111 protein-coding genes (2 of these 111 cut by a window edge) are annotated in these 115,343 nt (G+C 65.4%); 43 read left to right on the top strand and 68 right to left on the bottom strand.

Annotation, left to right across the window (positions count from 1 at the left end):
* Positions 1-1,519: the start of a beta-propeller fold lactonase family protein gene (locus J3E61_RS23525; RefSeq protein WP_210085177.1), read on the bottom strand. 3,059 nt of this gene lie to the left of the window's left edge; only the first 1,519 of its 4,578 coding nucleotides appear in the window; it begins with the start codon at positions 1,517-1,519; the stop codon falls past the left edge of the window.
* Positions 1,520-1,685: 166 nt separating this feature from the next.
* On the opposite strand from J3E61_RS23525, the gene J3E61_RS23520 reads away from it, so the two are divergent.
* Both J3E61_RS23520 and J3E61_RS23515 read left to right on the top strand, forming a co-directional pair.
* Positions 1,686-2,891 carry a serine hydrolase gene (locus tag J3E61_RS23520; RefSeq protein ID WP_192720700.1) on the top strand — a complete coding sequence of 402 codons (1,206 nt, stop codon included), beginning with the start codon at positions 1,686-1,688 and terminating at the stop codon, positions 2,889-2,891.
* Complete coding sequence (locus tag J3E61_RS23515) at positions 2,892-4,094, top strand: FAD-dependent monooxygenase (RefSeq protein WP_210085176.1); 1,203 nt, start codon at positions 2,892-2,894, stop codon at positions 4,092-4,094.
* Here the strand turns inward: J3E61_RS23515 and J3E61_RS23510 are convergent.
* Positions 4,084-7,059, bottom strand: a complete 2,976-nt coding sequence (locus J3E61_RS23510; protein ID WP_210085175.1) for a beta-propeller fold lactonase family protein — start codon at positions 7,057-7,059, stop codon at positions 4,084-4,086. The two genes, J3E61_RS23515 and J3E61_RS23510, sit on opposite strands and share 11 nt — an antisense overlap.
* A 34-nt stretch (positions 7,060-7,093) precedes the next feature.
* On the opposite strand from J3E61_RS23510, the gene J3E61_RS23505 reads away from it, so the two are divergent.
* Complete coding sequence (locus tag J3E61_RS23505; RefSeq protein ID WP_210085174.1) at positions 7,094-7,381, top strand: hypothetical protein; 288 nt, start codon at positions 7,094-7,096, stop codon at positions 7,379-7,381.
* 294 nt (positions 7,382-7,675) lie between these two features.
* On the opposite strand, the gene J3E61_RS23500 is transcribed toward J3E61_RS23505, so the two are convergent.
* Complete coding sequence (locus J3E61_RS23500) at positions 7,676-10,597, bottom strand: beta-propeller fold lactonase family protein (RefSeq protein ID WP_210085173.1); 2,922 nt, start codon at positions 10,595-10,597, stop codon at positions 7,676-7,678.
* Between J3E61_RS23500 and J3E61_RS23495 the strand changes: the two genes are divergently transcribed.
* Positions 10,587-11,072: a hypothetical protein gene (locus J3E61_RS23495; RefSeq protein ID WP_210085172.1), complete on the top strand. Its 486-nt coding sequence runs from the start codon at positions 10,587-10,589 to the stop codon at positions 11,070-11,072. The genes J3E61_RS23500 and J3E61_RS23495 overlap by 11 nt on opposite strands.
* A 129-nt stretch (positions 11,073-11,201) precedes the next feature.
* Here J3E61_RS23495 and J3E61_RS23490 read toward each other — a convergent pair whose 3' ends face one another.
* From J3E61_RS23490 to J3E61_RS23435, 12 genes are all read right to left on the bottom strand, one after another.
* A complete protein-coding gene (locus J3E61_RS23490) occupies positions 11,202-11,450 on the bottom strand; it encodes a hypothetical protein (RefSeq protein ID WP_210085171.1) in 249 nt (82 codons plus the stop codon).
* A gap of 82 nt (positions 11,451-11,532) precedes the next feature.
* Positions 11,533-14,220 carry a fumarate reductase/succinate dehydrogenase flavoprotein subunit gene (locus J3E61_RS23485; protein ID WP_210085170.1) on the bottom strand — a complete coding sequence of 896 codons (2,688 nt, stop codon included), beginning with the start codon at positions 14,218-14,220 and terminating at the stop codon, positions 11,533-11,535.
* A complete protein-coding gene (locus tag J3E61_RS23480; RefSeq protein ID WP_210085169.1) occupies positions 14,217-14,963 on the bottom strand; it encodes an ABC transporter ATP-binding protein in 747 nt (248 codons plus the stop codon). Before J3E61_RS23480 ends, J3E61_RS23485 begins: the two co-directional genes overlap by 4 nt.
* Positions 14,960-15,823 carry an ABC transporter permease gene (locus J3E61_RS23475; protein ID WP_210085168.1) on the bottom strand — a complete coding sequence of 288 codons (864 nt, stop codon included), beginning with the start codon at positions 15,821-15,823 and terminating at the stop codon, positions 14,960-14,962. The genes J3E61_RS23480 and J3E61_RS23475 overlap by 4 nt, the downstream gene beginning before the upstream one ends.
* Positions 15,820-17,250 carry an ABC transporter substrate-binding protein gene (locus J3E61_RS23470; RefSeq protein ID WP_210085167.1) on the bottom strand — a complete coding sequence of 477 codons (1,431 nt, stop codon included), beginning with the start codon at positions 17,248-17,250 and terminating at the stop codon, positions 15,820-15,822. Before J3E61_RS23470 ends, J3E61_RS23475 begins: the two co-directional genes overlap by 4 nt.
* Positions 17,251-17,261: 11 nt before the next feature.
* Positions 17,262-17,489 carry a ferredoxin family protein gene (locus tag J3E61_RS23465; RefSeq protein ID WP_067811131.1) on the bottom strand — a complete coding sequence of 76 codons (228 nt, stop codon included), beginning with the start codon at positions 17,487-17,489 and terminating at the stop codon, positions 17,262-17,264.
* Complete coding sequence (locus J3E61_RS23460; RefSeq protein WP_210085671.1) at positions 17,486-18,262, bottom strand: GntR family transcriptional regulator; 777 nt, start codon at positions 18,260-18,262, stop codon at positions 17,486-17,488. The genes J3E61_RS23465 and J3E61_RS23460 overlap by 4 nt, the downstream gene beginning before the upstream one ends.
* A 211-nt stretch (positions 18,263-18,473) precedes the next feature.
* A complete protein-coding gene (locus J3E61_RS23455; RefSeq protein WP_210085166.1) occupies positions 18,474-19,361 on the bottom strand; it encodes a DUF559 domain-containing protein in 888 nt (295 codons plus the stop codon).
* 158 nt (positions 19,362-19,519) lie between these two features.
* Positions 19,520-20,062 carry a hypothetical protein gene (locus J3E61_RS23450; RefSeq protein WP_192720709.1) on the bottom strand — a complete coding sequence of 181 codons (543 nt, stop codon included), beginning with the start codon at positions 20,060-20,062 and terminating at the stop codon, positions 19,520-19,522.
* Positions 20,062-20,541 (bottom strand): transcription antitermination factor NusB, encoded by a 480-nt coding sequence (gene nusB, locus J3E61_RS23445; protein ID WP_210085165.1) that lies wholly within the window; start codon positions 20,539-20,541, stop codon positions 20,062-20,064. Before nusB ends, J3E61_RS23450 begins: the two co-directional genes overlap by 1 nt.
* Positions 20,534-21,097 carry an elongation factor P gene (efp, locus tag J3E61_RS23440; RefSeq protein WP_192720711.1) on the bottom strand — a complete coding sequence of 188 codons (564 nt, stop codon included), beginning with the start codon at positions 21,095-21,097 and terminating at the stop codon, positions 20,534-20,536. Before efp ends, nusB begins: the two co-directional genes overlap by 8 nt.
* Before the next feature lie 17 nt (positions 21,098-21,114).
* Complete coding sequence (locus J3E61_RS23435; protein WP_210085164.1) at positions 21,115-22,230, bottom strand: aminopeptidase P family protein; 1,116 nt, start codon at positions 22,228-22,230, stop codon at positions 21,115-21,117.
* A 33-nt stretch (positions 22,231-22,263) separates the two neighbouring features.
* Here J3E61_RS23435 and J3E61_RS23430 point away from each other — a divergent pair, with 33 nt between their 5' ends.
* On the top strand, positions 22,264-22,827 hold the full coding sequence (locus J3E61_RS23430) for a B-4DMT family transporter (RefSeq protein ID WP_192720713.1): 564 nt from the start codon (positions 22,264-22,266) through the stop codon (positions 22,825-22,827).
* Between the two features lie 3 nt (positions 22,828-22,830).
* Here J3E61_RS23430 and aroQ read toward each other — a convergent pair whose 3' ends face one another.
* The 9 genes from aroQ to J3E61_RS23385 all read right to left on the bottom strand — a co-directional run bounded on the left by aroQ (position 22,831) and on the right by J3E61_RS23385 (position 28,784).
* Positions 22,831-23,268, bottom strand: a complete 438-nt coding sequence (aroQ, locus tag J3E61_RS23425; protein ID WP_210085163.1) for a type II 3-dehydroquinate dehydratase — start codon at positions 23,266-23,268, stop codon at positions 22,831-22,833.
* On the bottom strand, positions 23,265-24,350 hold the full coding sequence (aroB, locus tag J3E61_RS23420; protein WP_192720715.1) for a 3-dehydroquinate synthase: 1,086 nt from the start codon (positions 24,348-24,350) through the stop codon (positions 23,265-23,267). The genes aroQ and aroB overlap by 4 nt, the downstream gene beginning before the upstream one ends.
* Complete coding sequence (locus J3E61_RS23415) at positions 24,343-24,993, bottom strand: shikimate kinase (protein ID WP_210085162.1); 651 nt, start codon at positions 24,991-24,993, stop codon at positions 24,343-24,345. Before J3E61_RS23415 ends, aroB begins: the two co-directional genes overlap by 8 nt.
* Positions 24,993-26,201, bottom strand: coding sequence for a chorismate synthase (gene aroC / locus J3E61_RS23410; protein WP_192722356.1), 1,209 nt, complete (start codon positions 26,199-26,201; stop codon positions 24,993-24,995). Before aroC ends, J3E61_RS23415 begins: the two co-directional genes overlap by 1 nt.
* Positions 26,202-26,239: 38 nt before the next feature.
* Positions 26,240-26,866 (bottom strand): TetR/AcrR family transcriptional regulator, encoded by a 627-nt coding sequence (locus tag J3E61_RS23405; protein WP_210085161.1) that lies wholly within the window; start codon positions 26,864-26,866, stop codon positions 26,240-26,242.
* Entirely contained in the window at positions 26,863-27,297 is a 435-nt protein-coding gene (locus tag J3E61_RS23400; RefSeq protein WP_210085160.1) for a nitroreductase family deazaflavin-dependent oxidoreductase, read from the bottom strand. Before J3E61_RS23400 ends, J3E61_RS23405 begins: the two co-directional genes overlap by 4 nt.
* A gap of 39 nt (positions 27,298-27,336) precedes the next feature.
* Positions 27,337-27,828: a DUF3237 family protein gene (locus J3E61_RS23395; RefSeq protein WP_192720719.1), complete on the bottom strand. Its 492-nt coding sequence runs from the start codon at positions 27,826-27,828 to the stop codon at positions 27,337-27,339.
* On the bottom strand, positions 27,825-28,208 hold the full coding sequence (locus J3E61_RS23390) for a nuclear transport factor 2 family protein (RefSeq protein WP_210085159.1): 384 nt from the start codon (positions 28,206-28,208) through the stop codon (positions 27,825-27,827). Before J3E61_RS23390 ends, J3E61_RS23395 begins: the two co-directional genes overlap by 4 nt.
* A 144-nt stretch (positions 28,209-28,352) precedes the next feature.
* The gene (locus tag J3E61_RS23385; protein ID WP_192720721.1) at positions 28,353-28,784 is read right to left on the bottom strand and encodes a prepilin peptidase; all 432 of its coding nucleotides are present in this window, start codon (positions 28,782-28,784) and stop codon (positions 28,353-28,355) included.
* Between the two features lie 59 nt (positions 28,785-28,843).
* On the opposite strand from J3E61_RS23385, the gene J3E61_RS23380 reads away from it, so the two are divergent.
* Positions 28,844-29,695 (top strand): EamA family transporter, encoded by an 852-nt coding sequence (locus J3E61_RS23380; protein WP_210085670.1) that lies wholly within the window; start codon positions 28,844-28,846, stop codon positions 29,693-29,695.
* Here J3E61_RS23380 and J3E61_RS23375 read toward each other — a convergent pair.
* The 6 genes from J3E61_RS23375 to J3E61_RS23350 all read right to left on the bottom strand — a co-directional run bounded on the left by J3E61_RS23375 (position 29,685) and on the right by J3E61_RS23350 (position 36,250).
* Positions 29,685-30,467, bottom strand: a complete 783-nt coding sequence (locus tag J3E61_RS23375; protein WP_210085158.1) for an LLM class flavin-dependent oxidoreductase — start codon at positions 30,465-30,467, stop codon at positions 29,685-29,687. The two genes, J3E61_RS23380 and J3E61_RS23375, sit on opposite strands and share 11 nt — an antisense overlap.
* 10 nt (positions 30,468-30,477) lie before the next feature.
* Entirely contained in the window at positions 30,478-31,281 is an 804-nt protein-coding gene (locus J3E61_RS23370) for a shikimate dehydrogenase (RefSeq protein ID WP_210085157.1), read from the bottom strand.
* The gene (gene mltG / locus J3E61_RS23365; RefSeq protein ID WP_210085156.1) at positions 31,259-32,509 is read right to left on the bottom strand and encodes an endolytic transglycosylase MltG; all 1,251 of its coding nucleotides are present in this window, start codon (positions 32,507-32,509) and stop codon (positions 31,259-31,261) included. The genes J3E61_RS23370 and mltG overlap by 23 nt, the downstream gene beginning before the upstream one ends.
* Positions 32,502-33,044: a Holliday junction resolvase RuvX gene (ruvX, locus tag J3E61_RS23360; RefSeq protein WP_192720725.1), complete on the bottom strand. Its 543-nt coding sequence runs from the start codon at positions 33,042-33,044 to the stop codon at positions 32,502-32,504. Before ruvX ends, mltG begins: the two co-directional genes overlap by 8 nt.
* Positions 33,045-33,048: 4 nt before the next feature.
* The gene (gene alaS / locus J3E61_RS23355; protein WP_210085155.1) at positions 33,049-35,736 is read right to left on the bottom strand and encodes an alanine--tRNA ligase; all 2,688 of its coding nucleotides are present in this window, start codon (positions 35,734-35,736) and stop codon (positions 33,049-33,051) included.
* 124 nt (positions 35,737-35,860) lie between these two features.
* Positions 35,861-36,250, bottom strand: coding sequence for a secondary thiamine-phosphate synthase enzyme YjbQ (locus tag J3E61_RS23350; RefSeq protein ID WP_192722358.1), 390 nt, complete (start codon positions 36,248-36,250; stop codon positions 35,861-35,863).
* A 174-nt stretch (positions 36,251-36,424) separates the two neighbouring features.
* Here J3E61_RS23350 and J3E61_RS23345 point away from each other — a divergent pair, with 174 nt between their 5' ends.
* Together J3E61_RS23345 and J3E61_RS23340 are read left to right on the top strand one after the other, a co-directional pair.
* Complete coding sequence (locus tag J3E61_RS23345; protein WP_210085154.1) at positions 36,425-37,048, top strand: hypothetical protein; 624 nt, start codon at positions 36,425-36,427, stop codon at positions 37,046-37,048.
* Positions 37,049-37,131: 83 nt separating this feature from the next.
* On the top strand, positions 37,132-37,440 hold the full coding sequence (locus J3E61_RS23340) for a GlsB/YeaQ/YmgE family stress response membrane protein (protein WP_192720728.1): 309 nt from the start codon (positions 37,132-37,134) through the stop codon (positions 37,438-37,440).
* Between the two features lie 49 nt (positions 37,441-37,489).
* Here J3E61_RS23340 and J3E61_RS23335 read toward each other — a convergent pair whose 3' ends face one another.
* The 4 genes from J3E61_RS23335 to J3E61_RS23320 all read right to left on the bottom strand — a co-directional run bounded on the left by J3E61_RS23335 (position 37,490) and on the right by J3E61_RS23320 (position 40,136).
* Entirely contained in the window at positions 37,490-37,888 is a 399-nt protein-coding gene (locus J3E61_RS23335; protein WP_210085153.1) for a VOC family protein, read from the bottom strand.
* Positions 37,888-38,361, bottom strand: coding sequence for an SRPBCC domain-containing protein (locus J3E61_RS23330; RefSeq protein ID WP_192720730.1), 474 nt, complete (start codon positions 38,359-38,361; stop codon positions 37,888-37,890). The genes J3E61_RS23335 and J3E61_RS23330 overlap by 1 nt, the downstream gene beginning before the upstream one ends.
* The gene (locus J3E61_RS23325; RefSeq protein WP_192722359.1) at positions 38,358-38,675 is read right to left on the bottom strand and encodes a metalloregulator ArsR/SmtB family transcription factor; all 318 of its coding nucleotides are present in this window, start codon (positions 38,673-38,675) and stop codon (positions 38,358-38,360) included. The genes J3E61_RS23330 and J3E61_RS23325 overlap by 4 nt, the downstream gene beginning before the upstream one ends.
* 132 nt (positions 38,676-38,807) lie before the next feature.
* Positions 38,808-40,136, bottom strand: coding sequence for an AAA family ATPase (locus tag J3E61_RS23320; protein ID WP_192720731.1), 1,329 nt, complete (start codon positions 40,134-40,136; stop codon positions 38,808-38,810).
* A 40-nt stretch (positions 40,137-40,176) separates the two neighbouring features.
* Between J3E61_RS23320 and J3E61_RS23315 the strand changes: the two genes are divergently transcribed.
* Positions 40,177-40,572, top strand: a complete 396-nt coding sequence (locus J3E61_RS23315) for a cupin domain-containing protein (protein WP_210085152.1) — start codon at positions 40,177-40,179, stop codon at positions 40,570-40,572.
* Here the strand turns inward: J3E61_RS23315 and J3E61_RS23310 are convergent.
* Positions 40,569-41,399 carry a DUF3097 domain-containing protein gene (locus J3E61_RS23310; RefSeq protein WP_210085151.1) on the bottom strand — a complete coding sequence of 277 codons (831 nt, stop codon included), beginning with the start codon at positions 41,397-41,399 and terminating at the stop codon, positions 40,569-40,571. The genes J3E61_RS23315 and J3E61_RS23310 overlap by 4 nt on opposite strands.
* A gap of 23 nt (positions 41,400-41,422) precedes the next feature.
* On the opposite strand from J3E61_RS23310, the gene J3E61_RS23305 reads away from it, so the two are divergent.
* Positions 41,423-42,001, top strand: a complete 579-nt coding sequence (locus J3E61_RS23305) for a hypothetical protein (protein ID WP_210085150.1) — start codon at positions 41,423-41,425, stop codon at positions 41,999-42,001.
* Positions 41,986-42,738 (top strand): sugar phosphate isomerase/epimerase, encoded by a 753-nt coding sequence (locus tag J3E61_RS23300; protein WP_192720735.1) that lies wholly within the window; start codon positions 41,986-41,988, stop codon positions 42,736-42,738. Before J3E61_RS23305 ends, J3E61_RS23300 begins: the two co-directional genes overlap by 16 nt.
* Before the next feature lie 175 nt (positions 42,739-42,913).
* Here the strand turns inward: J3E61_RS23300 and J3E61_RS23295 are convergent, their stop codons facing one another.
* The 4 genes from J3E61_RS23295 to J3E61_RS23280 are packed head-to-tail and all read right to left on the bottom strand — an operon-like array spanning position 42,914 to position 50,820.
* Complete coding sequence (locus J3E61_RS23295) at positions 42,914-43,939, bottom strand: putative zinc-binding metallopeptidase (RefSeq protein ID WP_210085149.1); 1,026 nt, start codon at positions 43,937-43,939, stop codon at positions 42,914-42,916.
* A complete protein-coding gene (locus tag J3E61_RS23290) occupies positions 43,932-44,855 on the bottom strand; it encodes a transglutaminase family protein (protein ID WP_210085148.1) in 924 nt (307 codons plus the stop codon). The genes J3E61_RS23295 and J3E61_RS23290 overlap by 8 nt, the downstream gene beginning before the upstream one ends.
* On the bottom strand, positions 44,852-47,503 hold the full coding sequence (locus tag J3E61_RS23285; RefSeq protein ID WP_210085147.1) for a circularly permuted type 2 ATP-grasp protein: 2,652 nt from the start codon (positions 47,501-47,503) through the stop codon (positions 44,852-44,854). Before J3E61_RS23285 ends, J3E61_RS23290 begins: the two co-directional genes overlap by 4 nt.
* A complete protein-coding gene (locus J3E61_RS23280; RefSeq protein WP_210085146.1) occupies positions 47,503-50,820 on the bottom strand; it encodes a transglutaminase family protein in 3,318 nt (1,105 codons plus the stop codon). The genes J3E61_RS23285 and J3E61_RS23280 overlap by 1 nt, the downstream gene beginning before the upstream one ends.
* A 57-nt stretch (positions 50,821-50,877) precedes the next feature.
* Between J3E61_RS23280 and J3E61_RS23275 the strand changes: the two genes are divergently transcribed.
* On the top strand, positions 50,878-51,255 hold the full coding sequence (locus J3E61_RS23275; protein ID WP_210085145.1) for an MmcQ/YjbR family DNA-binding protein: 378 nt from the start codon (positions 50,878-50,880) through the stop codon (positions 51,253-51,255).
* On the opposite strand, the gene J3E61_RS23270 is transcribed toward J3E61_RS23275, so the two are convergent.
* Positions 51,230-51,706 (bottom strand): DUF1003 domain-containing protein, encoded by a 477-nt coding sequence (locus J3E61_RS23270; protein ID WP_210085144.1) that lies wholly within the window; start codon positions 51,704-51,706, stop codon positions 51,230-51,232. The genes J3E61_RS23275 and J3E61_RS23270 overlap by 26 nt on opposite strands.
* Before the next feature lie 62 nt (positions 51,707-51,768).
* Positions 51,769-52,239, bottom strand: a complete 471-nt coding sequence (locus tag J3E61_RS23265; RefSeq protein ID WP_192720742.1) for a winged helix-turn-helix transcriptional regulator — start codon at positions 52,237-52,239, stop codon at positions 51,769-51,771.
* Between the two features lie 97 nt (positions 52,240-52,336).
* On the opposite strand from J3E61_RS23265, the gene J3E61_RS23260 reads away from it, so the two are divergent.
* The gene (locus tag J3E61_RS23260; RefSeq protein WP_210085143.1) at positions 52,337-53,518 is read left to right on the top strand and encodes a thiolase family protein; all 1,182 of its coding nucleotides are present in this window, start codon (positions 52,337-52,339) and stop codon (positions 53,516-53,518) included.
* 74 nt (positions 53,519-53,592) lie between these two features.
* Here the strand turns inward: J3E61_RS23260 and J3E61_RS23255 are convergent, their stop codons facing one another.
* Genes J3E61_RS23255 through J3E61_RS23245 form a run of 3 tightly spaced genes read right to left on the bottom strand, consistent with a single transcriptional unit; the run spans position 53,593 to position 55,349 of the window.
* Entirely contained in the window at positions 53,593-54,024 is a 432-nt protein-coding gene (locus J3E61_RS23255) for a nitroreductase family deazaflavin-dependent oxidoreductase (RefSeq protein WP_210085142.1), read from the bottom strand.
* Positions 54,024-54,914: an LLM class flavin-dependent oxidoreductase gene (locus J3E61_RS23250; protein WP_210085141.1), complete on the bottom strand. Its 891-nt coding sequence runs from the start codon at positions 54,912-54,914 to the stop codon at positions 54,024-54,026. The genes J3E61_RS23255 and J3E61_RS23250 overlap by 1 nt, the downstream gene beginning before the upstream one ends.
* A 6-nt stretch (positions 54,915-54,920) precedes the next feature.
* The gene (locus J3E61_RS23245; protein ID WP_210085140.1) at positions 54,921-55,349 is read right to left on the bottom strand and encodes a nitroreductase family deazaflavin-dependent oxidoreductase; all 429 of its coding nucleotides are present in this window, start codon (positions 55,347-55,349) and stop codon (positions 54,921-54,923) included.
* Between the two features lie 96 nt (positions 55,350-55,445).
* On the opposite strand from J3E61_RS23245, the gene J3E61_RS23240 reads away from it, so the two are divergent.
* Positions 55,446-58,034 carry an alpha/beta hydrolase fold domain-containing protein gene (locus J3E61_RS23240; RefSeq protein WP_210085139.1) on the top strand — a complete coding sequence of 863 codons (2,589 nt, stop codon included), beginning with the start codon at positions 55,446-55,448 and terminating at the stop codon, positions 58,032-58,034.
* Here the strand turns inward: J3E61_RS23240 and aspS are convergent.
* Positions 58,031-59,800 carry an aspartate--tRNA ligase gene (gene aspS / locus J3E61_RS23235; RefSeq protein ID WP_210085138.1) on the bottom strand — a complete coding sequence of 590 codons (1,770 nt, stop codon included), beginning with the start codon at positions 59,798-59,800 and terminating at the stop codon, positions 58,031-58,033. The genes J3E61_RS23240 and aspS overlap by 4 nt on opposite strands.
* 73 nt (positions 59,801-59,873) lie before the next feature.
* Between aspS and J3E61_RS23230 the strand changes: the two genes are divergently transcribed.
* On the top strand, positions 59,874-60,764 hold the full coding sequence (locus tag J3E61_RS23230) for an oxidoreductase (RefSeq protein WP_210085137.1): 891 nt from the start codon (positions 59,874-59,876) through the stop codon (positions 60,762-60,764).
* A gap of 19 nt (positions 60,765-60,783) precedes the next feature.
* Entirely contained in the window at positions 60,784-61,287 is a 504-nt protein-coding gene (locus J3E61_RS23225) for an SRPBCC family protein (protein ID WP_210085136.1), read from the top strand.
* Positions 61,288-61,358: 71 nt separating this feature from the next.
* Here J3E61_RS23225 and J3E61_RS23220 read toward each other — a convergent pair whose 3' ends face one another.
* The gene (locus J3E61_RS23220) at positions 61,359-62,864 is read right to left on the bottom strand and encodes a carboxylesterase/lipase family protein (RefSeq protein ID WP_210085135.1); all 1,506 of its coding nucleotides are present in this window, start codon (positions 62,862-62,864) and stop codon (positions 61,359-61,361) included.
* A gap of 71 nt (positions 62,865-62,935) precedes the next feature.
* Here J3E61_RS23220 and J3E61_RS23215 point away from each other — a divergent pair, with 71 nt between their 5' ends.
* The 4 genes from J3E61_RS23215 to J3E61_RS23200 all read left to right on the top strand — a co-directional run bounded on the left by J3E61_RS23215 (position 62,936) and on the right by J3E61_RS23200 (position 66,909).
* Positions 62,936-63,823, top strand: coding sequence for a neutral zinc metallopeptidase (locus J3E61_RS23215; protein WP_210085134.1), 888 nt, complete (start codon positions 62,936-62,938; stop codon positions 63,821-63,823).
* Positions 63,816-65,462, top strand: coding sequence for a DUF885 domain-containing protein (locus tag J3E61_RS23210; protein WP_210085133.1), 1,647 nt, complete (start codon positions 63,816-63,818; stop codon positions 65,460-65,462). Before J3E61_RS23215 ends, J3E61_RS23210 begins: the two co-directional genes overlap by 8 nt.
* Before the next feature lie 99 nt (positions 65,463-65,561).
* Positions 65,562-66,092: a DinB family protein gene (locus J3E61_RS23205; RefSeq protein WP_210085132.1), complete on the top strand. Its 531-nt coding sequence runs from the start codon at positions 65,562-65,564 to the stop codon at positions 66,090-66,092.
* Entirely contained in the window at positions 66,085-66,909 is an 825-nt protein-coding gene (locus J3E61_RS23200) for a mycofactocin-coupled SDR family oxidoreductase (RefSeq protein WP_192720755.1), read from the top strand. The genes J3E61_RS23205 and J3E61_RS23200 overlap by 8 nt, the downstream gene beginning before the upstream one ends.
* On the opposite strand, the gene J3E61_RS23195 is transcribed toward J3E61_RS23200, so the two are convergent.
* Positions 66,906-67,787 (bottom strand): thioesterase family protein, encoded by an 882-nt coding sequence (locus J3E61_RS23195; protein WP_192720756.1) that lies wholly within the window; start codon positions 67,785-67,787, stop codon positions 66,906-66,908. The two genes, J3E61_RS23200 and J3E61_RS23195, sit on opposite strands and share 4 nt — an antisense overlap.
* 48 nt (positions 67,788-67,835) lie before the next feature.
* Between J3E61_RS23195 and J3E61_RS23190 the strand changes: the two genes are divergently transcribed.
* The 4 genes from J3E61_RS23190 (at position 67,836) to J3E61_RS23175 (ending at position 72,188) form a co-directional block, all read left to right on the top strand.
* Positions 67,836-68,468 (top strand): TetR/AcrR family transcriptional regulator, encoded by a 633-nt coding sequence (locus tag J3E61_RS23190; protein WP_210085131.1) that lies wholly within the window; start codon positions 67,836-67,838, stop codon positions 68,466-68,468.
* A gap of 109 nt (positions 68,469-68,577) precedes the next feature.
* On the top strand, positions 68,578-69,801 hold the full coding sequence (locus J3E61_RS23185) for an amidohydrolase family protein (protein WP_192720758.1): 1,224 nt from the start codon (positions 68,578-68,580) through the stop codon (positions 69,799-69,801).
* Positions 69,802-69,810: 9 nt separating this feature from the next.
* A complete protein-coding gene (locus J3E61_RS23180; protein WP_210085130.1) occupies positions 69,811-70,938 on the top strand; it encodes an acyl-CoA/acyl-ACP dehydrogenase in 1,128 nt (375 codons plus the stop codon).
* A complete protein-coding gene (locus J3E61_RS23175) occupies positions 70,935-72,188 on the top strand; it encodes an acyl-CoA dehydrogenase family protein (protein WP_210085129.1) in 1,254 nt (417 codons plus the stop codon). Before J3E61_RS23180 ends, J3E61_RS23175 begins: the two co-directional genes overlap by 4 nt.
* A 51-nt stretch (positions 72,189-72,239) precedes the next feature.
* On the opposite strand, the gene J3E61_RS23170 is transcribed toward J3E61_RS23175, so the two are convergent.
* Positions 72,240-72,920, bottom strand: a complete 681-nt coding sequence (locus tag J3E61_RS23170) for a TetR family transcriptional regulator (RefSeq protein ID WP_192720761.1) — start codon at positions 72,918-72,920, stop codon at positions 72,240-72,242.
* A 75-nt stretch (positions 72,921-72,995) separates the two neighbouring features.
* Here J3E61_RS23170 and J3E61_RS23165 point away from each other — a divergent pair, with 75 nt between their 5' ends.
* Positions 72,996-74,009 carry a hypothetical protein gene (locus J3E61_RS23165; RefSeq protein ID WP_210085128.1) on the top strand — a complete coding sequence of 338 codons (1,014 nt, stop codon included), beginning with the start codon at positions 72,996-72,998 and terminating at the stop codon, positions 74,007-74,009.
* A 23-nt stretch (positions 74,010-74,032) separates the two neighbouring features.
* On the opposite strand, the gene J3E61_RS23160 is transcribed toward J3E61_RS23165, so the two are convergent.
* Positions 74,033-75,049 carry an Rv2578c family radical SAM protein gene (locus J3E61_RS23160; protein ID WP_210085127.1) on the bottom strand — a complete coding sequence of 339 codons (1,017 nt, stop codon included), beginning with the start codon at positions 75,047-75,049 and terminating at the stop codon, positions 74,033-74,035.
* 108 nt (positions 75,050-75,157) lie between these two features.
* On the opposite strand from J3E61_RS23160, the gene J3E61_RS23155 reads away from it, so the two are divergent.
* Genes J3E61_RS23155 through J3E61_RS23140 form a run of 4 tightly spaced genes read left to right on the top strand, consistent with a single transcriptional unit; the run spans position 75,158 to position 78,536 of the window.
* A complete protein-coding gene (locus J3E61_RS23155) occupies positions 75,158-75,793 on the top strand; it encodes a helix-turn-helix transcriptional regulator (RefSeq protein WP_192720764.1) in 636 nt (211 codons plus the stop codon).
* Positions 75,790-77,016, top strand: coding sequence for an FAD-dependent monooxygenase (locus J3E61_RS23150; RefSeq protein WP_210085126.1), 1,227 nt, complete (start codon positions 75,790-75,792; stop codon positions 77,014-77,016). Before J3E61_RS23155 ends, J3E61_RS23150 begins: the two co-directional genes overlap by 4 nt.
* 31 nt (positions 77,017-77,047) lie before the next feature.
* The gene (locus tag J3E61_RS23145; RefSeq protein ID WP_192720766.1) at positions 77,048-77,635 is read left to right on the top strand and encodes a TetR family transcriptional regulator; all 588 of its coding nucleotides are present in this window, start codon (positions 77,048-77,050) and stop codon (positions 77,633-77,635) included.
* A gap of 10 nt (positions 77,636-77,645) precedes the next feature.
* Positions 77,646-78,536, top strand: a complete 891-nt coding sequence (locus J3E61_RS23140) for a haloalkane dehalogenase (RefSeq protein WP_192720767.1) — start codon at positions 77,646-77,648, stop codon at positions 78,534-78,536.
* A 39-nt stretch (positions 78,537-78,575) separates the two neighbouring features.
* On the opposite strand, the gene J3E61_RS23135 is transcribed toward J3E61_RS23140, so the two are convergent.
* Entirely contained in the window at positions 78,576-78,992 is a 417-nt protein-coding gene (locus J3E61_RS23135; protein ID WP_210085669.1) for a hypothetical protein, read from the bottom strand.
* Between the two features lie 128 nt (positions 78,993-79,120).
* On the opposite strand from J3E61_RS23135, the gene J3E61_RS23130 reads away from it, so the two are divergent.
* From J3E61_RS23130 to J3E61_RS23115, 4 genes are all read left to right on the top strand, one after another.
* Positions 79,121-80,782: a hypothetical protein gene (locus J3E61_RS23130; protein ID WP_210085125.1), complete on the top strand. Its 1,662-nt coding sequence runs from the start codon at positions 79,121-79,123 to the stop codon at positions 80,780-80,782.
* 82 nt (positions 80,783-80,864) lie between these two features.
* Positions 80,865-81,893, top strand: a complete 1,029-nt coding sequence (locus tag J3E61_RS23125; protein ID WP_210085668.1) for a catalase family peroxidase — start codon at positions 80,865-80,867, stop codon at positions 81,891-81,893.
* On the top strand, positions 81,890-82,519 hold the full coding sequence (locus J3E61_RS23120) for a cytochrome b (protein WP_210085124.1): 630 nt from the start codon (positions 81,890-81,892) through the stop codon (positions 82,517-82,519). The genes J3E61_RS23125 and J3E61_RS23120 overlap by 4 nt, the downstream gene beginning before the upstream one ends.
* Entirely contained in the window at positions 82,458-82,985 is a 528-nt protein-coding gene (locus tag J3E61_RS23115; RefSeq protein WP_192720770.1) for a hypothetical protein, read from the top strand. The genes J3E61_RS23120 and J3E61_RS23115 overlap by 62 nt, the downstream gene beginning before the upstream one ends.
* Before the next feature lie 890 nt (positions 82,986-83,875).
* Here the strand turns inward: J3E61_RS23115 and J3E61_RS23110 are convergent.
* On the bottom strand, positions 83,876-84,601 hold the full coding sequence (locus J3E61_RS23110; RefSeq protein ID WP_210085123.1) for a GAF and ANTAR domain-containing protein: 726 nt from the start codon (positions 84,599-84,601) through the stop codon (positions 83,876-83,878).
* Positions 84,602-85,265: 664 nt separating this feature from the next.
* On the opposite strand from J3E61_RS23110, the gene J3E61_RS23105 reads away from it, so the two are divergent.
* Complete coding sequence (locus J3E61_RS23105) at positions 85,266-86,171, top strand: glycosyltransferase (protein WP_210085122.1); 906 nt, start codon at positions 85,266-85,268, stop codon at positions 86,169-86,171.
* 33 nt (positions 86,172-86,204) lie between these two features.
* Here the strand turns inward: J3E61_RS23105 and J3E61_RS23100 are convergent, their stop codons facing one another.
* Together J3E61_RS23100 and J3E61_RS23095 are read right to left on the bottom strand one after the other, a co-directional pair.
* Positions 86,205-87,470, bottom strand: a complete 1,266-nt coding sequence (locus J3E61_RS23100; protein WP_210085121.1) for a histidine--tRNA ligase — start codon at positions 87,468-87,470, stop codon at positions 86,205-86,207.
* Between the two features lie 9 nt (positions 87,471-87,479).
* On the bottom strand, positions 87,480-88,142 hold the full coding sequence (locus J3E61_RS23095; RefSeq protein ID WP_192722362.1) for an MBL fold metallo-hydrolase: 663 nt from the start codon (positions 88,140-88,142) through the stop codon (positions 87,480-87,482).
* Between the two features lie 104 nt (positions 88,143-88,246).
* Between J3E61_RS23095 and J3E61_RS23090 the strand changes: the two genes are divergently transcribed.
* Together J3E61_RS23090 and J3E61_RS23085 are read left to right on the top strand one after the other, a co-directional pair.
* Positions 88,247-89,125, top strand: coding sequence for a peptidylprolyl isomerase (locus J3E61_RS23090; RefSeq protein ID WP_192720774.1), 879 nt, complete (start codon positions 88,247-88,249; stop codon positions 89,123-89,125).
* 10 nt (positions 89,126-89,135) lie between these two features.
* A complete protein-coding gene (locus tag J3E61_RS23085) occupies positions 89,136-90,143 on the top strand; it encodes a peptidylprolyl isomerase (protein ID WP_210085120.1) in 1,008 nt (335 codons plus the stop codon).
* A gap of 107 nt (positions 90,144-90,250) precedes the next feature.
* Here J3E61_RS23085 and J3E61_RS23080 read toward each other — a convergent pair whose 3' ends face one another.
* Positions 90,251-90,544, bottom strand: coding sequence for a DUF4333 domain-containing protein (locus tag J3E61_RS23080; RefSeq protein ID WP_210085119.1), 294 nt, complete (start codon positions 90,542-90,544; stop codon positions 90,251-90,253).
* Between the two features lie 80 nt (positions 90,545-90,624).
* Between J3E61_RS23080 and J3E61_RS23075 the strand changes: the two genes are divergently transcribed.
* On the top strand, positions 90,625-91,062 hold the full coding sequence (locus tag J3E61_RS23075) for a DUF3592 domain-containing protein (protein ID WP_210085118.1): 438 nt from the start codon (positions 90,625-90,627) through the stop codon (positions 91,060-91,062).
* A gap of 7 nt (positions 91,063-91,069) precedes the next feature.
* Here the strand turns inward: J3E61_RS23075 and J3E61_RS23070 are convergent, their stop codons facing one another.
* The 6 genes from J3E61_RS23070 to yajC all read right to left on the bottom strand — a co-directional run bounded on the left by J3E61_RS23070 (position 91,070) and on the right by yajC (position 99,144).
* Positions 91,070-93,427: a RelA/SpoT family protein gene (locus tag J3E61_RS23070; RefSeq protein ID WP_210085117.1), complete on the bottom strand. Its 2,358-nt coding sequence runs from the start codon at positions 93,425-93,427 to the stop codon at positions 91,070-91,072.
* A gap of 36 nt (positions 93,428-93,463) precedes the next feature.
* A complete protein-coding gene (locus J3E61_RS23065; protein ID WP_192720779.1) occupies positions 93,464-93,988 on the bottom strand; it encodes an adenine phosphoribosyltransferase in 525 nt (174 codons plus the stop codon).
* The gene (locus J3E61_RS23060; protein ID WP_210085116.1) at positions 93,985-95,640 is read right to left on the bottom strand and encodes a hypothetical protein; all 1,656 of its coding nucleotides are present in this window, start codon (positions 95,638-95,640) and stop codon (positions 93,985-93,987) included. The genes J3E61_RS23065 and J3E61_RS23060 overlap by 4 nt, the downstream gene beginning before the upstream one ends.
* A 5-nt stretch (positions 95,641-95,645) precedes the next feature.
* Positions 95,646-96,884, bottom strand: a complete 1,239-nt coding sequence (secF, locus tag J3E61_RS23055; RefSeq protein WP_210085115.1) for a protein translocase subunit SecF — start codon at positions 96,882-96,884, stop codon at positions 95,646-95,648.
* Positions 96,885-96,888: 4 nt separating this feature from the next.
* A complete protein-coding gene (gene secD, locus J3E61_RS23050; RefSeq protein WP_210085114.1) occupies positions 96,889-98,703 on the bottom strand; it encodes a protein translocase subunit SecD in 1,815 nt (604 codons plus the stop codon).
* Between the two features lie 78 nt (positions 98,704-98,781).
* Positions 98,782-99,144 carry a preprotein translocase subunit YajC gene (gene yajC, locus J3E61_RS23045; RefSeq protein WP_192720783.1) on the bottom strand — a complete coding sequence of 121 codons (363 nt, stop codon included), beginning with the start codon at positions 99,142-99,144 and terminating at the stop codon, positions 98,782-98,784.
* A 129-nt stretch (positions 99,145-99,273) separates the two neighbouring features.
* Here yajC and J3E61_RS23040 point away from each other — a divergent pair, with 129 nt between their 5' ends.
* The 3 genes from J3E61_RS23040 (at position 99,274) to J3E61_RS23030 (ending at position 102,645) form a co-directional block, all read left to right on the top strand.
* Positions 99,274-99,684, top strand: a complete 411-nt coding sequence (locus J3E61_RS23040; RefSeq protein WP_210085113.1) for a VOC family protein — start codon at positions 99,274-99,276, stop codon at positions 99,682-99,684.
* A gap of 173 nt (positions 99,685-99,857) precedes the next feature.
* On the top strand, positions 99,858-101,198 hold the full coding sequence (gene gabT, locus J3E61_RS23035) for a 4-aminobutyrate--2-oxoglutarate transaminase (RefSeq protein ID WP_210085112.1): 1,341 nt from the start codon (positions 99,858-99,860) through the stop codon (positions 101,196-101,198).
* Between the two features lie 13 nt (positions 101,199-101,211).
* On the top strand, positions 101,212-102,645 hold the full coding sequence (locus J3E61_RS23030; RefSeq protein WP_210085111.1) for a gamma-aminobutyraldehyde dehydrogenase: 1,434 nt from the start codon (positions 101,212-101,214) through the stop codon (positions 102,643-102,645).
* Here the strand turns inward: J3E61_RS23030 and J3E61_RS23025 are convergent.
* Positions 102,626-103,471, bottom strand: coding sequence for an alpha/beta fold hydrolase (locus J3E61_RS23025; RefSeq protein WP_210085110.1), 846 nt, complete (start codon positions 103,469-103,471; stop codon positions 102,626-102,628). The two genes, J3E61_RS23030 and J3E61_RS23025, sit on opposite strands and share 20 nt — an antisense overlap.
* A gap of 58 nt (positions 103,472-103,529) precedes the next feature.
* Between J3E61_RS23025 and J3E61_RS23020 the strand changes: the two genes are divergently transcribed.
* Both J3E61_RS23020 and J3E61_RS23015 read left to right on the top strand, forming a co-directional pair.
* Positions 103,530-103,982 carry a MarR family transcriptional regulator gene (locus J3E61_RS23020; protein ID WP_210085109.1) on the top strand — a complete coding sequence of 151 codons (453 nt, stop codon included), beginning with the start codon at positions 103,530-103,532 and terminating at the stop codon, positions 103,980-103,982.
* Between the two features lie 359 nt (positions 103,983-104,341).
* Positions 104,342-107,659 (top strand): LuxR family transcriptional regulator, encoded by a 3,318-nt coding sequence (locus J3E61_RS23015; RefSeq protein WP_210085108.1) that lies wholly within the window; start codon positions 104,342-104,344, stop codon positions 107,657-107,659.
* A 40-nt stretch (positions 107,660-107,699) separates the two neighbouring features.
* On the opposite strand, the gene J3E61_RS23010 is transcribed toward J3E61_RS23015, so the two are convergent.
* Positions 107,700-108,347, bottom strand: a complete 648-nt coding sequence (locus tag J3E61_RS23010) for a hypothetical protein (protein WP_192720789.1) — start codon at positions 108,345-108,347, stop codon at positions 107,700-107,702.
* A gap of 192 nt (positions 108,348-108,539) precedes the next feature.
* Between J3E61_RS23010 and J3E61_RS23005 the strand changes: the two genes are divergently transcribed.
* The gene (locus tag J3E61_RS23005) at positions 108,540-112,049 is read left to right on the top strand and encodes a carboxylic acid reductase (protein ID WP_210085107.1); all 3,510 of its coding nucleotides are present in this window, start codon (positions 108,540-108,542) and stop codon (positions 112,047-112,049) included.
* A 72-nt stretch (positions 112,050-112,121) separates the two neighbouring features.
* On the opposite strand, the gene J3E61_RS23000 is transcribed toward J3E61_RS23005, so the two are convergent.
* The 6 genes from J3E61_RS23000 to J3E61_RS22975 form a co-directional block, all read right to left on the bottom strand.
* Positions 112,122-112,508 (bottom strand): DUF1304 domain-containing protein, encoded by a 387-nt coding sequence (locus tag J3E61_RS23000; protein ID WP_210085106.1) that lies wholly within the window; start codon positions 112,506-112,508, stop codon positions 112,122-112,124.
* Positions 112,509-112,517: 9 nt separating this feature from the next.
* Positions 112,518-113,585: a Holliday junction branch migration DNA helicase RuvB gene (gene ruvB / locus J3E61_RS22995; RefSeq protein ID WP_210085105.1), complete on the bottom strand. Its 1,068-nt coding sequence runs from the start codon at positions 113,583-113,585 to the stop codon at positions 112,518-112,520.
* On the bottom strand, positions 113,585-114,172 hold the full coding sequence (gene ruvA, locus J3E61_RS22990; RefSeq protein ID WP_210085104.1) for a Holliday junction branch migration protein RuvA: 588 nt from the start codon (positions 114,170-114,172) through the stop codon (positions 113,585-113,587). Before ruvA ends, ruvB begins: the two co-directional genes overlap by 1 nt.
* Positions 114,169-114,744: a crossover junction endodeoxyribonuclease RuvC gene (ruvC, locus tag J3E61_RS22985; protein WP_210085103.1), complete on the bottom strand. Its 576-nt coding sequence runs from the start codon at positions 114,742-114,744 to the stop codon at positions 114,169-114,171. The genes ruvA and ruvC overlap by 4 nt, the downstream gene beginning before the upstream one ends.
* Before the next feature lie 69 nt (positions 114,745-114,813).
* Positions 114,814-115,119, bottom strand: a complete 306-nt coding sequence (locus tag J3E61_RS22980; protein WP_192720795.1) for a hypothetical protein — start codon at positions 115,117-115,119, stop codon at positions 114,814-114,816.
* On the bottom strand, positions 115,110-115,343 hold the end of the coding sequence (locus tag J3E61_RS22975; protein WP_210085102.1) for a TetR/AcrR family transcriptional regulator. 363 nt of this gene lie beyond the right edge of the window; the window shows 234 of its 597 coding nt (coding positions 364-597); its start codon lies off the right edge, out of view; the stop codon is at positions 115,110-115,112. Before J3E61_RS22975 ends, J3E61_RS22980 begins: the two co-directional genes overlap by 10 nt.

Below are 115,343 nucleotides of genomic sequence, written 5' to 3'. Positions count from 1 at the left end.
TGTTGGTGGCGGTGTTGATCACCGACACAGTGCTGCTACCGCCGTTGCTGACGTAGAGCCGGGCGCCGGTGCTGTTGATCGCCAACGCCGACGGACTAGCCCCGACGGCGATCGAATCCACCGCCGTCGTCGAGGGCTTGACGTCGACCAGCTTGTTGGTCGACGTATCGATAACCGCCACACCGGTTGTCATCGCCACATACGCGCGGTTCTGAGTTGCCACTGGGCTGACGACAACCGCCGTCGGCGCGTACGGCACCTTTATCGTGGCCACCACCGCGCCGCTCGATGTGTTGACCACCGAAACCGTCTTGTCGTACTTGTTCGTCACATACGCGCGCGAACCGTCTGCGCTGAACGCCACGCCCGACGGGTCCCGATCCACGTCCACTGGTGCACCTGCGGCAAGCTGGGCGGGCCGCACCACAACCGTGATGGGTACATCGGTGTATGCCTGCCCGTCGGAAACCCGCACCGTGAAGGTGTCGGTGTCCAAACCGGTTGTCGTGGCGGCCTGCAGTCGAGCAGCTTGAGTAGGCGTGTACGTGTAGTTGCCTGCGCCCGACGCCACCAGAGTTCCGGCGGTGGGCTGCCCCGTCACGCTGTACGACAACTGATTACCGTCGGCGTCTGAGGCGTTCAACGACACCTGAACCGCAGCGGTCGTGGGATCCGGCAACCCGACCACCGGAGCCGCCGTCGGCGCGGAGTTCACAGCTGCAGCGGTCGTCATCATCAGACTGGTCTGCGACGGATCTGGCGCCGTGTTCGTGATTGCCTCGTCCTCGACCAAGCCCTGCTGGGTTTGGCGCCGGAACGCCGCCAGTCCGGCCAGCATCAGTGGGGAATCGCCCGGCGCGTCGGGAGCATCACCGTCCGCGGACGGAGCGAGCCCGACGGCAGTCAACGTCGCAGCCGACAAAGGCGTCGTCGCAGCCGCGGGCGCCGACGTCACCTCGGGATCCGCAACGGTCGCGGTGTTGATCGGCGCCGGTGCGACGTCGACCGACGCGCTCGTGGACGCGTTGTCTGTCGTCGGCGCAGCTTTGGGTTGCGACGTGGTGGCGGTGGCCGATTGGCCGCCAGAGCTGTCTGCATCAGACCGGGTGCTCACCACCGGGCGCTTCGGCTTCTTCGGCGCGGCCGCCGCAGCCGACCTCTCCGAACCCGACTTCTTGTCTTTGACCGCTGACTTCGTGGTCGACTTCTTACCGGCGGGGTTGCCGGTGTCCTTGGAAGTATCGCTGCCGGCGGAGCTACCGCTGCCGCTGCTGCTCGCTCCCGCGCCCTCGCCGGCCGGCGCCGACTGGGATGACTCGGTTGACGACGGCGACTGCGTGTCTGCGCCCGAAGCCGAGCCCGTCGAAGAATCGGACGACGAATCCGTCGACGAACTGGTCGCCCCGGAATCTGTCGGCCCTGCCCACGCCACGCCGGGCGTGGTCGCTACCGCAACCCCGACCCCCAGAGCCACTGCCAGGCCACCAACACGACCGACGTACTTTGCATGCCCCATCACGACCCCTCCCAGTCCGGACGCGAAACAGCCACTGGTGCTGCATGAACATCGTCGGCCGTGCAGGAGCCTTCGGATTAGGTAGACGCATACTCGAATTTGCGGCCGCCAAGAAAGCCCTACTCACCGCCCGGCGGGCGGCCGACTGCCGCTGGGTACGCTGGCGCCGGTGAAGCTCGACACCAATCAGGCGTCCATCCGCGAGGCCATCGATGCGGGCCTGTTGGCCGGGGCGGTCACCCTCGTGTGGCGCGCTGGGGAGGTGCTGCAGGTCAACGAGCTCGGCCACCGCGACGTCCATGCCAACCTGCCCATGCAGCGCGACACGATTTTCCGTATCGCGTCGATGACCAAACCGGTCACCGTCGCCGCGGCCATGACCTTGGTCGACGAGGGCAAGCTCGCACTGACCGACCCCGTCGCGAAATGGCTGCCGGAGTTGTCGGACATGCGGGTGCTCGCCTCCCCGGGCGGTCCGCTCGACAAGACGGTGCCTGCGCGCCGGCCGATCACCGTCGACGACCTGATGACCCACCGCAGCGGGCTGGCGTACTTCTTCTCGGTGACCGGTCCGCTGGCCAAGGCGTACTCCCGCATTTCGCCGCGGCAGGGCCCCGACCGCTGGCTGGCCGAGGTTGCGGCACTGCCGCTGCAGCACCAACCCGGCGACCGCCTGACCTACAGCAACGCGACGGACGTGCTGGGGATCCTGCTCGAGCGCATGGAAGCCAAGTCGCTTCAGGATGTGCTCACCGAGCGGGTACTGGGTCCGCTGAACATGGCGGACACCGGATTCTTCGTCGACTCCCGCAACCGCGGTCGTACCGCGACGATGTACAAGCTCGAGGACGACGACACCCTCAGCCATGACGCGATGGGACCGCCGCCGATCACGCCGCCGCCGTTCTGTATGGGCGGTGCAAATCTGTTCTCCACCGCCGACGACTATCTGAAATTCGTCCGAATGCTGTTGGCGGGCGGCGAGGTCGACGGTGTGCGCGTGCTGTCGGAGCCGTCCGTGCAATTGATGCGCACCGACCGACTGACCGACGAGCAGAAGCAACATCCGTTTCTGGGCATGCCGTTCTGGATCGGTCGCGGTTTCGGCTTGAACCTTTCGGTGGTGACCGACCCGACCCGATCCCGGCAACTGTTCGGCCCAGGGGGTCTTGGCACCTTCAGTTGGCCGGGTGCATACGGCACGTGGTGGCAAGCGGATCCAAGCGAGGACCTCATCTTGATCTACCTGATCCAGAATCTGCCGAACTTCGGCGCAGACGCGGCGGCCGCTGTCGCGGGCAACACCGCATTGCTGAAACTTCAATCCACCCAACCGAAGTTCGTCCGACGCACCTACCAGGCGCTCGAAATCTAGATGCCGACGGTACTGATCAGCGGTGCCGGGATCGCGGCGCCCGCACTTGCCTTCTGGCTCAACAAGAGTGGTTATCGGGTCACGATCGTCGAACTCGCCGACGGCATTCGCCCCGGCGGACAGACCGTCGACTTGCGCGGGGCGGGCGGCGATGTGGTCGAGCGCATGGGGCTCATCGAGCAGATGCGTCAGCGGTCGCTAGACCAGCGTGGTGTCGCGTGGATCAAGGCCGACGGCAGCAGGCGCGCCGAGATGCCGGTCACCGCGTTCAACGGCAACGGGCTGGTTTCCAAGCTCGAGATCTTGCGCGGCGATCTGGTCGACGTGCTGTATCAGGCGACCACGGAGCAGACCGACTACCGCTTCGGCACCCGCATCGAGGAACTCAGCCAGAGCGAGGATGCGGTCAAGGCGACGTTGAGCGACGGATCGACGTTTTCTGCCGACCTGGTCGTCGGTTGCGACGGGCCACATTCGGCAGTGCGGCGCTTGGCTTTCGGGCCCGAAGAGCTGTTCGTCAAACCAATGGGCGGGTACAACGCATGGTTCACCGCACCGGACACGGTCGGACTCGACGGCTGGTATCTGATGTACCAGGCCCCCGGACTCAACGCGTCGATGCGGCCGTCGCATGATCCCGCGCTGTGCAAGGCCGGTTTGGCTTTTCGCTCGGAACCGATCGCCTATGACCGACGCAACGCCGACGAGCAACGGGCGTTGCTCACAACGCATTTCGCGGGCGCCGGGTGGCAGTGCGACGCGCTGTTGTCGGCGGCGCAGACAGCCGACGACTTCTACTTCGACGCGTTCGTCCAGGTCCACATGCCGACGATCTCGCAGGGGCGGGTGACGCTGGTCGGTGACGCCGGATACTGCGCCTCACCGCTCAGCGGTATGGGCACCAGCTTGGCCTTGGTCGGCGCGTACGTGCTTGCGGGCGAACTCGGGCCTGCCGGATCTCTTGATGCTCAACGTATCCAAGCGGCGCTGCGGCGATACGAGGCGGTGATGCGACCGTACATCAGTCGCTGTCAGGACCTGCCCAACGGCGTCGACGGATATCTACCGAAGTCGGCCAGCGACATCGCCGTCACCGCGCAGGTGATGAAGTGGATGCAGCGCCGGCCGTTTCGCTCCTTCGCCGAGAAGAAGTGGTTCACCACCGCGGACGCCATCGACCTGCCGGACTACTTCACACAGTGACGATGTAGACCTTGTTGTCGGCGGCATCGGCGATGTACAGAGTTCCATTGGGAGCGACCGCAATCGATCGGGCACCCGCACTCGAGTTCTGGTCGGTCGTGAAGGCCCCGATCGCGGCATTGGTCGACGTGTTGGACACGACCACCGTCTTGCCATCGGACTGAAGAGTGTAGCGACGGCTTCCGTCCGGGCTGACCGCCGTCGTCTGCACGACAACCTGTGCAAGCACGGTGTTGTACGTCGCGCTCGTCGGATCGGTATCGATCACTGCGACCTTTTGACTGTAATCGCCGACAGCATTCGGATCGGCGTAGTAAAGCGCGTACGCCTTCTTGCCGTCGGCACTCAGACCGACCGCGTTCACCCAAAACGCACCGCCAAAGGGGTTCTGAACAAGCGGTACATACCCCACCTGGTTCATGTCACGGTCGAACACATAGATACTCGCACTGTGGTAGTCACCGCCGTAGAGTCTGGTTCCGTCTGAAGTGATGTCCAGGTCGGCCAACATTGGCGTCTCGACGGAATACATGTATCGGTTGTCAACTGCGTCGATTACGGACACAGCAGTCGAAGGTTGATCCCAGTTGTAGAAGTCCTCGCTGACATACACCCGGCTTCCATCAGGACTGACCACGACGTCGTTCCGCAAATAACCACCGTCGTTGTAATCCGGAACAGCGATGTTCGCGATGACCACACCAGTTGCCGTGTTGATGACCGAGATGGTGGTGTCCTTCACAACGTATTTGCGGTCACCGGATGGGGACGTGGCGGGCGGTTCACTCCATGGCGTAGACACGCTGGTGACCTGATTGGTCGTGGGATTGATCATCGAAACAACGCCAGTGCTTTGGTTATACGCATACAGTTGGTTGCCACCGAAACCTATCGTCGTCGGGCCCGTCACGTTGAGTGAGGACACAGAAGCGGGGATCGTTCCCAAGGATGAAATCGGGACGACGACCCTGGCCTCTGTGAACGCGTCGTCACCGTCGGTGCCGCGCACAGTGAAGGTGTCGCTTGTCGGACCAGTGCCCTGGCCGGCCGCCGTTCGCGCCGACGCTGTTGGCGTGTAGGTGTAGGTGCCCGCAACCGGGTCATAGCTCACGCTTCCGTTGGTCGGTCCAGATACCGTGGTAAACGACAATCCGTCGCCGTCAGGGTCTTTCATGTTGATCAATCCGGTGACGGCCCCGTTCGCCGGATTCGGGCTGCCCACAGTGGGATTGGCGATGGCCACCGGCGCAGTATTGCCGCGTCCGAAGATGAAAGTGCGCAACTTGTCGTCCTGGAAGTCGGTGACATAAATGCGCCCGGTGGCGCTGAGCGCGATCGCGTGTGCGCCGGCTGTACCCGATTCGTAAACTATGGTTCGGACAAGAGTATTGGTCTTCGTATCGATCAGGCTAAGGCTGTCGTTTCCGTTGACCACATACGCCAGGCCGTCTGTTGCCGAGACGGCAACGCCGGCCGACTGGTACTTCGGTCCGCCGGTCGTTATCGTTGCGATCACCTTGTTGGTGGTGGTGTTGACCACCGACACTGTGCCGTCGTAGTTGGTCACATAAGCGCGCGTCCACGTCGGGTTGAGTGCCACGTCCCGTGGCGAATCCCCGACCTGGACTGTGGTTTTCGCGTTGTTGTTGGCCAGGTCAACCACCGCGAGTGAGTCGCTGTACCGCAACGTCACATACAACTTCTTGCCGTCAGGACTGACGGTGATACCGCTGGGCTGGCTGCCCACCGTGATCCGCGAAATTTCCTTGTTCAGCGCAGTATCGATCACCGACACGGTGCTGCCGCCGCCATTGGTGACGTACACCCGACTGTCATCCGGACTGATCGCGATCCCCGCCGGCGTCGACCCCACTTTGATCGAATCCACCGTCGTCGTCCCGGGATTCACGTCGATCACCTTGTTGGTGACGGTATTGATCACCGCGACGCTGGCGCTGCCCTTCATAGTCACGTAAGCACGAGTGCCGGTGGAATTGATGACGATGTCGCTGGGCGTACTGGCCAGTTTGATGGTCCCCACGACCTGGTTATAGGTTCCGCTGCCCGGCGTAGCGTCGATCACCGACACGGTCTTGGCGTACTGGTTGGTTACGTACATGCGGTTCTTTGTAGGGTCGGTGGGGTTCTCGTAGATCGCCACGCTGGTTGGCTGGTCGCCGACCGACGTGGCGCCAAGCGAACCCAATTGCAGTGGAGAGACATACACGGGCACGGTGGCCGTCGTGTTCGCCTGCCCATCAGACACGCTGACTGTGAAGGTATCGGTATCGGCGCCGGCCGTGGTGCCAGCGGCAACACGGGCCGCAGTCGTCGGAGTATAGGTGTAGGCCCCCGTCGTCGAGTTGATCGTGACCTTCCCACCGTTGGCCGACGTCGCAGAAGCGCTGTAAGTCAACGTATTCCCGTCACCATCACTGGCGACCACCGCGCCCTTGACCACACCGGTCACCGGATCCGGAATACCCGTCGGTTGGGTCGGCAGGGTCGGCGCCGAATTCGTGGTCAACGCGGCGGCCATCGACATCGGTTGCGCTGTCTCGTCTTCCGTCAACGCCTGCTGCGTCTGGCGCCGGAAAGCTGCAAGCCCCAACAACGTCAACGGCGAATCCCCCGGCGCGTCGGGGCTATCGCCGTCGGCTGACGGAGCGAAGCCCACTGCCGACAACAGCGTTGAAGCCAGCGGGGTCGCCTCCGTCGTGGGCCCATGCTCGACCGCCGTTGAAACGGTCAGCGGCGCAGGCGGTGCCACGTCAAAAACGGACTCAGTGACCGCTGGTGCCGTCACTGGCTCGACTTTCGGCTGCGCATTAGTCGCAGCGCTTTGTGCGGTCGCGACGTCATCAGTGGTGTCGCCACTCGATTGAGTACTAATGACCGACCGCTTCGGCTTCTTCGGCGCGGCCGTGGCAGCCGATCGATCCGAGCCCGATTTCTTATCCTTCACCGCGGCTGTCGGCTTCTTATCGACCGTGCTGCCCTTGCCGGTCTTCGAGGCGTCATCTCGCGCGGTTCCGTCGTTCCCGGAGGAAGCCTCAGAGGTAGCGGCACTGCCCGAGCCCGTCTCCGTTGAATCGGTCTTTGTACCCGACGAACCTTCAGATGAGCCAGACGTATCCGACGAGGAAGCAGAGGAAGAACTCGACGACGAATCCGAGGCACTCGAATCCGTCGGCCCAGCCCACGCCACCCCAGGCGTCGTAGCCACCGCCACCCCAACGCCCAACGCGACCGCCAACCCTCCGACCCGCCCGATGTGCTTTGCGTAGCCCATTTCACCGTCCCCCTCCGACTGCGCCCGGCAACGCACGCGATATCCGCCACGTTTGCCAAAACGAGCATGAGCCGCCCAAGACGGATAGGAGCGCGTAAGAACGTACGCGAGTTACTTCGGATCGCTAAGTACCGATCGGTTGCGGGCTACCATCAGCCGAACACGCCTCACCACAAACCCCCCCGCACCTGCTCAGCGGCACTCAGCTTCGCCTCCGCAATGCCAGTGCAACCGGTTAGGACATCACCACTGCGGCGAAAGCACCCTGAATCGAAAGCCGAGTTGAGCGTTAAACAGCTGTGCTGCCGACGGTCGTCGCGTAGACGGCATCGTCAGCGTAGTCAGTAACGTAGACAGTTCCGTCGGGGCCAACTTGGATGTAACGATTGGTGGACGAACTCGAATTCGGATCGGTGGTGAAGGAACCGACGACGGTGTTAGTGGCAACGTCAATGACCGTAACGGACCTTCCGTCGCCCTGGTCGACGTAGAGCCGGGTGCCGTCCGGACTGAGGGCCAGATCCTGGGCGCCCCCGGACAGTCGAATGAATCCGATTTCTTTGTTGTATGTCGGGCTTGTCCTATCGGTGTCGATCACCGATACGCCGTAATACGAACCAGTCACTTTCCATGTGACGCCCTGCCTGTCGGTAACGGTCTCGCCGTCTACTGGGCCCGATGCAGGCTCGACGACGCGAACGCGAACCGACGAATAAGCGCGGGTGCCGTCGGAGGAAAGAGTGATGTACAGGGGTTGATCGAATTGATTAGGCCCGACATTGATGCCCTGCCGCGTCGTGTAGTCGCCCGTATAGACACCGATCGTGTCGCGATATGTTGGGCTGTAGCCCTCAGGGGCATAGATAGATTTCCCGTCCGCGCTGACCCCGATGTCCAGTAAGGGACAGTCGGTTTCCGTGAATCCGAGATAAGAGCCGCTCGCAGCGTCAATGGTGTAGATCCCACCGTCGTCGCGGACGAGGGACAACCGAGTGCCGTCGTTACTGATCTCCAGATTTGCCGGGCTATACCAGCAATCAGCACCACAGGGACCGACATAGTATCCGCCAACCACCTTGTCTTGGGTAGCGTCGATCACTGAGATTTGTCCGTCATAGGAGACGGTAAAATCGGCAACATAAACCGTCTGGTCATGGGCGACGACACCAATACCGCCGGGTACCTGGATAGGTTGCCCGACAACCTGATTGGTGGTGGTGTCGATGACAGTTAAGGTGCCACTCCTTTCGTTCAGGACATAGGCCTTACTTCCGCTGAACGCCATTTTGGTGGGGCCGTCACCGACGGTGATGACAGTCGTGGTGACCGGTAGCGTCGGCGGGGGCGGCGATACGAACGGAACTGTGATGGTCGCGTCCTTATATGCGCCAGCCGAATCCGTAGCGCGAACAGTGAACGTGTCGGTGGAGCCGGGGTTTTGAGCACCTGAGTTTGGTGTGTAGGTGTAGGTGCCCGTGGCGGTGTTATAGCTCACGGTTCCTTGGGTTGCACCCGAGGCAGTTGTGAAGGTGAGCGGGTCGCCGTCGGGGTCTTTGATGTTGACCAGGCCGGTAACCGCCCCGGTGCTGGGATTCGGGCTGCCCACTGTGGGATTGGCGATAGCGACTGGTGCGGTGTTGCCCCGTGTCAGCGACAGCGTGCGCACGTTGTCGTCGTTGATGTCGGTGATGTAGAGGTGCTTGCCGTCGGGGCTGAGCGCAATCCAGTGCTGGCCGTTCTCTGGCGCCGCATCGATGGTCAGCGTGCGAATAATTGTGTTGGTCTTGGCGTCAATCACCGACACTGTGTCTTTCCCGTTGGCCACATAGACCAACCCCCCGACATTGTCGATCGCCACTCCTGCCGGCTGTAACGTCGGCCCACCCGTGGCGATCGTGGTTACCTGCTTGGTGGTGGTGTTGACCACCGACACCGTGCCGTCATAGTTGGTCACAAACGCACGAGAACCATCAGAGTTCAGCGCCACGTCGCGCGGGGAATCCCCGACCTTGATCAACGTTGGATTCGCCGTAGGAGTCGCCAGATTCACTACCGCGAGGGAGTCGCTGTAGCGCAACGTCACATACAACTTCGAGCCGTCGGGGCTTACCGCAACACCGCTGGGCTGCGAGCCGACCTTGATCGAATCAACCGTCGTTGTCGAAGGATTGATATCGACAAGCTTGTTGGTGGTGGTGTTGATTACGGACACCGTTCCACTGCCGCCGTTGGCCACATACACCCGCTTGTCATCGGGGCTGATCGCGATCCCCACCGGGGTCGAGCCCACCTTCACATTCGTCAACACCGTCTTCGACGCCGTATCGATCACCGCCACACTGGCATTGCCTTTGGTCGCCACATACGCGCGCGTACCCGTCGAATTCAGCACGATGTCGCTGGGCGTACTGGCCAGTTTGACCGTGCCCACTAGCTTGTTATACGTGGCGCTGCCCGGATTGGTATCGATGATTGACACCGTCTTGTCGTACTGATTGATCACGTACGCGCGGTTCTTGCTGGGATCAGTGGCACTCTCATAGACCGCAATGCCATCGGGCTGGTTACCCACTGTGATCGGAGTACCTTTATTCAATTGCAGTGGAGAGACATACACGGGCACGGTGGCCGTCGTGTTCGCCTGCCCATCAGACACGCTGACTGTGAAGGTATCGGTATCGGCGCCGGCCGTGGTGCCAGCGGCAACACGGGCCGCAGTCGTCGGAGTATAGGTGTAGGCCCCCGTCGTCGAGTTGATCGTGACCTTCCCACCGTTGGCCGACGTCGCAGAAGCGCTGTAAGTCAACGTATTCCCGTCACCATCACTGGCGACCACCGCGCCATTGACCACACCGGTCACCGGATCCGGAATACCCGTCGGCTGCGGCCCCACCGTCGGCGCCTGATTACCCGTCAGCGTGGCAGCCGTCATCAAAGTCGGCTGCGGCGCCGCATCCGTGAAAGTCGATGACCCGTCAGCAACCAACGACTCTTGTGACTTGCCTCGCCCCCACGCCAACATCGCCAACAACACCGGCGACTCCGGCGGCACATCGGGCACCCCACCAGTTGCTCCCGAAGCCGGCAATCCAAAACCTGCCCAAGACAACACCTTCGACATTGTCGCCGGCCGATCCACCGGCACACCGGCATCCGCGGCCACCGCCTGCCGCAACACCACGACTGACGGAGCTACCTCGGTGGTTGGCATCGACGTAACCGGATGCACCGCCACATGGTCTGCAGCCTGGGGCTCGGTCGTCGACTGCACCCGCAACGGTGTGCGCCTAGCACTGACCGACACCGTCGCCGCATCCTCACCAGCAGTCGCATCGCTCGTAATCCTGACGGTCTTCCGCTTCGGCTTCTTGGGCGCCGACGTCACCGACGACGAATGGACACGCTTCGTCGTGGTCGACGCGGAATCTTTGCCCCCGACAACCGTGCCGACTGCTGTGCTGCCCTCGGTGACCTTCGGCGCGGTCGTGTCCTGCCCTGTCGACTCACCCACAGCCCCGCTGACCCCAGAACTTGAGGTAGTCGCGTCCGGGGAAGCCGGTGAAGTATCCGACGGCGACGCCGAGGGGGTTCCATCAGCCCACGCCGCCCCAGGCGTCGTAGCCACCGCCACCCCAACGCCCAACGCGACCGCCAACCCTCCGACCCGCCCGATGTGCTTTGCGTAGCCCATTTCACCGTCCCCCTCCGACTGCGCCCGGCAACGCACGCGATATCCGCCACGTTTGCCAAAACGAGCATGAGCCGCCCAAGACGGATAGGAGCGCGTAAGAACGTACGCGAGTTACTTCGGATCGCTAAGTACCGATCGGTTGCGGGCTACCATCGGCCGAACACGCCTCACCACAAACCCCCCGGGCCTGCTCAGCGGCACTCAGCTTCGCCTCCGCAATGCGGTAGACCCCGTCCAGCGCGGCCTCGTCGACACCGACATATTCGCTGACTACTTCCGGCGCGACACCTGCGTCGCGCAGTCGTAGCGCAAGCGAGTACGGCAGCGGAAGCTTGCGCAGTGCGCTCTCGTGCGAGGTGAGTTCATCGGCCACCTCATCAGCCTGCCCCCGTATCGGGCTGACCAGGTGAGTAGCGGCCTACTCGATTTTCTCCACGGAACACCCGTCCACTCGATCAGCTGAGCTGAACCGCCAACGCTTTGCGGGCATACGCTCGGACGTCGGCGTCGCCATCCTCTAGTGCCAACCCCAACGCCTGACGGGCCGCGGGCTCGTCGTTGGCCCACCGCGTCAAGGTCAGCACCGCCGCCTTGCGGACGTCGAGGTGCTGATCGGTCAGCGCAGTTGTCAGTACGGGGACTGCGACGGTCGGCGCCGCCCCTGCGAGCGCCCTTGCGGCACCTTCGCGTACCTGCCACGCCGGCTCAGTGAGCGCCCGCTGCACCTCGGCCAGATCATCGGCACCACATCCGACGGCGCCGAGCGCCGCCAGCGCCGCAGCCCGCACCAGGGGGTCGCGGTCACCGACCAAACGCCGTACCGCCTCGACCCCCGCGCGCAGGGTCGCCAAGCCGTTGGCCGCTGCGATTCTGACCTCGCGATTGTCATCGGCCGCCGCGGCTGCTACGCCGTCGACGTCGTCGACGGACACCAGCGCCCGCACGGCTTCGATGCGTACCCGATGATCGGCATCTGCCGAGGCCAGCCGATATTGCGCCCCGTCGCCGACCCGGCGCGCGCTGAGAAGGTACACCGCCACTGCGCGGACGAGAGGATCTACCGAAACCAGCTGTCCGGCAACATCTTCCGGCGCTGGCACGACTTCGACGAGTTCGCGAACGCTTTCGGCAGCTGCCCGGCGCACCTCGCCGTCGTCGTCGCCCAGCGCATCCAACAGCGGCCCTGCGTACCCGTCGGGCAGATTCTCCACCAGGGTGGCCACCGCGGTTCGTCGCACGCCCGGATCGGGGTCGGTGAGAAAGTCGGTCAGCTCAGCGACCGTCGGTGATTCCAGCGTCAGCACTTCGGCGATGCGCGGCGACGGCGGCTGCATCGGCCCGGCTTGCGGCACGCGCGACGACGAGGTGGCCGGTGCCCGCCCGCCGGCCAACACAGGTTGGTCGATATGCGTCACCGGCCGCTCGGAGGGCAGGTGCTCAAACTCTGGAACCGGCACGAAATACGGTGCGACGGGCCGCTTCAGGAACTCCATCGCGCCGTCGGGTGTCTTGCGCAGGTTCAGGTGGTAGCGCCACTCTTCGTCGTCGCGATCGGGCAGGTCGGCGCGATCGTGGTACAAACCCCATCGCGACTCGGTGCGCGTCAACGATGAGCGGGCGGCCATTTCTGCGCAGTCGCGGATGAACGACACTTCGACCGCACGCATCAGCTCATGCGGTGTAGTGGCGCCCATCTCGGCGATTTCATCGTGCATCCGCTCGAAGCTCTGCACCGCGATCGACAGCTTCGTCGCTGTCTTCGGCGGAGCCACGTAGTCGTTGACGAACCGACGCAGCTTGTATTCCACCTGCGGCTGCGGTGGACCATCGGGCTGCCGCAGCGGCCGATAGACGAGCTCGTGCGCCTCCTTTAGCTGGTCCTGCGGAAGTTCCTGCGGCGCAACGACGTCTGCGATTGTCGAAGCCGCATGCTCGCCGGCCAGATCGCCGTAAACGAACGCGCCGATCATGTAGTTGTGCGGCACGCACGCCAGATCACCTGCCGCGTACAACCCTGGCACGGTGGTGCGCGCATGTTCGTCCACCCAGACCCCGGACGCGGAATGCCCACTGCACAAACCGATCTCGGAGATATGCATCTCGATGTCATGTGTGCGGTAGTCATGACCGCGATTGGCGTGGAACGTCCCACGAGTCGGACGTTCGGTGGTGTGCAGGATGTTCTCCAAAGCCGTCAACGTCTCATCGGGAAGATGCGACACCTTGAGGTAGATCGGGCCGCGGGCAGACTCGATCTCGCGTTTCACCTCCGACATCATCTGACCTGACCAGTAGTCGGAGTCGACGAACCGCTCCCCCAATGCATTGACCTGATAGCCGCCGAACGGGTTGGCGACATAGGCACATGCGGGCCCGTTGTAGTCCTTGATCAGGGGGTTGACCTGAAAGCACTCGATGCCCGACAACTCTGCGCCTGCGTGATAAGCCATCGAATAGCCGTCGCCCGCGTTGGTCGGGTTTTCATACGTGCCGTAGAGGTATCCGGAAGCCGGCAACCCCAGTCGTCCGCACGCACCGGTGGCCAGGATCACGGCCTTCGCTGCGACGGCGACGAATTCGCCTGTTCGCGAATTCAGTGCGGCCGCGCCGACGGCGCGGTTGTTGTCGGTCAGCACACGCACCGGCATCAGCCGATTCTCGATCGTGATCTTCTCCCGCATCGACCGCTGCCGCAGCACGCGATACAGGGCCTTTTTGACGTCCTTGCCCTCGGGCATCGGCAGCACGTAGGACCCGGATCGATGCACCCGGCGTACCGCGTACTCGCCGTGTTCGTCCTTCTCGAACTTGACGCCGTAACGCTCCAGCCGTTGCACCATGGCGAACCCGCGCGTCGCGGTCTGGTAGATGGTGCGCTGGTTGACAATTCCGTCGTTGGCCCTGGTGATCTCGGCGACGTAGTCCTCGGGGCTGGCCTTGCCGGGGATGACGGCGTTGTTCACCCCGTCCATGCCCATCGCCAATGCGCCCGAGTGGCGCACATGGGCTTTCTCGAGCAGCAGAACCCGGGCCCCGTGCTCGGCGGCGGTCAACGCCGCCATGGTGCCCGCCGTGCCACCGCCGATCACCAGCACGTCGCAGTCGAGGCGACTCGTCTCGGCCAGTTCAGGTATTTGCATCATGAATGACCAAGAGCTGTGATGATTTCGGTGCGCAGCGCCTGGCGGCCCGTCTGTTCAGTGCGCGGCTCAGGGACGTCGATGAGGGCGCGCAGTGGCTGCCCGACGCGACCGAGAACAGCGACACGGTCGCCGAGGATCAGCGCTTCGTCGACGTCGTGGGTGACGAACACGATCGTGGTCGGGTGGGCGCGCCAGGTCTCGATGAGCAGTCGTTGCATGGCGCTCCTGGTCTGGGTGTCCAGCGCGGCGAACGGTTCATCCATCATCACCGCGCGCGGCGCCCCGGCGAGCCCGCGAGCGAGTTGGACGCGCTGACGCATGCCGCCCGACAAACTCTTCGGCAGATAATCGGCGAACCCGGTCAACCCCACCTCGTCGATCCACTGTTCGGCCCGCCGGCGTCGCCCGGCGCGTGGCTGGCCTCGCAACTGCAGTGCCAGTTCGATGTTGGAACGCACTGTGCGCCATGGCAACAACGCACTGTCTTGGAACACCATCCCACGGTCGCGCGAGGTACTCGTGACCTCGTGCCCATCGGCCAGCACCTGGCCGGAATCTGGCCGCAGCAGCCCGGCCAGCGCGCGAAGCACCGTCGACTTGCCGCAGCCGGACGGTCCGGTCAGCACCAGAATCTCGCCGGGCCGCACGGTGAGGCTCAGCCCGTCGACAACCGGCGCCCCTGTGTAGGACAGCCGGACGTCGTCGAGTTCCAGCCGCATGCCCTGTGCCACAGCGGTCGTCATCGCAGGTTCTCCTCAGCGCGGGGCAGCCAGCGCGTAGCCCGCCTGCCGATCAGTTCGACGGCCGCAGCGGTGCCGAAGCCGAGCACGCCGATCGTGATGATGCCGACGAAGACGTCGGGATAGTTGAGCACCGTGTAGGCCTGCCAGGTGCGGTAGCCCACACCCAGCCGCCCCGAGATCATCTCGGCGGACACCACACAGATCCACGCGACCCCCATGCCGACCGACAGGCCGCCGAACAGGCCGGGCAGGATGCCGGGCAACACGACGCGTCGCAACACATCCCAGCTGTTGCCACCGAAGGTGCGGACCGAGTCCTCCCAGATCGTCGGCAACGCGCGCACGGCGTGCCGGGTGCTGACCATGATCGGGAAGTAGGCCGCGAGGAACGTGATGAACACGATCCCGGCCTCGTCGGTCGGAAACAGCAGGATCGCCACCGGGACGATCGCGATCGCCGGGATGGGCCGCGCCAATTCCGTCAGCGGCCCGAACACGTCGGAGAACACCGCAGACCTGCCGAGCAGAATTCCGGTGACGACACCGATGACCGCGGCCAGCGCGAAACCGGTCAGGATCCGGATCAGCGACTGTCCGAGATCAAGCCAATATGGCTGTGTGCCAAGCCGTTTGACGAATGCGGAGGCGATCTGGGTGACCGTCGGCAGCGTGTCGAATCGCAACCAGAGTCGGATGTGGTTGGCGGTGAGCAACTGCCACAGGCCGATCGCCGCGATGACTGATGCCAGGCGGACCAGCCGACGGCGCCACTGCGAAACAGGCCGCGGCCGTCGGATGGCCGGACGCGCGGTTACCGGCGATTCGAGAACACCGGGGACGACAGCATCCGCGGTGGTCATACGGCGCCGGCCAACGCTTGCTGGTAGTCCACCGCGGCGGTTCCGGGATGGGCTGCAACGTACCTCTGGGCTCCCGCGGGTGTGCCGAACGGAAGGTAGTTCTGACCGTCACGAACCCACGCCGCCTTGTCGGCGAACCACCGCGTGCCCAGTTCCGTGTCGGGAACGTAGGCGGCGCGCACCTTCGAGCCCTTCGCGGTGGCGTCGCGAACCGCCTTCAGCAGGCAGGTGGGGTTGGCCGCCGGCTGCGTCGCGGAAGCTCCGTCGAGCCACAGTTCACTGGCTTGGCCCGGATTGTTGACCGGTGCGCTGCAGATCGGATCGGTGCCGCCCAACAGCGACGGGTTGGCGGTGGCGGCGACGGCCTTGCCGTAGTCCTGGTTGCGTGTCGCGAAAGCGGCCTTCAATGGAGCATCCTGGACGAAGCCTGCGACGTCGAGGTCGGCGAAGTCGCCGATCGACTTCAGGTAGGGCACATCGCCTTTCAGCGCGTCGACCAGAGACGGCTTGAGTGTGGTGTCGAATGAGGTACCACCGGGCCCGTTGTATAGGTAGACGACCTCCTGGGGCAGTCCGCTGCCGTCGGCGACGATCCTGGCGGCCTCCAGCGGTTTGGTGTTGAGAAAGTCGGTGGCGTCTAGCTGCGCCTGCAGGAAGGCGTCGAGCACTTCCGGATGCTCGGTGGCGTACGCCCGTCGCACGACGACACCGTGCAGGGTCGGATAGTTCAGCTCCGCGCCGTCGTACAGCAGCTTCGCCTTGCCCTGGAACACCAGCAGGCCCGGCCACGCAACGAATTGCGAAAGCGCTTGGACCTGACCCGATTCCAGCGCCGACGCACCGACCTGGGGCTGCTGATTGAGCACTTCGACCCCGGTCTTGGGATCGACGCCGGCGTTGGACAGCGCCCGCACCAGCGTGCCGTGGCCTGCCGAGCCAACGCTGGCCGACACCTTCTGACCGGTCAGGTCGGTCAGCTTCTGCGCAGGTGAATTAGGCGCCACCACAACCATGTTCAGCGCACCCTTGGGGTTGTACCCCGTCACCGAGACGATCTCCGTGCGGGCGCGTTCGTTGCCCTGGGTCTTGGACCCGTTGATCAGCATCGGGTAGTCGCCCATCGAGCCGATATCGATCTTCTCGGCGACCATCTGCGCGGTGATGGGTGCGCCGGTGTCGTAGTCCTGCCAGGTGACGTTGTACTTGGTGCCGGTGCGGGTGGTGATGTCGGCCAGCCGTCGTTCCAGATAACCCTGCGCGCGCAGCAAGGTGCCCGCGGTGACGGTGTTGATGGTCTTCGACTGGTAGCCGATGACGACATTGACCACATTGCCGGACGATTGGTTGGAAGAGTCGAGCGAGCAGCCGGTCGCAGCCAGCATGAGGGCGGTGGCCAGGGCGGCGACTCGGATCAGGCGCTTCTTCATGTGTGGGGTCCTCAGCGGATCAGATAGGGCATGTTGACGGTGACGGCTCCGGTTGGACAGCGGGCTGCGCAGGGCCCGCAGTACCAACATTCGTCGACATGCATGTAGGCCTTGCCGTTGTCGGGATTGATCGCCAGCGAGTCGAGCGGACAGATGTCGACGCACAGTGTGCAGCCCTCGATACACAGGGACTCGTCGATCGTCACCGGAACATCGGCGCGTTGGTTCACCAGCGTCATGATTCACTCCTGATCAGGCTGCCGCGCATGGTGATTCGGTCACCACGCATCCGGATGTATTCGAGGTCGACGGGCCTTCCGTCGTCGAGGCTGGTGAGGCGTTCCAACATCAGCAGCGCCGCGCCGTCGGGTACTTGCAGCGTGGCCGCGGAATGCGGATCGGCCGAAACCGCCTCCAGCGCAAGCGTTGCCGATCCGAGCCGTTGACCGCTGACCTGCTCGATGAGTGCGAACACGTCGTTGGTCTCCAGCGAGTGCGCGAGCACCTTGGCGCCGATATCGGGTGCGAGATACGTCAGATCGAGGGACAGTGGTAGGTCCCCGAGATAGCGCAACCGCTCGATGAAGACCACCTGTGCACCGGACTCGAGTTGCAGTCGGCGCGCGACCGCAGGGGGCGCGGCCAGATGCAGGACGGCCCGCACTTCGTTGCGCACCTCGCCGTAGTCCTTGAAGGTTTCCTTCAGGCCCACCAGCGCGTCGAGACCGTGGTCGTACTTGCGGACCGCAACGTGCGTGCCGACTTTTCGACCACGGTCGATCAGGCCCTCGTTCTTGAGTACGGCCAGCGCCTCACGAACGGTGTTGCGTGAGGCGAAGAACTCCGCGGCCAGGTCCTGCTCGCTGGGAAGCCCGTCGCCGTAGGCGCCCGTGTGGATCTGATGCCGCAGCACGTCAGCGACCTGACGGGCTCGATCCGCGCGGGGCCGCCGGATCGGCGTCGGCTCAGCTGACACGAGGTGAACGCTAGGAGCCGCGAATGGCCGTCGCAGCCCCGTGAAATCTACGCCGGCGCAGGTTAACTGATTTCGCCACCGGCCATCGGCGACTACCAGGCAAAAGGACGGCGTCGAGGCGCCATTGCGCCAGTCGGTGCGAACGAAGAATTTACAATCGCGCTGAGCCGAACTGTCCCCCTCAACTACCGCGAGCGTGCGCGTCTGCACGCCGACACGCCGCATTTTGTGTGCACTCCACGCACGCTCACGCCGCCCGAGCGTGACGCAACTGCCCGGCAATCAACCCGACGAACTCCCATGGCCGGTTACGGACGTCCTCGAACACGATCGAGATGACGGTCCACCCGACCGCTTCCAAGGCCGTCCGCCGGCGACGGTCCCGCTTCATGGCGTCGGGATTGCTGTGCCATTCCTCGCTGTCGTACTCGACGGCGATCCGGCATTGCGGCCACGCGAAGTCGACGCGCCTGCGCTCGCGGTTGCCGTCGATGATCTCGTATTGCAGTTTCGGGATAGGCAGGCCACCGTCGATCATGGCCAGCCGCGCTTCACTTTCCATCGGCGACTCCGCAAGTGGATCAGCGAGCGGAATGAGCTCGCGCACCGCGACGATGCCACGCCGCCGGGACTGCTCAACGGCTGCGTGCCACAGCTCGGCCCGATTACACGTTTCGCTGCGCAGCGCGGCATCCAGAGTTGCCAGCGCCCGCGGCCGACGCTGCGCACGGGCAACCTCGACAGCCGTCCATGCAGCAGATGTGACCGGTCGTCCGTCGACCGTCACGAGAGGAGCGCCGTCGCGGCGATGCACCACCAGGCCGTCAGCGCTGCGCAGTTGTCCGCCGGGCGGATTCAACACGTGCAGATCGACGGTGCCGTCGGTGTCAAAGCCGTAGATCGCGGCGGCAGTGCCGAGGCAGACCGGTACGGAGCTGCCGCTCGACAGGTCGAGGCCGCGCAGCCTGAGTTCGGCCGTCGGCTCGCCGAGGCAATAGATTCCTTGCCACATCCTTTCCAGGACACCGCAATTGACCGCAGCCTCGAAGCGGCGCCTTGTCATGCGGGCCAGAATCTGGCCGGTAGTGGCGACGCCGCCTTGACTTTCGAAGAGCTCCGCTAGTTCGGGATTCATGGCCAGGATCATCGAAGCCCGCCGACAACCGCGGTAGGGCCCGCCCAGTCATCTGTGGATGAATGTGCGGCTGTGCACAATCGGCGGTCGCGAGCGTGCGCGAAATGTACGCGATAGTCGGCGTGTCGATGTGCAGACACGCACGCTCGGCGCAGTTATTACTGCATGCAGCGCGACAGGACGCGGCCGAACTGCAGAAGCCGTTGCATCTGGGCCAGCCCGCCATTGTCGACCGACTTGTAATACCTGAACGATTCGCAGTAGATGTCGCTTTCGGTGGCCGACTTCTGCCGCGATCGTGTGACGAGTTGGGTGTACATCCGCAGCCGCACCTCGGACAACCGCCGGGTGTCGTCGCCGAGCACCTCGTACTCCGCGGTCAGCACGTGGTCGGTGATCGTCGACAGCAGGATGGTCCGTACCGAGGCGTTCAGGACGCGGCGTTCACGGTCGTCCACCGTCGACAACTCGTCGTCGGCGCGCCACATGATCAGTCGCTGACCGTCGGTGAGGATCACTTCTTGCCACAACGCCTCGCCCCATGCCTCGTCGGTTGACCCACGCGACATGATGAACGACTTGATCGCGGAAAGGTCTATCACCGAACGGATTTGGTCCAGCGCCAGCTCGGGATCACGCAGGTACACCCGGGCAGCCTCTTCCACACTGGAATACGGAGCCCAATCCTGCGGTACGCCCATCAGCTGCCCTCGCTAGTCCCCCGCATCGCTGCCGACGCCGCCCGAATCTGCGGTGTCACCAGCATCACTTGACCCAGTACACCGTTGACGAAACCCGGTGAGTCGTCGGTGGACAACTGCTTGGCCAGCTCGACGGCCTCATCCACGGCGACCGGCTCGGGCACGTCGTCGGCGTGCAGCAGCTCCCACACCGCCACCCGCAAAATCGCTCTGTCGACGGCAGGCAACCTCTCCAACGTCCAGCCCTGCAGATGCGCCGAGATGAGATCGTCGACGTGCGCGGCGTTTTCGGTGTAGCCGCGCGCCACCGTCACCGTGTACGCGTTCAGGGGCGATACGTCGGATTCCTTTTCCGCCAAGGAGTTTCGCGCTTCTGCTACCTCGGCGGGGGTGAGTCCTCGCGCCTCGGCCTCGAACAGCAGGTCGACGGCGCGTTTGCGGGCTTGATGCCTGCCTCGATCCCCCTTGCGGTCAGGCATTCACCCGACCAAGGTAGCTGCCGTCGCGGGAGTCGATCTTCAGCTTGTCGCCGGTGTTGATGAACAGCGGCACCTGGATTTCGGCACCGGTTTCGACGGTGGCCGGCTTGGTGCCTGCGCTCGACCGATCGCCCTGCAGCCCCGGCTCGGTGTGCGTGACCTCAAGTTCGACGGTCACGGGCAGTTCCAGATACAGCGGCGCGCCATCATGGAACGCGATCTGCACCGGCATGCTCTCGAGCAGATACTTGGCGGCCTCGCCGACCAGCGACTCGGGCAGGTGGTGCTGCTCGTAGTCCTGCGAGTCCATGAACACGAAGTCGGAGCCGTCGCGGTACAGGTAGGTGTGGTCGCGCCGGTCGACCGTCGCGGTCTCGACCTTGACGCCCGCGTTGTAGGTCTTGTCGACGACCTTGCCGGACAAAACGTTCTTCAGTTTGGTACGCACGAACGCCGGCCCCTTGCCCGGCTTGACGTGCTGGAACTCGGTGATCTGCCACAGCTGGCCGTCGATCTGCAGGACGAGCCCGTTCTTGAAGTCAGCGGTCGTTGCCACTTTCGGTTGTTCTCCTCTTAAAGGATCGCCAGTTCTTTCGGGAACCGGGTGAGTAAGTCTGTGGTCTCATGTCGCCGGCCGTCCGGCTCCAGGGTGTTATCGCAGACGACCAGCGTGTCCTCGATGCGGACGCCACCGTGGTCGGGTAGATAGACACCTGGCTCCACGGTGACCGCAGAGCCAGCAAGCAGTGTACCGGCGGCCGACGCGCTGATTCCCGGCGCTTCGTGGATCTGCAGCCCGACGCCGTGGCCGAGCCCGTGGCTGAAGTTGTCGGCATAGCCTGCGTCGGCAATGACCTGCCGCGACGCCCCGTCGACATCCTTGAGAGTGACGCCAGGCGCCAAGGCTTCTCGGCCCGCCCGCTGCGCCGTGGCAACCAGTTCATAGATGTCGAGCTGCCACTGCGCGACCGGGGCCAGCACAAACGTGCGGGTCATGTCGGAGTGATAGCCGCACACCAGCGCGCCGAAGTCGATCTTGACGAAGTCGCCAGCGGCCAACACCGCCTCGGTCGGCCGGTGGTGTGGGATGGCCGAATTCGCGCCGGCCGCCACGATGGTTTCGAACGACACGCCGTCGGCCCCGTGATCGAGCATCAGCGCCTCGAGTTCGCGGGCTACCTCTTTTTCTGTGCGCCCTGCGCGTAGACCGCCACGCTCAACGAGATCCGTCAGCGCCGCGTCGGCCGCCTCGCACGCCAGCCTGAGCAGTGCGATCTCGCCGGCGTCCTTGACCTCGCGCAGCGCCTCCACGGTGCCCGCTGCCCGAACCAGCTCCACCTGATCCCCTGCGGCCTTGCGCAGCGCGGCGAATCCGTCGACGGTCACCACGTGGCTCTCAAAGCCCACCCGCCGAGCCCCGTCAGTGGCGGCACGCGTGGCCAGATGCGGGCCGCACGCCCGCTCGATCACGATCTCGGCGTCGGGGGCCTGCTGCGCCGCCTGGGTGCGATAGCGCCCGTCGGTGGCCAGGATCGGCGTTTCGCTGTCGACCCGGACGAGCAGGGCAGCGTTCGAACCGGTGAAACCGGACAGATAACGCACGTTGACCAGGTCGGAAACCAGCATCGCGTCCAGTTCGGCGTCGGCCAGTCGCTGGCGCAGACGGTCCCGACGCTGTGAAATAGTCACAGTTGAAGAACCTACTCGCTAAGGTGTGGCCCCATGAGTAAGTGGTTACTGCGCGGACTGGTGTTCGCGGCCCTGATGGTGATCGTCCGATTGCTGCAGGGGGCGTTGATCAACGCGTGGGAGACCAAGGCGGGATTGATCAGCATCGTGCTGGTCGTGCTTTTCGCGATCGCGGTCTTCATCTGGGGCCTTCTCGACGGTCAAGCCGACGCGAAGGCCAACCCAGACCCCGACCGTCGCGGCGACCTGGCGATGACGTGGCTGCTGGCCGGCCTGTTCGCAGGTGTGGTGAGCGGTGCGGTGGCCTGGTTCATCTCGCTGTTCTACAAGAGCCTTTACGTCGAGGCGCTGCTCAACGAGGTCACCACGTTCGCGGCGTTCACGGCGCTGTTGGTGTTCCTGTTCGCGATCGCGGGCGTTGCGCTCGGTCGCTGGATGGTCGACCGCAACCTCGAAAAGCAGCCGCGCAAGCATCACGGTCTGGCCGAGGCCGCCGCCGAGCAAGAACAAGACCGCGCCGACACTGACGTGTTCGCAGCGGTGCGCCACGACGGCGGCGCCGAAACCGCGCCCACCCAGGCGCGCCGCGAGGAGTAGCCCCTAGTCGAGGCTCGCGAGGTAGCGCAGCGCCAGCACGTAGCCCTGCACTCCGAGTCCGACGATCACGCCGGTTGCCACGGCGCTGAGGTACGAGTGGTGCCGAAACTCCTCGCGGGTATGCACATTCGAGATGTGCACCTCGATCAGCGGCGCCTGCAATTCCGCGCACGCATCGCGCAGCGCCACCGATGTGTGGGTGAGCCCGCCCGCGTTCAGCACCACCGGGTCGCCAGCGTCGGCGGCGGCATGCACCCAATTCAACAGCTCGGCTTCGCTGTCGCTCTGTCGCACAACGGCTTTCAGGCCCAGCTGCTCGGCCTCGCGTTCGATCAGCGCGACCAGTTCATCGTGAGTGGTGCTGCCGTACACCTCCGGCTCGCGACGCCCGAGCCGACCGAGATTGGGGCCGTTGAGCACCAGCACGGTTGAGAACTTCACTGCCCCACCTCCGCGATCTCTGAATAGGCTGCCGCCAGCAGCGACGGATCCGGGCCCTCGAGACGCCCCGGCTTGCCCAACCCGTCGAGCACCACGAACCGAAGCACGCCTGCACGCGTCTTCTTGTCCCCGGCCATGTATTCGAGCAGCTGCGGTAGCGCGTCGGCGTCATAGCTGACGGGCAGTCCGAGTGAGGTGAGGATCGACCGGTGCCGCGCGGCGGTGTCGTCGTCGAGACGTCCTGCCAGCCGGCCCAATTCGGCGGCGAACACCAGGCCCACCGAGACCGCTGCGCCGTGCCGCCATTGGTAGCGCTCCCGGCGTTCTATCGCGTGCGCGAGGGTGTGGCCGTAGTTCAGGATCTCGCGCAGCTGCGATTCTTTCTCGTCAGCCGCGACCACCTCGGCCTTGACGGCGACGGCCCGCCGGATGAGCTCCGGCAGAACCGTCCCGGACGGATCGAGGGCGGCCTGCGGGTCGGCCTCGATGAGGTCGAGAATCACCGGATCGGCGATGAAACCTGCCTTCACGATCTCGGCCATGCCCGCGACGATCTCGTTGCGCGGCAACGTCTCCAGCGTCGCGAGATCGACGAGCACGGCGGCCGGCTGGTGGAACGCGCCGACCAGGTTCTTACCCGCGTCGGTGTTGATTCCCGTCTTGCCGCCGACCGCGGCGTCGACCATGGCCAGCAGCGTGGTCGGCACGTGGACGATGTCAACACCGCGCAGCCACGTCGCTGCGGCGAATCCGGCGACGTCGGTGGCCGCTCCTCCGCCGAGGCTGACGATCGCGTCCTTGCGGCCGATACCGATGCGGCCCAGGACTTCCCAGATGAAACCGAGCACCGGCAACTCTTTGCCGCCTTCGGCGTCCGGGATCTCGATGCGATGTGCATCGACCCCCTTGTCGGACAGGTGGTTTCGGATCGCCTCCGCGGTCTGCGCCAACACCGGCTGGTGCAGGATCGCGACCTTGTGCCTGCCCTCCAGGACGCGCCCCAGTTCACCGAGCAGTCCGGTGCCGATGATGACGGGGTATGGCGGGTCGACGAGAACGTCGACGGTCACCGGCTCAGTCACGGTGGCCTTTCGAATGTCGGGCGGCGACGGCCGCGGGTGTCGGTGGAGCCTCGCTGTCCTGGGCGCTTGGCTTCGGCGTCAGCGAGGACGGACCGCGGCGCCACGACGGTCGACGACGGCGACGCCGGGCGGCCTGCGGGTTCTCCAGGCGGTCGACGATGTGTCGCACCACGGCGCCGGGGTTGCGACGGTTGGTGTTGACACGCATCGTGGCGACCCGCCGGTACAGCGGAACCCGTTCTGCCATCAGCGCTTTGAACTTCTCGTTGCGATCGGGACCTGCCAGCAGCGGCCGCACTGTGCTGCCACCGGTGCGGCGCACACCCTCCGCGGCGCTGATCTCCAGGTAGATCACGGTGTGTCCGGCGAGCGCGTCGCGCACCCCCGGCGTGGTGATGGCACCGCCGCCCAGCGACAGCACGCCGTCATGCGATACCAGCGCGCCACGGATGACGTCCTCTTCGATGCGCCTGAACTCCTGCTCGCCGTCGGTGGCAAAGATATCGGCGATGGTGCGGCCGGTGGTCTCTTCGATCGCGGCGTCGGTGTCCAGCATCGAGGTGCCCAGGGACTTGGCCAGCCGCCGCCCGATCGTCGACTTGCCCGATCCAGGCAGCCCGATCAACACAGCCTTTGGCGCCATCAGCCAGACGCTTCCGCGGCTTCGGTCGCCGGCTCGCGGTCGGCGACCGAACGTAGGTAGGTGTCGATGTTGGCCCGCGTCTCGTTCAGCGAGTCGCCGCCGAATTTCTCCAGTGCCGCACGCGCCAACACCAGAGCGACCATGGTCTCGACGACGACGCCCGCGGCGGGCACCGCGCACACGTCGGAGCGTTGGTGAATCGCAACGGCTTCTTCGCCGCTCACCATGTCGACAGTGGCCAGCGCCCGCGGCACCGTTGAGATCGGCTTCATCGCCGCACGTACCCGCACCGGTTGGCCGTTGGTCATGCCGCCCTCGAGGCCGCCTGCGCGGTTGGTCGAACGCATCACGCCATCGGGGCCCGGGTACATCTCGTCGTGGGCGACGCTGCCGCGCCTGCGCGCGGTCTCGAAGCCATCGCCGATCTCGACGCCCTTGATCGCCTGGATGCCCATCACGGCACCGGCCAGTTGGCTGTCGAGCCGGTTGTCGCCGCTGGTGAATGAGCCGAGCCCGACCGGCAGACCGTGCGCGACGACCTCGACCACACCGCCGAGCGTGTCGCCGTCCTTCTTGGCGGCCTCGATCTCGGCGATCATCAACTTTTCGGCTTCTTCGTCGAACGCCCGAACCGGGCTGGCATCGATGGCGGCCAGGTCAGCGGCGACCGGCGGCGGGCCCTCGTAGGGCTTGGAAGCGCCGATGGAGATGACGTGCGACACCACCTCGACGCCGAGTGCTTCTTTGAGGAACGCTCTGGCGACGGTTCCGGCGGCGACGCGGGCGGCGGTCTCGCGGGCACTTGCCCGCTCGAGCACCGGGCGCGCGTCGTCGAAGCCGTACTTCAACATGCCTGCGTAGTCGGCGTGGCCCGGCCGGGGCCGGGTCAGCGGCGCGTTACGCGCGACATCGAGCTCAGCTGGGTCGACAGGGTCCGGCGCCATCACGGTTTCCCACTTGGGCCACTCCGTATTGCCGATCTCGATCGCGATCGGGCCGCCGAGCGTGACCCCGTGCCGCACGCCGGCGAGCATGGTGACCTGGTCCTGCTCGAATTTCATCCGGGCACCTCGGCCGTAACCGAGGCGGCGGCGGGCCAGTTGGCCCGCGATGTCGTCGGAGGTGACGTGAACGCCGGCAACCATGCCTTCGACCATGGCCACCAGCGCGCGGCCGTGGGATTCACCAGCTGTCGTCCATCGCAACACGCGTCCCATTTTCGCACGTCGCGCCCCCGGGACCCGAATCAGTCGATGGCGAGGCCGTCCAGGATGCGGTTGATCTCGGTGACGGCTTGGCGGTGGGCGGCCTTCTGGTCGTCGGCGCGGGCGACGATCATCGCGGTTTCGCACAACGCTCCGTAGAGAAAATGCGCGAGTGGCCCTGGCGGTCGCGGCGCGATCCGGCCGGCTTCGGCGGCCTGTGAAATCCCGAGCTGCATCATGTCCAGCAGCGGGCCTTCCAGCCGGCGCACCTGCTCCCACCCGATGGCGGCCAAGGCGTCGAGCAGCACGATTCGCTGCAGGTCCGCGTCAAGACATTCGTCGAGGAAGGCTCGGCATCCGGCTTTGAACGCCTCCCACGGATCTTTCTTGCGGGCGTAGGCCTCGACGAGCGGCGTGGCCAACTGCTCCACCTCGCGGGTGAAGACGGCCTCGAACAGCTGTCGCTTGCCGTCGAAGTGGTGATACACCGCGCCCTTCGTCATGTTCGCGCGTGCCGCCACCGCATCCAGGGACGTCGCGTCGTAGCCGTCGCGGGCGAACAGATCGCGCGCGGCGTCGACGAGAGCCGCGGTGGTCGCCTCGGTCCGCTCGGCCTGTGTCCGTCTCGCCACCTTCGTCGCCACGGCCTGACCATAGCCGGTGCTCACCTGGCATCCGGCTCCAACGCGATCAGCGGCAGAACGCGATCAGTGAACTGCGCGTAATGCTCGGCCTGCGGGTACATCTCCACGAAAGCCCGCCACAACCGGTCGCGTTCGACGCCCGCCAAGAGCCGGGGCCGCACGCGCATTCTGCGTCGGCCCACCACCACCTCGCCCACTTCCGCCTCGCGCAGATTGAGCCACCACGCGGGAGTCCGGTCTGCTCCCGCGTTGGCTGCGAGAACGACGAGCGCGTCGCCGTCGCGCAGGTACAGCACCGGTGTCGCCCGCCGCTGTCCACTTCGTCTGCCGACGGTTTCGAGCACCATCACCGGCGCCCGTGCGAACCAATGCGATCCGAAGCGCCCGCCGCTGATCCGGTAGAGCCGCGCATGCAGCCGACCCACCGCACGTTGCGTGGCGGGCCAGCGTCGCACTACGCGATTCGACTGGCGCGCAAGCCGAATGTGGTCCACTCAGAGCACCCGATAGATCCGGTAGTCGATGTGGTTGGGCGACAAGATGTTGTAGCCGACGGCGACCACCTCGGACAGCCAGGCATAGCGTTCGTCGGAGGTTTCGAACTTCGGCGTCGTGCGGATGTACGTCTCCTCGAACGGCAGAACCTGCCCGGCGGCCAGTCGCTGTACGCCGTCGGCGGGAAGCTTGATGACGCCGCGCGACTCGTAGTGAATGAGGACACCGTCATGCGTGCGCAGCGTGGCTCGGACGTCGACGCGGCCCGTGCCATCGGCGCCGACGAGCAGCCAGTCTCCCCCACCGGGAAGCAATTCGCCGCGCAGTCGCGGTCCTTCGATAACGCCGCCGGTCGTGATGAACGTGAAGCGCATACCGACCGGCGTCGGGATCGGTTGCCCCGGTTGCAGATTGACGTGCATATCGAAAAGGTGCTCGACGGGCAGGGCGGTGACGAGGGGCAATTGGTCGACGGGCGTTGCGGTGCTCATCGCGCAGCCCCCATCGCCTGCTGCAATTGTGCTGCGTCGATGAAGGTGTCCTTGCGGGTCACCAACCCGTCGGGGCCGACGTTGACGACGTCGAGGCAGTCGAAGCGGACATCGCCGGAGATCAACGCCCAGTCCAGGATCCAGTGATCCTCGCCGTAGAGCACGCGATAGGTCTCCCACGAGAAATCCGGGAACTGCGCAAAGATTTCGACGAAGGCCGCACGCACGGCATCACGGCCCCGCACCGGGCCTGCGCCCAAATGTGTCCAGAACTGGGTGTCGTCGGTGTGCAGCGCGACGATCGCATCGGGATCATGCGCCGCCCAGGCGGCGAAATACCGCTGTGAGATCGCTTGTAAATCGTGAACGGTAGTTTGCATACTCGCAGTATGTACTAACCTACCTGCAGTATGCAAGTGCAATGCCGGATCGAAAATGGCAGAGAGTCGGGGCCTTCGAGCGCGCGGGGGCCTATCATCGCGGGATGTTTCTACCGACGAGTCGGCACAGCCGTCCTCATCGGCTTAAAGCAACGCCAACGCCATGGCCATCGCCGCTGCCACGCACATCGAAGGGCCATGCGGCACAGTGTGTTCCGAACGACGGATCAGCATCACGACGGCCACGCCGGCAGTAAGCAGCGGCGCGCCAATCGCGGCAAGCAGCCAGACGTCGCTGCCGAAGGTGGCCGTCAGCGCGCCGATGCCGATGGCGAGTTTCACGTCACCGGCGCCCATCGCCGTCGGTGACATCAGGTGCACGACGGCATAACCGACGAACAACGCGACCGCACCGACGACCGCCGGGCCACCGCGTCCATGGACCGCCGCCGTCGCGAGGATCGCCGCGGCGCCCGGCATCGTCAACCAGTTCGGTAGCCGCCGCACCCTGACGTCGTACACGGACAGCGCGCCCAGCCAAACCAGCACGCAGGCACCGGTCATCCCCGCCCCCATCCATCGAGGCTAACGTCGGTTGCGTGCATCGACGGTCACCAGTTGGTCCAGCGTTATTGGTGGTGGTGGCCGCGATCAGCCAGGAGGTCGGCGCAGCGTTCGCTGTCGGCTTGTTCGCAGCACTGGGCCCGATCGGGGCGGTGTTCGCCCGCCTCGTCGTCGCCGGCGTGGTCCTCTGCGTGGCGGTCCGCCCCCGACTGCGTGGGATTTCGGGCCGGGCATGGGTGTCGGCCGCCGCGCTCGCCGCCGCGTTGGTGGTCATGAATGCGTGCTTCTACATCTCACTGACCCGGGTCCCCCTTGGTGTGGCAGTCACCGTTGAAGCCCTTGGCCCGCTTGCGCTTTCCGTGATCGTGAGCCGTCGCGCATCGGCGTGGGTGTGGGCCATGCTCGCCCTGCTCGGAGTCGCGCTACTGAGCCTGACGGGGGTCCGGGTCGGTCATCTCGACCCGGTAGGACTCGGCTTCGCCGCGGGCGCCGGGGTGAGCTGGGCGGCCTACATCCTGGCCACCGCGCGGGCCGGCGCCGACTTTCCCAGGCTCGACGGCTTGGCGGTCGCGACGGTGATCGGTGCGGTCGTCACGGCGCCGTTTGCCATGGTCGCGGTCGACCCGGACGCCGCCCTGCGATGGCACGTGCTGGGGTTGGGGATAGCTGTCGGGGTGATGTCGTCGGTGATCCCCTACTCGCTGGAGTTGGTGTCGCTGCGCAGGCTGCCGCCTGAGACGTTCGCGATCCTGACATGTCTGTCGCCGGTGGTGGCCGCGGTCGCGGGCTGGTTGATCCTCGGCCAGCACCTGGCGGTGCCCGGGTATGTGGCGATCGTATTGGTGACGGTGGCCAGCATCGGCGCGGTCCGCTCGGCCCGAGACCGACTGGGACACAACGACACCCGGCTGATCACCGCATAGCCGCTGCGACCTCGCCTGCGGCCGCAATCAATTCAGGCATATCGATCTGCGGCCCGGCCGGCTGTAAAACGAGGGTGTCAACGCCCGCAGCCAGAAATGGCCCCACCGACTCCGCCACCTGAGCCGCCCCACATGCCAGGAACAACACCGTGCTGAATGCCGTGTCACAACGGCCGGCGCGACCAGACGTCACGTGACCAAGCGCATCCCGCAACGTGGTCGCGGTGTATCGCGAGTCGAGAATCACTCCGTCAGCGATCTCACCTGCCAACGTCAGTGTCTTCGGTCCCGTTCCGCCGATCAGCACCGGAACCGGTTGTTGCGGAGGCCAATCCAACCGCACATCAGCAAGTCGCACGTATCGGCCCTCGACGGTGACCGATCGTGCCGACAGCAGATCGCTCAATGCTGTGACGTACTCGCGCATCAGCGTTAGTGGCGACGCCACGGCGGCGCCGGCCTGCCGCATCCAGTCCTGGACTCCGTGCCCAATGCCGACCCGTATCCGTCCCGAGAACATCGCCTCGAGGGTGGCGATCTCCATCGCAGTGGTCACGACGTTGCGCAGCGGCGCAGGCAGCACGCCGAGGCCGACCGTGAGCGTTTTTGACGACGCCAGCGCGACCGCCGCCGCAGCAATGCCGCCTTGTAGGAAACAGTCCTCCCACAGCCACAGTTCGGCGACGCCTGCGCGATCGGCGGCCGCTGCCGTTTCTCGTAGCGTGTCGGGATGAAAGTCAGGGCGAAACACGACGCCGATGCGAGCATTCACCCGTTCGACCCTACTGTTCGGCCAGCGCCGCCCTCATCGCCTCGACAGGCGCAGGCATGCCGGTGAATTGCTCGACTTGAGCGAAGGCCTGATGCAGCAGCATCTGCAGTCCGCTGATGACGCGTCCTCCTGCCGCCTCGACGGCCGCCGCCAACGGGGTAGGCCAAGGGTTGTAGATAGCGTCGAGCAACAACGGTGTCGCCACAACGGTGGCGGCGTATCCGGCGGCGACGTCCGCGGGGATGGTGCTGACTACGACGTCGACGTCCGCCAATGTCGTCCCGAGTTCGATCCAACGGATGTCGACCCCGACTCTGGGGCCAAGGGCGAGCAGCGGCCCCGCCTTGTCTCGGCTGCGGGCGACGACCGAAATATCGTGTGCGCCAAGCTCTGCGAGCGCGACGACGACGGCAGGCGCGGTGCCGCCCGAGCCCAATACTGCGGCTCGGCCAGCGACTGGCCCCAACGCTCCCTTCACGCCGTCGATGTCGGTGTTGTCGGCCCGCCAGCCGACCCCGGTTCGCACCAATGTGTTGGCCGAGCCGACGAGTTCGGCGCGTTCGGTGCGCTCGTCTGCGAACCGCAGCGCCGCGAACTTGCCGGGCATCGTCACCGAGACACCCACCCACTCCGGGCCGAAACTTCCTACCAGGCCGGGCAGTTGATCGGCGGTGCACTCGATGCGGTCATACGTCCAGCCGTCCAGCCCCAGCGCGCGATAGGCGGCTAGATGCAACTGCGGTGAGCGCGAATGCCCGATCGGCGACCCGAGCACCGCGGCTTTGCGCGCACTATCTGGCGGAGTCGAGGACACCGTTGCGCTTGGCCAGTTCGATGTTCGCCAGATGCTGCTCGTAGTCGCGGGTGAACAGTGTCGTGCCCTGCATGTCGATCGTGACGAAGTACAGCCAGTCCCCCGGCGCAGGCTGTTCGGCCGCCGCAAGCGCGGGTTGCCCTGGCGAGCAGATCGGTGTTGCCGGAAGGCCAGGCCGCACATAGGTATTCCACGACGTGTGCTGCGCACGGTCGGCGTCAGTGGTGGCGACCTCGATCCGGTCCAGCGGATAGTTCACCGTCGAGTCGAACTCCAGCGTCCGGTTCTCGTGCAGCCGGTTGTAAATGACCCGTGCAACCTTGGCGAAGTCATCGGGTTTGGATTCGCGCTGCACCAACGAACCGACGGTGAGGATCTGATACGGCGACATGTTCATCGCCTTCGCCGTGTCCAGCAGCCCGCCCTGGGCGTATTGCGTGGCGCTGGCGCCGATCAACGTCGACAGGATGTCCTGCGCGGACGCCGAAGGATCGATGTTCCACGTGCCAGGAGCGATCAGCCCTTCTAGCCGGCGGTGGTCGTTGCCAAGCGCGGCGACCGGGTTGGCAGCCCAGTCTGGGACCGAAAGCGCCGACGGCTCAGCGCTTCCCGCGGCCTTCTTCAGGTCGTCCACCGCAACGCAGTGCCGGTCACCGTTGAGGTTCACACATGTCGCCCGCGAGATCAGGCTGAAGATGCCCTCGGTGACGGCGTTGGTCTTGACGTCTTGCACATCGTCGAGCTGGCGGCCTTCGGGGATCACCAGCTTGCCGACGCGGTTCTGCGGATCGGCAAGTCGTGCAACAGCGTTGGACGCTGGGATCTCTGTGCGCACCTTGTAGAAACCGGGCTGTATGGCCGAGATCGCAGTGTTGCCCTCGGCTGCTGCGACGAACGTCTTGACGTTGGCCACGACCTTGCGGTCCGCGAGCGTTTGGCCGATCGCGGTCGTCGAGTCGCCGTCATGGATCTGGATGACGACGTCGTCGACACCGTCGCCGGTGTAGTCGTTGTCCCCGCCGAACAGCGAGTGCCACATCTTCGAACCCAGGAAGACCGCCCCGACCAGGACCACGATCAAGAGAGCCAACGCGAAGCCGCTGGTGAACCGCCGTTTGCGGCGGCCGCGCGCTTCCCTGATCCGGTCCGACCGACTCACTCGGCGCCGCGGCGGTCCGACCGACACAGGCTCTGCGCGTTCGCGGCCGCCCCATGGGTTGTCAGTCATCCCCGACCTCTCCGTGCGCGGCACCGGTGATCTCTGCTCCTCGCGTGCGCAGCGCAGCGCGCCGCTGGTCCAGCCAATTCTGCAAAATACCTACCGCCGCAGCCTGATCGATCATCGCGCGCTGGCCCCTGGCGCGGACGCCCGCGTCGCGCAGTGAGCGCTGCGCGACCACTGTCGTGAGCCGTTCGTCGGACAACCGTACCGGCGTTGGCGAGATGCGCCGAGCCAACTGGTCGGCCAATTCGATCGCGTCTTTGGCAGACGGCCCGGAGCGGTCGGCAAGGGTCCGCGGCAACCCGACCACCACCTCCACTGCCTCCAGCTCCTCGGCCAGCTGCGCGAGCCGACGCAGATGTTTGCCGGCTTTGTTGCGCCGGTCCCGCTCCACCGTCTCCACGGGTGTGGCCAGAATCCCGTCCGGATCGCTGGCCGCGACCCCGATACGCACCGTACCCACGTCGACACCGAGCCGTCGGCCACGGCCTGGATCGTCGCCCCCTGGCCGATCCGGGAGACGATCATCAGTGTCGACCACGGGCTTACCCCCGGCCTATTTCCGCGCGCAGCGCGGCCAATGCCGCGTCAATGCCCGCTGCCCCCTTACCGGAACCCTGTGCCAGATCGGCCTTCCCGCCCCCACGACCGTTGACCGCCGCACCAAACTGCTTGACCAATTCGTTGGCCTTCAGGCCAAGATCCTGCGCTGCGGGGTTGACCGCCACCACGAAGGGCACACTGTCGTTCTCACCTTCGGCGATCAACGCGACGACGGCCGGATCGCTGCCGAGCTTGCCCTTGACGTCGCCGACGAGCGTGCGCAGATCCGCCGCCGACATTCCGCCGGCCATCCGCTGCGCCACGACACGCACCTTACCGATTTGCTCAGCTCCTGCGGCAGCATTCGCTGCGGCGGCGCGCGCACTCGCCAGCCGCATCTTGTCGAGTTCCTTGTCGGCTGCCCGCAGGCGCTCGACCAGGTTGGCGACCCGCGCAGGAACCTCCTCCGAGGGAACCTTCAGCGTCGATGCCAGGCCCGCCATCAGCGCGCGCTCCTTGGCGAGATGGCGGAAGGAGTCCAGACCGACATAGGCCTCGACCCGACGCACACCCGATCCGACCGACGACTCCCCGAGAATCGTCACCGGACCGATCTGCGCCGAATTATTCACGTGCGTACCACCGCAGAGCTCCAGCGAGAACGGTCCGCCGATCTCGACGACGCGAACCTCCTCGGGATAGTTCTCACCGAACAACGCCATGGCGCCCATTGCCTTGGCCTTGTCCAACTCAGTGGTGAAGCTGTGCACCTCGTAGTCGGCCTCAACGGCTTCGTTCGTCACTTCTTCGATCTGAGTGCGCTGATCCTCGGTCAACGCGCCCTGCCAGTTGAAGTCGAACCGCAGATAGCCGGGCCGGTTCAGCGAACCTGCCTGAACAGCATTGGGACCCAGCACTTGTCGCAGCGCCGCATGCACCATGTGGGTACCCGAGTGGCCCTGCGTCGCACCATGCCGCCAACGCGGGTCGACGGCGGCTACGACGGTGTCGCCCTCGACGAATTCACCGGATTCGACGTTGACGCGGTGCGCCCACAGGGTTTTCGCGATCTTCTGTACATCGGTGACGGCGGCCCTGGCCGAGCTCGACGCGCCCGAGCCGGTGACGCTGCCCTCGTCGGCGATCTGACCGCCGGACTCCGCGTAGAAGGGCGTGCGGTCGAGGATCAACTCGACGCGGTCCGGGTTGCCCTCGTGGCTGACGACGGGAACCCGCTTGCCATCGACGAAGATGCCGAGAATCTTTGCCTCGGAGGTCAATTCGTCGAAGCCGGTGAACTCGGTCGGACCCGCGTCGACCAGATCACGGTACTCGGACAGGTCGGCGTGCGCCTGCTTGCGGGCCGCCGCGTCGGCCTTGGCGCGCTGTCGCTGCTCGGCCATCAAAGTGCGGAAGCCCTCTTCGTCGACACTGAGACCCGACTCGGCGGCCATCTCGAGCGTGAGCTCCAACGGGAATCCGTAGGTGTCGTGCAGCGTGAAGGCGTCGGTGCCTGACAGCACGGTGGCGCCCGAAGCCTTGGTTGCGCCGGCGGCGTCCTCGAACAACCGCGATCCAGAGGCCAGCGTGCGGTTGAACGCGGTCTCCTCGGCCACCGCGATGCGGTGAATCCGGTCGAAGTCGGTGACGAGTTCGGGGTACGACGGACCCATCGCGTCGCGCACCGTGGCCATCAGGTCGCCGACGATCGGGTCGTCGATGCCGAGCAGTTTCGCCGAGCGGATCACGCGGCGCAGCAGGCGGCGCAGCACGTAGCCGCGGCCGTCGTTGCCGGGACTCACCCCGTCGCCGATCAGGATCGCCGCGGTGCGACTGTGGTCGGCGATGATCCGGTAGCGGACGTCGTCGTCGTGGTTGCCGACGTCGTAGGCGCGAGGCGCCCGCGCTGCGACAGTGTCGATGACCGGGCGCAGCAGGTCGGTCTCGTAGACGTTGTGCACGCCCTGCAGCAGGAATGCCACTCGCTCGACGCCCATGCCGGTGTCGATGTTCTTGCGCGGCAGCGGGCCGAGGATCTCGAAGTCCTCCTTGCTGGTGCCCTCGCCGCGCTCGTTCTGCATGAACACGAGGTTCCAGATCTCGATGTAGCGGTCCTCGTTGGCGACGGGCCCGCCCTCGATCCCGAACTCGGGGCCGCGGTCGTAGTAGATCTCCGACGACGGGCCACAGGGACCGGGGATGCCCATCGACCAATAGTTGTCGGCCATGCCGCGGCGCTGGATGCGCTCGGCAGGCAGTCCCGCCACCTCCTGCCAGAGGCCGACAGCCTCGTCGTCATCCAAATAGACTGTGGCCCAGAGCCTTTCGGGATCCAATCCGTAGCCGCCCTGGTCGATGGGGTTGGTCAGCAGTGTCCAGGCCAACTCGATGGCGCGGCGCTTGAAATAGTCGCCGAACGAGAAGTTGCCCGCCATCTGGAAGAAGGTGTTGTGCCGGGTGGTGATGCCGACCTCGTCGATGTCCGGCGTCCTGATGCACTTCTGGATGCTGGTCGCCGTGTCGTACGGCGGCGTGCGCTGGCCGAGGAAGTACGGCACGAACTGGACCATGCCCGCGTTGACGAACAGCAGGTTCGGGTCGTCGAGGATCACCGAGGCGCTCGGCACCTCGGTGTGGCCTGCCTTCACGAAGTGATCGAGGAAGCGCTTCCTGATCTCGTGTGTCTGCACGTTCCTACTGCCTCATCTTTTCCAAGTTCTCGTCGCAACCTGCGACTATTCGACCGCACTACAGTACCGGTCGCGATTGTCGCGCTGACAACTCAACGAACCGGCGCGGCGCGGAGTGCCGGATCTACCCGCCGACGAAGGTCAGCCGCACCTGGCGTTCGCGATTGTCCCTGTTCAGATCGACCAGCACGACACTTTGCCACGTGCCGAGCAGCGGTTCGCCGTCCTCGACCGGCACGGTGATCGACGGTGCGACGATGGCGGGCAGCACATGGTCGGCGCCGTGGCCGGGCGACCCGTGCGCGTGGCGGTAGCGGTCGTCCCTCGGCAGCAGGCGCTCGAGCGTGTCCACCAGGTCGTCGTCGGAACCCGCGCCGGTTTCGATGATCGCCACGCCAGCGGTGGCGTGCGGCACGAAGACATTGCACAACCCGTCGCCGTGCCCGCCGCAGAACGAGCGCACCGCGTCGGTCAGGTCGACGATCCGCTGGCGCGATGTGTCGATATCGAGCACGTGGGACTTGTCTGGGGCCACGTTCCCCAGGGTACGGATCATCAAGTTGCGAACCGAAATACGCCCGTTTGCAAAGCGAAACATCCATTGAATCCCCTGCTTGGCGGGCGCAAGCTGAGGTTTGGTCCGGTGGCGTCGCCGGGGCGCCGCCCTAACACCAACCGGGGGTGGATCGTGCACGCACGCACAACCACAATTCAGGCGCAAACCGCATCGATCGACGACGGCGTTGCCTATATGCGCGATCAGGTGATGCCCGAACTCGAGAACATCGACGGGTATGTCGGCATCTCGCTATTGGTCAACCGCGAGTCCGGCCGCTGCATCATCACCGCTGCGTACGAGTCGGACGACGCGATGCGCGATTCGGCCGATAAGGCGAAGCAGCTCCGCAGCCAAGCGGTCGAGAGGTTCGGCGGTGAGGTCGAAAAGATCGAAGAGTGGGAAATCGGGGTACTGCACCGCGACCACCAGTCGACCGACGGTGCCTGCGCACGCGTCACGTGGATCAAGGTGCCGCCGGATCAGGCGAACAAGGCACTGGACTTCTACAAGAGCGACGTCCTGCCGTCGCTGGAGGACCTCGAGGGGTTCTGCAGCGCCAGCATGCTGGTCAGCCACACCAGCGGGCGAGCAGTGTCGACGGCGACGTTCGACAGCCGCGACGCGATGGAGCGCAACCGTGAGCAGGCACGGGAGCTGCGGGACACCCGGTCCAGGGAGATGGGCGCTGACGTGATCGACGTGGGCGAGTTCGAACTCGCCATCGCCCACCTGCGGGTGCCTGAGATGGCTTGACTCTCGCGTGCCGTTTGACGCACGCGTTTATTGACGCCGACGCAGGGGTATGTCACCTCCAGCCCACACAGCTTGGAGGAACAATGACTATCACCGGTGTAATCACCGCAATTTTGATCGGCATCGTCGTCGGCGCCCTGGGGCGGCTCATGGTCCCCGGGAGGCAGCCGATCGGATGGCTCGTGACGATCGTCGTCGGCATCGTGTCCGCCTTCATCGGCACGGCAATCGCCCGCGCGCTCGGCATTCCGACCGCAACCGCAGGCATCGACTGGCTCGAGCTTTTGTGCCAGGTGGTCGTCGCAGCCATCGGCGTCGCGCTCGTGTCGGCATTGATGGGCCGTCGGCGTACCGGCCTGATGGGTGGCAGGCGTTCCGGTCTAATGCGCTAGCCCCCATCCCCCGACGATCCCGGCCTGGCCCCCGACCGGCCGGGATCGTTCATGTCCGCGGCAGCAGTGGCTTGTCCGCCCGCTCCTTGATCTGCTGCACCACCCAGGCGTTACCGTCGGGGTCGTTGAACCCGAAAAGCGTTCCGCCGTCGCGTTCGTCGATCACTTCGATGTCACCGGCGGCAACTCCACGTTCGACGAGTTCGCCACGTGCGCTGTACGCATCGGCCACTACGAGTTGCAGGCCCCGAAGTGATCCCGGCGTCATCGGCGGTGGCTCGCTGAGCACGATCGAACACCCGGACCCCGGCGGCGTCAGCTGGGCGAAGCGCTGGTCACCGGCCCGCGTGTCGTGGTCGAGTCGGAAGCCCAGCTTGTCGCGGTAGAACTCGATGGCCCGGTCGACATCGGCGACCGGAACCACCACGACCTCGAGTGTCGAGTCCATCAGAGCGTCTTGAGCAATTCGTCGAGCTTTTCGTAGCCCTCTGTCATGCCGCCCTCCATGCCCGACGACAGCAGCCCGTCGCGCGCCTCGACGGTCGGGCAGATCGACCGTCCGCGCAGCCGGCTGCGACCGCCGCCGAGGTCTTCGAACCACATGTATTCGATGTTCACCATGTCCGGGGCGCCCTCGAATTCAAAAGTCTGGATGATGAATTCGTTGTCCCGGACCTTGTGGAACACCCCGTTGAAAGCGAACTCGCCGCGATCGGCCTTGTGCACGTAGCGGTAGCCGCCACCGGTCTTGAACTCCCAGTGCTCGATCGTCATCTCGAGATCGCGCGGACCGAGCCACTGCCTGACCAATTCGGGCTCGGCATGGGCGCGGAACAGCGCCTCGACCGGAGCGTCGAACTCGCGGGTGAATTCCATGGCCAGCGTGTCGACCGGGGCGTTGAGGTTGAGCGCGTTCGTCATTTGTCGGTTCCTTTCTGGTGTGGGTCGGTCATCGCCGCCAGCAGGGCATCCAGCTGGCGGTAGCTGCGTTCGGCGTCGAGCCGGTAGCGGTCGATCCATGCGGTCAGCCGCTCGAGTGCGGCCGCATCGAGATGCACGGGTCTGCGCTGCGCGTCGCGGGTCCTGGTGACCAGCCCCGCTTGCTCGAGCACCTGAATGTGTTTGGACACTGCCTGTTTCGTGATGTCGAACGGCTCGGCCAGCTCGTTGACCGTGGCCGGTCCGCGGGACAGCCGTGCAACGATCGCGCGCCGAACCGGGTCGGCCAACGCCATGAAGGCACGGTCCAGCGAGCCGTCTGCGTCGCCATCACTCCCCAATTATCAACCTTATGCTTGATCAATGATTTAGTTGAATATCAACGTAGAAGGGTTTACCGGGGCTGTCAAGAGTCAGATTCGAAGCGCTCAGCGCTTCTTGCGGATGATGGCCCGCAACTTGTCCAGCCGGGTCGCAATCTCCCGTTCTGCGCCATGGTTGGTCGGCCGGTAGTAGTCGACGCCGACCAACTCGTCAGGCGGATACTGTTGCGGCACAACACCATCCGGGTCGTCATGGCTGTACTTGTAGCCGATGGCGTTGCCCAGTTTGGCCGCGCCTGAGTAATGTCCGTCGCGCAGATGAGCGGGAACCAGCCCGGCCTTACCCTCGCGAATGTCGCTCATCGCGGCGCCCAGCGCAGTCGTGACCGCGTTCGACTTCGGCGCGGTAGCCAGGTGCACGGTGGCGTGGGCAAGCGTGAGCTGCGCCTCCGGCATGCCGATCAGCTGTACTGTCTGCGCCGCAGCGACCGCCGTCTGCAGCGCAGTCGGATCGGCCATGCCGATGTCCTCACTGGCCAGGATCATCAGCCGGCGGGCCACGAACCGGGGGTCCTCCCCCGCCACCAGCATCCGCGCGAGGTAATGCAGGGCGGCGTCGACGTCGGAGCCACGCACCGACTTGATGAACGCACTGACCACGTCGTAGTGCTGGTCGCCGTCGCGGTCGTAGCGCACGGCGGCCTTGTCCAGCGACTGCTCGATGGTCGCAACCGTCACCTGCTCGCCCGATTCGGCCGCCACCTCCAGCGCGGTCAGCGCGCGCCGGGCATCACCGCTGGAGAGTTGCACCAGCAGGTCGACGGCGTCCTCGGTCACATCCACCTGGCCACCCAGGCCGCGAGGGTCGTCGATGGCGCGGCGCACCACCGCCCGCACGGCGTCGGCGTCGAGCGGTTGCAATTGCAGGATCAGCGACCGCGACAGCAGTGGTGCGACCACGGAGAACGACGGGTTCTCGGTAGTGGCCGCGACCAGCAGCACGATCCGGTTCTCGACGGCCGAGAGCAACGCGTCCTGCTGGGTCTTGGAGAACCGGTGCACCTCGTCGATGAACAACACCGTCTGTTCACCGTGTACGGCGGCGCGCCGGGCGATATCGATGACCGCGCGGACCTCCTTGACGCCCGCCGACAGCGCCGACAGCGCCTCGAAGCGACGCCCGGTGGCCTGCGAAATCAGCGACGCCAGCGTGGTCTTTCCGGTGCCCGGCGGCCCGTAGAGGATGACCGACGCCGCGCCGGAGCCCTCGACGAGGCGGCGCAACGGGGAGTTCGGCTTGAGCAGGTGATCCTGGCCGACCACCTCATCGAGCGTGGCCGGCCGCATCTTGACCGCCAGCGGGGCCGATGCGCCGACAGGTCCGCCCGCGGGTGCGCTCGGCTCACCGGGGACGTCGAACAGACCGTCGGACACCGTTCAGGAATACCACGGGAAGCGGACATACTCTCGAATCGTGATAGCCAAACCCGTCAATCTCACCGAGGCGCTTGGTTCGTTCGCCGACATCTACAGCCCGCGAATCGTCGCCCAGGTCAATGATTACGACGTCCGAATCGCCCACACGGAGGGCGAGCACGTCTGGCACGTCCACGAAGACACCGACGAATTCTTCCTCGTACTCGACGGCGAGTTCCACGTCGCGGTGCGGGACGCCGACGGTATCGAAGCCACCGTCGTGCTGCGCAAGGGCGACACGTATGTCGTGCCGAAGGGCACCGAGCACAAGCCGTCGTCGCCGGGCGGCTCCATCCTCATGTTCGAGCCTCGCGGCACCTCGACGACCGGCGATCGGCACGAGGGCGAGATACCCGACCATGTCGACAGCACGACAGGCCACACGCTGGCTTAAGCGCCGGCGGTCACGAAGTCGATCAGCTCCTCGACCCGACCGATGAGCGCCGGCTCCAGATCGTTCCAGTCGCGCACCCTGCCCCGAATCCGACGCCACGCGTTGGCGGTGTCGGCCTGCTGCGTGTGGGGCCAGCCCAGCGCCTTGCAGACACCCTTCTTCCAGTCGGTGCCGCGCGGCACCACCGGCCACGACGAGATGCCCAGGCGCGCCGGCTTCACCGCCTGCCAGATGTCGATGAACGGATGACCGACGACCAGGGTGTGCTCCCCACCGGGTCCGCGGCGTACCGCTTCAGCGATCCGGGCCTCTTTCGAGCCTGCCACCAGGTGGTCGACGAGCACGCCGAGGCGGCGGCCGGAGGCTGGCTGAAACTCCTCGACAATGCCGACGAGATCGTCGACACCACCGAGGTATTCGACGACAACGCCCTCGACGCGCAAGTCGTCGCCCCACACCTGCTCGACCAGTTCGGCGTCGTGCCTGCCCTCGACGTAGATCCGGCTGGCCAGCGCGACCTTGGCCTTGGCCTGCACCGCCACCGAGCCCGACGCGGTGCGTGCAGGAGCCGTCGGCGCCGAACGCTTTGGCGCGGTGAGGATCACCGGTTTCCCGTCGACCAGATAGCCCGGTCCGATCGGGAACGGCTTGCGTCGCCCATGCCGATCCTCGAGTTCCATCCGGCCGCATTCGACACGCACCACCGCGCCGACGTAGCCGGTCTGAGCGTCCTCGACGACCATGCCCATCTCCACCGCTTGTTCGGTAGAGCGGGGCCTTCGGTTCGGGTTGTTTGCGAGTACATCGGAGCCATAGCGATCAGCCACCGGGCGATCGTAGGGTCAGACGCGTGCTGCTCAACCGCGACACGGCCGAAGGCATTGCTAACGGAGACATCACACTCGTCCTGCGGCGGTGGGACGCCCCGCGCGCCAAGGCCGGTGGCACCCAGCGCACCGTGGCAGGCACCATCCGCATCGACGAGGTTGCCGAGCATCCGGCGAAATACCGGGTGACCGCCGCACAGGCGCGCGCCGCAGGGTACCCGGACGCGAAGTCCGCGCAGAAGGACCTCGACCGCCGCCCGGCCAAACACACCTACCTGATCGCGGTGTCTTATCTGGCTCCAGACGAGCGACCCGATCTGGCCGCAGACGACCGGCTCTCAGAGGGCGACGTCCACGCGATCGCCGACCGCCTGGCCCGCTGGGATGCCGCGGCCGAATCTCCTTGGACGCGACAGTATCTGGAGATGATTGGCGCGAACGAGGGGGTGCGGGCGCCGGATCTGGCAGCGCGCGTCGGACTGGATGTGCCTCGCTTCAAACGCCGCGTACGTCAGCTCAAGGGACTGGGCCTGACCATCAGCCTCGACGTGGGTTATCGGCTTTCGCCGCGCGGAAAGGCGTTCCTATGCGGCTGGCGCTGACCCCCGACGGCAAGTGGGACGTCGCGACGGCCGACCTCGTGTCGGCGGCGAGCGCGGCGGGGTTCGGCGCAGTGGGGATCAACGTCGAGAAGGTCGACGCCTGGGCCGTCGAGGCGTACGCCGCCGCCGGCGTGCGTTGCCACGAGCTGCTCGCCTTCATCGTCGGCGACGACGAGTCCGCCATGATGGCAAGCGCCGAGCAGCTGGCCGACCGTGCGCAGGCGATCGGCGCGGAGTGGGTGCTCACGGTATTCACCCACAGGGTGCCTCCCAAGCGAATTCAGCGCTGCGCCAAGCTGTTCGACGATGCCGGGGCAGGTCTCGCAGTGGAATACACACCGCTCGGTGCGATTCCGACGATCAGCGACGGCATGGAGTACGTACGGGCTGCGAGCCAGACCGCGCGGGCTGGCCTGATGATCGACTCCTGGCACTTCTGCTTCAGCTCCAACACGTGGGAGGACCTGGCCACGGTGCCGCTGGACGACATCGCCTATCTGCAGTTCACGGACGCGCTGGAACCCGAGTTTCGCGAGCGGATGATCCGCGAGAGCCTGCACCGTCGCGCCGTGCCCGGCGAAGGCATACTTGAGTTGACTCGTTTCGCCGCAACATTTCTCGACCAGGGCTTCGACGGCACCGTCAGCGTCGAGGTGCTCAGCGCGGCGCTGCGGCAGCTACCCGTCGCCGAGCTAGTCGCGCGGCTGTACGCCACCACCGCGGGGTACTGGACCTGAACGCCCAACCTCGACTACCGCGAGCGTGCGTGTCTGCACGCAGACACGCCGCCAATTGTGAGCATTTCGCGCACGCTCGCGGGCGTCGATAGTGCGCGAGGTGCACGCGTTTTGCCGCGTGTCGACGTGCAGACACGCACGCTCGCGGTAGTTAGCGCGGTAGTTAGCGCAGTGGTTACGTGGTGGTTTCCTCGATCACCGTGTGGATGAACCGCATCTTGTCGAGGACCGGCGGCGGCAGCACGAACGGATACAAGTCCTCTCGACCCATCGACCGGTTGATCATGTTGAGCGCCCACGCCAGCGGCAGCCACATATCGATGATCGCGTCAAATCCACTGGGGCCCAATACCCGTCGCTCGAAGGTCGCGGCGGCGGCAGCAAAGCCGAACGCGGCGGACGTATCCAGCGTGTCGCGGATGTGCAGATAGTGCGCGAAGGTCTCGGCCCAGTCCTCGGCGGGATGCATGGTGGCATAAGACGACACATAATCGTCCTCCCAGCCCGCAGGCGCCCCCTCTTTGTAATGCCGGTCCAGCGCCGCCTGATAGTCGGCATCCGGATCGCCGTACAGTTCGCGGAACTGCTTCGAATACTGCTCCGACGGCTCGACCAGTCGGTAGAAGTAGTAGTGCCCGATCTCGTGCCGGAAATGCCCGAGCAGTGTGCGATAGGGCTCGGCCATCGCGACACGCAACTGCTCGCGGTGCACGTCGTCACCTTCGGCCAGGTCGAGCGTGATCACGCCGTTGTGATGGCCGGTGAACACCTTCTCCTGCTCACTGGACAGCAGGTCGAACGCCAACCCGAACTGCGGGTCCTCGTCGCGGCCGACGATCGGCAGCTTCAGTTCGATGAGCTCGGCGATCAGCCGACGTTTCGCCTTCTCGGCGGCTGCGAACGCGGCCAGCGCCGTCGTGTCATTGTCGTTGGGACGGGTGCGGGTGAGTACGCACGACGCACACAGCCGCGCGACGGGGCCCTTCTCCACGAGCCAATTGCATTCCGCCAGGTGAAGATTCGCGCACAACTGGTAGTCGGCGGCATCGACGGCACCGCCGTGGTCACTCGCTTCACCGCGTGCGATCACCAGCAACGCCATGTCCGGCAGCGAGAAGCCAAGGGCGCTACCGCAATTCAGGCACACTGAATTCTCGAAGGCCAGATGCTGGCCGCAGTTGGGGCAGAGGAAATCACGCACGCAGCACACCGCCCTCATAGGGCGCTACATCTACCGAGACGTCGATCACGCTGCTCTCGGCGTCGGTGTAGATGATGCCGCGCAGCGGCGGCACATCCGCGTAGTCACGGCCGAACCCTACATAGATGTAACGCTCGTCGACCATCTGGTCGTTGGTGGGATCCAAACCCAGCCACTGGTTCTGCGGCGTCCACACCGACGCCCACGCGTGCGTCGCGTCGATGCCGACCATGCGTTCCTTCCCCGGCGGCGGGTCTGTCGCCAGATATCCCGACACATAGCTGGCCGCCAACCCATTGGCACGCAGACAAGCGATGGCCAGTCGCGCGAAGTCCTGACATACCCCTTCTCGCGCCGCCAAAACCTCGCTGACTTTCGTGGACACCGTCGTCGATCCCGACCGGTACGTGAAGTCGGTGAAAATCCGCGACGTCAGGTCGCGAAGCACCTCGATCAACGGCCGACCGGGCTCGAAACTCGGTGCGGCATAAGCGCGTAGCTCGTCGGTGATCTCCGCAGGCCGCAGGTCCAACGTGAACTCGGTGGCCAACGCTCCGTCCAGGCCGACGGGTCGGGCGATCTCCCACGGCGCGCGCGCCGACCCGCCGCCGTACAGCTCGGGCGGCAGCGGATCCACCTCCACCACCGAATTGCTGCGAATCGACAGCGTGTTATGGCGTTCGGTGACATGGAAATACGAGCTGATGTTGCCATACCCGTCGCGGCTGGTAGAGCTGTCTGCGGCCTCGGGTTCGATGATCAGCTCGTGCGACAGGCACCGCTGACGCGTCGAGTCTCGCGGGGTCAAGAATCCGCGACCGTAGGAACTGGTGACGACATCCGAGTACCGGTACACCGTGCTGTGCGAGATCTGGTAGCAACGGGTCGACGGCGACGCGATCGGGCCGTCGGTCACGGCACCACACGACGTTCGTCGGCACCCCAAAGATGCTGCATGCCACCGGGCAGCGAGAGGTGGGTCGCGGTGATGACACCGGACAGCTCACGCAAGTCGCGATGCATCCTGTTGAGCAGGTCGGTGAGTTCGGCTCGCGTGCCGTCCGCGCCGACCACTTCCAGGTCGGCGGGATCGAGCCGGCGCAGCCGCGTGATGAGGTCGTCGACCAGCCGCTCGGGCCGCGAAGAGCCAGAGGATCCGGGCAGCGTCTTCAGGTCGGCCCGCAGCCGCTCGAGCTGGTAGACCAGCGACCGGGGATTCTCGGTGTCGAACAACACCAGGTCCGCCACAGCAGCCACACTAACCTTGCCCAGCATTCGCCGCCGGTAGATGACCGACGACTCGCAAGCCACCAGCGCCGACTCGGTGATGGTTTGCTCTGCGCCTGCGCTGCGGACCGTCGTCAAGGTTGCCCGCAGCAGCGCCGTCAATGCCAACCCGCGTTCGATGCGTTTGCCGATGTCCATCATCGTCCAGCCGACGTCCTGCACCATCGACTCCGCGGCGACACCTGACAGCGCCAGCATCCCCGCCAGGGTCAGATTGTTGGTCGACGACAGGAACGCCTCGCCCTCGGTCTGCGACTCGGGTGGCCCATCCGGAGCGTGCAGCAGCGCCCGCTCGACTGCGGCCAGCACCATCCACGTGTCGTTGGACATCTGGTCGCGAACGGCGCGCGCGGCCAACCCCAGTCGTTCCACCGATTGCGCCAGCGATCCGGACCGGTGCCGGTCGGCGGTCAGCGACCACAGCGTGCTCTGAGCCGTCGCGACCATCTCGGCGTAGTCGCCGCCTCCCCCGGTGTCGGTCCCCGTGATGTGCCCGAGTGTGGCGAGGAGCACCGGCACGCATTCGCTGCCTTCCATCTCGCGGCGGTACCGGTATTCGTGATAGCGCTCGCGGGTGACGGTCAACAGCCGGGCCATGTTCTCGGCGCGCTCCGCGTAGCGGCCCATCCAGAACAGGTCGGACAACACACGCGGCGAGCTGACCGCGCGCGTCGGGCTCGGCGTCATCGCGGGAAGTTCCACAGCGGTCGGTATCCGCTCGGCGGTCACACGGGCGGACGTACGCACCCAGATATCCTTGGCCGCAACAGAATTCAATCGGTAGGCAGCGGTGCCAGGGGCCAGCAGATACCCCAGGCCGCCGATCATCGGCGCATAGCCGCTGCGCTGCGACACGGTGAACAACCGCATGCCGACGCTGGCCGACGACAGCCCGCCCGGGTAATAGTCGGTGGGCGCCGATGAGAACTGCGGCAACTCCTGGCCTACCCACTGCCACGGGGTGGCTTCTATGCGCGATCCCAATTCCTTGCGCTGCACCGACGATAGCGCCGGTCCGACGATCGGGTCGCCGCCGCACACCGACCTGATGAGCAACGACGACAGGTTGGTCAGCAGATGCGAGCGTTCGGTGTTGATGCCGCCCCAATACAACGGCGCGGTCTGCAGCAGCGGCGTCTCCCCGAGCAGCCGTTCGGCCAGCTCGGGTAAAAACCGAAGCAGCCCAGCACTTTCCAGGATGCCGCTGCCCAGCGAGTTGACTACCGTCACCGCGCCGCGGCGCAACACCTCGACAAGGCCGACCACGCCGAGCCGCGAATCTGCCCGCAGATCAAGAGGATCGGCGTATTCCGCATCCACCCGACGCAGCACCACGTCGACGCGCTTGAGCGTGCCTAGCGACCGCATCCACAGCTTGCCGTCGCGCACGACCAGGTCGGCGCTCTCCACCAGCGGGAAACCCAGCACGCTGGCCAGGTAGGCCTGGTCGAAGGCCGTTTCGGAGAGGATACCGGGAGACAGCACCACCACCACTGGCTCCTCTGCCGACTCCGGAGCCGCATCGATCAGCGCCAGGCGCAACGCCTGCGCCCACGGCGAGGCGGGCCGCGGCCCGATCCGCTCGTACAGGTCAGGGGTTGCGTGCGCGATCACTCGCCGGTCGGCCAGCGCATAGCCCGCGCCCGACGGTGCCTGGGTCCAGTCGGCGTTGACCTGGAAACTGCCGTCGGCGGCCCTGCTGATGTCGCAGCCGTGCAGGAACAGCTGGTGGCGACCTGGCACCTCGATGCCGCGGGCCGCCCTGACGTAGCCGGGGTGCGCGAACAGCAGCTGCGGCGGGAGCACGCCGCTGGTCACCGCGTCGCGGGGGCCGTAGAGGTCGGTCAGCACCGCATCGAGCAACCGGGAGCGTTGCACCAAACCTGATTCCAGGGCGTCCCATTCCGCCGAGGACAGCACCAGCGGCAGCGCGTCGAGATGCCATGGGCCAGGCTCCGCGGTGCCGTCGCCGTTGGTTTGCGCTTGGCCAACGACCGAGCCGTGCCTGTCGACCTGGATGTAGGTGATGCCGTCGTTGTCGACCAGGCCGCGGACCATCGACCGCAGCTGATCCAACCCGACGCGGCCGCGCTCCCCCACGCATTCGGCGAGCTCCTGCCAGGCCGGCCGGACATTGCCTGCCGCGTCGACGAATTCGTCGTATCCGGTGCCCGCTCGGTCGCCGCGCACATCGAACAGCGCCTGCTGTGAACGCGCGGCGCGATACCGGGCGAGCAGGTTGTCGATGTCGTGCGTGTTCGGTGCGGGAAGGGCCATCACTGCAGAACGGTACGCACCCGGCGCAGATCCAAGATGCCCGGCGCACCGACATCGGTCGATTGGCGGGCTTGCTTCTCCCGGATGTCCGACATGTCGACCTTGCCGGGGGTAAAGCCCGTCGCGTCGAAGCGCCTGCCCCTGCGGGACTCGGCCTCCACGGCGTTGACCGGTGGCGTTTCGTATGCGCGACCACCCGGGTGCGACACGTGATAGGTGCAACCGCCGCGCGACATCCCCGTCACCGTGTCGAGCAGTTCGAAGCGCAGCGGCCCATCGACGGTAATGGTCGGGTGCAGCGCGCTCGGCGGCTGCCATGCGCGGAAGCGCACCCCGCCGACTTGGACATCGGCGCTGTCGGTGGCCAGCAGCGGGATCGGATGGCCGTTGGCGGTGACGACGTAGCGGTGACGGTCGGCGCCGATGAGCCGGACCTGGATGCGTTCCACCGACGAGTCGACGTAGCGGGCCGTGCCTGCTACCGCGGATTCCTCGCCGAGCACGTTCCACGGTTCGATCGCGCCACGCAGTTCGATCTCCACGCCGTCGAACACCGCGGTGCCGATCCGCGGGAACCGGAACTCGGTGAACGGGTCCAGCCAGCTGGTGTCGAAGTTGACGTCGTGCGCACGCAGGTCGGCAGCTACATCAGCGATGTCTTGAATCACGAAGTGCGGCAACAGGTACCGTCCGTGCAAGTTGGCGCCGTGCCGGATAAGCGGGGCCCGCAGTGGCTCCTCCCAGAACCACGCCACCAGCGACCTCACCAACAGCGACTGCACCATCGCCATCTGATAGTGCGGCGGCATCTCGAAGCCGCGCAGCTCCAACAGCCCGAGGCGGCCGCGTGCGCTGTCGGGGCTGTACAGCTTGTCGATGCAGAACTCGGCGCGGTGCGTGTTGCCGGTGATGTCGGTGAGCAGATGACGCAGCGCGCGGTCGGTGACCCAGGGTTTCGTCGCACCCGGTTCGGAGCTCAGCCGCGCGATCTCGGCGAACGCGATCTCGAGTTCGTAGAGCGCCTCGGCGCGGCCCTCGTCGACGCGCGGTGCCTGCGAGGTGGTGCCGATGAACCGACCGGCGAACAGATACGACAGCGACGGGTGGCGCTGCCAATAGGTCAGCAGCGAAACCAGCAGGTCGGGGCGGCGCAACAGCGGCGAATCGGCGGGCGTGACGCCGCCGAGCGTGATGTGGTTGCCTCCGCCGGTTCCGCCGTGCGTGCCGTCGACGTCGAACGACTCAGTCGACAGCCGGGCCAGGCGGGCCTGCTCGTAGAGCGTCTGCAGTTGCTGTTTCTGCTCGGCGAAGCTGGCCGTCGGAGCGACGTTGACCTCGATCACGCCCGGGTCGGGAGTGATCGACATCGACGCGATCCGCGGATCGGGCGGTGGTCCGTAGCCCTCGATCACCACGGCCACGTCGACCTTGGCGGCGGCTGCTTCGACTCGGCTGACCAGATCGACGAAGTGCTCGAGTTCCTCGGTCGGCGGCAGGTAGACGTACAGGTAGCCGCTGCGGATCTCCGCGAGAAGCGCAGTGGTGGGCGCGGAGTCGGCGTCCTCGACCGCCGCCGTCTCCGCCTCGGAGTCGACAGGCAAAGCGGCGCGCCGACGCAAGGGGTCGGCGTCATACGACGGCCGCGGCGGACGCCAACTGATCGAGTTCAGCGGCAACCGCAGGCCGGCCGGTGAATCGCCTTCGAGCAGCACGATGCGCCCGCGGCGCAGTTTCCAGTCGGCGCTCGCCCATCCCGAGTCGTCGTCGCGACGATGCAACGGCAGCACGTACGCGGCGGGTTCGGCGACAGATTCGTCGAGCCGCGATACCAGGGCAGCACGGGCGTCGGCGCTGTCGGCCTCCAGATCGTCTGTGGCAGCAACGGGCTCACCCTCTGGCCGGCGCACCGCACCCGCCAGCCGGGCCAACGCGTCCTCGTACGCCGGTCGCACCTGGGACCCTGGCAGTCCGAGGCCGTCGGCAATCGCATTCAATAGCTGGTGCCCGATATCCGGTGCGAGCGCGGGCAATTCGACCTCGGGCCGCCACGGGTCGGCCAGCAGCGCCTCGTCATTCCACAGCGGTTGGCCATCGTGTCGCCAGAACAGCCCAATCTGCCAGCGCGGCAAGGGTTCTCCGGGATACCACTTGCCCTGGCTGCGTTGCACAAGACCCTGCGGCGCCCACACCTTCTTCAGCAGGGCCGCCAGCGCAGAGGCTCGCTCTCGTTTGTGCGGCCCGTCGGCGTCGGTGGTCCACTCGGGATCCACCTGATTGTCGATCGAGACGAAGGTCGGCTCACCGCCGATGGTCAGCCGCACGTCACCGTCGGCGAGCCGCTGATCAACGCGGGCACCCAGCGCGCAGATCGCGCCCCATGCGGCTTCGGTGTAGGGCAGCGTGACACGCGGATCCTCGTGCACGCGGGTCACCACGTTCGTGAAATCCAGCGTGGTCTCGCATGGCTCGGTCGCGCCGGTGATGGGTGCCGCCGACTCCGGATGCGGCGTCGCCGACAACGGAATGTGCCCCTCGCCGGCGAACAGGCCCGACGTCGGGTCGAGCCCGATCCACCCGGCGCCGGGGATGTAGACCTCCGCCCAGGCATGCAGATCGGTGAAGTCGGCTGCGGGGCCCGAGGGTCCGTCGAGAGCCTCGACGTCGGAAGTCAGCTGCACCAGATAGCCCGATACGAACCGGGCGGCCAGGCCCAGCTGCCGCAGGACCGACACGAGCAGCCACGCCGAGTCGCGGCACGAACCGATTCCGGTGCGCAGCGTGAAATCCGGTGCCTGCACACCGGGTTCCATCCGCACGCTGTAGCCGACGTCGGCGTTCACCGCACGATTGAGCGCGACCAGGAAATCGATGGTGCGGGTGCCGGGCGCAACCGAGAAGTTCTTCACCCACGCCTGGACGAGCTCACCGGGCCCCGACCCTTCGCCCTCCTCGTCGACCGGCCGCAGATACGGCTTGAGATCCTCCGCGAGCGCCTTGGGGTATTGGAAGCCGATCTGTTCGGCCCAGTCCTCGATGAAGAAGTCGAACGGATTGATCACCTTCATGTCGGCGATCAGGCCGACGGTGATGGTCAGGCTGCGGGTGCGGGTCGGAAAGACCAGGCGGGCCAGGAAGTTACCGAATGCGTCCTGTTGCCAGTTGACGAAGTGATCGGCGGGTTCGACGGACAGCGAGTAGGCCTCAATAGGGGTGCGCGAATGCGGCGCGGGCCGCAGCCGAACGACATGGGGATACACCTCCACCAGCCGATCGAATGTGTAGCTGGTGCGGTGCTCCAGCGCCACCTTGATGCCCATCGACAGATCCCATCACAAGGTTGCGGTGCGCGCATGGCTCCGGCCTATCGTGATGTCGTGGCCACCTGGGCGGACGTCAGGCGATTAGTCGCTGGGCTTCCTGAGACAGCCGAGGCGTCGCCGCACAACTGGCGGGTGCGAAAAAAGTTGATCGCGTGGGAGCGGCCGCTGCGCACGTCGGACTTGGCGGCGCTCGGCGCCGACGCCCCCGAAGGCGACATCCTCGGCGCCAGAGTGGCTGATGAGGGGGTCAAGTTCGCGCTCATCGCCGACGATCCGCGGGTGTATTTCACCACCCCACATTTCGACGGCTACCCGGCCGTGCTGGTGCGCCTTGCCGAGATCGGCGTGCCCGAACTCGAGGAGCTGATCACCGAGGCGTGGTTGGCGCAGGCACCGAAGACGTTGGCTAAGGCGTTTCTGCAGAGCCGTTGACTGCAGTCGAATTATGTTGGCCGTCAGCACATGTGATCGCGTGCACGGCGCGCGTCAGCTCGAGAATCTGGTTGGTCAGCTCGATCAGTTGCTTGTTCTGCTGATCCTCTTCCTGCACCATCTGCCACTGCTGATCGGCGGCGGCTTGGCGTTTGAAGTCGGCCCGGTTCTGGCTGATCATCACGAACGTCGACAGGAAGATCGCCTCTAGCGACACGATCATCGTGAGCAGCCCGAACGGATAGCCCTCGATGCCGAAGATGATCCACACCGCGAACCACAGGATGTGGAAGTAGACGAACGCCATCGAACCGGCAAATCGCGTGATGACGTCGGCGATCCGATTCTGGATGCTGGCGGCGCGGGCTTCGTAGTGCTTGGCGAGCGCCGGGTTGATGGGCTTGGGCAGCCTCGGCGGGACGAGACCGTGGTGGACAGGGGTGTTCGACATGGCTCACCGTAGCTGCGGGCAAACCGCTGCCCCGTTCCCTTCGGCTGTGAATCAGCTTCCGATCACCTGCCTGCGAGCTGAACCACCAGCTCGTTGGCGGGCACCTGATGGCCCCGCTCGCAACGGATCTCGACAGTCGCCTCGGCGCCGCAATCCTTGTGCGCAAGCTGTAGCGAGGCGTTGTACGGCAGGTGCCGTCGACCCCACTCGAACATCGCCCATACCACCGGCATGAAATCCGTCCCAGCGGCGGTCAGCACATACTCGTCGCGGCTGCGCTGCCCGGGTTCCTTGTACGGCCTGCGCTCCAGCAGACCTGCGTCCACGAGTTCGGCCAGCCGCGCCGAGGCCGCAGCCTTGGTGATGCCGACGCGCCGCCAGAAGTCTTCGAACCGAGTGGTGCCGTAGAACGCCTCCCGCATGATCAGCATTGCCGACTTGGTGCCCAGCAATGCCATCGTCTTCTCGATCGGGCACTCGCCGACAGCCGACCACTTGTCACGGTCGACGAGCGGCCCTTGCAGCACTGTCATGCACGTCACTCCTTTCCTGGGTTGCTCTCACTATACCTAGGTGTTATAGCTGGATATAGAGAGCACTACTCAGCGTCGAGTCTGTCAGGAGGCGGCAATGGCCGGATACGTGGGCCGGGATGCAGTCATCGTGGGTGCGGTACGCACCCCGATCGGAAAAGGAAAAGCCGGCGGGGCGCTGCACGACGTGCTGCCGGTCGACCTTCTGGCGCACAGCCTGAAGGAACTGGTCAACAGGACCGGAATCGATCCGACGCAGATCGACGACGTCATCGCGGGCGCGGTCACCCAGGTGGGCGACCAGGCGGTCAACATCGCCCGCAACGCGGTGCTGGGCGCCGGCTTCCCCGAGAGTGTCCCGGGTACGACGGTCGACCGTCAGTGCGGCAGCAGCCAGCAGGCCATCAGCTTCGCGGCCCAGGGCGTGATCTCGGGAGCCTACGACGTCGTGATCGCCGCGGGTGTCGAGTCCATGGGCCGGGTGCCGATGGGCTCGAGTGTCCTGCCGGGCAGCGATCCGTTCGGTCAAATGGCGCAGCGTTATCCCGAAGGCCTTGTGCCGCAGGGCATCAGCGCGGAGTTGATCGCCGCGAAGTGGGGTTTTTCCCGGCAACAGCTCGACGAATTCTCCGCGAGTAGCCACGAAAAGGCCGCGGCGGCAACCAAAGAGGGCCGATTCGACAACGAACTGGCGCCGATCGCGGGCCTGACGACGGACGAGATCATCCGCCCCGGCACCACCGTTGACACGCTGGCAGGTTTGAAGCCGGCGTTCTACAACCCTGCGTACGAGGCACGCTTCCCGCAGATCACATGGGAGATCACCGCAGGCAACTCATCGCCGTTGTCGGACGGCAGCGCAGCGGTGTTGATCACCACCAGCGAAGCGGCACGGCTCCTCGGCCTGCGTCCGCTGGCCCGCATCCATACGGCCACGGTCGTCGGGTCGGACCCGCTGTACATGCTGACCGGCGTCATCCCCGCGACCGAAAAGGTCTTGGCGCGAGCAGGTTTGACGCTCGCCGACATCGATCTGTTCGAGGTGAACGAGGCGTTCGCACCTGTGGTCCTGGCGTGGGCACACGATGTCGGCGCTGATTTGGCGAAGACGAACGTCAACGGTGGCGCGATCGCGATCGGTCACCCGCTGGGTGCCAGCGGTGCGCGCATCATGACGACGATGGTCAACGCGCTCGAACAGCGCGGCGGCCGCTACGCGCTGCAGACGATGTGTGAGGCCGGCGGCATGGCCAACGCGACCATCATCGAGCGGCTGTAAGACTTGCCCCTCCCGATTGCACTCAGGGTCGTGATCCGGTGCCTTTCACGACCCTGAGTGCAATCTTCAAGTCCCTAGGCCCGCTGCAGTTCGAACAGCGGGATGACGCGGCTCGTCTTCGCTTGGTACTCACCGAAACCCGGCGCCAACTCGACAACCTTCGGATATGTCGCGTCCCGCTCCTCGGACGGCAACTCGCGCACGGTGACGTCGTAGGCGTCGGTGCCGACCTCGACGTGCGCCCGCGGGTTGGCCCGAACGTTGTGCACCCAATCGGGGTTGGTGTCAGCGCCCGCCTTCGATCCGACGATGATCATCTTGTCGTCGATCGTCAGGTAGGCCAGCGGAGCCAGCCGCGGCTGGCCCGACTTGGCGCCGGTGGTCGTGAGCAACAGAAGGGTCGCGCCTTCGAAGGGCCCGCCGACCTTCCCGCCGTTGACGCGGAACTCATCGACGATGTTCTTGTTGAACGCCTTCATCGTTTCTGCGTCGGGTATTTCAGTCATCAGATCTCCTTCAATGCAGGCAACAATTGTTCGGCTACGGATTCGGGCCGCGGGCGCAGCGAGCCGATCCGCAGGATCAGGTGTTGAGCGCCCGCGTCGACATAGCGGGCCAGCCAGTCAAGACATTCCTGGACCGAGCCGCCGCGGATTGCCTGGACGTGGCGCATCACGTCGAGCGGTTGGCCGTAGTAGGAGCGCAGGTACTCGTCGAGTTCGGCGTCGGCGCCCGCACCACTGAGGTTGACAGTCGCGTACAACGCCGGAGTGACCTCGCGGACCGCTTGTGCGCGAATCCGATCCCACGCTCGCGCATAGGCATTGGCGTCGGGCAGGTACGGCAGCCAGCCGTCATAGGTGGCCGACACGCGCTCGATGACTTTCGCCGTGTCCCCGCCCGCCAGCCACACCGGCGGCCCGCCCGCTTGCGCAGGCGGCAGCGCATCGGCGAATTCGCCTTGGCCACTCCATGTCTCACGCCACAGCGCGACAGTCTTGTCCAGTCGGGTGCCGCGCCCGGCGAACGGCATTCCGACCGCGTCGAATTCACGGCGGCTCTCCGGCAGCGGCGCGCCCGACCCGAGCCCGAGAATCAGCCTGCCGGCAGACAACTGGTCGACGGTGGCCGCCTGCGCGGCAGCAAGAAGCGGTTGGCGCAACGGCCCGATGAGCGCCGCGGTCCCGAGCGCGACCCGCTCCGTCACAGCCGCGACCGCGGACAGGATCGACAGTGGTTCGCCACGGGTCCGCGCCAAGAGTGAGTCACCGACCCACACCGAGTCGAAGCCGGCCGCTTCCGCGGTCCGGGCGTACTCGACCAGGCCCGGCGCGTCGTGCTGTCCCGTCATTGCGGTTTCCCGGCTGGGCAGCATGATCCCGACGCGCACCGGCATCGCGTCCTACGCCTTGTCGAGTTCGAAGATCGGGATCACGCGGCTGACCTTCGCCTGGAAATCAGCGAACTGCGGCGCGATCGCGGTGAGCTTGGGAACGATCGCCTCACGTTCGGCGCCCGTCAGTTCGCGTGCGATGACGTCGAAGGACTCGCCGCCCAGTTCGACGTGCGCGCGGGGATTGGCACGAAGATTGTGCACCCACGCCGGGTTGACGTCGGCGCCGCCATAACCCGCGACGACCACCAACTTCCCGTCGATGCGCTTGCACGACAACGGCGACAGTCGCGGCTCACCCGACTTGGCGCCGGTGGTTGTCAGCAGCAGCAACTCGTTGCCCTCGAAGGCGCCGACCTTGCCGTCGTTGGCGCGGAACTCGTCGGCGATCTTCGCGTTGAACGCTTTGGTCGTCTCGATGTCGGGTGGCTGGGTCATTGCTCCTTCAAGCTTTACACGCTTGGGGTCTATTCCCGGGGACTCGAGTATTGCAGTACCCGGTACAGCAGGTCAGCGGGGCGTGATGATCGGTTGATGACCGACACGAGCGGACCTGAGGTAGACGTCGTCGTGGTGGGCGCGGGGATTGCGGGTTTGTACCTGGCCTACCGGCTCAGCCGAGCGGGATACCGCATGCGGATTTTCGAAGCGAGCGATGACCTCGGCGGCACGTGGTACTGCAACCGCTATCCCGGGGCCCGCGTCGACATCCCCAGCATCGACTACATGTACAGCTTCGACCCTGATTGGCGCAGCGGGTGGCAATGGTCGGAGAAGTACGCCACCCAGCCCGAGATTTTGCGCTACTTGAACCACGTCGCCTACAAGCACGACCTGCGCCGCCACATCACCTTCTCGACCAGGGTGCAGCAGGCGCACTGGGACGACGAAGCCTCCCTGTGGCGCATCCATACCGACACCGGAGACGAAGTCACCACTCGGTTCGTCGTGATGGCCTCCGGATGTCTGTCCATACCGAAGCCTCCCGAGATCGACGGTCTTGACCGGTTCGCTGGCGAGGTGTATCTCACCAGCCGCTGGCCGCACGACCCGGTCGACTTCGCCGGCAAGCGCGTGGCCGTCATCGGAACGGGTTCCTCTGGGGTGCAGTCGATTCCGGCCATCGCCGAACAGGCGCAACAAGTGGTGGTTTTCCAGCGCACCCCAACGTTCTGCATCCCGGCGCACAACGGGCCGGTGACCCCGGAGATGCTCGCGCCACTCGACAACGAGGCCGAATACCGCGCCGCGGCAAAGGTGTCACCCAACGGCATCCCCGCAGAGCGCGACATCACCACGACGTTCAGCGTCTCGGAGGCCGTCCGCCAACAGCGCTACGAACGGGTATGGGAGCAGGGGCTGCTGCTGCAGTCGTTCACCGTGTTCGCCGACGTGCTCAGCAATCCCGCCGCCAACGACGAGTTCGCCGAATTCGTCAGGAACAAGATCCGCTCCATCGTCGACGATCCGCAGACAGCTCTCGAGTTGTGCCCGGGCGACTACCACATCGGGACGAAGCGGCCGTGCCTCGACACGAACTATTACGCCACCTACAACCTGCCGCATGTGCGCCTTGTCAACATCCGGAAGCACCCGATCAGAGAAATCACCCAAACCGGCATCGATACGGCCGACGAATCGTTCCCCGTCGACGTGATTGTGTTCGCCACTGGTTTCGACGCCATGACGGGTGCGATCACCGCCGTCGACATCAAAGGCCGCCACGGCTTGGCGCTGACGGAGAAGTGGGCCAATGGGCCGCAGACCTATCTCGGATTGACGACGGTCGGCTTCCCCAACCTGTTCCTCATCACCGGCCCGGGAAGCCCGTCGGTGCTGTCGAACATGACCGTTTCGATCGAACAGCACGTGGACTGGGTGCTCGACTGCCTCGGTCATATGAGCGCTTCCGGCCTTGACGTCATCGAGCCCACCGAAACGGCTGAGGCCGGGTGGATGCAACATGTCGCCGACTGCGGCGCCATCACGCTCTTCCCCACCGCCAACTCCTGGTACATGGGCGCCAATGTGCCAGGCAAGCCGCGAGTCTTCCTGCCGTACTGTGCGGGTGTCGACTTCTACCGCGCCAGCTGCGACGAAGTCGTCGCCCGAAACTACTTAGGCTTCACGCTGTCTGGTCCCGAGGGCTCTAAATGCAACGACGGTGTGGTCCGCCGGTTGCAGCCCGACGTCGAGATGGTCCTGATGGAAATGGCGGCGATGGAGCTGCCGCTGATGGAGTCGATGTCAGTACCGCAAGCCCGGGCGTTCTACTTGCAGATGCTCGCGGACCGGCCGCCTGGTCCGGATGTCGGTGAAATCGTCGACGGCGTATTGCCAGGGGCCGCAGGCGATCTCGCATACCGGCTGTATCGCCCCACAACGCCTGGCCCGCACCCCGTCGTCCTGTATTTCCACGGTGGCGGTTGGGTGGTTGGCGATGCCGTTTCAGATGAGCCGCTGTGCAGAGACCTCTGCGCCCGCACCGACGCGATCGTCATCTCGGCGGATTACCGCCACGCACCGGAGCACCGGTTCCCTGCGGCGGTCGACGACGCCCTGGCCGCGCTGCGGTGGGTCGCCGACAACGTCGAGACGCTCGGCGGCCGTCCGGGCGGAGTCGCGGTGGCCGGGTGGAGCGCAGGTGCCGGGCTTTCTGCGGTGGTCTGCCAACTGGCGCGAGACATGGGCGGTCCGCACATCGTCGGGCAGGTCTTGTTGACACCGCCCGCGAGCGGTGGCACCGCGATGACGTCATTCGTCGAGAACGCCGAGGGCTACCTGTTGACGACGCCGCTGACCGAGTGGTTCTACAACCACTACATCGATGAAGCCCAGCGCAGCGACCCGCGCTTCGCGCCGTTGCGTGCCGACGATTTGTCCGGGCTACCGCCCGCGATCGTGGTAACCGCAGAGTTCGACCCGTTACGGGACGACGGCAGGGCATACGCCGCCGCGCTGGCGGCAGCGGGCGTCCCTACCGAGCACCTCGGCGCCAGGGGCCACACCCACCACTCGCTGACGATGGTCGACGTGGTGCTTTCGGGTGCCTCGATACGCGCTCAGATGGCCGAGGCACTGCGCCGCTTCTTTGCGGCGGTTCGCACACCCGAGCCGGCTTAGTCCTTTTTCTCGGGTTTCGCGTCGATTCCCGATTCCTTGCGCTGCTGCGGCGTAATCGGCGCGGGTGCACCGGTCAGCGGGTCGACGCCGCCGCCGGATTTCGGGAACGCAATGACCTCGCGGATCGAATCCATGCCCGACAGCAGCGAGTTGATCCGGTCCCACCCGAATGCGATGCCGCCGTGCGGCGGTGCGCCAAAGGTGAACGCCTCCAACAGGAATCCGAACTTCTCCTCGGCTTCGGCCTTGTCGATGCCCATCACCGCGAACACCTTTTCCTGAATGTCGCGGCGGTGGATACGGATCGAGCCGCCGCCGATCTCGTTCCCGTTGCACACCACGTCGTATGCGTCGGCCAGCACGGCACCCGGGTCGGTGTCGACGCTGTCGGCGAACTCCGGCTTGGGTGCGGTGAACGCGTGGTGCACCGCCGTCCACGCACCCGAGCCAACGGCCACGTCGCCGTGCGCGGTCGCCTCGTCGGCGGGTTCGAACAGCGGCGGGTCGACGATCCAGGTGAAGGCCCACGCGTTCGGGTCGATCAGGTCCTGCCGCCTGGCGATTTCGATGCGGACCGCACCGAGCAGCCCGCGCGACGACTTGGCCGGGCCTGCCGAAAAGAAGATGCAGTCACCGGTCGATGCGCCGACGTGTGCGGCCAGCCCCTCGCGCTCGGCGTCGGACAGGTTCTTGGCCACCGGGCCGCCGAGCGTGCCGTCGTCGTTCACCAGCACGTAGGCCAGCCCACGGTGGCCGCGCTGCTTGGCGAACTCCTGCCAGCCGTCGAGCGTGCGCCGCGGTTGCGAGGCCCCGCCCGGCATCACCACGGCCCCGACGTAGGGCGCCTGGAACACCCGGAAGGGGGTATCGGAGAAGTAGTCGGTGCACTCGACGAGCTCCAGACCGAACCGCAGATCGGGTTTGTCGGACCCGTACAGCCGCATCGCGTCGGCGTATGTCATGCGCGGCAACGGGGTTGGCACGTCGTAACCGATCAGCGCCCACAACGCCTTGACGATCTCCTCGGAGATCGCGATGACGTCCTCGGTGTCGACGAAGCTGAGCTCCATGTCGAGCTGGGTGAACTCGGGTTGACGGTCGGCGCGGAAGTCCTCGTCGCGATAGCAGCGGGCGATCTGGTAGTAGCGCTCCATGCCTGCCACCATCAGCAGCTGTTTGAACAGCTGCGGACTCTGCGGCAGCGCGTAGAAGCTTCCCGGCTGCAAGCGGGCGGGCACCAGGAAGTCGCGGGCGCCCTCGGGCGTGGACCGTGTCATCGTCGGAGTCTCGATCTCGACGAAGTCGTGTCGGGCAAGCACCTCGCGGGCGGCAGCATTTGCCTTGGAGCGCAATCGAATTGCGTTGCCAGGACCTTCGCGGCGCAAATCAAGGTAGCGGTATTTCAGGCGGGCCTCTTCGCCTGCGGTCTCGTCGAGTTGGAACGGCAGTGGCGCGCTCTCCCCCAGTACCGTCAGCGATGTCGCGTTGACTTCGATTTCGCCGGTGGGGATCTCGGGATTCTCGTTGCCCTGCGGCCGGATCTCGACGACACCGTCCACCGCGATGCAGAACTCGGCGCGCAGCCGGTGCGCCTGGGCCAGCACGTCACCCTCACGGAACACCACCTGCGCGACCCCCGACGCGTCGCGCAAGTCGATGAAGATGACGCCGCCATGGTCGCGACGACGCGCCACCCAACCCGCGAGCGTCACCTTCTGCCCGGCGTCGGTGGACCGCAGCGAACCGGCGGCATGTGTGCGCAGCACGAAATCTCCCTGTTGATGGCCTGACGAGACGATTGCCAAGTGTAGAGGGGGGCTGACCGCCGGTAACTTGGCGATGGTGGGCACCAGCATCGCTCTGATCGGACCCGGCGCCATCGGCGCAACCGTTGCCGCCTACCTGCACGCCGCTGGCCACCCTGTCCTGCTGTGCGGGCACAGACCGCGCTCATCGATCGAGGTCCGGCCCGACGACCAGGCGCCGATCACGCTGCCGGGACCCGTGCACGCTGATCCGGCCGAGGTCGACGGACCCGTCGACGTGGTGTTCATCGCCGTCAAGGACACCCAGAACGAGCAGGCCGGCGTGTGGTTGGCGGGGCTGTGCGACAACCGCACGGTGGTGTGTGTGCTGCAGAACGGCGTCGAGCAGGTCGAGCGGGTGGGCCGGTTCTGCCCGACATCGACGGTGGTGCCCGCGGCCGTCTGGCTGTCCGCAGAAGTCCAGCCGGAGGGTTGGGTGCGGGTGCGCACCGAGCCGCGGCTGGTGCTGCCGGATAGCGAGGCAGCCGCGGTACTGGCGGAGTTGTTGCGACCAGCTGGGGTGATCGTCGAGCTGGATCCCGACTTCCGCACCGCGGCATGGCACAAGCTGCTGGTCAACGCCGTCGTCGCGGTCATGGTGCTGACCGGTCGGCGCTCGGGCGCGTTCCGTCGCGACGACGTGGCCGCCTTGGGGCGGCGGTATCTGGCCGAATGCCTCGCCGTAGCACGCGCCGAGGGCGCCAACCTGGATGATGACGTGATCGACGAGATCATCGGCATGCTGGCGCAGGCCCCGCCGGACATCACCACCTCGATGCTGACCGACCGCGAAGCGGGCCGGCCGCTGGAGTGGGACATCCGCAACGGCGTGATCCTGCGCAAGGCCGCCGCGCACGGCATCGCCGCTCCGATCAGCGAAGTGCTGGTGCCGCTATTGGCTGCGGCAAGCGACGGCCCCGGCTAGACACCGTCATCTACTGTGTATGGCCATGCACGCTTGTGAACGCGTCGGCCTGGACTTCATCGACAGCGCACCGTTTCGCTTCGTCTCCACCGTCGACCTCGCGATCACGCCCGAGCAGGTGTTCGAGATCCTCGACGATGCCGAGTCGTGGCCACAGTGGGCAACCGCGATCACAAAGGTGACGTGGACCAGTCCGCAACCCCACGGCGTAGGCACCACCCGCACGGTCGACATGCGCGGCGGCATCGTCGGCGACGAGGAATTCCTGGCGTGGGAGCCCTTCACGCACATGGCTTTTCGGTTCAACCAAGCCTCGAGCCGCAGCATCGCGGCGTTCGCCGAGGACTACCGCATCGTGCCGACGACCACCGGCTGTCATCTGACGTGGGTGATGGCGATGCAGCCGAACGGTTTCGCCAGCCGCATCGGAATGACCCTTGGCCGCCCGCTGATGGCGCGGACATTCCAGAAATTCCTCTACAACTTGCGGGATTACGCCGCCAAGCGCTACGCGAGAACCTAGTACTCGTCGAAACGGTATTCCAGCAGCGAAAGTTCGAGAACGACCCTGCTGGAATACAGTTTCGGCGGAAGCTAGTGCAGGCCCGCCCAGGCCTTGCGACGGTCCGCGTCCGGATCTTCCACGACCATGTCGTGCGCCGACAAAATCACCCGGGTGCAGCGACGGTCGGTGTCGTACATCGGCCAGTCGTGTCCGTTGGACCAAACGATCTGGCCGGTCTCCCACCCCTGCGCCGCGAAGTCCAGCCACGCACGCTGCATGCGCCTGCCGACGGGCGGTTGCAGCCGACGCCCGAGCGGATGCAGCTTGCGTCCGATGAACGAGGCATAGCTGTGCTGGATGTGCACGATCTCGCTGCCGTGCGTGGCGCCGAGGCCGAGAAGCCGCAGGCTCCAACCGAAATGGTCGAATCGGTACATGTGCGTCGGCGCGTGCGCACTGTAAGCGTCGGCGAATGCCCACGCGCCACGACCGAACATGACGTCCGACCCGAACGCGACGAGCGCGCGTCTCCGCGGGTAGTCGGGATACGCGGCCAACACCTGTTGCTTGGCGTCGGGAGCGACACGGTTGAGGTACGAGTCGATCGACGCGACGGTCGTCGGCAGCATCGGCGGCTTGGTCCAGGCGAACATCGACGCCTCGTGGCTGTTGGTGCCGATGATCAACGGCACCCGCGCTAGTGCGCCCGCGCGGGCGGCTTCGACAGGATGGCGCGGCAGCAGGTCGACGCCGTAGGTCAGGCCATAGGCAAGCGTCGGGGTCCTCGCGGCGCTCTTGAGCTGCAGCATGCCCGCGGCACGGCGCAGTTGGCGCTGCGGAAGCCCCTTCACCTCGTCGGCACTGACACCTAGCCGCTTCAGGAAGTCGTGAGCCTGCCTGGCCCGCAGTTCGCGGTCGGCGATCAGCGGCAGCGCCGGGCTCTGCGCGATCGCGCGGCGGAACAGGCCGTCGGCGGCGGGACTGGCCAATAACGCCAGCACCGACGTTGCGCCTGCCGATTCGCCGAACACGGTCACCCGATCGGGATCACCGCCGAATGCGGCGATGTTGTCCTTGATCCATCGCAACGCGGCGATCTGATCGCGCAGGGCGAGGTTGTCGTCGAATCCGTCGCCCAGATCGCTCAGCTCGAAACCGCCGAACACGCCGATCCGGTAGGTGACGTTTACCACCACCACATTTCCATTGGCGGCCAGCCGCGAGCCGTTGTAGAGCTGAAACTGACCGGCCCCGTAGACGAATGCGCCACCGGGAATCCACACCATCACGGGCAGGGAAGCGGTGGTATCGGGCGACCACACCGTCAGGGTCAGACACGCTTCGTCGCGCACCTTCGGGTCGTCGCGACCGCCGCCGACGAACGACTTGCTCTGCGGCGGGAGCGGTCCATGTTCGAACGCGTCGCGCACGCCGGTCCACGGGCCCAGCGCACCGGGTGCCAGGAACCGGCGTTCACCGATTGGCTGCTCGGCGTACGGCACGCCGCGCCAGACCTCGACACCACCGTCGGTGGTGCCGCGAAGATCTCCCAGTGCAGTGTGCGCGATGGTCGAATGTCCCAGAAGGACTGCCACCCCTAAATCGTAGTGTGCAAAGCTGGACACGCCGGGGTCTGAACGGGTGTGGCGAGCGACGGAGCGGGGCAATGACCTTCAACGAGGGTATGCAGATCGACACCAGCAACATCTCCACCGGAGGTGGGCCTGGGCCTGGTCGCGGAATCGCGATCGGTGGCGGACTCGGTGGCTTGTTGATCGTCGTTGTCGCGCTGTTCCTCGGTGTCGATCCGAGCTCGGTGATGCCCCAGCAACAAGAGATCGACGCGGGCGGCGTGCAGGCGCCCGGTTACGACCTGAGCCACTGCAAAACCGGTGCGGATGCCAACAAGTACGTCGAATGTCGGGTGGTTGCGACGACGAACTCGGTGGACGGAGTGTGGCAGCAGCTGATGCGTGGATATACGCCCCCGCACACCATGCTGTTTCACGGTTCGGTGCAGACCGGCTGCGGACCCGCCGACACGTCGGTCGGCCCGTTCTACTGCCCTGTCGATAAGACCGCCTACTTCGACACGGACTTCTTCGAGGTGCTCGTCAACGAATTCGGTTCCAGCGGTGGACCGTTGGCGCAGGAATATGTCGTTGCCCACGAATACGGCCACCATGTGCAGGACCTCAAAGGCGTCCTCGGCCGAGCGCAGCAGGACCCCACCGGCGCGGAGGGTGGCGGCGTGCGGACCGAACTGCAGGCCGACTGCTACGCCGGCGTATGGGCGCATTACGCGGCAATCACCAAACAGGAAAGCACCGGTGTGCCGTTCCTGGAGCCATTGAGCGACAAGGACATTGCCGATGCGTTGTCAGCGGCTTCCTCCGTCGGCGACGACCGCATTCAGAAGCAGGCGACGGGCCGCATCAACCCCGAGCAATGGACCCACGGGTCGTCAGCGGAGCGGCAGAAGTGGTTCACGGTCGGTTACCAGACCGGCGATCCCAACAAGTGCGACACCTTCGCAACCGACAACCTTGGTTAGGCCACCAACGGCCGTCGACGCCGTCGCCGAACGCTACCTCGAGACGTTCGCCGCGCTGGACCCATGCGCGGCAACGGAAATGGGCATCCTCGGCCACGACGACGACGTCACCGACTACTCCCCCGACGGCGTGGCGGCCCGCGTCGACGCCGCCCGTTCGGCACTGCGTGAGCTGGAGAGCACGACCCCGGTCGACGAGGTCGACCATGTGACGGTCGCGGCGATGCGTGAACGGCTCGGCCTGCAGATCGAATTGCACGACGCCGGCCTGGATGTCGGCGATCTGAACGTGATCGCGTCGCCGCTGCAGTCCATGCGTGACGTGTTCGACTTGATGGCGACCGACACCGACGAGGACTGGGCGCTGATCGGCAAGCGGATGTCAAGGGTGCCCGAGCGTGTCCGCGGCTACACCGAGGCGCTGCGGGCGTCCGCGGCGGCCGGACATGCACCAGCGGCCCGTCAGGTGGCGCGCGGCGTCCAACAGTCGGCACAGATTCAGCAACTGTTCGTGGCGATGGTGTCCGACGCCGCGCCTGGAAACGACGTGCTGCACGCGGACTTGCAGCAATATGCTGCGGCGGCCGCCGAAGCCTACGCCACGCTTGCCGCGGCATTGCGCGACGAGATCGCGCCACACGCCCGGCAGGACGACGCCTTCGGCCGCGATGCATACCGGCTGCTGTCGCGCGAATTCCTCGGCACTGCCGTCGACCTCGACGAGACCTACCAATGGGGTCTCGAACGGTTGGAAAGCATTGTCGCCGAGCAGGAGTCGATTGCAAACCGGCTCTATCCCGGAGCTTCGGTCAGCGAGGCGATCCGGCGACTGGACGACGAACCGCGGTATCTGGTGCATGGCACCGACGCGCTACAGGCATGGATGCAAAACCTGTCCGATCGCGCCGTCGACTCATTGGCGGATACGCACTTCGACATCGCACCCGCGCTGCGCAGGCTGGAGTGCCGGATCGCGCCGACGCATACGGGTGGCATTTACTACACGGGCCCATCGGAAGACCTGAGTCGCCCTGGCCGGATGTGGTGGTCCGTCCCGCCCGGCGTCAACACCTTTCGCACCTGGCAGGAAACGACCACGGTGTTCCATGAGGGGGTGCCGGGCCACCACCTGCAGGTTGGGCGCGCAGTCGTTTCGTCGGACCGATTGAACCGGTGGCGGCGGATGGGCTGCTGGGTGTCGGGGCACGGCGAGGGGTGGGCGCTGTACGCCGAGCGTCTGATGGCCGACCTCGGCTGGCTCGACGATGCCGGCAACCGGATGGGAATGCTTGACGCGCAACGCTTCCGGGCTGCGCGCGTGGTGATCGACATCGGCGTGCACTGCGGACTGACCGCGCCCGACGGCGGCCGATGGGACGCGGAACGGGCCTGGGTGTTCCTGCAGTCGCACAGCGCGATGACGGAGGAGCATCTGCGCTTCGAGTTGGACCGCTACCTGGGCTGGCCCGGCCAGGCGCCGTCGTACGCGATCGGCCAGCGGATCTGGCAGCAGCTTCGCGACGAGATGCTCGGTCGAGGGTTGTCATTGAAGGAGTTCCACGGCAGCGCGCTCGATCTCGGCGGGCTGCCGTTGGACGTGCTTCGGTCGGCGCTGCTCGCCGATTTCGCCGCTAGCTGATCGGCATTCGTCGCACCCGCTGGAACATTTAGCGTTCCGTCGGCCACGGTGACCCGATTCCGCCGACCGGATTCGTGAAGAGGCTGCCACACTGGTGGCGTGACACCTGAGCCAATCGAGCCCGACACCAAGGACTGGACCTGGGTGCTGTCGCGGCCCTGCCCGGAGTGCGGATTCGATGCGACATCCGTGCCCTACAGCACGGTCGCCGATCGGATCCGCGGCGACGCGACCGAGTGGATGCGTCGCCTTGCCGAACCCGACGCCGCACAACGCCGGCAGCCCACGGTGTGGTCCACGCTGGAATACGGTTGCCATGTCCGCGACGTCCACAGGATCTTCAACCACCGAGTGCAGTTGATGCTCACCGAGGACGACCCGCAGTTTCCGAACTGGGACCAGGACGAAACCGCGATCGCCGACGACTACGCGTCCCAGCACCCCGCCACCGTGGCCACCGAACTGTTCGATGCCGCAAGCGTCGTCGCCGACACCTACGCCCATGTGCCCGACGACGGGTGGTCGCGGCGCGGCCTGCGCAGCAACGGCAGCGAATTCACCATCGCGACAATCGCGGTCTACCACTTGCACGACGTCATGCACCACGCGCACGATGTCGACCATGGCTGAAGACAAACCGCTGGCCGGCAAGGTCGCCTACGTGACAGGAGCCGCACGCGGACAAGGGCGTTCGCATTGCATCCGGCTGGCGCGGGCAGGCGCCGACATCGTCGCGATCGACGCGTGCGCGCCGGTCGCCGAACACAACGGATATCCGCCTGCGACGCCGGAGGACCTCGCGGAGACGGTGAGCCTGGTCGAGGGCGAGGGTCGCAAGATCGTCGCCGACGAGGTCGACGTCCGGGACGCCGCAGGACAGCAGCGCGTGGTCGCCGGCGCGCTGGAACAGTACGGTCGCCTCGACATCGTGGTCGCGAATGCCGGCGTGATGAATTGGGGTCGGCTGTGGGAGATTTCGGCGCAGCAGTGGCAGGAAGTCCTCGACATCAACCTCACCGGCGTGTGGAACACCATCAAGGCCGCGGTGCCGCCGATGATCGAGGCGGGCAACGGCGGCTCGATCATCGCGATCAGTTCGGCGGCAGGCATCAAGGCCGTTCCCGGTTGCGGCCATTACTGCGCCAGCAAGTTCGGCGTCGTCGGGCTGACGAACTCGTTGGCGGTCGAACTCGGTGAATTCGGTATTCGAGTCAACTCGGTGCACCCGTACGGCACCGACACTCCGATGGGCAACGACACCGCGATGTGGCAGATCTTCGCCGACCACCCCAACTACATCCACAGCTACTCGCCCGGCGCGCTGCCCACCGAATCGCTGGCCGCCCCGGACCTGATCTCCGACATCGTGGTGTGGCTCGCCAGCGACGCGTCGTCATTGGTGACCGCGGCCCAAATCCCCGCTGACAAGGGATATTTGAAGATCTAGAGCCGCGACTGCTCCTTGATGGCGGTGTCGGTCGTGCGCAGCGGCCGGATCAACGCGTCCTGCGCGAACGATGCGATCAGCTCGCCCTCCTCGGTGTGCACGGCGCCGCGCACATACGACATGCCTGCGCCGACCTGGGTGCTCTCATGCGTGTAGAGGAGCCAGCCCTCCCATCGGAACGGCTCGTGAAAGCTCACCGTGATCGTCATCGGTGCCGTCGACACCGTCAGGTGCGCCTGCGCGGTGCCGATGCCCTCATGCGCGCGCATAGTCGTCGAAATACCAAGGTGCCCAGTGAAATACGCGATCAGCGCCTTGGCGAGATCGTCGCGGGCGGGGATCGGGTCGTAATGCAGCCAGGCATACAGCTCCGGGGGACCCACCTCGTCGGGGCTGTTCACGTCGACGACGTCGACCAAACGCAGCTGCCGTCCGTCCATCGGCATTTCTGCGACATTGGCATCGTCGGGTCCGACGACGTCAGGGCGTGGCAGATGGTGCCGGATCACGTCAGCGGTCGGCACGTCCGTGAGCACCGTCGCGGTGATGCAGCGCTTGCCGTTCTGCTTGGCGGCGACGATCGCGGTCGCCGTGGACCGGCCCTCGCTCACGACGTCTAGCTCCAGCTCGACCGGCCCCGCGCCGACCATCACGGCGCGCGCGAACACCGCGGACACCGAGCGCACCGATTTCTCCGGGAACCGTTTGGCCACAGCGACAATCGCCTGGGCCAGCACCTGCGTGCCCTCCACCACCTGGCGCTCGTCCTCGCCGGCGGGACCCGTCTCTGCGATGAAGCGGTTCTCCCCGTCCTGGCGGACGTCGAACAAATCGAGCAGACCGGCAACGGTCCACGTCTGCGCTGAGTCTGTCGTCATGGGACGGAACAGTAACCGAGCTTCTGCAAAAGCGGTAACGTCATTACCATGACGAAGTCCAGCGGGCCGCCGGATGCCGCGGGCGTCGACACCGAACCGCGCGAGAGGCGCTTCATGAAGTCGGCGCTGGCGATCCTGGGTGAGACAGGCCGCACCGACTTCACGGTGCTCGAGGTCGTCGAGCGGTCCAAGACCTCGCTGCGGTCCTTCTACCAGCACTTCACCACCAAGGATGAGTTGCTGCTCGCGCTGGTCGACAAGATCATGTCGGAGTCGACGAAGAAGTGGCGCGAGGACACCACCGGCGTCGAGAGCGCCGCAGCGCTGCGGATCCTGATCGACCGCATCTGCACACCCGCCGAATCCAGCACCCAGGACAGGGTGAACCGCGGCCTGACCAACTACAACGACCACCTCGCCGAGACGCTGCCCCGCGAGTACGCCAGGGTGCTGTCTCCGCTGCACGAGCTGATCAAGGACATCATCAACCGCGGCATCGACGAGGGCACATTTCGCACGGGCATCGCCGTCGACGCCACCGCGGCGCTGATCATGCAAACGGCGCTGGGCGCCATGCGACTGCAGGTCCTGGGCGCCGAACTGAACGGCGCCCCTATCGACGCCGGACACATCTACGAGTTCTGCCTCGCCGCCCTCGCGCGGCCGGGCAACGTCGCCTGACCTGCGCCGCACCGACCGCAAACCGTTTCTCCCGGGGTGGTGTTTTCGCTGGTCGAGACGTGGTAATGTCATTACCAGTTACCGCCAATGAGACTTCCAGGAGGCGAATATGACCCGCAAGCTTCCCTATCCGGTGTTCGACGCCGACAACCACTTCTATGAGCCCAAGGAAGCGCTGACCAAGTTCCTGCCGGAGCACCGCAAGCACGTCATCGACTACATCGAGGTCCGGGGCCGCACCAAGATCATGGTGCGCAACCAAGTCAGCGACTACATCCCCAATCCCACCTTCGAGGTCGTCGCACGGCCCGGCGCGCAGGAGGACTACTTCCGCCACGGCAGCGGCGGCAAGAGCTTCCGCGAGGTGATGGGCAAGCCGATGAAGGCCATCCCCGCGTTCCGCGATCCGGCCGCGCGGATGGAGGTCATGGACGGCCTCGGACTGGACTACTCACTGATGTTCCCGACGCTGGCCAGCCTGGTCGAGGAGCGCATGAAAGACGATCCCGCGCTCATCGCCGACGTCATCCACGCGCTCAACGAGTGGATGTACGAAACGTGGCAGTTCGACTACGAAGGCCGCATCTTCTCCACGCCCGTCATCAACCTCGGGATCGTCGACCGGGCGCTCGAGGAACTGCAGTGGTGTCTGGAGCGCGGCGCCAAGACCGTCCTCGTGCGCCCCGCCCCGGTGCCCGGCCTGCGCGGCACCCGGTCCTTCGGCACCGAGGAGTTCGACCCGTTCTGGGACGCCTGCGTCAAGGCGGGCATCCCGGTTTCGATGCACGCGTCGGATTCCGGCTATGCGGAGTACCTCAACGACTGGGAGCCTGCCGACGAGTTCCTGCCCTTCAAGCCGACGGCGTTCCGCATGGTGTCAATGGGCAAGCGCCCCATCGAGGATTCGATGGCCGCGCTGGTGTGCCACGGCGCGCTGACCCGCAACCCCGACCTTCGCATCCTGTCCATCGAGAACGGTGCTGACTGGGTGCCGTACCTGTTCAAGCAGTTCGAGAACACGTACAAGAAGATGCCGCAGGCGTTCCCGGAGAATCCGATCGAGGCGTTCAAGCGCGGCGTCTACGTCGCGCCGTTCTGGGAGGACGATTTCGCGCAGATGGCCGACCTGTGTGGCGTCGACCGGGTGATCTTCGGATCGGACTGGCCGCATCCGGAAGGGTTGGCCGAGCCGACCCACCTGATCGACGACTTGCAGGGACTTGATGACGAGGGGCAACGAAAGGTCATGGGCGGCAACATGATCGATCTCTTCAAGGTGCCCAACCAGATCGTCCACAACCCCGACGTGCCACCCCTCGTCATACCCGCCTGAACGGACTACATGACCGACGAGACAAATCCAGAACAGCTGCTCTTCGCCTCGACGACCCAGTCGTTTCTGGAAAAGGAAGCGTCGCTGAGCCGACTGCGGGAACTCCACGCCGCCGGCGCGTCCTTTGAGGCCGACTGGTGGCGGCGAGCCGCCGAGTTGGGCTGGACGAGCCTGCTTGTGCCAGACGAGCTAGGCGGCGGCAGCGTATCCGGTGACGGTGTCGCCGATCTGGCGCTGGTCGCCGAACTCGCGGGCAGGACCGTCGCACCTGGGCCGCTGCATCCGGTCAGCACGGTGTTGGCCGGTCTGGTCGAGGCGCCCGAAAACCACGAAGCGACAATCGAATCCCTGCTCTCGGGTGAGATCGTCGGGTCGTGGGCGGTTTACGAGCCGAGCAGGCCCTGGTCGCCTCTGGGCGCGACGGTGACCGCCACCCGCACACCGACGGGCTACCGGATCGATGGAGCGAAGGACCGCGTCGAGGCGGGTGCAGAGAGCGCGGTGCTGTTGGTGGTCGCGCAATGTGACGGTGCACCACGCCAGTTCCTGGTGCCGACGGACGCGCCCGGCGTACGCGTCGAGGCGCAGCAGTCAATCGACCTTGTGAAGAGTTACGCGCATGTGCATTTCGACGGTGTCGAGGTCGACGAGTCCGCTGCCGTGGGATCGGCTGAGCAGACGCCCGATCTGATCGCGCGACAGAGCCAGATCGCCCAGATGCTGCAGTGCGCCGAAGTGGTCGGCATCCTTGACACGGTGCTGGCCTTCACCATCCAGTGGGGATTCGACCGGCATTCGTTCGGCCGACCCATCGGCTCTTACCAGGCGCTCAAACACAAGTACGCCGACCTCAAGATCTGGTTCGAGGCATGCCGCGCAACGACGAAGGCAGCGGTCGCCGCGGTGGCTTCGCGGTCGCCTGACGCGGAGATGGCCGTCAGCGTCGCGAAATCCTATGTGGGCGAACATGCCCCGGGCATGCTGCAGGACTGCATCCAGCTACACGGCGGCATCGGCGTGACGTGGGAACACGACCTGCACCTGTACCTGCGCCGAGTCACGTTGTACCGGTCGATGTTCGGCACGCCCGAAGACCACAACCTGCGCGTCTATGCACTGACGAAGGCTGCCTCATGACGGAGACGACAGCAGCGCCGGTCGCGACCGAGTCGGTCGACGAATTTGCCGCTCGCGCACGGGCGTGGCTGGCGGCGAACATGCCGCGCATCGATCGGGATAATCCGCCTGAAGCCGACCGTGGCGAAGAGGCACCGTGGTTGCGCGCCCGCGAGTTGCAGAAGATGCTGTGGGACGGCGGATTCGCCGGCATCTGCTTCCCGCGGGAGTACGGCGGCCTGGGGCTGCCGATCGCCTATCAGAAGGCGTTCGACACCGAATCACGCAATTACGAAATGCCGGTCATCCTCAACACGCCGACCTTCACGATCTGTGCGGCGACGATCCTGGACACCGGATCGGAAGAACAGAAGCGCCAACACATTTCCGGTGTGCTTCGCGGTGACGAAGTACTGGTGCAGCTGCTGTCCGAACCCAGCGGTGGGTCCGATCTGGCCGGTGTCATCACCCGCGCCGACCGCGTCGGCGACAAGTGGGTGATCAACGGCGCCAAGACATGGAGCACCAGCGCGTTCGCGGCCGACTACGGTTTGATGCTGGCGCGCACCAACTGGGAGGTGCCCAAGCATGAAGGCCTGACCATGTTCCTGGTGCCGATCAACAGCCCAGGCATCACGCTTCGACGCATCAAGCAGGTCAATGGATCGGTCGAGTTCTGCGAGGAGTTCTTCGACAACCTCGAACTCGGCGACGACGCCGTCGTCGGCGAGGTCAACGAGGGCTGGCACGTCGCCTCCCGGCAGCTCTACCATGAGCGCCGCGCGGTTGGCGGCGGCTCGGAATTCGCCAGTGGCATTGGCGCCGAAGGCAAGACCGACATGCCCATCGACTACGTCGAGCTGCTGGAGAAGACGGGGCAGGCCGACAACGAACGCGTGCGCGAGATGGCTGGCAGGGCGTTGGTGCATCGAGCGGTGCGTGAGCAGCTGATCGACCACGTCTACCACGGCGTCCTCGACGGCTCACTGCCTCCGGCCGCGGGCTCGATCATCCGGGTAACGCACGCCGAAACTCACCATCTCGAGTTCGACACGGTGCTGGCGATCACGGGCACGTCGGCAGTGGTCGACGGCGGCGATGACTCGCTGCGCTTTGGCGAGCGCTACCTGTCGCGGCAGGCTGCGGCGCTGGGCGGCGGCACCACTGAGATCGCAAAGAACATCATCGGCGAACGCGTGCTCGGCTTCCCGCGTGAGTACGCCGCCGACCGCGGTGTGCCGTTCAATCAGGTCAAGCGCAACAAGAGCTGAGGCCCTTCGTGAAACTGCGCACAGATCGCGGTTTCGGCGAAAATCGCGATCTCACCGCAGTTTCGGCGATTGATTGGATAGAAGTTCCGGCTTGAGCAGCAACGTGGGCAAAGTCGTCGCGAGCCACCGCTGATAGCGATCGACCGACCAACCGAGGTCGGCCGTCAGGATCGAATACGTTGTCGGCGAGATGATCAAACCCATCACGTCGGCGGCCTCGGCGCGCGTCACCCCCGACGCAAGCGCGTCCGGGTCGAGTTGGTTGACCCATGCACGGCAGTCCGACCGCAGTCGGGAAATCAGGTCTGCGCGCAGTTCACCGAGCGCTGGATCTACCGACGCAGACTGCTCCACCACCCGCAGCAGCGCAGCGACGCGGTCGTTGATCCCGCGAACCATGGCCGCATGTTCGGAGAACACGGCGCAATACTGCCTCGGATGCACGCCGTCGAATCCGGGCATGCGCTGCCGGATAGGGACAGCTTCGAAATCACCCGTCAGCAGATAGTCGTAGGCACGGGACAGCACACCCGCTTTGGATCCGAACGTGGCGTAGATGGTTTGCGCTGAAACGCCTGCGGCAGTGGCGATCTGACCGATCGATGTAGAGCCGAAGCCGACTTCGAGAAACAGCGCGATCGCCTCTTCGAGGATGCGCTGGTGCCGCGCTTCGGCGTCAGCCTGCCGTCGCGTGCTGTCGTATTTGCGACGCGAGTCGCTGTCCCTTGACACCTCGCACCGCCTTTCTTTATAGTCCGCTCTAATCAATATAGCTTGCTCTATCCAAACTACACCCCGGAGGCTGCCGTGACCGCTGTCCCCATTCAGGCTGATCTGGATTGGTCCATCATCCGCGACCAAGCCGGCGCATTCGTCACAACCGAGTACGCGTCGCTTAATCGCGCCGGTTCTCCGGTGACGTGGCCGGTGACCCCGTACCTCGGCGAGCACACCATCGACATCTCGACTGGCCTGACGTATCCGCTGAAGGCCGAGCGCGCTCGTCGCAACCCGAAGGTGACGCTGTCGTTCTCGCAGCCGCGCGGCTCCGGACTCGAACAGCCGGCGACATTCGTCGTCCAGGGCTTGGCGACGGTGCGCGACGCCGATCTGCAAGCCAACGCCGCACGCTATTTGAAGGTTTCACAAGAGCGGCTGCCGCAAACGTATGCGAGCATCCCGACGGCCATGTTGCGTGGCATGGCGTTCTACTGGGCGCGGATCTGGATCGAGGTCACGCCGGTGCGCGTATTGTGGTGGCCCAGTGGTGATCTCGACGCCACGCCGCAGATCTGGATGCCGGATGCGGCGCCTCCGGTGCCGCCGTCTGATCCCGCGCCCGCCGGTCGTGGGGCCGGGTCGTGGAAGACGACCGCTCCGGTTGACTGGAAGTCACGGACCCGCGGCGCGTTGGACCGGCTCGGCATGCCAGTCCTGACGACCGTGACGCCGGACGGGTGGCCGTTGCCGTTGCGGGTGCGCGATGCCGAACAGACGTCGACGGGGTTCCGCGTGCGGCCACCGGCGGGCGTCGATGTGGTCGGCGGTCCTGCCGCCCTGACGTTCCACAGCCACGGCGAGGTGTTCGACAGTCAGGAGAACATCACACTCGTCGGTCGCTCGCATGGGAATCCCGAGGGCACAGTCGATTTCGAGGTGCAGCGGACGCTCAACGACTTCATCGTGCCCAAGAACCCGATTTACAGGGCCATCTACATGCTGTCGGCGGGCCGTCGGCTGAGCAAGCGACTGGACGCGGAGGCGGCGCGCCGCGGCCAGTCGGTGCCACGATTCGTAGATCTCGGCTTCAACAAGGGCTAGAACACCGCGAACCGAGCCGCGAATCAAAACAACGTGGGCTGCAGGACCTCGGCGGGGGCAACCGCCGGGGCCTCTGCCGCTCGAAACGACCGCCGGTCGGGCGCAAGACCGTACTTGGCCACCAACGGTGTCACGCGGTCGTGCAGCATCTTCTTGTAGTCCGAGGGCAGATACGCTCCGCGCCTGTACAACTCGCGATACTCCCCCACCAACTCCGGGTGCGACCGGGCCAACCATGCCATGAACCATCCGCGAGTCGAGCCGCGTAGGTGCAGGCCGAACACCGTCACACCCGTCGCGCCGGCCGCGGCGATCTGAGCCAGCAGCGCATCGAGATGCTCGACGGAGTCGGTCAACCGCGGCAGCACCGGCGCCACCATGACGTGACAGCCAAGGCCCGCCTCACGAATTGCTGAGATCAATCCCAACCTCGCCTGCGGCGACGGCGTTCCCGGTTCGACGTCCTTGTGCAGTTCCGGATCGCCGACCGCCAGCGAGACCGCGACGCTGACATCCACGCTGCGCGCGGCCTCGACGATCAACGGTAGATCGCGGCGCAGCAGCGTGCCCTTGGTCAGGATGGAAAACGGTGTGCCGGAATCAGCAAGCGCGCCAATGATTCCCGGCATCAACGCGTAGCGGCCCTCGGCCCGTTGATACGGATCGGTGTTAGTGCCGAGCGCGACGGTCTCCCGCTGCCACGACGGTCGATTCAACTCGCGGCGCAACACCTCGGCGACGTTGGTCTTGACGACCACCTGCGAGTCGAAGTCGGTGCCGCAGTCGAAATCGAGGTACTCATGGGTGGGCCGGGCGAAACAGTAGCGGCACGCATGTGAACAGCCGCGGTAGCCGTTGACCGTGAACCGGAACGGCAGCATCGACGCGGCCGGCACCTTGTTCAATGCGCTCTTGCAGAGAATCTCATGGAACGTCATGCCCTCGAACTGAGGACTGCGGACGCTACGGACGAAACCGATGCGTTGCAGCCCAGGCAGGGCGCCGTCATCGACGCTGACGCCCTGTCGATCCCACCGCACCCCACCATTCGAACTCTTGTTCGATCTGATGTCAAGGTAATTACCGGCTTGTGTCGCGATTACTCGTAGCCGTATATTCGGCCACGAGTAATCGGACGGAGGCGTGAGATGGCCGAAAAGCGCAAGGTCGCGAACCTGATGGCGCTTGCGGTGCTGGCCACGGTCGTGGAGCGGCCCATGCACCGCTACGAGATGGCGTCGGTGATGCGGGCGCGCGGCAAGGAACGCGACATGGGCATCAAATGGGGATCGCTCTACACCGTCGTGCAGAATCTGGAGCGCAGCGGCTACGTCGAAGCAATCGGCGTCACCCGCCAAGGGGCCCGCCCCGAGCGCACGGTGTACCAAATCACCGACGCCGGCCGTGACGAACTCGTCGCCTGGACGCGCGAACTGATCGCCGAACCCGAGGCCGAACACACGCGATTCACCGCCGGGCTGTCCGTGCTCGCGGTGCTGGCACCGCAGGACGTCATCGACCTACTGCAGACACGGCTCGATCGGCTGTCCGCATCCGTCGAAGCACTGAGCGCAGGACTGCAGCAGGCGTCACAGGTGCCGCGGCTGTTCCTGATCGAGGACGAATACCGCATCGCTATGACGCGCGCAGAGGCCGACTGGACGAGGTCGCTGCTCGACGAATTGACGGCGGGCACCTTCCCGCATCTCGACGCGTGGCGCCAATTCCATGAGACCGGCCAACTGCCTGCCGAATTCACCGATCCCGCACAGGAGGAATCATGACCGCAACACGTACCGCACTCGTGATCGGCGGCGGAATCGCCGGGCCGGTCGCAGCGACCGCGTTCGCCATGGCAGGCATCGACGCCACCGTGTACGACGCGCGGCCAGCAGATGCGGCCTCGGCCAACGGGATCGGTGGATCGCTTGCACTCGAACCCAACGGTATGGCCGCACTGCGGATCGTCGGCGCCGATGACGACGTCCGTGCCGCCGCCACGCCGATCACGCGCTCAATCATGTCGATCGCCAACAGGCCGGGCCGCGAGATGCCGACACCTCAAGGGCTCGGGCCACGCCAACTCATCGACCGCGGCGCGCTGCACCGGATACTCCGGAGCCGAGCAGAGCGAGCCGGTGTGCGAATCCACGACGCCAAGAAGCTGATTCACGTCGACGAACGACGCGACGGTGTCACCGCTCATTTCGCCGACGGCACCAACGCGAGCGCCGACGTGCTGATCGGCGCCGACGGGGTGCAGTCCACAGTGCGCAGGCTCATCGACCCCGCGGCGCCCGGCGCGCGTTATCTCGGACTGCTGGGCTTCGAGGGCCTTGTCGAGGACGCATCCGACACTGCGCAGTTGGAGCCCGGCACCATGACATTCGCGTTCGGGCGGCGCGCGTACTACCTGTACTGGAAGCGGCCCGACGGCCGCATCGGCTGGGGCGCGAATCTGCCGTCATCCCAACACATGACCCTGAAGAAGGCCCGCGCCGTTGCCGCCGAAGAGTGGTTGACGACGCTGCGCAACGCCTACGCGAACGACATCCCGGGCGCACGGCTGGCCGCCGAGACAACCAGCCAGACACTGCAAGCCGTTGGCGGCCTGCACATCATGCCGCCCGTCCCGCACTGGCACCGTGGCCGGATGGTGCTCGTCGGCGACGCCGTGCACGCCCCGTCCAACAGCACCGGCCAAGGCGCGTCGCTTGCAATGGAGAGCGCCATTCAGCTGGCGCGTTGTCTGCGCGATGTACCCGATGTCTCGTCGGCATTCGCGACATACGAGCGGTTGCGCAGGCCACGAGTGGAGAAGATCGCCGCGCGCGGAGCCCGCATCAGCCACGCGAAGGCGCCTGGCCCGATCGCGCAGCGAATGATGCGGCTGCTGCTGCCGATCATGTTCTCGGCGACGAACGTGGAGAAAACCATGGCCGCCGAACAGCGCTACACCATCGACTGGGACACGCCGCTACAGGAGGACACAAAAGCACTCGCATGATGCGTGTCATGCGACTAGCATGATGCCCATCATGCGAAGAGTCGGCGGTGCACGCGCAGAGGCCAAGCAGGAATCGCTGGACAAGATCCTGGACGCCGCCGCGCGCCGCATTCGCGAAGACGGACTCGACGGCGCGGCGATCGTTCCGGTGATGCGGGACGCCGGCCTGACGCACGGGGCGTTCTACTCACACTTCTCCAGCAAGGAGGACCTGGCGAATGCCGCGTTCGCGCGGGCGATCACCACGGGCCGGCCACACTGGATCAAGCCCAGATCCGGCGAATCGTGGCGGGACAGGCTGACCAGCCTGGCCAGGCGCTACCTCACCACCGCTCACCGCGACAATCTTTCCACCAGTTGCGGTTTCGCAACCCTGAGCTCCGACGCCGCCCGTGCGTCCGACGAGTTCCGGACACGTTACGAACGCGAACTGCGGGGGTCGTTGGCCGCGATCTGTGACGGCGACAATCAGCACCTGGACGACGCGATCGCGCTGATGACGGTCTGCGTCGGTGGGATGGCGCTGTCCCGTGCCGTCGCCGACCCGAAGTTCTCGGCCCGCATCTTGCGTGTGGCCCGCGAAGCCGCCGCGAAACTCGCTGATAACCAACCGAATTGAGGAGGACGCAATGCCGGGAGCCAAGCCTTACGGCCAGCTGCAGTACAAGCAGATCAACAGCAAGCGGATGGCGTACATCGACGAGGGCCAAGGCGATGCGATCGTGTTCCAGCACGGCAATCCGACGTCGTCGTATCTGTGGCGAAACGTCATGCCGCATCTGGAGGGGCTGGGTCGACTGATCGCCTGCGACCTGATCGGCATGGGTGCCTCCGACAAGCTCGACGATTCGGGCGCGGACCGCTACCACTACGCCGAGCAGCGCGATTTTCTTTTCGCGCTTTGGGATGAACTCGACCTGGGCGATCGGGTGATACTTGTTCTGCACGACTGGGGTTCAGCGCTGGGCTTCGACTGGGCGAACCAACACCGTGACCGGGTGGCCGGAATCGCCTACATGGAAGCGATTGCAATGCCGGTCAATTGGGACGATTGGCCCGACGCCGGCCGTCGCGTCTTTCAGGGATTCCGCTCGCCAGAGGGCGAAGCGATGGTGCTCGACAAGAATGTCTTCGTCGAGCGGGTACTGCCCGGCTCGATCCTTCGTCAACTCAGCGAAGAAGAGATGGACCACTACCGCGCACCGTTCCGCAACCCGGGCGAAGATCGGCGGCCGACATTGTCGTGGCCACGCAACATCCCTATCGAGGGTGAACCGGCCGACGTGGTCGCCACCGTCGAGGAGTATGGCAAGTGGCTGTCGCAGAGCGAGGTGCCCAAACTCTTCGTGAACGGGGACCCGGGATCGATCATCCAGGGACGTGTCCGCGACTTCGTCCGCACCTGGCCGAACCAGACCGAGGTCACGGTGCCCGGTTCGCACTTCCTTCAGGAAGACAGCCCCGATGAAATCGGGGCCGCCGTCGCGTCATTTGTGCGCGCGGTGCGCGCCAGTAGTTAGGCCCTAATCACCGGCGATGAGCGCTTGCGCGAAGAGCAATCACCACTGCGAGAGCTGGCACTGCAGGTTGTATGGAGCGTCCTGCTGCACGACCACCTGACCGTCCACGGCGATTTCGCAATGCGGATTCGGTGCGGCCTGCCCGCCGTGCGTGGTGCTGCTGACGGTGAAGATCGCCCACTGCGGATCGGCAAGCGTGGTCTCGAACACCCACGGCGCGTCCGGCCCGACGTTGATGGTCTCTCGCTTCACGAATGCGTACGCATCGGCGTTGTAGGCCTGCTTGTTCGGCGGCTGGTTGACCAGATAGAAGAGGTCGAAATCAGCGGGGCCGCCCGTCGTGAGCGTGTACCGCACCTGGTGACCAGCCGGCTCAGCGCTCGCCACGCCATGACTCACTGCAATTCCGGCAGCTGCCACCACCAGCGCAGCCCCAACTGTTGTCACTTTTCGCATGTCCGTCACATCGCGGCACGGTACCGGATCGTTACAACCGGTACATGTCCGCACACCCTGGCCAAATCTGTTCACGCAGGGAACGTGCTTGAAATCGATACGAAACAAGTCGGTCTTAATTTCGCGGCATGACACAAGAGCTCAGCAAAGAGCCGCTGAACGAGATCGTCGAGACCGACCTCGACACAATGACAGCCACCAAGGAAACCTTGGAGGACTACACGCTGCGATTCGCACCGCGCAGCTACCGGAAATGGTCAACACGTGTCGTCGGCATATCCGCGCTGGGCGGCATCGCATATCTCGCCGACTTCGCAATCGGCGCCAACGTCGGCATCTCGTACGGCACCACCAACGCACTCTGGGGCATCCTGATCTTCGCCGTCGTCATCTTCTTGACCGGCTTCCCGGTCGCCTACTACTCCGCGCGCTACAACATCGACCTCGACCTCGTCACTCGCGGTAGCGGATTCGGCTACTACGGCTCGGTGGTCACCAACGTCATCTTCGCGACATTCACCTTCATCTTCTTTGCGCTCGAGGGCTCGATCATGGCGCAGGGACTCAACCTCGGGCTGCATGTCCCGTTATGGCTCGGCTATGCCGCCTCGACGCTGATCATCTTTCCGCTCGTGATCTACGGCATGAAAGTGCTGTCCACACTTCAGGTCTGGACCACTCCCCTGTGGCTGGTGCTGATGGTCGCGCCGTTCGTGTATCTGGTGATCAGTCATCCCGATTCGGTCAGCCAGTTCTTCGCCTACCAGGGTGAGAACGGTAAGGGCGGCTTCGATCTGGGCTCGACCCTGCTGGCCGCGGGTGTCTGCTTGTCGCTGATCGCCCAGATCGCCGAACAGAACGACTATCTGCGCTTCATGCCGCCGCAAACCCCGGAGAACAAGCGCAGCTGGTGGACGTGGCTGATCCTGGCCGGGCCCGGCTGGGTGTTCTTCGGCGCCATCAAGCAGATCGTCGGTCTGTTCCTCGCGGTGTACCTGATCGCCAACGTGGCCAACAGCGCAGGCATCGCCAACCAGCCGGTGCACCAGTTCCTGGAGATCTACCGCAACTTCCTGCCCGGCTGGCTCGCGATGACGTTGGCCGTCGTCCTCGTCGTCATCAGCCAGATCAAAATCAACGTCACCAACGCCTACTCCGGCTCGCTGGCGTGGACCAACTCCTTCACGCGCATCACGAAGCACTACCCGGGACGCATCGTGTTCCTCGGCGTCAACCTGTTGATCGCGCTGATCCTGATGGAAGCCAACATGTTCAGCTTCCTGAACACCATCCTCGGTTTCTACGCCAACTGCGGGATGGCCTGGGTGGTGGTGGTCGCCTCAGACATCGTGTTCAACAAGTACTTGTTGAAGCTCTCCCCGATGAAGCCGGAGTTCCGCCGCGGCATGCTGTATGCGTTCAACCCGGTCGGCTTCGGCTCGATGCTGCTGGCCGCGGGCCTGTCGGTCATCGCGTTCTTCGGCGGCCTCGGCGAGGCGATCCGCCCGTACTCACCGCTGGTGGCGATCGGCCTTGCGCTGGTGTTGCCACCGATCCTCGCCATCGCCACCAAGGGCAAGTACTACTTGCGCCGCACGGACGACGGCATCGATCTGCCGATGTACGACGAACACGGCAACCCGTCGGGCGAGCACCTGAAATGCCACGTGTGCCATCACGACTACGAGCGCCCCGACATGATGCGGTGCGAGACGCACGATGCGCACGTCTGCTCGCTGTGTCTGAGCACTGACAAGGTGGCCGACCACGTGCAGCCCGCGCAGACGTAGTGTGATGTAGCGCACAGCGTTGAACCGATCCGCGAGCAGACGCGTTTAGCCGGTAGTGACCCAACTCAGCCGTCGCTCGGTTCTGCTTGGCATCGGTGCGGTCGGCGCATTCTTGGCGATCGACCTCGGCGCCGTCGCCTACGCCAACAAGTGGATCGGACCGCGCCCGCTGACCCGCGAGACCTTCATGGCCGGCTTCCGCACGGTATTCGGCCTTCATCCCGGCTTCCGGCGCAACCACGCCAAAGGGGTCGTGGTCAACGGCTACTTCGACAGCAACGGCGACGGTCGTGAGCTGTCGAAAGCCGCTCTGTTCACGCCCGGTCGGACTCCGGTGATCGGACGGTTCTCGCTGAGCGGCGGCAACCCGATGGTGGCCGACGCACCGGCGACGGCGCGCGGCCTCGGACTCGCATTCGCCTTCCCCGATGCCACGCAGTGGCGGATGGCGTTGCTGAATTTGCCGGTGTTCGTTGACCATTCGCCGCAAGGCTTCTACGACCGGCTGCTGGCATCGAAGACGGATCCGGCAACAGGGAAACCCGACCCGGTGGCGATGTCGGCATTCAACAAAGCGCATCCCGAGTCGGTCGCAGCGACGGCACTGATCAAGCAGCATCCGCCGACCCCGGGGTTCGCCGACAGCACGTACAGCAGTCTCATCACGTTCTTCTTCGTCAACGACGCAGGTGAACGCACACCGGTGCGGTGGGCGTTCGTCCCGATGCAAGCGGCGTTACCACCGCTGCCGGGAACAACAAACTCGCTTTTCGACGCGCTTGTGCGTCAGATGCGCAGCGGCCCACTGCGGTGGCGACTGTTGCTGAGCGTCGGTCAACCGGGCGATCCGATAGCCGACGCGACGCAGGTGTGGCCGAGCGATCGCCGCACCGTCGACGCGGGCGTGCTCACCTTGACGACCGTCGAGACCGAAGCGGCCGGCAATGCTCGCGACGTCAACTTCGATCCGCTCGTACTGCCCGATGGGGTCGAGCCATCGGATGACCCATTGCTTTCCGCCCGGTCCGCCGTGTACGCGGCGTCCTATCGAGCACGGACGGGTGAGCCGAAGTCGCCGTCCGCGGTGCAGGTCGACGAGGTCGCACCGTGACCGCGCCGGCGCGCTATCCACTGCGCACGCGCATCCTGCACTGGCTGACCGCGGTGCTCGTGTTCAGCATGCTGCTCATCGGATTCGCGATGGTGAACTCGATCGGCTCCTACGCCTCGCTGCGTGCTGTGCACATGTCGCTCGGCATCATCGTGCTCGTCATCGTCGTGGTGCGGGCCGCCAACAGGTTCACGCACCGCGTGCCCACGCTGCCCGAAACGGTCGGCTGGCTCGAACACAAGGTCGTCGTCGGTTCGGAACTCCTGTTGTACGCGCTTCTGCTGGCCCAGCCGCTCGTCGGATGGGCAATGGTGTCGGCCACCGGTAAGCCGGTCGTCGTGTTCGGATCGGTGCCCCTGCCTCGTATCGCGCCGTTCGACGCGGACCTCTATTTCACGCTGCGCCAAACGCATTCGCTGCTCGCCTACACGTTGGTGATTGTCATTGCCGCACACGTCAGCGCCGTGCTGCTGCACACGCTGACGCTGCGCGACGGCATGCTGTCCCGGATGGCGTTTGCGAATTCGGCCACGTCCGAGCCGGCTAGCGTGCACCCTGCAATAGGTGAACACAGCAACCCCGCCGCGAACACTGGCAGACACGGGCGGCCTCGTCGTCACCGATGACGGCCGACGGGTGCTCGTCTTTGACCGTCGGACGGGTGCGCTGACGGTCGTGACATTTGTGCTGGGGCTGCTTGCAGTCGTCGTCGGCGGCTTCGGTCTCGTCGCGCTCATCGCCGGCACGCCGTCTCGCGGAGTCGGCGCGGTATTCGCGGTCGTCGGCCTGGTGATCGCGATTGGAGCAGTGGTGGCGTTCCGTCAGTTTCGCCGCCGCCGCAGTCAACCGCTGCACACCTGTCGCCCGGTGGCGGTCATCGACCGCAAGCTCGGGATATTCAGCTACGGCGGCGGTGCAATCGTCCAGTTGGATCAGGTGCGCTTTGCGCGCAAGCTGCAGATCGGCTCGAGCTCGCCGAAACTCGTCGCGGTCACGCCAGGCGGCACGCACGTGCTCAAGCGCGGAAACCCGTTCGACGGCGGCATCGGCAATGTCGATGAACTGTTGACTGCGGTTGTCACAGGCGGCTGAAGGCAGCGGCGAGCGCGACCGAGATTCGTTTCAAACGAAAACAATGATTCGGTTGGCTGATTGGATTGATGGCTATTTGGTACGCCTAGGCGATGTCGTCCGAACGTACGGCTGTCACCTGCATATTCAGGTCAAACAGCAAGCTACTTGGAACGCGCTGCGACAATTTTGGGAAATAATTAGACCGTTGCTTTCGCGTGTGTTAATTTTGGGATCTGCCAACGCGTTCCCACGGGGATAAAGCGCTGGCAAGCGAGAAATTAGCGTTGTCGTCGAGACCCCGCGGCAAATGACACCCATGTCGTTAGAAGCCGAGGGAGTCGGCCGTGTTGCCCGCAATTCGCTCTACTCAATCCCACCATCAAGATGCGACTCGTGGAGATGGCAGCGCCTTCCCACAGGCGCGCACATGCCAACCCCGACCGCCACAGACAAATGAAGGAGCAGTGAGCGCAGGGCGGGGAGGCCTGCAAAATTCGGGGGCGCCAAGCCCCGAGCTGCCCAGGCGGACAAGCAAATTCAAACTCCATGCCTTCCGCGGCGACATCACTGATTCACCGAATTACGCCAGGCACTTCACGTGCCCGCGCGATTGGGCCGAGCATGCCGGCCTGGAGTTTGCGGAGGCCGACCGATGATCTGGGTGTTCGTGGTTGGTTTCCTGATCGGCTGGGTCATCGGCGTGCTGCCCAGGCTGGTGCACTATGAGGGGGACTGAATGATGTTTGAGGACTTCGCAATTGCAGTGCTGGTGGCAGCCATCGCGGCAGCCGCGTGGCTACTGCCGTCGCTTCCTGCGCATAGCGATGTCGAGATGGGCACGGTCCCTTATTCAACGGTCAGATAGGTCCCAGCGGGGCCGCCTACAGCGTGGCGTCAAGCATGCGAGGTTATGGCGCGCCATCCAAGATGGCGGTCGTGTCCGTGCCCTCGACCACCGCACGGGCGACTTCTACCAAGAGTTGGTTGGTCTTTCGGGCGTGGGTTCGCAAGAGTCTGAACGCGGTATCCATGTCGATGGCGCCACGCTCGGCCAGCACGCCTTTTGCTTGCTCGATGATCACGCGTGTGTTCAACGCAGCCTGCAACTGCCTGCTGACTTCCTCCGAGCGCCTCACGATGCGTTGGTGCAGTATCCCGATCGTCGCCACGTCAGCCAAGGCCTGACCCACCGCAATGTCGGCAACCGACATTCTGCCGGGCTTGATGCGAAGCAGATTCATCGCGCCCAGCCGCTCATCACGCAACCGCAGCGGCAACGCATGGACCGATTGGAAGCCGTACTGCCCTGCGCGTTCGGCGAACGCCGGCCACCGATTCGGATCGACAGTCAGGTCGTCGACCACGACCGGTTGCCCGGCGCGATAGGCCTGCAGGCAGGGGCCTGCATCGGCTTGAATCTGAAACACTTCCAGCAGTCGCGTCTGCTCGCTGCTCGACGCGAGCACGTGTACGTCGCCGAGTGGATCGACAAGCACGATGCCCACGGCGTCGACCGGCAGCAGCGCCATCGAACTGTCGACAAGTTGATGCGCCAACTCAACGACGTCGTAGTCGGCCACCAAGGTGTCGGCCAGCGAAACGAACGCGTTGGCCAGACTCTCGTAGCGATCCATTCACATCCCTCTGGTGGGCAGTCTTGCCCCTGAACTCCTCGCGGTCAACTCGGCCTCGTCGACATCGTCTTTGGCGCATAGCATTTCGGCGCTGCGGGTGCCCCCAAGGTCTTTGCCGGTCCAAGGGCACGCCGCCACAGTCACCGCGTACGTCGCGGTCGCATGTGGCGTCGCGTAACACATCTCTGCAGGAGACGGCAGTTTTCTTGCGTAATCCCGAGCAAATAACCTATCCTCGGGTTGCGCTGCTTCCCCAGTCCCCGGTAGCTGGCACCGCCTTTGAGATTTGCAGGACTCGTCAAAGGGAGTCTGGGCCGGGCACTTTGAGGGGAAGATGTCACTTCGCTCAGACAAGTTCCGCTAGCGGGTCCAGCCTCGGCGCCCCGCGCTTGTGGCGTGGGCGGTACCGATGCGCAAATTCGGCTTGGTGCCAATGGTGCGTTCGGTGCGAACTGCAGACGGCAGATCAGTCAGGACCCGATTGGGGGCGCGAGGCGACGTGAAGACCCATACCTCCGCATCGCCACGCGCCTCCAATTGTCGTCCCGCATGGACGCAGTCCCCCGCCACGGGAACCCCTCCAGCGGCATGGGCCGACGCCGAATTGAGTGCGCTATGGCCACAGCGGGAGCTGACAATCGCCGACCCGTGTGCCCACAAAGTCATGACCCTCGTTCGCCTGCACAACCAACCACTGGGCGTCGTCGTGCTCGACGTCAGCCAAGACCGGACATGGCACGCCCATTCCGCGACGGTCATGGCGGCACTGCGATCGCGGATCAACGACCACCTCGCCGCTGACGGGCTGCCCGGCACCGACGACATTGAGTCGATTGCAAGCGAACACGACTCGGTGCCACAGTGCGTCCGTCACCGCTCTGCATTGTTGGTCGACGCGCCGCAGATCACCGTCATCGTAGCCACACACGAACGCCCTGCCGCCCTCCGCGAGTGCCTGGACAGTGTGCTCCGACAGGACTACCCACGGTTCAAGGTCGTGGTCGTCGACAACGACCCGCACACCATCGAAACCACGAAACTGATTGCAACACAGTTCTATCCGCGGGTGCAGTACATCAGAGAACTCCGCCGGGGAACGGCGTCCGCACACAACAAGGGTTTGCACGCAGCGCACGGAATGATCACCGCATTTGTCGACGACACTGTCGTCGTCGACCGGTGTTGGCTGACCGGCGTTGCCGAGGGATTCGCCAGCGCAGCTGACGTGGGTTGCGTCACCGGCCCCACCCTGCCCGCCGAATTGAACACCCACGCCCAGCTGATGCTCGAGCGCCGGAGCGGCGCCGATGAAGGGTTTCAGCAACGGACCTTTGACACCGACCTGAGTCGGCGCGGCGAACCATTGTTCGCGTTCGCCGCGGGACGATTCGGCGCGGCAACGAACCTGGCCTTCGACACCGCGCTCCTGCGCAGGCTCGGAGGTGTCGAACACGCCAGTGGCACTGGAACTTTCACGCGGGGAGGGCGGGATCTGTCAGCGTTCTTCCGCATCATCTTGCAGCATCGCCTGGTGTATCAGCCTGCTGCCATGGTCTGGTCGTCTACGTGACTAAAAGGTGTGGCGGGCCGAGAAGTTCGGCAATCAACCGCGGCTGAGACGCGAAAGCACCTCGGCGAGAACATTATCCACACCCACATCGACCTGATCACCGGTCGACAGGTTCTTCACCCCGATCGTGCCGGCCTCGATATCGCGATCACCGGCAACCAAAGCGATCGACGCGCCAGAGCGGTCGGCGGCGCGCATCGCACCCTTGATTCCGCGGTCACCGTAGGACAGGTCGACGCGCACACCCGCAGCCCGCAGTCGCGCACCGAGCACGGCCAACGTCAGTTTGGCCTGATCCCCCAGTGGCACCCCGAACACATCAACGCGGGTGGCACCGCCAACGGTCTTGCCCTCGGCTTTCAATGCCAACAGCGTACGGTCGACACCGAGACCAAAGCCGATGCCGGACAGGTCTTTTCCGCCGAGCTGACGCATCAGCCCGTCATAGCGCCCGCCGCCACCGATGCCCGACTGAGCACCTAGCCCGTCGTGGACGAACTCGAACGTCGTCTTCGTGTAGTAATCCAGCCCGCGCACCATCCGCGGATTGATCACGTACGGCACCTCGAGCGCGTCTAGGTGCGCGAGCACCGAGTCGAAGTGCTGCTTGGCCGCATCGGACAGATGATCCAGCATCACAGGTGCCTCGGCGGTCATCTCGCGCACTTTCGGGCGCTTGTCGTCGAGCACCCGCAACGGGTTGATCTCGGCGCGTCGGCGGGTCTCTTCGTCCAGGTCCAGCTTGAACAGGAACTCCTGCAACAGTTCCCGGTACTGCGGCCGACAGGAGTCGTCGCCCAATGACGTTATCTCCAGGCGGAAACCGTCGAGCCCGAGCGAGCGGAAACCCGCGTCGGCGACGGCAATCACCTCAGCATCCAGCGCCGGATCGTCGACGCCGATCGCCTCGACGCCGACCTGCTGCAGCTGACGGTAGCGACCGGCCTGCGGGCGCTCGTAACGGAAGAACGGTCCGGCGTAGCACAGCTTCACGGGCAGCGGCCCGCGGTCCAGCCCATGCTCGATCACCGCGCGCATCACGCCCGCAGTGCCCTCCGGTCGCAGCGTCACTGAACGGTCGCCGCGATCGGCGAAGGTGTACATCTCCTTGCTCACCACATCAGTGGATTCACCGACGCCGCGGGCGAACAACGCGGTGTCCTCGAAAATCGGCAATTCGATGTCGCCGTAGCCGGCGCGCCGGGCAGCATCGAGCAGGCCGTCGCGCACACCCACGAACTGGGCCGAGTCGGGCGGCAGGTAATCCGGGACGCCCTTTGGCGCCTGAAAATCAGTCACGGAAACTCATCAAGTCAAGCCTTCGAGGAATGGGTTGGTACGGCGTTCGAAACCGATCGTGGTCTTTTCACCGTGACCCGGTAGTACCACGGTGTCGTCGTCGAGCACCAACAGTTTTGTCATGATCGAACCGAGCAGGTCGCGGCCGCTGCCGCCGGGAAGATCAGTGCGCCCCACCGAGCCGCGGAACAGGGTGTCCCCGGAAAAGACGACCTCTTCTGGCCCGTCGGAAATCCGGAACACGACAGAGCCGCGGGTATGTCCTGGCGTGTGGTCGACGGTCACCGTCACATCACCCACCTCTACCTTGTCGCCGTCGCGGTCGAGCTCAACGACCTGTTTGGGTTCGCGGAACAGCGCGCCGAACGCGATTTGGGCCAGCCGGGGCCCGAAGTCCTTGATCGGATCGGTCAGCATGAAGCGGTCTTCGGGATGGATGTAGGCGGGGCAGCCGTACATATCGGCCACCTTCTGGGCCGACCAAATGTGGTCGATGTGTCCGTGGGTCAACAGCACCGCGGCGGGCGTGAGGTGGTTGTCGTCGAGGACCTGCCGCAACTGCCCCATCGCCCGTTGGCCAGGGTCGACGATGACCGCGTCGGCCCCAGCCCGCTTGGCCAGCACGTAGCAGTTGCACGCCAACATGCCTGCCGGGAATCCGGTGATCAACACGGCGTCCAGTGTCCCATTCATCGTTGGCGCGGGTCGCAACCCCTGCACTCAGCAACGCCTGGCACACTCGGTGCCGACTACCGATCACGAGGAGGACACCGGCGGTGCCGACCAACGAACAACGGCGTGCAACGGCGAAGCGCAAACTGGAACGTCAGCTCGAGCGCCGAGCGGCGAGGGAGCGCAAACGCCGCATCTACCTGATCGTCGGATCCGCCGCGGCCGCGATCGTCGTGATCGGCGCCATCGTGGCCACCATCGTCATCACCAACAAGCACTCCGATACTCAGACCGCCGCCGCGACGACGTCATCGGCCGCCCCGACCAGCGCGGCCCCCGCTGCAGCAGGAGCGCTGCCCCCGTTCGCGGCACCGGCGAACCTCGGCGCGAACTGCCAGTACCCGCCATCCGCGGACAAGGCGAGCAAGCCGGCCAAGCCGCCGCGCACTGGCAAGGTGCCCACCGACCCGGCACAGGTCAGCGCCAGCATGTCCACCAACCAGGGCAACCTCGGGCTACAACTCGACAACGGCAAGGCACCGTGCACGGTGAACAGCTTCGCCAACCTGGCACAGCAGGGTTTCTTCAACGACACGCCCTGCCATCGGCTGACCACATCGCCGGGATTGGCGGTGCTGCAGTGCGGTGATCCGACGGGCCAGGGCACGGGCGGTCCGGGCTACCAGTTCGACAACGAGTACCCGACCAACCAGTACCAGCCCGATGACCCGAAGCTGCAGGAGCCGGTGAAGTATCCGCGTGGCACTCTCGCCATGGCCAACGCGGGACCCGGCACCAACGGCAGCCAGTTCTTCCTGGTGTACAAGGATTCGGAGTTGCCGCCCAACTACACGGTGTTCGGCACCATCGACGAGACCGGCCTGGCGACGCTGGACAAGATCGCCGCGGCGGGCACCGCCGACGGTGGTCAGGACGGCAAGCCGAAGAACGACGTCACAATCAAGTCGATTCTGCTCGACTGACGCTGCGGCCATGACAACTCCGCCGCCGTACGGGCCCTACCCACCGCCGCCGGGCGCGTACGCGGGGCCCTATGGCTATCCGGCGTACCCGCCGCGGGGCACCAACGCGTTGGCGATCGTGTCGTTGGTGTGCGCGTTCCTGTTCGCCCCGCTTGGCATCATCTTCGGACACATCTCGCTGTCGCAGATCAAAAAGACCGGCGAGGAGGGCCGCGGCCTTGCCATCGCGGGACTCGTCATCAGCTACCTGATCACTGTGTTCACGGTCGTGGCGATAGTGCTGAGCGTGCTGTTCTTCGTGACGGTCGCCAATGAGCTCGAGCGGCTGGACGGCCTGTCCACGCAGCCCTCGGTCACCGCAGCGCCGTCGCCCGTCGACAAGCAGCTGCCCCCGTTCGAGCCGCCGAAGACGTTGGGGGCCAACTGCCAATACCCGGCGACGACTGAGCCGGCGAGCAAGCCCGTCAAGCCGCCGCAGAACGGGCGGATCGCGACCGATCCTGCGCTCATCCGAGCGACCATCACGACGACCCAGGGCGCCATCGGGCTGGAGTTGGACAACGGCAAGACCCCGTGCACGGTCAACAACTTCACGAGCCTGGCCAGGCAGGGATTCTTCGACAACACCAAGTGCCACCGGCTGACCACGTCGGCCGAACTCGGTGTGCTGCAGTGCGGCGATCCGACCGGCAGCAGCACGGGTGGGCCCGGCTACCGGTTCCCGAACGAGTACCCCACCAACCAGTACCGCCTGACCGATCCGGCACTGAAGGTCCCCGTGATCTATCCGCGCGGCACCTTGGCGATGGCCAACTCCGGGCCAGGGACCAACGGCAGCCAATTCTTCTTGGTGTACAAGGACTCTCAGCTGCCACCGACCTACACCGTGTTCGGCACCATCGACGCGGCGGGGCTGGCGACGTTGGAAAAGGTCGCCGCGGGCGGCGTGGCCGACGGCACCGAGGACGGCAAGCCGGTGATCGACGCAACGATCAAGTCGGTGCAGATCGGCTCCTAGCGCGAGGCATCCCCCGCAGCCGATTCCGCGAGATTGCACTTGTTGTGCTGTCCCACTGCGACTTTCCCGCAATAACTGCAGTCTCGCGGCACAGAATCCGGCGGAGATTACTTGGTCGGCGCGGTTTTGATGTAGAACTCGACGTCGTCGCCCTGCACCTTGGTGACCTTCATCTGGGCGGTGTACTCCTTGCCCTCGGGTCCGGTGAAGTGGCATTCGAATTCCTTGCCGACCTCGGCGTCGACGCCCGAAGGGCACTTGACGTCGTTCGGCTTGAAGCCGGTCTGCTTGGACACCAGGTCGACGACGGACTGCGCGGCCCCCTCGGGCCTGATCGTCGACCCACAACCCGCCAACACCACCGCCAGCGAAGCAATCAGGACCACCAATGCAGTGCGCATCGCGGCAGTATTTCACAACAGAGCAAACAGCGACATACTTGATGGGGAAACGACACATCGGTCGACGGGGGGAAGAGCAGATGGATGGCGGCGCATGGATTATGTTCGCGGTCGGCCTTGTCGGCCTGGTCTTGTCGATCCCGGCCTTCTGGCACACCCAGCGGGCGACCTTGTTTCGTCCCGTCCCGGGGCGGGTCGTCGAACGGTCCGTCGTGCCGGCGCCGTGGTTTCGGGTGACCGCCGGATGGGGCCCGTACGTCCTGAAAGTCAAGTACGCGTACCTGGTGAACGGGAGCGAGCTCGTCAGTGACCGCTTCTCGTTTGTGCCGCGCCGCTATGGACGCAAACGAGCAGACGCAGAGCTGGCCAATCTGCCGGATCAGCTGACTGTCTTTGTCAATTCCCACAATCCAGCGGATGCTGTCGTCGACCGGCGCGGCGCTGGAGCCGCGGTCTTCACTTTCCTCATTGGTGGCGTGGCGATGACGTACGCAATGAGCTCAATGCTTTACCGCTGACGGATGGTCACGCGGCGGAAGTCACACGGTAGACGTCGTAGACGCCCTCCACGTTGCGCACCACGTTGAGCAGGTGGCCAAGGTGCTTCGGATCGCCCATTTCGAAGGTGAACCGGCTGATCGCGACGCGGTCATCGGAGGTCGTCACAGACGCCGACAGGATGTTGACCTTTTCGTCGGCCAGTACACGGGTCACGTCCGACAGCAGTCGATGCCGATCGAGCGCCTCCACCTGAATAGCGACCAGGAACACCGATGACGGGCCAGGCGCCCACTGCACGTCGATGATCCGTTCCGACTGCTGTTGCAGCGACGTGGCATTCGTGCAGTCGGTGCGGTGCACACTGACGCCGCCTCCGCGCGTCACGAATCCCATGATGTTGTCGCCGGGCACCGGCGTGCAGCACTTGGCCAGTTTCGTCAACACGCCGGGAGCGCCGGGTACCGACACGCCGACGTCGTCGGTGCTGCGCTGCCGCACCACCATGGTCGTCGGCGTCGAGCGTTCGGCGAGCTCGTCGGCGGCTTCGTCGTCACCGCCGAGCTGGGCCACCAGCCGCTGCACGACGTGCCGTGCCGAGACGTGGCCTTCACCAACGGCGGTGTAGAGCGCGGACACATCGGTGTAGCGCAGCTCGCGGGCCAGCGCCGCCATCGACTCGGCATTCATCAAGCGCTGCAAGGGAAGCCCGCTGCGCCGAACCTCGCGCGCGATCGCGTCTTTACCCGACTCCAGGGCCTCTTCGCGGCGCTCCTTGGCGAACCACTGCCGGATCTTCGCCTTCGCGCGCGGCGACACCACGAACGTCTGCCAGTCTCGCGACGGGCCTGCGTTCGGCGCCTTGGACGTGAAAACCTCGACCACTTCGCCGTTTTCGAGCTTGCGCTCCAGCGCGACCAGTCTGCCGTTGACCCTTGCGCCGATGCAGCGGTGACCGACCTCGGTGTGCACGGCGTAGGCGAAGTCGACGGGAGTCGAGCCCGTCGGCAATGTGATCAAATCGCCCTTCGGGGTGAACACGAAGATCTCTTGCACCGCAAGGTCGTAGCGCAACGCCTCGAGGAACTCGCCGGGGTCCGCGGCCTCCCGCTGCCAGTCGAGCAGTTGGCGCATCCACGCCATATCGTCGATCTCGGCGGCGGCGTGCGGATGAGGAGCGTTGCGGCCCTTGGTTTCCTTGTACCGCCAATGGGCTGCGATGCCGTACTCGGCGGTGTTGTGCATGTCATGGGTGCGGATCTGCACTTCGAGCGGCTTGCCCTCGGGCCCGACGACCGTGGTGTGCAGCGACTGATACACCCCGTAGCGCGGTTGTGCGATGTAATCCTTGAATCGACCCGGCATCGGCTGCCACAACGAATGCACCACGCCCACAGCGGCATAACAGTCGCGGATCTCGTCGCAGAGGATTCGCACCCCGACCAGATCGTGGATGTCGTCGAAGTCGCGGCCCTTGACGATCATCTTCTGGTAGATCGACCAGTAGTGCTTCGGCCTGCCCTCCACCGTCGCGTTGATCTTCGACGCGGACAGCGTGCCGTTGATCTCGTCACGAACCTTGGCGAGATAGGTATCGCGCGACGGCGCGCGGTCGGCGACCAGCCGAACGATCTCTTCGTACTTCTTCGGATGCAGGATCGCGAACGACAGGTCCTCCAGCTCCCACTTCACCGTGGCCATACCCAGCCGATGTGCCAGTGGCGCAATGACTTCCAGCGTCTCGCGAGCCTTGCGGGCCTGCTTTTCCGGCGGCAGGAACCGCATGGTGCGCATGTTGTGCAGTCGGTCGGCGACCTTGATCACCAACACCCGGCCGTCGCGGGCCATCGCGATGATCATCTTGCGGATCGTCTCGGCGTCGGCGGCGGTGCCCAGTGCGACCCTGTCCAGCTTGGTGACGCCGTCGACCAGATGCGCCACCTCCTCGCCGAAATCGGCGGTCAGCTGTTCCATCGTGTAGCCGGTGTCCTCGACCGTGTCGTGCAGCAGCGCGGCGACCAGCGTGGTGGTGTCCATCCCGAGTTCGGCCAGGATGTTCGCAACGGCCAGCGGGTGGGTGATGTACGGGTCACCGGAGCGCCGCATCTGGTCGGCGTGACGCTCCTCGGCTACCTCGTAAGCCTTTTGCAGCAACGCCAGATTGGCCTTCGGAACGAAACTCTTGTGGACGGCGACCAGTGGCTCGAGCACCGGGTTGACGGCGCTGCGCTGAGCTGTCATCCGGCGGGCCAGTCTGGCGCGCACGCGCCGCGACGCGCTCGTCGAGACTTTCGGAATCTCCAGCGGCTGTGTCTCAGGCAGTGAAGCCCCGGGAGGCGCCTGCACGGCCTGTCCCGTGCCGGGTTCGTCGCCACTGGAAGCCATGGTCACCTCCTCTTCGCCAGACTTCGAGGATAGCCCTCACACCGTGTGCAAGCTGCTTACCGCCAACGGTTCGAGCAGGTCGCGGCCACCGAGTGCGGCAAGCTCGAGGATCACTGCCGCGCCGGTGACGTTCGCTCCTGCGTGCCGTAACAGCTTGGCAGTCGCCGCTACAGTGCCACCGGTAGCCAGAACGTCGTCGATGATCGCGATGTTCCTGCCTGCGAGTTCGATGCCCTCGGCAGGGACCTCCAGCGTGGCGGAGCCGTATTCGAGGTTGTAGGTCTCGCCGATCACCGGCGGCGGCAGTTTGCCGCCCTTGCGGACCGCCAGCACACCGATCCCCAGCTTGATCGCGACGGCGCCGCCGAGCAAGAACCCGCGGGCGTCCACTCCTGCCACCAGGTCCACTCCCCTGGCGATCTCTGCGAGAGCCTCGGATACCGCATCAAGGCCGCGCGCGTCGGCCAGCAGCGGGGTGAGGTCCTTGAATTGGATACCTGGCTCGGGGAAGTCGGGCACCTCGCGCATCAGCGACGCGACAAGTCGCGAAATGTCCATCATTGCGACAGCTTCCAGCGGTCCATGTTCCACCCCGCGCCCCATCGAGTCGGATTGCTGCTCACCGCATACATCTTCTTCGATGTGAGAAGTGTGCGCTGTTGACGATAGAGCGGAAGCGTCGGCATGTCCGCCCACAAGATCGAGCCGCCCTCGCCGAGCAGCCGCGCCAGCTCCTTCGGATCGGAGGTCACCGCCAGCGACGAGACGATGCCGTCGATGCGTTCGTTGGAGTAGCCGGACAGGTTGTTGCCGTTTGCGGTGTGCAGGTCATAGGCGTCCATCGCCGAGGAGCCCGTCGACCCGCTGCCGGCAGCTCCGCCGGTGCTTGCGATCAATGCGTCAATCTTGTTGTCGCGCAGACTCAGTGGGCCAACAGCATCCGACGCCGCATCCTGCACCGTGATGCCCGCAGGCGCGCAGGCCTTCGCGATCGCACCGACGGTCGCGGCCAGCCGCGCATTGGGGCTTTGATACCCGATGCGAACGGTCATCGGCTGGTTGTTGATCGCGGCGCGGGCGGCGTCGGGGTTGGCGACCACGAACTGCCCGGACTCCACGGCACCCTCGGCCGCGGCATACGCATCCTCGGAGACGGGGTTGAGTCGGGCATTGGCGATCGGCGACGACGCGTTCTTGGCGATCACGTCGCGCGGCGTGCAGAACGCCAGCGCCCGACGCGCTGGCGGGCCGGCCAGCGGCCCCTGCGCCGCGAAGATCAGTTGTTCGATGCCCGCCGACGGCGAGTCGGTGCGCACGTAATCGTCCGGCAGATTCAGCGTCCCCGACGACCCGGCCGCCACGTCGACCACGTCGTAGACGCCCTGATTGACCTTGTCCTGGATGTCGGCGCCCCGCGGCCACACCGTGACCTTCTTCGTGACGGGTTTGGCGCCCCACCACTTGTCGTTGGCGACCAGCACGACCGAACCGTCCTTGTTGACCGCGTCGATCTTGTAGGGCCCCGAGGACGGGAACCGCTTGGCGTCGAAGTGCCCGGGGTCCAGATTCCAGGTGTTGTTCCATACCTGCGCGATGCGCTCGGCGGCCGGGCCGTCGTTGTTGATGAGGGCTGAGGTGACGCCCCCGTCTCCCAGTCCGAGTTCGTCGGCGATGACGTGCGACGGCATCATCGACGTCGCCGCGAACAACTGGCCGAAGTCGATGAACCCGCGGTCCTGGGCGAACGTCACCCGCGCCTTCTTCTGACCCGGCGCGCAGTCGACAGAGGCGATATCGCTGTAGCCGGCCCGGTTGGCAGCGTCGAAACCGGGCAGCCGACCCGATTGCGAGGCCCACGCCAGGACCATGTCGTCACACGTGATCGGCTTGCCGTCGGAGTACACCGCATTGGCGTTGATTTCGTAGTCGAGCACCAAGGGCGCCCGCCCGACCACGGAGATGGTGCCGAAATCGTGGTCGCCGACGATCTGCCCGTCGGGTCCGTGGTAGTTGAAGCCGGTCAGCACCCGGGCGAAGGCCTGCGGCCCGCCCGATGCGGCGCCCGTGACGGTGTTGGTGTTGTAGGTGACCAGCGTGCCGTCGACGGCGTAATTCACGCTGTCGGCGGGACCCGCCGAGCACGCCGCCAGCCCCAGCCCACCGACCAGCGACAGCACGGCCGCGGCGATGACGCTCCGGCTCCCGACTGGCATGCCCCTTACCGCCGGGTGTTTCGCTTACCCGACGGACGTCCGGTCCGATTGGCGGTTGGCCGCACGGGCCGCGAGCCAGGCGCAGGCTTCTCCGGCGCCGGCTTGGCGGCCACCACCGCCTCCTGCGGTTCGGCGTCCTGCACGACCTCGGTGGCCCGGGCGGGCTTGCGCCGGTTGAGCACTCGCCGCGTGTGCGTGCGGACCAGATCAGTGCGCTCGCGCAGCGTCACCAACAGCGGGGTCGCGAAGAAGATCGAGGAGTAGGTGCCGACGATGACGCCGACCAACTGCACCAACGCCAGGTCCATCAGCGTGCCGACGCCGAGCAGCCACACCGCGACCACCATCAGCGAGACGATCGGCAGGACCGAGATCAGGCTGGTGTTGATCGAGCGCATAAAGGTCTGGTTGACCGCGAGGTTGGCCTGTTCGGCGAACGTGCGGCGCGTGGTGTGTTCGAAGCCGCGCGTGTTTTCCTCGACCTTGTCGAAGACAATGACGGTGTCGTACAGCGAGAAGCCCAGGATGGTCAGCAGGCCGATCACCGTCGCAGGCGTGACCTCGAACCCGACGATCGAATAGACACCCGCCGTGGTGACCAAGTCGAATACGAGCGTCGCCAGCGCCGACATCGCCATGTAGCGCTCGTAGCGGACGGTGATGTAGATGGCCGCCAGGACCAGGAAAACCACGAGCGCAATGAGCGCCTTCTTGGTGATCTGCCCACCCCACGACGCCGACACCGCCGAGTCGCTGATCGCCTGCTTGGAAACCTGCCCGTCAGCGCCCTTGGGGTGGAACGCGTCGAACAGCGCGTTGCGCAGTTTCTCGGTCTCTTCGTTGGTAAGCGTCTCCGAACGGATCTGCACGGTGGCCGAGCCACCGCTGCCGACCATGACCACGGATTCGGGTGACTTGCCCAGCGCCTTGCTGAACACGTCCTCGACCTGCTGGGTGCTGACCGTGCCGTTCTGGCCCGCGACCGGCATCGACACCTTGGTGCCGCCCTCGAAGTCGATACCGAAGGTGAAACCGCGCAACAGGATGCTCGCGACGGCAACCGCCACGATCAAGCCACTGACCGCGTACCAGAGCTTGCGACGCCCGATGACCTCGAAAGCGCCTGTGCCGGTGTACAGGCGCACGAAGAAGCCGTGCCTGGGCGCGTTCGCCGCTGCGGCTTCGAGGTCGGGTGCCTCGACCGCGTCGGAGTCGGTCACGTCGGATGAATGTTTGGCCGCCATCTGGCTATCCCCGTTCCGTCGCGTGTGCGGCCGCTCGGCGTTCGCGCGCAATCTGCTGCACCGCGCCCAACCCGTTGAACGCCGGCTTGGCCAGCGTCGGCGACTTCGAGGCGAGGTACACCAGCGGCCAGGTCACCAGGAACACCACGACAACGTCCAGGATCGTCGTCAGGCCCAGCGTGAACGCGAAGCCCTTCACCTGGCCGACCGCTAGGACGTAGAGCACCGCGGCGGCCAGGAAGGTCACCGCATTGCCGGACAGAATCGTCTTGCGCGCCCTGGCCCAGCCGCGTGGCACAGCCGAGCGGAACGAACGCCCTTCGCGGATCTCGTCTTTGATGCGTTCGAAGAACACCACGAACGAGTCGGCGGTGGTGCCGATACCGATGATCAGACCGGCGATACCGGCGAGGTCGAGCGTGTAGTTGATGTATCTACCCAACAACACCAGAATCGCGAAAACCATTGCGCCCGAAGCGACTAGCGACAACGCGGTGAGCAGCCCCAGCACCCGGTAGTAGAGCAGTGAGTACAGCAGCACCGCCGCCAGGCCGATGGCGCCTGCGATGAGGCCGGCCCGCAGGGACGACAAACCCAGTGTGGCAGAGACGGTTTCGGCCTCAGATGATTCGAATGACAGCGGCAGTGAACCGTACTTCAGCACGTTGGCCAGCTCGCGCGCCGAGTCGGCGGTGAAGTGGCCGGTGATCTGGGTGCGACCGCCCGGAATGGCTTCCTGGATCTGTGGCGCGCTGACCACCTTTGAATCCAGCACGAACGCGGTCTGGGTGCCGATGTTGGCGGCAGTGAAGTCGGCCCAGATCCGCGAGGCCTCATCGTTGAATTCGACGGTCACGACGTACTCGCCGCGCTGCTGGTCGAGCCCGGAGTCGGCGTTCTTGATCTGCTCACCCTTGATGATCGCCTTGTCGAGGATGTAGACCGCCTTGCCGTCTTGCGAACAGGTGATGAGCGGCAAATTGGGATCGTCGTTGCCGGCCAGCACGTCCTCGTCGTGGCAACGGGTTGCCTGGAACTGCAGCGCCAGCACCTGGATCTGCTGATCGTTGCTCTGCCGCAGCTGCTTCTCGTCGGCGATGCGCTGGGCCAGCGTCTGCTTCTCGGCTGGTGGCGGGCCTCCCGGTCCTGGCGGGGGTGCGCCCGGTCCTGGCGGAGGCGGCGGCGCCGGGGTCGGCGGCGGTTCCTGCGGATACGGCCGCGGCTGAGGTGCCGGACTCTGCGCCGGCGGGGCCGCCGCCGGCGGGGCCGCCGGCGGCGGTGCCTGTTCGGCGGGCGACGGCGGCGAAACGGGCGCGCCGGGCTCGGCGGGGGCGATCGGCGGCACACCGGGCGGCATGCCGGGCGCACCGGGCGCCATGCCGGGCGCACCCGGTGGCGCTCCCGGCGGAGCCTCGGCAGGCTGACCGGCGGCGTCGGGAACCGGGAACTCCTTGATGACGGGCCTGACGTACAGCCGAGCCGTCTGCCCGAGGTTGCGGGCCTCACTGCTGTCGTTGCCCGGCACCGTGATGACCAAGTTCGAACCGTCGATGACGACCTCGGACCCCGAGACGCCAAGACCGTTCACACGCGCGCTGATGATCTGCTGCGCCTGGTTGAGCGCATCCCGGGTGGGTGCGGAGCCGTCGGGTGTGCGTGCGGTCAGCGTGACGCGGGTGCCGCCCTGCAAGTCGATACCGAGCTTCGGCTTGGCCTGCTTGTCGCCGGTCAGGAAGACCAGCAGGTAGACACCGATCAGCAACACGAAGAAAAGCGTCAGGTAGCGGGCAGGGTGCACCGGCGTCGGGGACGATGCCACGTTGTCAGGGTCTCCTTCGAGATCAGTTCGTCAGCACCGCAAAGGGTACGTGCTGGTATCCGGGAAGTGCGCGAGATGTCAGCCGTCGGTCTTGGCGTTCGGGCTGTCGGTGATCTCGGTCGCGGTCGACTCGCGAGCCTCGTAGTCGGTGTCTTCCGGTTCGTCGATGTCATCGTCGATGTCGTCGACGATGCGGTCGCGGATAGCGAGCTTCATCCAGGTGGTGACGACGCCGGGGGCGATCTGCAGATGGACGCTGTCGTCGGTGATGCCGGTGATGGTGCCCTCGAGGCCCGACGTGGTGTGCACGCGGTCCCCGATGGTGAGCGACTCGTGCAGGTCGATGGTGGCCTGCATCGCCTTCTTCTGTTTGCGCGAGGCGAAGAACATGAATGCGCCCAAGATGATGATCAGGGGCAGGAAGAGGGTCATTTCGCCCATGGCGGAGGTGTCTTTCGTGTCGTCTTGCGGTTACGGCGCCCAGACCGCAGGTCAGGGGCCTCGTCTTTGACCAGTGTGCCATTGCTGCCATCGGCGGCCGTCCCCCCGGTCCGCTGTTAGCGTCGCAGGATGCTGGGACACATCGGCATCAATGTTCCCGACCTGGACGCTGCGAGGCGTTATTACAGCGCGCTCATGCCGCTGGTCGGATTCGAAACGTTCCTCGATGCCGCCGACGAGTTTGCATATCGCCCGATGGCCGGTAAGCCCGGCACCTATCTGTTCTTCTATCCCGCCGCCGAGCAGTCAACGTACTCACGACACCAGGCCGGCCTGCAGCACCTGGCGTTCATGGTGCGCACGCGGTCGGCGGTGAGCGCCGTGCATTCCGCTGCGGAAGAACTCGCCGCTCAGTTTGGTGGCAGCGTGCTGCACGAGCCACAGGTGTTCCCTCAATATCCGCAGCCGTACTTCGCGACGTTCTGGCTCGACCCCTGGGGCGTCATGCTCGAAGCGGTGTGCCATCACGGCCGCGTGTGAGCGTGCGCAACGAAATCCGTTGCATTGGCCGGATGTTGCCGATGGTTCCGGCATGAGCTGCCGCGGTTTTCGACGGATCGGCGCGTCAAGAGACTAGGCTCGGTTCGCAGCGCGAGCTGGTAGTTGCGCTCCTCGCGTGCGCGGCGGAAACCCACCGAAATCAGGAGCCTCCATTGAGCACTCTCGAGCAAAGCCGCTACCTCGGAACGGCGATTCCCGGGCCGCGGTCACAAGAGCTGATCGACCGCAAGAGCGCCGCGGTGTCACGCGGAATCGGAAACACCATGCCGGTCTACGCCGCCCGGGCGTTCGGCGGCATCGTCGAAGACGTCGACGGCAACCGGCTGATCGACCTGGGCTCCGGCATCGCCGTGACGACGATCGGCAACTCGTCGCCGCGCGTGGTCGCGGCGGTGGCCGAACAGGTCGCGAAGTTCACCCACACCTGCTTCATGATTACGCCGTACGAGGCCTACGTCGAGGTGGCCGAGCAGCTCAACCGGCTCACCCCGGGCAGCGGTGACAAACGGTCGGCCTTGTTCAACTCCGGGTCCGAAGCCGTCGAGAACGCAATCAAGATCGCCAGGACGTACACGCGCAAGCAGGCAGTCGTATCGTTCGACCACGCCTATCACGGCAGAACCAATCTGACGATGGCGCTGACCGCGAAGTCGATGCCCTACAAGCACGGCTTCGGCCCGTTCGCACCCGAGATCTACCGTGCCCCGCTGTCGTACCCGTTCCGCGACGCCGAATTCGGTAAGGAACTCGCCACCGATGGCGAACTGGCCGCCAAGCGCGCCATCGGCGTCATCGAGAAGCAGGTCGGCGCGGACAACCTGGCCGCCGTGATCATCGAACCCATTCAGGGTGAGGGCGGGTTCATCGTTCCCGCAGACGGTTTCCTGCCTGCGCTGCTGGATTGGTGCCGTGCCAACAACGTGGTGTTCATCGCCGACGAGGTGCAGACCGGATTCGCCAGAACGGGCGCGATGTTCGCGTGCGAACACGAAGGCATCGAGCCCGACCTGATCTGCACGGCGAAAGGCATCGCCGACGGCCTGCCGCTCTCGGCGGTCACCGGACGCGCGGACATCATGGACGCTCCACATGTCAGCGGGCTGGGCGGGACGTACGGCGGCAACCCGGTCGCCTGCGCCGCGGCGTTGGCCACCATCGAAACGATCGAGTCCGACGGCCTGGTCGAGCGTGCTCGCCAGATCGAGGTCTTGATGAAGGACCGACTCGGGCGGTTGCAGGCGCAGAACGATCGCATTGGCGACGTCCGGGGCCGGGGCGCGATGATCGCGATGGAGTTGGTCAAGCCAGGGACGCTCGAGCCCGACGCCGAGCTGACCATGAAGCTGTGCGTCGGGTGTCACACCGCGGGCGTAATCGTGTTGTCCTGCGGCACATTTGGCAATGTCTTGCGCTTCCTGCCGCCGCTGACCATCAGCGACGAGCTTCTGATCGAAGGCCTCGACGTTCTCGCTCTCGTCCTGGCCGACCTCTAAACCAGGAGTTGAAATGACCAAGGTTCAGAATTTCATCGCAGGCGAACTCGTCGACTCCGTCAGCGGCGCGACGATGGCGCTCGTCGACCCGACCACCGGCGAAGAGTACGCCACGGCGCCCGTCTCCAACGAGGCCGACATCGACAATGCGTATGCCGCAGCTTCGAAGGCGTTCGCCGACTGGAAACGCACCACCCCATCTCACCGTCAGAAGGCGCTGCTGGATTTCGCCGACGATGTCGAGAAGAACGCGCAGGCGCTCGTCGAAGCCGAGGGCCGCAATACGGGTAAGCCCAACCACGTCACGATGGCCGAGGAGATCCCTCCGATGGTCGACCAGATTCGGTTCTTCGCCGGTGCGGCAAGGATGTTGGAAGGCAAGTCGGCCGGCGAGTACATGGAGAACCACACATCGTGGATCCGCCGTGAGCCCGTCGGCGTCGTCGGCCAGGTGGCGCCGTGGAATTACCCGATGATGATGGCGATCTGGAAGTTCGTCCCGGCGGTGGCGGCGGGCAACACCGTGGTCATCAAGCCAAGCGACACCACGCCGGTGACGACTGTGATGCTGGCCGAGATCGCGGCGCGGCACTTCCCGGCCGGTGTGCTGAATGTCGTTTGCGGCGACCGCAAAACGGGCGCAGCGGTAGTGGCGCATCCGACTCCCGAGATGGTGTCGATCACCGGTTCGGTGGCCGCGGGGCGTGCGGTGGCGGTCAGCGCCGGTGGCCACCTGAAGCGCACGCACCTGGAGTTGGGCGGCAAGGCGCCGGTCATTGTGTTCGACGACAGCGACATCGCCTCGGCCGCAGAGGGAATCGCGACAGCGGGCTATTTCAACGCAGGACAGGACTGTACGGCGGCGACGCGGGTGTTGGCGCGGGCCTCGGTGGCGTCCGATCTGACCGATGCACTCGCAGAGCAGGCTCGAGGGGCGACCACGACGTACGGCAAGCCGACCGACGACGAGGACGCGTGGGTGCCGCCGGTGAACAACGCCACCCAGCTGGAGCGAGTCCTCTCGTTCCTGGGCGACGTGCCGTCACACGCGAAGATCGCGGTCGGCGGACAGCGCCAGGGCAGCAAGGGTTTCTACGTGGAGCCGACGGTCATCGGCGGCCTTCGCCAAGACGACCGCCTGATCCAGCAGGAGATCTTCGGGCCGGTGATCACAGTGCAGTCGTTCTCCGATGAGGACGAGGCGATCGGGTGGGCCAACGGGACCGAATACGGGCTGGCGTCGTCGGTGTGGACGCGCGATATCGGTCGGGCGCTACGCGTTTCGGCCGCATTGGACTTCGGATGTGTGTGGATCAATACACACATCCCGTTGGTGGCCGAGATGCCGCACGGCGGCTTCAAATCCTCTGGCCATGGCAAGGATCTTTCAGCCTACGGGTTCGAGGACTACACGCGGATCAAGCACGTCATGGCGTACACGGGGTAGGTTTCGCCGCTCGCCAGAAATCGGTGAGCAGCCGGGCAATCCGGTCTGGCTCCAGCAGAAGTGGCGCCACGTGGCCGCCGCCTGCTACTGCTTCGACGCGGCAGTCCGGGATCTTGGCGCACGTATGGCGCGCCTCGTCCGGACGCCAGCCCATGACGTCGTCGCGCGCGGACATCACCAATGTGGGAATGCTGATGTGCGGCAACAGCTCTTCGACTCCGCTGCGACGCAACATCGTCGACCGCATGGCGTGAAGCATCCCGCGGCGGTCAGCCTCGGAGAAGGCCGCCATCACCGTCGCCGCCCGATCCGGCTGGGCCGCAAGGGCTTCCGTACCCAGAAGCGAATCGGACAACAGCTTGACCAGCAATCCGATTGGACCGGTAAAGCGATACATCTGAACCAGCGGCCAGCCCTTGGTGATCTTCTCCCCCAGCGTGAACGCTTGCACTGGGGTGCCGATGGTAGTCAAGGTCCGCAGTCGCGAGTGCTCGGCCGCTGCCAGATGAATACCGATATGGCCGCCGAGGGCGTTGCCCACCCAGTCGACGGGTTCGGTGAGGCCGAGGCGGTCGAGGGCTTGCTGGGCTGCGGCGACAAGTTCGTCGAAGGCGAAGTCACGGTCGACGGCTTCGCTCTTGCCGTGCGATGGCGCATCGATGGTGTAGACCGTGCGGTCGCTTGCAAGGGCGTAGACCAGCGGACCCCACGAGTTCGAATCGACGAAGAGGCTGTGGAACAGGACCACCGGCGGTCCGGTGCCGGTGCGTCGCACGTGGAGTCGGCCCAGGTCCGTGCTTTCGAAATTCGGGCTCGGCGTGATCATCAATCCCCCATTTGCTTCGGAAACCGAAACTTCGGTAACCGTAGTATCCTCATCGCCCATGGCGGAGTCAATAGACCGGCAGGCGGTGGGCCAGCTGCTGGCGAGACTGCTGAGGGAGTTCCGCCACGATCTGGCCGCGCCGCGGGCGGAGGCGGGCTTCGGCGACATCCGCGACCCGCACATGCAGATCTTTGGCAATGTGCGAATGGGCGGGGTACGGCTCACCGAACTCGCGGACCGTGCACAGCTGAGCCTGGCGGCCACGTCCGAATTGGTCAATGACCTGGAAACCATCGGGTACTTGACTCGTCGGCCGGATCCTGCTGACGGGCGTGCCAAGCTCATCGACCTGACCAAGCGTGGGCGTGATGCGATGCTGGCGGCGGGCATCCGGGTGGCCGACATCGAGCAGCGGTGGTCAAAGCTAGTGGGCGCCAATGATTTTGAGCACATGTGCCGGACGATGCAGCGTCTGCTCGACGCGCTGGACCCGCAGGACTCGCGCGGCTAGCGGGCTCGGGACACCAAGGCCGCGACCACGGCGCGCAACTCGTCGACAGTGAGGTCTTCTCCGTCGACACCCATCGCAATCAACTCCGACAGCAGGTCTGAACCCGGCTTGCCGCAGCGGATGGCAATCACGTCGACGCATGCGTACAACTGGTCCTCGATGGACCCGCAGTGAGTGGTTGCTGGTGGCTTGATGGTCGCTCATGCCTCCGACTATTCGATTCGTCGAGGGCCGCACCATCCGCCGTTGGGCGGAGTTATGTGTGAAGCAGGGGCGCAGATTCACCTGCGATATCGCGGCCTGTGTGCGAAACATGCGCCTCGGCGCCTCACCACGGTGAAAAATGCGCCATAGGGCGGATGTTTCCCGGGGCCCGGGATCGCATCGTGTCTAGCGTGAGCGAAACTGACTGGAGCGACCTCGATGTGACGGACCTGCTGCCGACCGGAACGGTGACGCTGCTGCTCGCCGACGTCGAAGGCTCCACGCAGCTGTGGGAGTCGCAGCCGTCGGCGATGACCGCCGCAATCGGGCAGCTGAATCAAACCGCTTCGAAGTTGATCGCCGAGCACGGCGGTGTTCGGCCGGTCGAGCAGGGCGAGGGCGACAGTTTCGTGGCGGCCTTCACGCGGGCCAGCGATGCCGTGGCCTGTGCGCTGGATCTGCAACGGGCAGATCTGGCACCCATCAAGCTGCGAATCGGCGTGCACACCGGTGAAGTGCAGTTGCGCGACGAAGGTAACTACGCAGGGTCGACGATCAACAGGACAGCCCGCCTGCGAGACCTGGCGCACGGCGGCCAGACCGTATTGTCGGCAGCCACTGAGGAGCTCGTTGAGGATCGGATGCCAGAACAGGCATGGCTCACCGACCTCGGTCGTCACCCGCTTAAAGATTTGCCTCGCCCAGTGCGCGTCGCGCAACTCTGTCATCCCGACCTGCGCAATGATTTTCCACCACTTAGAGCAGTGAATGTTGATGCCGCGCAGCATCTTCCACGGCAACTAACCAGCTTTGTCGGCCGCGGTCCACAAATGGACGACCTCCGCGCCATTCTCACCGAGAACCGTCTCGTAACGCTCACGGGCGCGGGAGGCGCGGGTAAGACTCGCTTGGCGATCGAACTCGCCGGCCAGATGGCGCACGAGTTCCCTGACGGCGTCTGGTACGTCGACCTGGCGCCGATCAACCATCCAGACGTGGTGCCGGTGACGGTCTCCCGCGCATTGGGGTTGCCGGACTTGTCAGGACGTTCCATCACAGACGTACTGCTACGGTACGTACGCGACCGTCACATGCTGATCGTGCTCGATAACTGCGAACACCTACTGGAAGCGGTTGCGGCGTTAGCAAGTGAGATGTTGGCCGCATGCACACGAGTGACCGTCATGGCAACCAGCCGCGAACCGCTTTTGGTACCGGGCGAAGTGAACTGGGGTGTGCCATCGCTATCGGTCGCTGATGAGGCGATCGAGTTGTTCAGCGATCGAGCACGCCGAGCCCGACCTGAATTCACCGTTAACCCCGAGATCACCGGAACGGTAATGGAGATCTGTCGCCGCCTTGATGGCATGCCACTGGCAATCGAATTGGCGGCGGCACGCGTGCGCGCACTCTCGCTCGACGAAATCTTGGCCAGCCTGCATGACCGGTTTCGACTGCTGACCGGTGGTTCTCGTACCGCGGTCCGGCGTCAACAGACGCTGCGCGCATCGGTGGACTGGTCACATGCCCTACTTAGTCAGCCAGAACGAACACTCTTTCGTCGTATCTCGGTGTTCATGGGCGGGTTTGACTTGGACGCCGCCGAAGCAGTGTCCGAAGCTGACATCGAGCGTTTCCAGGTTCTCGACCAATTGAGCCTCCTCGTTGACAAGTCGCTCGTCATCGCCGAAAGCGCTGGCGGCTCCACTCGATATCGATTATTGGAAACGGTTCGCCAATACGCTCTCGAGAAGTTGGGCGAATCCGCTGAAGCGGACGAAATCCGGGCACGGCACCGGGACCACTACGCTGCCGTGGCGGCGCGACTTGACGCACCAGGACAAAACGACTACGGGCGCCTCATCGAGCAGGCCGACAATGAAATCGACAATCTCCGTGCAGCATTCGTTTGGAGCATCGAAACCGCCGACGTCGAAATGGCAGTCGGGCTCGCAACTTCCTTGCAGCCGCTTTGGCTTGCGCGCGGTCGAGTCCTGGAGGGACTGGCTTGGCTTGACGCCACCTTGACGTCGTTGCCAGAGGCTCCGCCGCTCGTACGCGCGCGATCGGTTGCCGACAAAGCAATCTTAGGTTCGTGGGTGGATGTGACGGGCAACTTAGAGCACGCCGAAAATGCGCTCGCCGTCGTGCGCACAGTCAACGATCCTGCTCTTTTGATTCGGGCGCTCACCGCATGCGCCTTCAGCGCCGCACACGACCCGGACCGAGCCGAACCGTACTTCTTGGAGGCGATCGATCTCGCTCGCGCAGTTGGTGATTCATATCGACTCAGTCAACTGTTCAGCCGACGAGCATATGGCGCGTTCATGGCTGGTGACCTCAACTCACTGGCACCAATCGCGACGGAAGGGCGGGAGTTGGCTGATGCGATCGGCGACCGCTTCAACTCGCGACAGTGCCAGTGGGTCCTTCTGAATTTAGGTATCTGCCGCGGTGACCTCGCCGCAACGCTTGCTGTACTACCCGATTACATCGCGGATGCGGCTGCCGCGCACGACGTCATGTCCACCATGATCGGCCTAATGTTCCAGACTTACGCATTAACGCACTCCGGTGACGCCGAAGGCGCCCGTGCATCAGCGGCCAACCTCTTAGAGGCCGGCGCCGACCTTGCGGGATTGTTCGACAACGGCGCCTATTCGGCGGTGGCGATGGCGTATTTAAGCGACGCCGATGTGGCGGCAGCCTGGGAAGCGGCTCAGGCCGCCAAACAGCGCAGCATGAATCCACCCGCCGAGAGCATGAACGCAGTCTGGCTAAGCCAAGTTGCGTTGGCCTGCAACCAGTTAGTGGACGCTGATCGATGGGCCGAGGAGGCCGTTGCCGAAACGAAAGGCTGGTTCCGTGCTTGGGCGCTAACAGCACGTGCTCAGGTTCACATAGCGACCGGTCGGCCGGAGCAGGCGGCGTGCGATGCCTACGAAGCCCTATCCATCGTTGCCCGAACCGAAGGGCGACTGCTCGTCTCCGACATGTTCGAGTGTCTCGCGAAGTCGGTTTATCGTCACGAGGATTACCGTGACGGGGCACGCCTCCTCGGCGCGGCAGAAGCGCTGCGCGAGCGCTTGGGCGTGGTTCGACTAAAGGTATTCGACGCCGATCACCAGGCGCTGTTGACCGCGCTGCGAAACGCAATGGGCGACACAGACTTCGATACCGCATGGGCCGAGGGCGCTACCTTGTCGACAGATGAAGCCATCGCCTACGCGCTTCGCGGCCGCGGCGAACGCAAGCGGCCCTCGAGCGGATGGGACTCACTCACGCCGACCGAACACGACGTCGTGCGACTCGTCGGCGAGGGGCTACCCAACAAGGACATCGCCACAAGGCTTTTCGTCTCACCGCGAACCGTGCAGTCACACCTGCGGCACGTCTACAACAAGCTCGGGCTCGCCTCCCGCGTTCAACTCGCACAGGAGGCAGCACGCAGAAGCGGAATTCCCGGCCGCTAGCTGGGGGAAGGTAGCGACCGGGAATTCCGTTGTGGAGGGGCTAGCGGTGCGCCGGCCTATGGCCGCTGCCACCGGCGAACATGTCGCGCCAGCTGCGGCGCGGCCGGTCTGCCGTCGTGGTGCCGGTCGGTTGAATCTCCGTCACCTCTTCGGAAGGAGCCGGCTGCGGCGTCGCCGCTGCGGCGACGGGGCGTTGCGCGTAGGCGATGTCGCGCGCGCTGCGCACCGACAGCCGACCCAACGCGACAGCACCGAAGAACACGATCAGCGCGCCCAGTCCATAGAAGTACGTCAGCTCAAGCCACACCCGCTTTGTTTCAGTGTCTGCTACCGGAGCACCGATATCACCGATGCCCAACGGGCCGGCCAGCGCGCGGCCAACGACGAACCATGCGCCGGCGAGAACCGTCAGCCAGCCGCCGAACATCGCGGTCGCGCGGTTGCGCGACATCAGTAGCAGCAGTCCGCCGAGCGCCGTCGCGGCGCCGGGCAGAACCTCGAGCCAGCCTCGCGCCGTCGTCCAGAACCACTCCTGATCCGGCGTGAAGGCGAAGTCGAAATACGGTCCGACAAACGGGATCAGAGCGCCCCAAGCGCCCAACAAGATCAAAAGGAATCCGCTCATTGCGCCGCGGCTGCGGGGCATCTGCAGCCTGCCGCCGCGCGCGTCAACGCGTGTGTCAGTCATCGTTGCCTCCTCGGGTCGACGCTCGGGTACCCGCTGTGACGCCCACGTAACCGCGTGCCGCGCCGGTGACAGCCGTCACAGCGTTCACAGCGAACTGACAGCCAACAGCGGAATAAACTTAGCTTCGCTAACGTACTTTTGATTAGGCGCAACGTCGCGCCAACAATTCCTGCGATTTGCTGAGGACCTTTGATGTCGACTGTTACCCGTGAACAGCGGCTTGCGCGCCGCATCACCGATTTGTATGCCACTGACCAGCAGTTCGCCGACGCCCGACCTAGCGAGGCCGTCGCGCACGCGATCGAATCCTCCGAGCTGAGCCTGCCGCAGATCATCCAGACCGTCATCGACGGCTATGCCGACCGGCCCGCGTTGGGACAGCGCGCCGTCGAATTCGTCACCGACCCGACCACGGGCCGGACCTCCGCCGAACTGCTCCCCCGCTTCGACACAATCACCTACCGCGAGTTGTCGGACCGGGTGAACGCGGTCGCGACCGCATTGGCGCAGAACCCGATACAGCCCGGAGACCGCGTCGCGATCCTCGGGTTCACCAGCATCGACTACACCACTGTCGACATGGCGCTGCTACGCGCCGGCGCGGTTTCCGTTCCCCTTCAGACCAGCGCACCCGTCACACAGTTGCGGCCGATCGCCGCAGAGACCGAGCCGGTTGCCATCCTGTCGAGTGTCGATTTCCTCGACGACGCGGTCGAACTCATGCTGACCGGTCACCTTCCCGAGCGGCTCGTCGTGTTCGACTACCACCACGAGGTCGACGACCACCGCGACGCGCTGGCCGCCGCAACCGCGCGGCTCGCCGAAACCCCGGTTGTTGTAGAAACTTTGGCCGAGGTGCTGGCTCGCGGCAACGAACTGCCGGCTTCCCCTGCCTTCGACGCAGGCGACGACAACCTGGCGCTGCTCATCTATACGTCGGGCAGCACGGGCACGCCGAAGGGCGCGATGTACCTGGCCAAGGCGGTCAAGAACTCGTGGCGGCGCTCCAGCATGGCGATGTGGGGCAACGAAGGCGCCACGCCGTCGATCACGCTGAACTTCATGCCGATGAGCCACATGATGGGCCGCGGCATCCTGTACGCAACGCTCGGCGCTGGCGGCACCGCCTATTTCGTTGCCAGAAGTGATCTTTCGACGTTCTTCGAGGACTTGGCTCTGGTGCGCCCCACTCAGCTGAGCTTCGTGCCGCGGATCTGGGACATGGTGTTCAGTGAGTTCCAGAGCGAGGTCGACCGTCGATCCGCCGACGGTGCCGACCGATGGGCGGTGGAGGCCGACGTGCTCGCCGACCTTCGCCAGAATCTCCTTGGCGGACGGTTCATCTCGGCGATGACGGGCTCAGCTCCGATTTCGTCGGAAATGCGGACGTTCGTCGAGTCGCTGCTCGACATCCACTTGACCGACGGCTACGGCTCCACCGAGGCCGGCGCGGTGTTCGTAGACGGCCAGGTTCAACGCCCGCCCGTCATCGACTACAAACTGGTCGACGTCCCCGACCTCGGCTACTTCAGCACGGACCGCCCCTACCCGCGCGGTGAGCTGCTGGTGAAGTCCGAGACCATGTTCCCAGGTTATTACAAGCGGCCCGAGATCACCGCCGACGTGTTCGACGCCGACGGCTACTACCGCACCGGCGACGTCGTGGCCGAACTGGGACCAGACCAGCTCCAGTATCTCGATCGCCGCAACAACGTGCTGAAGCTGTCGCAGGGCGAGTTCGTCACCGTCGCCAAGCTGGAGGCGGTGTTCGTCGACAGCCCGCTGATCCGGCAGATCTTCGTGTACGGCAACAGCGCTCGCTCGTATCTGCTGGCGGTCATCGTCCCGACCCAGGAAGCACTTTCGCGGTGGCCGCAAGCCGAGCTGAAGCAGCGGATTACCGAATCGCTGCAAGATGTCGCGAAGTCCACGGGACTGCAGTCCTACGAGATCCCCCGTGACTTCCTCATCGAGACAACACCTTTCACGCTGGAGAACGGTCTGCTGACCGGTATCCGCAAGCTCGCGCGGCCGAAGCTCAAGGAGTTCTACGGCGATCGGCTCGAACAGCTCTACACCGACCTGGCCGACAGTCAGGCCAACGAGCTGCGGGAGTTGCGCCAGCACGGCGCCGATCGGGCGGTGCTCGAGACCATCAGCCGCGCCGCGGGTGCGCTGCTGGGTGCAACGGCAAGCGAACTGCAGCCCGATGCCCATTTCACCGATCTGGGCGGAGATTCGCTGTCCGCGTTGACCTTCGCCAACCTGCTGCATGAGATCTTCGAGATCGACGTGCCCGTCGGCGTCATCGTCAGCCCGGCCAGTGACCTCGCTGCGCTGGCGGCCTACATCGAGGGTGAGCGGCAGCCGGGCAGCAAGCGACCGACGTTCGCGTCGGTGCACGGCCGCGACGCTACCGAGGTGCACGCCAGTGATCTGACGTTGGACAAGTTCATCGACGCGAAGACCCTTGCAGCGGCTCCGTCGCTACCGGGTCCGAGTTCAGAGGTGCGCACCGTTCTTTTGACGGGCGCGACCGGCTTCCTCGGCCGCTATCTGGCTTTGGAATGGCTCGAGCGGATGGACATGGTCGACGGCAAGGTCATCGCGTTGGTGCGTGCAAAGGATGACGCCACCGCCCGCGAACGCCTTGACAAGACATTCGACAGCGGTGACCCCGAATTGCTGCGTCACTACAGCGAATTGGCGGCCGACCATCTCGAGGTCATCGCCGGTGACAAGGGCGAGGCCAACCTCGGGTTGGATCAGCAGACCTGGCAGCGACTGGCCGACACGGTCGACCTGATCGTCGACCCGGCGGCGTTGGTAAACCATGTGCTGCCCTACAGCCAGCTGTTCGGACCGAATGCGCTGGGCACCGCGGAGCTGATCCGGATCGCGCTGACCACCAAGCAGAAGCCGTTCGTCTATGTATCGACGATCGCGGTGGGCGCGGGCGTCGAGGCCGGCCAGTTCACCGAAGACGGCGACGTTCGCGTCTACAGCGCGACCCGCAAGGTCGACGACACCTACGCCAATGGCTACGGCAACAGCAAGTGGGCCGGCGAGGTGCTGCTGCGCGAGGCGCACGACCTGTGCGGCCTGCCGGTCTCGGTGTTCCGCTGCGACATGATCCTCGCCGACACCACCTATGCCGGTCAGCTCAACCTGCCCGACATGTTCACCCGGTTGATGCTCAGCCTGGTCGCCACAGGGATCGCGCCCGACTCGTTCTACGAACTCGATGCCGACGGCAATCGGCAGCGGGCCCACTATGACGGGCTGCCAGTCGAATTCATCGCCGAGGCGATCTCCACGCTGGGCTCGCGGGTTGTTGACGGGTTCGAGACCTATCACGTGATGAACCCGTACGACGACGGCATCGGGCTCGACGAGTACGTCGACTGGCTGATCGAAGCCGGGTTCCCGGTCGAGCGTGTCGGTGACTACGCCGGCTGGCTGCAGCGCTTCGACACCGCGGTCCGTGCGCTACCCGAGCGGCAGCGGCAGGCCTCCCTGCTTCCGCTGCTGCACAACTACCAGCGGCCGGAGACCCCGATTCGCGGGTCGATCGCTCCGACCAACCGGTTCCGCGCGGCAGTGCAGGACGCCAAAATCGGTCCGGACAAAGACATTCCGCACGTGACGCGGGATGTCATCGTCAAGTACATCACCGATCTGCAGTTGCTCGGCCTGCTGTAGAGCAGTCGAGTGTGCGGTTCCATACTCGACACGCCGTGGTGAGCGTATGGGATCGCACACTCGCGCGGGCAGCTAGACCAACAACCCGACCACCAGAAGCACGACGGCAATAAGCGGAAAGACTCCTTGCGTAACGGCCGCGCGTGCCTTATCCGGTGATGACGTCAACAGCACCACCGCTGCGGCGAGCATCGACCCGACACCCGCGAACACCAATGCCGCTCCCACCGGTTGGTGGCCGGCGATCACGCCAATCACCCCCACCGCGGTGACGATCGCCAGGAACAGGTTGTAGAAACCCTGATTGAAGGCGAGTTCCTTGGTGGCCACCGCCTCTTCCTCGGTGATGCCGAACGTCGCGCGGGTGCGCGCCGACGTCCAGGTCAGCGATTCCATCACCCAGATGTAGACATGAAGCAAGGCCGCGAGACCCGCGAAAATCAAACCGGCGTAGATCATTTGGCCCTCCTAGTCGAACAATCCGGACTGACCGAGGGTGTTGACCCCGCTCGGCGGCGTCATCCCCAGATGTGTCCAGGCCTGCCGGGTGGCGACGCGTCCACGCGGGGTGCGGGCGATCATCCCGGCGCGCACCAGGAACGGCTCACACACCTCCTCGACGGTGGTCGCTTCCTCCCCGACCGCGACGGCCAGCGTCGACACTCCGACGGGCCCGCCGCCGAAACTGCGTGTCAGCGCGGACAATACGGCGCGGTCCAGCCGGTCCAGGCCGAGTTCGTCGACGTCGTAGACCTCCAGCGCCATCTTCGCGATGTCGCGGGTGATCACCCCGTCGGCTCGCACCTCGGCGTAGTCGCGAACGCGCCGCAGCAGCCGGTTGGCGATTCGAGGCGTACCCCGCGACCGGCGGGCGATCTCGGCGCCCGCTTCGGCGCCGACTTCGATGCCAAGGATGCCTGCCGAGCGAGACAGGACCCGCTCCAGTTCGGCCGGCTCGTAGAAGTCCATGTGTGCGGTGAACCCGAACCGGTCACGCAGCGGTCCGGTCAGCGCACCGGACCGAGTGGTGGCACCGACCAACGTGAACGGCGCGACCTCGAGCGGAATCGACGTTGCGCCAGGGCCCTTCCCAACCACCACGTCGACGCGAAAGTCCTCCATCGCCAGATACAGCATCTCCTCGGCGGGCCGGGCGATGCGGTGGATCTCGTCGATGAACAGCACGTCGTGCTCGACCAGATTGGACAGCATCGCGGCCAGGTCACCGGCGCGCTCCAACGCCGGACCCGAGGTGACCCGCAGTGAAGAGCCAAGTTCGGCGGCGATGATCATCGCCAGCGAGGTCTTGCCGAGCCCCGGAGGGCCGGACAGCAGGATGTGATCCGGTGTCCCGCCGCGGTTTTTGGCGCCCTCGATGACGAGTTGCAACTGCTCACGAACCCGCGGTTGCCCGATGAACTCTCCCAGCGACCGCGGCCGCAGGCTGGCGTCGATGTCACCCTCGCCGACAGTCAACGCGGCCGAGACCTCCCGCTCGGAAGTGTCCTCGGGGTCGTCGTCCTCGAATCGACCCATTACTTCTTACCCAGCATCGACAGCGCCAACCGCAGCGCGCTGGACGTGGTCGCCTCGGGCTCGTTGGCGAGCACCTTGTCGGTGGCCTCCTCCGCCTGCTTGAGCGCAAAGCCAAGTCCGACAAGCGCTTCCACGACCGGGCCGCGCACCGAGTGACCGTTCAGGGCGATGGCGCCCGATGCGTGCACCGAGCCGATCTTGTCGCGCAGTTCGAGCACCATGCGCTCGGCGCCGCGCTTGCCGATGCCGGGCACCCGGGTCAGCGCGGTGACGTCGCCGTCGGCAAGGGCCTGCCGCAGCGACGGTGCGTCGTACACGGCGAGCGTGGCCAACGCGATCTTCGGGCCCACCCCGGACACCCCGAGCAGCGTCAGGAACAGGTCACGCGCATCGGCATCGGCGAAGCCGTACAGCGTCTGCGAGTCCTCACGCACGATCATTGCGGTGATCAGCCTGGCCTCGCTGCCGCGGCGCAGCGTCGCCAGTGTCGACGGGGTCGCCATCACCTTGTAGCCGACCCCGCACGCTTCGATGACGACGTGGTCGAGTGCGATATCGAGGACTTCGCCGCGAACGGATGCGATCATCGTGCCGCCTTTGCCTTTGCCTGCGTAGCTTTCAATGTCGCCTTGTACTTGCGTTGTTGTTCGGCGGCCAACGCGTGCGCCGCGGCCATCCTGGCAATCATCGGTGCGCGCCAGCAGTGGCAGATCGCCAGCGCCAGCGCATCGGCAGCGTCGGCTGGCGTCGGTTTCGCCTGCAGCGCAAGGATTTTCGTGACCATCGCAGTGACCTGCGCCTTGTTCGCATTACCGTTGCCGGTGACCGCGGCCTTGACCTCGCTCGGCGTGTGGAAGTACACGTCGATGCCGCGTTTGGCGGCTGCCAGTGCGATCACACCGCCGGCCTGCGCGGTGCCCATCACCGTCGAGACGTTCTGCTGGCTGAAGACCCGCTCGATCGCGATGACGTCAGGGCGATGGGTGTCCATCCAGTACTCGACCGCGTTGCTGATGGCGAGCAGCCGCAGCTGCAACGGGTCCTCGGAGGGAGTCCGGACCACGTCGACGTCCAACGCAGTGACCTGGCGGCCCTGACCACCCTCGATGACGGACAGGCCGCAGCGGGTCAACCCTGGGTCGACCCCCATCACCCGCACGTCAGGCCTCCTGTGAACATCTGTTCGACAGTAGCGCGATTCGCCGACGGAAATCCGCAGGGACACGCCTCAGATCGAGTAGCTGCCGGAGCGGTCGCCGCCGGCGATCTGCGTCGCGATCTCGTTGACGCGCGCCTTTGCCCTGCCCCCACCGCGCACCAGCTCGCGTCCCACTTCGTGACCGTCGCGCTCGACCACGACGACCCAGCGCGCACCGAGGAATTTCGTCACCAACCAGAACGGCCACAGCACCACGAACACCAGCCCGATCACGATCTCGAACAGGTCGGTGAAATCCAACAAATCGCCGGGAAACGGCCACCAATCGCGGCGCACCGACCAGGCCCTGCCGTGCGGGTCGAGGACTACTGCCATGCGGACATCTTGGCGGCCAACCCGACACCGCGATACTGCGGGGCCATGGTGCGACCCGCGGCCAACAGCGGCTCGGTGCTGCGAAGCGTGCGGGCCAAGACGAAGGCACCTTCCAACGCGCCGATCAGAGCGAGCGTCAGGTCGCGGGCCTGCGCTGCGTCCAGCCCCCTCGAGGCGAAATATGCGCCGCCCCCGTCCACCCAGCCCTGGAACACGGTCGCAGA

This window comes from Mycobacterium sp. OAE908, from assembly GCF_017872775.1.
Taxonomy (GTDB): Bacteria; Actinomycetota; Actinomycetes; order Mycobacteriales; family Mycobacteriaceae; genus Mycobacterium.
Note: the sequence above shows the minus strand (reverse complement) of the source record. Positions and strands in the feature narration are given on the sequence as shown.

Coding starts and splice junctions, on each gene's coding strand:
- J3E61_RS23515 (WP_210085176.1), top strand. CDS start 2,892: ATGCCGACGGTACTGATCAGCGGTGCCGGGATCGCGGCGCCCGCACTT.
- J3E61_RS23500 (WP_210085173.1), bottom strand. CDS start 10,597: ATGCCAACCACCGAGGTAGCTCCGTCAGTCGTGGTGTTGCGGCAGGCG.
- J3E61_RS23485 (WP_210085170.1), bottom strand. CDS start 14,220: ATGATGCAAATACCTGAACTGGCCGAGACGAGTCGCCTCGACTGCGAC.
- J3E61_RS23480 (WP_210085169.1), bottom strand. CDS start 14,963: ATGACGACCGCTGTGGCACAGGGCATGCGGCTGGAACTCGACGACGTC.
- J3E61_RS23475 (WP_210085168.1), bottom strand. CDS start 15,823: ATGACCACCGCGGATGCTGTCGTCCCCGGTGTTCTCGAATCGCCGGTA.
- J3E61_RS23470 (WP_210085167.1), bottom strand. CDS start 17,250: ATGAAGAAGCGCCTGATCCGAGTCGCCGCCCTGGCCACCGCCCTCATG.
- J3E61_RS23465 (WP_067811131.1), bottom strand. CDS start 17,489: ATGACGCTGGTGAACCAACGCGCCGATGTTCCGGTGACGATCGACGAG.
- J3E61_RS23455 (WP_210085166.1), bottom strand. CDS start 19,361: ATGAATCCCGAACTAGCGGAGCTCTTCGAAAGTCAAGGCGGCGTCGCC.
- J3E61_RS23450 (WP_192720709.1), bottom strand. CDS start 20,062: ATGGGCGTACCGCAGGATTGGGCTCCGTATTCCAGTGTGGAAGAGGCT.
- nusB (WP_210085165.1), bottom strand. CDS start 20,541: ATGCCTGACCGCAAGGGGGATCGAGGCAGGCATCAAGCCCGCAAACGC.
- J3E61_RS23430 (WP_192720713.1), top strand. CDS start 22,264: ATGAGTAAGTGGTTACTGCGCGGACTGGTGTTCGCGGCCCTGATGGTG.
- J3E61_RS23415 (WP_210085162.1), bottom strand. CDS start 24,993: ATGGCGCCAAAGGCTGTGTTGATCGGGCTGCCTGGATCGGGCAAGTCG.
- J3E61_RS23395 (WP_192720719.1), bottom strand. CDS start 27,828: ATGAGCACCGCAACGCCCGTCGACCAATTGCCCCTCGTCACCGCCCTG.
- J3E61_RS23390 (WP_210085159.1), bottom strand. CDS start 28,208: ATGCAAACTACCGTTCACGATTTACAAGCGATCTCACAGCGGTATTTC.
- J3E61_RS23385 (WP_192720721.1), bottom strand. CDS start 28,784: ATGGGGGCGGGGATGACCGGTGCCTGCGTGCTGGTTTGGCTGGGCGCG.
- mltG (WP_210085156.1), bottom strand. CDS start 32,509: ATGACTGACAACCCATGGGGCGGCCGCGAACGCGCAGAGCCTGTGTCG.
- J3E61_RS23340 (WP_192720728.1), top strand. CDS start 37,132: ATGACTATCACCGGTGTAATCACCGCAATTTTGATCGGCATCGTCGTC.
- J3E61_RS23335 (WP_210085153.1), bottom strand. CDS start 37,888: ATGGACTCGACACTCGAGGTCGTGGTGGTTCCGGTCGCCGATGTCGAC.
- J3E61_RS23330 (WP_192720730.1), bottom strand. CDS start 38,361: ATGACGAACGCGCTCAACCTCAACGCCCCGGTCGACACGCTGGCCATG.
- J3E61_RS23325 (WP_192722359.1), bottom strand. CDS start 38,675: ATGGCGTTGGCCGACCCGGTTCGGCGCGCGATCGTTGCACGGCTGTCC.
- J3E61_RS23300 (WP_192720735.1), top strand. CDS start 41,986: ATGCGGCTGGCGCTGACCCCCGACGGCAAGTGGGACGTCGCGACGGCC.
- J3E61_RS23285 (WP_210085147.1), bottom strand. CDS start 47,503: ATGGCCCTTCCCGCACCGAACACGCACGACATCGACAACCTGCTCGCC.
- J3E61_RS23280 (WP_210085146.1), bottom strand. CDS start 50,820: ATGGGCATCAAGGTGGCGCTGGAGCACCGCACCAGCTACACATTCGAT.
- J3E61_RS23270 (WP_210085144.1), bottom strand. CDS start 51,706: ATGTCGAACACCCCTGTCCACCACGGTCTCGTCCCGCCGAGGCTGCCC.
- J3E61_RS23265 (WP_192720742.1), bottom strand. CDS start 52,239: ATGACAGTGCTGCAAGGGCCGCTCGTCGACCGTGACAAGTGGTCGGCT.
- J3E61_RS23260 (WP_210085143.1), top strand. CDS start 52,337: ATGGCCGGATACGTGGGCCGGGATGCAGTCATCGTGGGTGCGGTACGC.
- J3E61_RS23255 (WP_210085142.1), bottom strand. CDS start 54,024: ATGACTGAAATACCCGACGCAGAAACGATGAAGGCGTTCAACAAGAAC.
- J3E61_RS23250 (WP_210085141.1), bottom strand. CDS start 54,914: ATGCCGGTGCGCGTCGGGATCATGCTGCCCAGCCGGGAAACCGCAATG.
- J3E61_RS23245 (WP_210085140.1), bottom strand. CDS start 55,349: ATGACCCAGCCACCCGACATCGAGACGACCAAAGCGTTCAACGCGAAG.
- J3E61_RS23240 (WP_210085139.1), top strand. CDS start 55,446: ATGACCGACACGAGCGGACCTGAGGTAGACGTCGTCGTGGTGGGCGCG.
- J3E61_RS23230 (WP_210085137.1), top strand. CDS start 59,874: ATGGTGGGCACCAGCATCGCTCTGATCGGACCCGGCGCCATCGGCGCA.
- J3E61_RS23225 (WP_210085136.1), top strand. CDS start 60,784: ATGGCCATGCACGCTTGTGAACGCGTCGGCCTGGACTTCATCGACAGC.
- J3E61_RS23215 (WP_210085134.1), top strand. CDS start 62,936: ATGACCTTCAACGAGGGTATGCAGATCGACACCAGCAACATCTCCACC.
- J3E61_RS23200 (WP_192720755.1), top strand. CDS start 66,085: ATGGCTGAAGACAAACCGCTGGCCGGCAAGGTCGCCTACGTGACAGGA.
- J3E61_RS23195 (WP_192720756.1), bottom strand. CDS start 67,787: ATGACGACAGACTCAGCGCAGACGTGGACCGTTGCCGGTCTGCTCGAT.
- J3E61_RS23190 (WP_210085131.1), top strand. CDS start 67,836: ATGACGAAGTCCAGCGGGCCGCCGGATGCCGCGGGCGTCGACACCGAA.
- J3E61_RS23185 (WP_192720758.1), top strand. CDS start 68,578: ATGACCCGCAAGCTTCCCTATCCGGTGTTCGACGCCGACAACCACTTC.
- J3E61_RS23180 (WP_210085130.1), top strand. CDS start 69,811: ATGACCGACGAGACAAATCCAGAACAGCTGCTCTTCGCCTCGACGACC.
- J3E61_RS23175 (WP_210085129.1), top strand. CDS start 70,935: ATGACGGAGACGACAGCAGCGCCGGTCGCGACCGAGTCGGTCGACGAA.
- J3E61_RS23155 (WP_192720764.1), top strand. CDS start 75,158: ATGGCCGAAAAGCGCAAGGTCGCGAACCTGATGGCGCTTGCGGTGCTG.
- J3E61_RS23150 (WP_210085126.1), top strand. CDS start 75,790: ATGACCGCAACACGTACCGCACTCGTGATCGGCGGCGGAATCGCCGGG.
- J3E61_RS23145 (WP_192720766.1), top strand. CDS start 77,048: ATGCGAAGAGTCGGCGGTGCACGCGCAGAGGCCAAGCAGGAATCGCTG.
- J3E61_RS23140 (WP_192720767.1), top strand. CDS start 77,646: ATGCCGGGAGCCAAGCCTTACGGCCAGCTGCAGTACAAGCAGATCAAC.
- J3E61_RS23135 (WP_210085669.1), bottom strand. CDS start 78,992: ATGCGAAAAGTGACAACAGTTGGGGCTGCGCTGGTGGTGGCAGCTGCC.
- J3E61_RS23130 (WP_210085125.1), top strand. CDS start 79,121: ATGACACAAGAGCTCAGCAAAGAGCCGCTGAACGAGATCGTCGAGACC.
- J3E61_RS23110 (WP_210085123.1), bottom strand. CDS start 84,601: ATGGATCGCTACGAGAGTCTGGCCAACGCGTTCGTTTCGCTGGCCGAC.
- J3E61_RS23105 (WP_210085122.1), top strand. CDS start 85,266: ATGACCCTCGTTCGCCTGCACAACCAACCACTGGGCGTCGTCGTGCTC.
- J3E61_RS23085 (WP_210085120.1), top strand. CDS start 89,136: ATGACAACTCCGCCGCCGTACGGGCCCTACCCACCGCCGCCGGGCGCG.
- J3E61_RS23080 (WP_210085119.1), bottom strand. CDS start 90,544: ATGCGCACTGCATTGGTGGTCCTGATTGCTTCGCTGGCGGTGGTGTTG.
- J3E61_RS23075 (WP_210085118.1), top strand. CDS start 90,625: ATGGATGGCGGCGCATGGATTATGTTCGCGGTCGGCCTTGTCGGCCTG.
- J3E61_RS23070 (WP_210085117.1), bottom strand. CDS start 93,427: ATGGCTTCCAGTGGCGACGAACCCGGCACGGGACAGGCCGTGCAGGCG.
- J3E61_RS23065 (WP_192720779.1), bottom strand. CDS start 93,988: ATGATGGACATTTCGCGACTTGTCGCGTCGCTGATGCGCGAGGTGCCC.
- J3E61_RS23060 (WP_210085116.1), bottom strand. CDS start 95,640: ATGCCAGTCGGGAGCCGGAGCGTCATCGCCGCGGCCGTGCTGTCGCTG.
- secF (WP_210085115.1), bottom strand. CDS start 96,884: ATGGCGGCCAAACATTCATCCGACGTGACCGACTCCGACGCGGTCGAG.
- yajC (WP_192720783.1), bottom strand. CDS start 99,144: ATGGGCGAAATGACCCTCTTCCTGCCCCTGATCATCATCTTGGGCGCA.
- J3E61_RS23040 (WP_210085113.1), top strand. CDS start 99,274: ATGCTGGGACACATCGGCATCAATGTTCCCGACCTGGACGCTGCGAGG.
- J3E61_RS23030 (WP_210085111.1), top strand. CDS start 101,212: ATGACCAAGGTTCAGAATTTCATCGCAGGCGAACTCGTCGACTCCGTC.
- J3E61_RS23025 (WP_210085110.1), bottom strand. CDS start 103,471: ATGATCACGCCGAGCCCGAATTTCGAAAGCACGGACCTGGGCCGACTC.
- J3E61_RS23020 (WP_210085109.1), top strand. CDS start 103,530: ATGGCGGAGTCAATAGACCGGCAGGCGGTGGGCCAGCTGCTGGCGAGA.
- J3E61_RS23015 (WP_210085108.1), top strand. CDS start 104,342: ATGTTTCCCGGGGCCCGGGATCGCATCGTGTCTAGCGTGAGCGAAACT.
- J3E61_RS23010 (WP_192720789.1), bottom strand. CDS start 108,347: ATGACTGACACACGCGTTGACGCGCGCGGCGGCAGGCTGCAGATGCCC.
- J3E61_RS23005 (WP_210085107.1), top strand. CDS start 108,540: ATGTCGACTGTTACCCGTGAACAGCGGCTTGCGCGCCGCATCACCGAT.
- J3E61_RS23000 (WP_210085106.1), bottom strand. CDS start 112,508: ATGATCTACGCCGGTTTGATTTTCGCGGGTCTCGCGGCCTTGCTTCAT.
- ruvB (WP_210085105.1), bottom strand. CDS start 113,585: ATGGGTCGATTCGAGGACGACGACCCCGAGGACACTTCCGAGCGGGAG.
- ruvA (WP_210085104.1), bottom strand. CDS start 114,172: ATGATCGCATCCGTTCGCGGCGAAGTCCTCGATATCGCACTCGACCAC.
- J3E61_RS22980 (WP_192720795.1), bottom strand. CDS start 115,119: ATGGCAGTAGTCCTCGACCCGCACGGCAGGGCCTGGTCGGTGCGCCGC.